Raw genomic sequence first — 115,343 nt, forward strand, 5'->3', positions numbered from 1 at the left:
TTCGCTGAAGCTTAATGATGCGTTGGGGAAATCCCTGAAATGTGCCCTGAGTTTTTCCATAACCTCAGTGCTGGTATCCGCCCCGGCCTCATTTATATTCAAGGTTACCGTCAGATCCCCCTTGTGGGTGCTTGATCCGATGGACATGGAGCTTCCGGTGCTTCCGGCGTTTACGGTGATGTTCTTTATACCGTTGATCTCATCCATGGCGAATTCCTGAAGCTGGAGCATTACCGCCAGGGTTTCCTCGTACCTGGTTCCCAGGGGAAGTTCCACATTCAGGGTTACTGAATCCTCATTCATGGGCGGAATCATGACAATGGGCATCTTGGTCATAGCCAGTACGCTGCCGATGAACGCGGCCACAACAATAACCATGGTTGCGAAACGGTGGTTGATAGCCCCCGACAGAAGCCTGCGGTATCCGCGGCCCATAGCGCTGATAGCTCCCGCCACAGCGTCATCTATGGTGCGGAGAACCTTATTCTTGAGGGGTTTCTGTACCCGGGTATCTATCGGAAGATATTTGCTTGCCAGTACCGGTACCAGGAAGATGGCCACCACAAGGCTTGATATAAGCGCGATGGCGACGGTAAATATCATTCCCTCAAAGAGTTCCCCAATCATACTGAGGCGGCTTTTGAACAGCAAAATCGGAATAAAGACACAAATGGTTGTCAAAGTGGACGATATAATAGAAGACATTACTTCCTGGCTTCCCAGGACTGCGGCGATGGATGGTTTTGCCCCGCGTTCGCGGAACTTGAAAATATTATCAAGAATAACAATGGACGAGTCCACTATCATACCGATCCCGAGGATGAGTCCCGTAAGGGTCATCATGTTCAGGGTTATCCCCATGAGGTTCATTATCAGAAGCGTTACAAGAATCGAGAAGGGGATAGAGATACCGATGATGACCGTACTCTTGATGTTCCGCAGGAAGATGAAAAGGATGATCACCGCCAGAACGAAACCGGTCAGGGCTGAACTGATAAGCTCATCGATCATATCCCTGATCTGTTCGGTGCCGTCGTAAATAATTTCTAATGTAATATCCGCCGGCATATCCGCGGCCAGTTCATCCAGACGGGTATATACCCGGTCGGCGATGGCCACCGAATTGGTGCCGCTCTGCTTGGTTACCGATACGTATACACCGCTTTCACCGTTGATAAAAACCGTTGATTCCTCATCCTCATAGCCCATGGCAACGGTGCCGATATCCTGGAGACGGATGTCGGCGCCGTTCTTCCGGGAAACCACGGTTTCCGCGATGTCCTGGATGGACGCGTACTCACCGGTGGTACGGATGGAATAGTTTTTGGACCCGTCCACGATGGTGCCCGCCCCGAGTTCAAGGTTCTGGGCCGCGAGGACCTGGGTAATACCCGTAATGGTAAGTCCGTACGCCTCAAGACGGTTCTGGGAGAGTTCCACCTTGACAATTTCGGACTGGCCGCCGCGGACACTGGTAGACGCAACTCCGTTAACCTGTTCCAGACGATCCTGGATCATGTCCTCGGCAATGGTCCGCAGTTCATTCTGGGTCCGGTTTCCCCGGATAGCGACATTCATGATGGGCATGGAGGACATGTCAAACTGTATGACCGTCGGGTTTTCCACGTCATCGGGAAGCGCCCGTTTTACACGGTCAAGCTTATCCCGGACGTCGCTTATTTTTAGGTCCAGGTCCGTACCGTAATCAAATTCCATGATCACCAGACTTATATGCTCCGACGAAATACTGGTCATATTTTTTAGTCCGCTCACATTGACCAGATTTGATTCTACGGTTCTGGTGATGGTTTTTTCCACCGTTTCAGGGCCTGCCCCTTCATAGGTGGTCATTACCATGAGTACAGGCATATTGATCTCGGGAAACATATCAATAGCGATACCCGAAACCATGTAGCCGGCGACCACCGCGATGAGAGCAAAAACAATGATAGATAAGACCGGACGGTCGACAACTTTTTTTGCTACACTCATGCCTGCTGATTCCTTGTGTTAATTACCCGTACTGACGCTCCGTCTGTCAGGAACTGCTGTCCCTGGATAACCACTGTTTCGCCGCCGGTAAGGCCTGATTTTATTTCCGAGAGGTCATCCACCGAGACGCCGGCAACCACTTCCCGCAGGGATACATGGTCGATGCCTTCCATCACATATACATAGGTGGATCCTCTCAGTTCAACAAGGGCTTCGGTGGGAACCGTGATAACATTGTCGTAGCTGCGGGTGTTCAGTTTTACCCTGGCGAACATGCCTGAGTTAATGCGGCTGTCTTTATCATCAAACTTGAGAACGATTTTCTTGGTGCGGGAATTGGGGTCAACCACCGGGGACACCCGGATAACCGTAGCGCTGAAGATTTCTCCGGGATACGCCTGGAGCGTAACTTCCGCCTTAAGACCCTCTTTGAGCTGGCCGACTTCCCGTTCGGGGACCAGTACTTCGATTTCCAGACTGTCCATCACGGAAATAGTGGTAATGGCCGAAGCCGTGGTGACGGTAGAACCGATAGCCATGGGCGTTGCGGTTACGGTCCCGGAAATAGGAGCGTATACGGGGCTCAGGGAGTAGGTGGTACCAGGGCGGGAAGGATCAACTTCGGCTATAAGCTGGCCTTTCCTGACCGTGCTGCCGAGATCGACCTTCATGGAAACGATTTTACCGCCTGCGTCGGGGACCACCGCGACCTGCTGTTCGGTTACAATATCACCGTTGATTTCTATATAAGCCTGAAGAGTCTGCTCTCCAGCCTGTTCTGTCCGGACGGAGAATACGGATTCTCCCATCGCGACATTCCGCCGCGACGCGTCACCTGTTTCACTTCCAACCAGCATGGAGGGGACAAAAATGAGTCCCGCCGCCGCGATCACTACTACGGCTATAATAATTACTTTCTTTGACATGTGATTCTCCTTTCCTTTGTTAATTAATAGTCCATAATGCCCCGAAGGGAACATTTAATTCTTTTTCAAGATCAAGTACCGTTGAAAGCAGGGTGTACAATTCCTGCTGGACCTGGTTCTGGGCCAGGCTGAGGCTGTCCCCGGCCGACCGGAGACTCTGCAGATCCGCGGTGCCGTTCTGGTATGATTCCAGGTACATATCATAGGTCTGCTCCGCGAGTTCCACGTTTAGATTGAGAACATCGAGGCTCTGGAGTGACTGCTCTATGGTCCTCGTGAGCTGCCGGATGGTATTGTCCGCGGTCATCTGCGCTTCGGTAAGCATGCTCTGGGTGGTTTTCAGGCTGTCGTTTACCGCATCGATGTTTTCCCTGGTGCTTGACCACGGCAGGTAATTATCCAGACTGAATGAAAGCGCCACGGAAAATGAACCGCTGCTGTCGTTCCAGCTGTCCAAATAATCGGAGTAAATGGGGGAGGTATTCCAGGAAAGGCTTAAAACCGGCATATACGCCTGGTGCCACATTGTTTTTTTCTGCAGTTCCAGGACCTCAAGGTTCTGCCGCAGGGAAAGCACCATATAGGATTCTCCGTTCCGCCGTATATTGGATGTATCAATAGTGGATACCGCGTCCTCAAGCACGCCGGCAAGGACTATTTCTTCTTCCGCCGGCAATGCCAGGATCTGTTTAAAGGAATCCAGGGCATTCGCGTACTGGGCCTGAGCGCTCAGCAGGGTAGGTTTTAAATTTTCCAGGTCAACCTTGGCGGACAGTTCATCCAGCCTCGAAACCTGTCCGACCCGGGCCAGGGACACCGTCTGATCGTACCGGGACTGGGCTGTTTCAACATTCTGCTCGATCAGTGATACACTGGCTTTCAGAAGCTGCATCTGGTAAAAGGCCTTGCGGACCTGGAGTTCCAGTTCCTGCTTTGCCGTCTCATAGCTGACCAGCCCCGCCTCATAGTTTGATTTTGTCATTTTAATCGCCGAAAACATGGCCGGCGTTATATTGAGACCCGCGGAAACGGAAAAACCCGGTTTCCATTCATCCATCACCGGAGTAAGATCATCCGTGATGGAAGTGGGGTGGCTGATCAGTGCCGACGCGGAAACTGTCGGTATAAGGGAATTCCAAGAGCGGTCTGCCGTCCGTTTCTTGCCGTCTGTTTCAATTTTGGTGCGGCTCAGGGATAGGTTGTTTTCCAGAGCCAGTGTTACCGCATCTTCCACATTCAGCACTGTTTCCGCCGAAAGGGCTGTGGCAGCACCGAATATAGCTATGCAAATCAATACAATTCCTTTCTTCTTCATGATAAAGAAGATACTTCTCCGCATAACAAAACGCTATAAACGCTTTATTAAGGTTTTATAACATTTTGTTATATGTCTTATGAAAAGCTTGCCGAATAAAACAGCCATGCTTATACTGCTTTGTAATAGGAAGCGAATATGAAAGGAAAAGTCTTAATTATAGAGGATGTTCAGGAACTGGCTGAACTCATCGTTTTGTACCTAACCAAAGAAGGAATGGAGGTAAAATCCGTTGAAAGCGGGGAAGATGCCTTCAAAGAACTGGAATCCTGGTCACCGGACCTCATTATTCTCGATATAAACCTCCCCGGGATGGATGGGTTTGAATTCCTCCATAAATACCGTAAAACCGAAAGTACCCCGGTGCTCATTGTGTCCGCCAGAAATGCCGACGAGGATATCATTTCCGGCCTGGGGCACGGCGCCGATGAATTCGTCACAAAACCGTTCTCACCCAGGGTCCTGGTCGCCCGGGTCAGGGCTATGCTCCGGCGAAGCCAGGAAACTCAGGAAAAACAGGACAAAATGGATGATAATATCCTCCGGTTCGGGCCTTTTACCCTAAACCAGGATGTATGCATCCTTAAGAAAGGGGAAGAAAAGGTCGCACTTTCGGCGAAAGAATACGGTGTACTGGCATATCTCGCGGGCAATGACGGCAAACCCGCGGGGCCGGAGCAGATTTACGCGGATGTCTGGAAAAACGCCTACGGGGACCTGACCACCGTGGCGGTGTACATCCAGCGGCTCAGGAAAAAGATCGAAGATGACCCGGGAAACCCGAAATATATAGAAACAGTCCACGGTATGGGCTACCGCCTCAATACCGACGCCGAAGAATAGGAACGCTGATGAAAATAAACACCCAATTCAGACTGCTCATTCTTGGAATAGTGCTGATTCCCATTCTGACCATAAGCGCCCAGGGTATTTTATGGCTTATGCAGCAGCACACTATTGAGTCCATCAGTGTTCCCTCCTATGAGGAAATTGCCCCGCTGTTTGACAATGAGATAGAACGGGATGAGTGGGAAGAAATTATCCGGCGTATTCCCCACAGTCAGCCGGAAATGAATATTATGATACTCCTCAAGGATCTGACGGTTATTTACTCCACCGCCTATGGTCTTGAGCCCGGTGATACCCTGACGCCCAATGAGCTGGTAACCCTTTTGGATGTGGGAAACGACCAATACGGGTATTTTATTGAAGCTCCGGGGTGGCTCCGGGATGTGGGGGCTTTTTTCCTTATACGGATCGACCGTTCCATTGCCCGGCCGCCCAGCCCCATTGTAATAGTCATCAAAACGCTGTTTGTGGTGTTGATTGTACTGTTCCTGTTCAGCGTCGCCATGTCATTTATCATTGCCCGGTCCATTACCAAGTCCGTAATGGTTCTGGAAAACGCCACCCGCCGTATTGCCGCGGGAGAGCTGGATCTTGCGGTGGACGTCAAGGGCAGCAATGAGATTACCTCCCTGACGACATCCCTCAACCAGATGCGGCTGGCCCTCAAGGAAGAAGAAACCCGCCGGGCACGGTTTATCATGGGGGTAACCCATGACCTAAAAACCCCTCTGGCCCTTATAAAGGGCTATGCCGAAGCTATAGGAGACGGCGTGGCGGATGATCCCGCGTCCCGGGCCCACTCGGTCGAAATAATCGCCACCAAGGTTGATCAGCTTGAGGGGATGATCGATGATCTTATCGATTTCGTACGGGTCGATACCGGGGAATGGCGGCGGAACCTCGATCATGTCCATATCGCCGCCTTTCTCACTTCCTATACAAAACGCATAGCCGATGACGCGGACCTGCTCAACCGCCGGGTGGAGACCGCTATTGATATACCCGGAAATGTAGTGATACCCATGGACGAGCGCCTGGCCCTCAGGGCAATTGAAAACCTGGTTAACAATGCCATCCGCTACACCAAACCCGGAGGGTTAATCACGATTAAGGGGTACCTGAAAAACAACGCCGTGGTAATTGATGTCTGCGATGACGGACCAGGGATCGATGCCGAAGATATCAGCCGTATATTCGATGCTTTTTACCGGGGCAGTTCATCCCGGCGGGAGCAGGGTATGGGATTCGGCCTGACGGTGGTTAAGGGTGTCGCGGAAAGCCACGGATGGGAAATCTCCGTGGAGTCGGAAAAAGGCAAGGGCAGCTGTTTCAGGCTTACGTTGCCTTATGAGCCGGATCCCAGCCGGCGGATGAATCCCAGAACATCCGGCCACGACGATACCCGGAAAGGGGCCGGCTATTGAATATGTAAGGGGACAGCGGATATGATTTAGTCTGTGTAAAGGAAAATTCATGACAAAAAATCTGACCGTAGGTAACCCGGCGCTGCTGATTGCCGGGTTCACGGTGCCCCTGCTGATCGGAAACCTGTTCCAGCAATTCTACAATATGGCCGACACTTTTATCGTAGGACGGACCATAAGCATGCATGCCCTGGCAGCGGTAGGCTGTACGGGGAGCCTTAACTTCCTGATTCTTGGATTTGTCGGCGGTTTTACCTCCGGGACGGCCATTATAACCGCCCAGCGGTTCGGCGCCGGGGATGAAGCCGGGGTGCGCCGGAGTTTTGTCGCGAGTATCATTCTCAGCGCTGCGGTTACAGTGGTTCTTACGGCGGTCAGTGTCGTTATTGCCCGGCCTTTGCTGGTCCTGCTCCGCACCCCGCCGGAAATACTGGATGACGCCTATATCTACATTATCATCATCTTCTGGGGTATCGGCGCTTCGGTGCTGTTTAACCTTTTTTCCAATGTTATGCGGGCGGTGGGGGACAGCCGCACCCCGCTTGTTTTTCTTGTTCTTGCCTGTATCGTAAACATTATCCTTGATTTTGTGTTTATTCTTGGTTTTCATACCGGTGTCGAAGGCGCTGCCTATGCAACGGTAATAGCCCAGCTTTTTTCAGGATTGTGCTGTATTCCGGTAATAAAACAGAAACTCCCGCTGCTCAGGCTTTCCCGGAGTGACTGGAAGATAAATTTTGAGGAACTCAAGGACCACCTGCGGATAGCCCTGCCCATGGGTTTCCAGCTCAGTATCATCGCCATCGGGGTGGTGGTGCTCCAGTTTGCCCTGAACGGCCTGGGAACCGTCGCGGTGGCTGCCTTTACCGCCGCCCAGAAAATAGACCAGGTGGCTACCATGCCGCTGTCCTCCTTCGGGGTGACCATGGCAACCTACACCGCCCAGAACTACGGTGCGCGGAAAATGGAGCGTATCCGCAGGGGCGTCATACAGTGTTCCGTCATGTCCGGCGGTTTCAGCATACTGATGGGGATACTCTTTATTTTCTTGGGGGATTCCTTTGTCTCAATCTTTATCACCGGAAACCCCGAGGCTGTTTCCCTGGGCCGTGTTTTCCTGATTATAAACGGAGCCTTTTATGTTGTTTTGGCCCTGCTTTTCATATTCCGGTACACTCTGCAGGGGCTGGGAAACAGTATAATCCCCACCGTGGCGGGAATCATGGAACTGGTTATGCGGATGTTCGCGGCCATTATCCTTGCCCACCGGTTCGGGTTCGCGGGGGTATGTTTCGCGAATCCCCTGGCCTGGATCGGATCCTGCGTTCCCCTGGTAATAGCGTTTTTTATAACGATAAAAAAGCTCATCCGCAAATCCGACGCGGAAAAAAAACAGCTCAGCCTGGCTTCCCGGTATGAAATTTAGCCCGGTCCCGGGCGGTGGCTTCTTCTGAAAAAGCTATCTCCGGGAGGATCCCTCCGGGGCCAGAAGGGTCGATCCCCGGATGTTGACCGAAACGGGAAGCACGATTTCCTTTTTTTCTCCCTCCGGGGCGGCGATGCGTTCCAGCAGGATTTTGGCCGCCGTCTCTCCCAGCCGCAGGGCATCGATGGAAAATGTCGTTATCCCCGGATCGAAAAGGGCGGGCCACTCTATCCGGCGCCCCCAGCTCCAGTCGTCCGGACCGCAGATTCCTGCATCCCTGGGAACCCGCAGGCCCAGTTTTTTTATCACCCCGAGCAGATGCATGGTGGTCACGGTATTCCCCGCTATAATCGCGGGGGGCCGTCCCCGGCTTCCCGCTGACGCAATCCGGCGCGCCAGTTCCGCGGAGGTATTGTCCGGGTCCGTTACGTCAACCAGCACAACCTGTCCTTCGGGATCGGCGGTACCGTAGAATTCCGCGCAGTACTGTATAAACGCCTGGCGCCGGAGATACCGGGTAGAGTTGTGTTCAAATTTTTCGATAAAAAGAACCGGTTCGGAGAACCCCTGTTTTTTTAAATGGGCTATCAGCCGGCGGAAGGGGGCTTTTTTTTCACTGGTGGCGATATCGAGATTGTAATCCCGGATGTACCGGTCGCAGAGAACCACCGGAATACTTCCGCTCGCTACCCGGATCAGGCTGGGGTTATTAAAATCCGCTGTATTCACCAGAAGACCGTCAACACCCCGGCGCAGCAGCTCCCCGACGATTTTTTCTTCGTTCCGGATATCGTTGCCGCTGTTGACGATGAGCTGCATATAGCCGCCGCTATCCAGAACCGTTCCGATACCCTGGAGCATGGCGGCGGAAAAGGGGGAGGCTATATCGGATATTACCGTCCCGATCTGCATGGTTCTGCGGGATTTAAGGCTCTGGGCGATGGTGCTTGGCTGGTAGCCGGACAGGGAAATAACCTTCCCGATCCGGTCCCGGGTCTTTTCTCCCATCATTTCGTATTTTCCGTTGAGATACCGGGATACGGTGGCCTTTGAGACCCCCGCGGCCCGGGCGATATCTTCTATGGTTGTCGTTTTTTTCGTCATTTTTAGAAACCGTTTTCCTATTATACAATTGTACCATGAGGTCTCTGTCCGGTCAATAAATACCCGAAATTCCGGCTTTTTTCTAAAATATAGCTAGCAAATTCAAAAAGACCGTAGTATAATTTCTTAAATTACGAAACCGGTTTCTAAACCGGATGGGATACGTTCCCGCTGCCGGCTGCCGGCCGCTGAAAGGAGGATTTATGCATGCTGTTCTCGAAGAACTCGGAAAAATCGGCATCGTTCCGGTAATAAAAATTGATGACGCTGAAAAGGCGGTGCCCCTGGCCAAGGCCCTCAGGGATGGAGGGATTCCCTGCGCGGAGATCACATTCCGCACGGCCCAGGGTGAAGAAGCCATCCGCCGTATACATAAGGAAGTTCCGGAGGTTCTCCTGGGTGCCGGGACGGTCCTTACCGTGGATCAGGTGAAAAAGGCCGCCGACGCCGGGGCCCGGTTTATCGTGAGCCCGGGATTCAATCCGAAGGTGGTGGGGTACTGCATTGAACAGGGAATTCCCATAACCCCGGGTTGTTCCAATCCCTCGGACATAGAAGCCGCCCTGGAATTCGGCCTGGAGGTGATTAAATTTTTCCCCGCCGAGCAGAGCGGCGGCCTTGAGTATATAAAGGCCGTGGCCGCTCCCTTCGGGGCCGTTAAATTTATGCCCACCGGCGGTATTAACGCGGGCAACATCGCGAAATACTGTTCCTACGACCGGATCCTCGCCTGCGGCGGGTCCTGGATGGTGGGCGCCGACCTCATCAATTCGGGCAATTTCAGCGCCGTAACGGCCCTCTGCAGGGAAGCCCTCAGAACGGCCCTGGGCTTTCATATCGCCCATGTGGGGATCAACGCGGAAAACGAAGCCGAAGCCCTGAGGGCTGCCGGGCTGTTTGAAGCCCTCTTCGGGTTCGCCGCGAAACCGGGGAACAGTTCCGTTTTCGCCGGTGAGGGCATTGAAATCATGAAAACACCCTATCTGGGGAAAAACGGCCATATCGCGGTGGGAACCAACAACATTACCATGGCCATGGGCTGCCTCGAACGGATGGGCTGCCGGTTCAATACGGAGAGCCTTAAAAAAGACGCCGGCGGCCGCTTAATCGCGGTATACCTTGCGGATGAGATCGCGGGCTTCGCCGTTCATCTTATGCAGAAAAAATAAAGGAGCGTGATAATATGGGAAAAATAGTTACCTTTGGTGAAATAATGCTGCGTCTCGAGCCGGAAGGCTATTTCCGTTTTCTTCAGGCCGCGACCTACGGCGCGACCTACGGCGGAGGAGAAGCAAATGTCGCGGTATCCCTGGCCAATTTCGGGCTTGACGCCGCCTTTGTGACGAAGCTTCCGAAGCATGAAATAGGCCAGGCGGGGATCAACAAGCTCCGGGAATTCGGGGTGGACGTTTCGAAAATAGTCCGGGGCGGAAACCGGGTGGGGATTTATTTTCTCGAAAAAGGCGCTTCCCAGCGGGCGTCCAAGGTGATCTACGACCGGGCCGGGTCGGCCATCGCCGCCGCGGAACCGGGGGATTTCGACTGGAACGCCATCTTTGAAGGAACCGAATGGTTCCATTTTACCGGTATAACCCCGGCTCTGGGGGATACGGTGGCCGCCATCTGCATGGATGCCTGCAAAGCCGCAAAGGCCAGGGGAATAACCGTTTCCTGCGACCTCAACTACCGGAAAAACCTGTGGACCCGGGAAAAGGCCGGGACCGTTATGGCCGGCCTCATGGAATACGTGGATGTCTGTATCGCCAATGAAGAGGACGCCGCGGACGTCTTCGGTATCCACGCCGGCGGATCGGATGTAACATCGGGAAAGATAAGCCATGAAGGGTACGCGGAAGTTGCCCGGCAGCTGGCGGAGCGTTTCGGCTTTAAACAGGTGGCCATTACCCTGCGGGAATCCCTGTCCGCCAACGACAACAACTGGGCGGGCATGCTCTATGACGGAAAGGATTGCTTCTTTTCAAAAAAATACGCCGTACACATCGTGGACCGGGTGGGCGGAGGCGACAGCTTCGGCGCGGGGCTGATTTACGGTTCCCTCAGGAAAATGGCGCCCCAGGACTGCATTGAATTTGCCGTGGCGGCGAGCTGCCTCAAGCACAGTATCGAGGGCGATTTCAATATGGTGTCCGCCGAAGAGGTGCTGAAGCTGGCCGGAGGCGACGCGTCGGGCCGGGTCCAGCGCTGAGACGGATCACGCAGAAAAAATGAACAGCCCGCCGGCCGGCGGGCTGTTTTTATAAGGCAGTGTCTCTGCCGCCTTACACAAATCATGCGTTTTGTTGTCCCGCGGCCGTTTTTGTTTTATGTTTTTATTAATATAAAAAAAGAGGTAAAAAAATGAAATCAACATTCCTCAGAAGGGCCGTCTGCCTTGTACTGCTGGCGGTATCAAGCGGCTGGTATCTTGCCGCCCAGAATGAATCCTCCGATGGTATTTTGTTCCGGAATGTGCTTGTCTTTGACGGCACGGGGGACAGTCTGTCAGCTCCCATGGATGTGCTTGTCCGGGGGAACAGGATCGAGTCCATTTCCCCTGCGGGCGCATCCTCTCCGGCGGGCGGAAACACCACCGTCATTGACGGAACGGGAAAAGTGCTCATGCCCGGGCTGATTGACGCCCATTGGCACAGTGTCATGACCGGTATGACATCCCTGTCAATGATTATTTCGGATATTGGTTATGTGTATTATAAAGCCGGGCGAAGCGCCGAAAATACCCTTATGCGGGGATTTACCACCGTCAGGGACATGGGCGGTCCAACGTTCGGTTTAAAACGGGCCATTGATGAAGGGATCATTCTTGGCCCGCGGATCTATCCCTCCGGGGCGATGATTTCCCAGACCGCGGGACACGGGGATTTCCGGCTGCCCAATGATATACCCAAAAGCCCCGGGGCTCCCTTAAGCTACCCTGAACAGGCGGGTATGGTTGCCATTGCGGACGGTCCCGATGAGGTTCTGCTCCGGGTCCGGGAACAGCTCCGGCAGGGCGCGTCCCAGATAAAACTTATGGCCGGCGGCGGGGTCGCTTCACCCTATGATCCCATCGATGTAACGCAGTTTACCCCGGCGGAACTGCGGGCCGCTGTTGAAGCGGCGGAAAACTGGGGCACCTATGTGGCGGTCCATGTGTATACCCCCCGGGCGATTGAAATAGCCCTGAACGCGGGGGTTAAATCCATTGAGCACGGCCAGCTAATGGATGAAAAAACGGCGATGCTCATCGCCCAGCACGGTGCATGGATAAGCCTTCAGCCTTTCCTGGATGATGAGGACGCTAACCTCCACGCCACCGCTTCGGCCCAGGCGAACAAACGCATGGTAAGCACCGGGACCGACCGGGCCTATGAGCTGGCAAAGAAATTCAATCTGAAAATTGCCTTCGGGACGGATACCCTATTCGACGCCGCAAATGACGGAACCAAGCAGGGTACTCATCTGGCAAAGCTCACCCGGTGGTTTACCCCCGCGGAAGTGCTCCGCCAGGCGACCTCCACCAATGCGGAACTGATGGCCCTTTCCGGTCCCCGGAATCCCTATCCCGGCAAGCTCGGGGTGGTTGAGGAAGGCGCTTACGCGGATCTGCTCCTGGTAAACGGCAATCCCCTGGAAAACATACAGCTGATTGCCGACCCGGTGACTAATTTTCTTGTAATCATGAAAAACGGGAAAATTTACAAGAATACCCTTGCGGAGTAAAGGCGTCCGTTAGTATCGCGGATTATCTTACTCAATCTGCCGGCGGTCCAGCTGCTCAATCCGCCAGGCATCCTTTACCAGACCCAGCGTAATGGTGTCAATATGGGCCGTGCCCACGGGATACACAAGCGGGCTCTCCTCCGCGGGATGCTGTATATCCATGGTTTCTTTTATGGCGGCGGATTCGTCGCCGGCCTCGGAATCCTTTCCCTGGGTAACCCATAGGGTGTACTCCGCCCTGAAAACCGGCCGCTCATCCGGTGAAGAAGAGGGCAGTTCCTCTATGGATAAGCCGGTGATGCCGAATACCAGGGTCTCCACCGGCGGAGATCCGCTGTCGAGCCATTGCTGGGCGGAAGTCACGGGATTCGTCATCTCATAGGCCTGCCTGACCCGGGAAATGACGAATATATTGCGGGCCATATCGATATCGCCCTTGCCGGCTTTGCCGGTCACACAGGCTTCCATCATGGTATGGTCCAGGCTGTCAAAGGAGACGTAATAGGCTTCAACCACCTCCAGGGGCGTCATACCCGCCGTTGAAGGCTGTTCATTTCTGCTTTTGATAATACTGCGAATGGTTAAACCAAGGACGACCATGGCGATAACCGCCACGCATAATATGGTAGTGTTCCGGTAGATGAAACGCCGGGTATTGACCGAAAGATCCTGGCGTTTTTTGTACTGTTTCCGTTCCGCCTCAATTTTCGTGAGTTCACTGTCATTGATGGAACTGAAAAACGAATCGGCGGATTTTGAGCCTGCGGGACCAAGGACGCTTTCCAGCTCCCGGAGTCCCGGCCGGGTTTTTCCTTTCTGGCCGGAATCCTGACTATCCGCGCCGGTTTCCTGTTTCCCGTCTCTTTTTTTGCCGGAAAAATAACTGTTCGGGGCGATAGACTCCACAATCAGCAGGGCAATACTGCCGTTTAATCCCGGCGCTATAAGCCGGGTGGGAAAATACACACCTTCCCGGATATCAGAACGGATTTTGTTGATATCCCCATTCTGAAAGGGGGGCACCCCGCAGAATATCCGGTACAGCATTGTCCCGGCGCTGAATACCGCGGCGTTTTCCCCGCTCAAATCCGGGTGAACCCAGCGTTCGGCTCCCTCAAACCATGATTCGGGGCCTTCCGCGTCCAGAGCCCGTTTGATCAGCCCGTCCGGCGGAAAAAGAATGGTCCCCGAATCCGCTACAATAGCCCCCGCCGGCCAGGGGTAGGGGGGATTTTCGACCTGTTCCTGCAGGACAATCCTGGCCCGTATCCATGACCGGAGCGCATCCAGCGCTTTGTTTCTGTCCGGTTCTTCGATAATATCGGAAAGGGAAACCCCGAAAAATACCGGCCCCCAGATAATCATGGCCCCGTCCCGGTCGGTCACGCCCACAGGTTTCCAGAGTTCCACAGTTCCTTCCGGGGAAACGATATACCCCGGCTGGGTTATCAGCTGGGCTAATTTTGCCTGGGCAAAAGCCTTGGCATTGAGCCCCGTGTCAAAGCCGAGGGCCGGCCGGCCTTCAACTTCAAAATGAATTATTCGCACCATGGAGCGGCTCCTTAGTTACCGGGTACACAGAAACACCTGCCTGCTTTATTAAAAGTACCTACTGAGGGGTTCTAAGTCAATAAAGGGGAAGCACCGGGTCTGACAAGCCGGAAAGTTCCCGGGTGATACCGGTTCTGCGGGTCCTGTCATAGAGAAATGGGTTTGGCTCCGTGTCGGCCTGCGGCCTCGAAAGTCGCTCAAACCCATTTCTCTACGACACCCGTCGCTACCAGTACGGCCGGGGACTTTCCGGCTTAACCGGCTCGGTGCTGCCCTGCCGCGGGGGCTGCTCCCCCTGGCTCCAGCCTTGTCGCATTACGGGTGGAGTTTTGCGGAGCGAAGCTCCTAAAAGACTTGTCGTCATTGGCGGCAAGTCTTACGCCACCCCCACTTCTGGTTCCTGTTTTAGTAATACCTACCGTTAGGTATATACGCTTTCCTGAACTCCGCAGGGGGCCGTACTGACAGCTGATGGCCGCCACACAAATCCGGCTCTATTCTCCCTCACCCGGCAACCCCTGCTAAGACAGGGCGCCTGCATTATGTGCAGTGAGGCGGCAGCGAAGCATGGTGGGAAAAAGTAACGCGGGGTGCCTGAGGGTAAGGGCTTTGAGCGACTTTCGAGGCCGCAGGCCGACGAGGAGCCAGAGCCCTTACCCTCAGGCGGTACCCCCAGTTGATTTGTACCTCCATGCTTCGCTGCCGGGTACCACCTGTAATGCAGGCGTCCTGCCGTCTTTACACGGAACGTTTTTTTTGTATATACTGATATATATGATTTTTCCATTAGAAGAACTCATTGAATACAAAGGTAATATGTATGAAATTACCTGCGCCGCTTCCCGGCGGGCCTATCAGCTTTCCATGCTCAAGGATCCTGAAATCGAAGCAAACGACGGCAAGGTGGTTTCCCTGGCAGCCCGCCAGTTATTTACCGACGCCATAGAATTCCGCCTCGAAGAATAGCGAGATGCCGGGTCAAAAGCCCATGCCCGTATGTATTCTCTTCGGGCCCACGGCGTCGGGAAAGACCGAGATCCTGGAAAGGCTTTTTGCCGGCCCCGGCGCGGTTGTCCCCGCGGAGGTCGTTTCGGCGGACTCCATGCAGGTCTACCGCGGAATGGATATCGGTACCGCGAAACCCGGACAGGAACTCCTTGACCGCCTTCCTCACCATCTCATTGATATTAAAAACCCCGATGAACAGTTTAACGCCGGTGAATTTGTCCGCCTGGCGGATGATGCCTGCTGCGCCATAACCGGCCGGGGACGGCTTCCGGTGATTTCCGGGGGAACCGGATTTTATCTGCGGAATTTTGTCCTGGGCCTCCCCGAAACGCCGCCGTCGGACCCGGAAATCCGGATGCTTTTACAGGAAGAACTCCGTTCCCGGGGTGCTGAAAAACTTATGGATGAGCTGGTCCGATACGATCCGGTCAGCGCCGCCCGGATCCATATCAACGATGAATACCGGATACTCCGGGCTCTGGAGGTATACCGCAGCTCCGGGCGGCCGCTCAGTTCCTTTTCCCAGACCGGTTCGGCTCCGGACAGCGACAGTCCCCGGCCGGCGTACCGGTTCCTCATTATCGGACTCCGGCGTCCCCGGGAGGAACTGTACCATAGAATAAACCGGCGGGCCGCGGAAATGTTCAGCCAGGGACTGCCGGAGGAAGTCCGGCGGCTTTGTGAACAGGGCTACGGTCCCGGCTACCCCGGGCTGCGGGCCATCGGCTATCAGGAATTTTTCGTTCCCGGGGAAGACGGCGGGATGGTACTCTCCCGGGATCTTCCGGGGGTTGAAGTCCTTATTGCCCGGAACAGCCGGCGCTACGCCAAACGGCAGATTGTGTTTTTTTCCTCCATCCCCGATGCCGTGTGGATCGACGCCGGCCCCGACGCGGCCGCCGCCATCCGCTCAAAACTTGAAGCATTCCTCGCTTCCGGGGCCTGACCTTGCTTTATCCAGAAACCAGAAGTGGGGGTAGCGTAATAGAGTTTTCCGCATAAGCGGAAAACTCTATGGAGCGAGGGGGAGCAGCCCCCCTGGAAGGGCAGCACTGAGCCGGTTAAGCCGGAAAGCCCCCGGCTGTAATGGTAACACCGGGTGTCATAGAGAAATGAGTTTGAGCGACTTTCGAGGCCGCAGGCCGACACGGAGCCAAACCCATTTCTCTATGACAGGACCCGCTGATTCGGTAAATACGGAGGCTTTCCGGCTTGTCAGACTCGGTGCTCCCCCCTATTGACCTTTTCGTTTCTGTAATTCATACTATGGTAAGTTTCCTGTTAAACAGGCCAACCCTGCACCTGTTCGTCTTATCGGGATTCATTTTATTGATTGAAAGGAGACTCAGAAGTGCCCTGTGGAAGAAAGCGCAAACTTAGAAAGATTGCCACACATAAACGGAAGAAGAAGCTGAGAAAGAACAGACACAAGAACAAACGATAGTCCCCTTTATAATACCGCGGGAAGGTTTTACCGCGGTTTTTTTTCTTTATTGATATCGCCAGGATATTCTACTAAAAGCAGGTTTTATTGTGTTGTTCATACGCCGGGGCCGTCATCCTGACGAAATCCCCGTTTTGATATATACTGTTTAGTAGTATGTATAAAAAAGAGCCGCTTCTTGCACATATCCATGACCCCAATGATCTATCCCGTCTTTCGTATTCAGAGTTAAGTCAATTGGCGGATGAAATCCGCGATGTAATTATTTCCACCGTAAGCCATACCGGCGGCCATCTGGCTTCCAATCTCGGGGTTGTGGAGCTGACCATAGCGCTGCACCGGGTATTTGACTCACCTAAAGATAAGATTGTCTGGGATGTAGGCCATCAGTGCTACACCCATAAACTGCTCACCGGACGGTACGGGGAATTCAGCGGGCTCAGGCAGAACGGCGGAATTTCCGGGTTTCCGAAGCGTTCCGAAAGTCCCCACGACGCGTTTAATACCGGCCACGCGTCGACTTCCATCTCAGCGGCTCTGGGACTCCTGGCCGGGGAATCCCTCAAAGGCGGCGATGGCAAGGCGGTGGCCGTAATCGGCGACGGCGCTCTTACCGGGGGACTGGCCTTTGAAGCCCTCTCCCACGCGGGACAGCTCGGCCTGCCCCTGGTGGTTATCCTCAACGACAATAAAATGTCCATAAGCCCCAATGTGGGCGGACTTTCAAAATACCTGAGCCGGCTCAGCATGAAGAGCCGGTACCAGCGGATCCGCCGCTGGATAGACCGTTCGGTCAAGGGTTTTCCCTTGATCGGGGCTTCGTTCTACGACATCATGGTCCGGATGAAGCGCGGGGTAAAGGCCCTTTTTTATACGGACAACTTTTTCGTGGATCTCGGGTTTGAGTACGTCGGCCCCATAGAGGGCCACCATATCCAGCGGCTGGAACAGGTCCTGGAGGACGTAAAAAAACTGGGGAAGCCCGTGGTGGTCCACGTTATTACCCAGAAAGGGAAGGGTTATCAGTTCGCCGAATCGGACCCCAGTTCTTACCATGGGGTTTCCCCGTTTTCCGTGGACGACGGTTTATTCGAACGCCGGGAAGCGCCCGTGTTTACCGAAGCCTTTGGTTCAGCCATGGTGCGGAAGGCGCGCGCCGATGAACGGGTGGTGGCCATTACGGCGGCCATGGAGAAGGGGACGGGGCTGGCACCCTTCAGAACGGAATTCCCAGCCCGGTTCTACGATGTGGGTATTGCCGAAGAGCACGCGGTGAGTTTCGCCGCCGGTCTGGCCGCCCAGGGGCTCCGGCCGGTGGTGGCGGTGTATTCCACCTTTATCCAGCGTTCCGTGGACCAGGTGATCCACGATGTGGCCCTCCAGAACCTCCCCGTAACCTTTGCCCTGGACAGGTCGGGTTTTGTCGGCGACGACGGAGAAACCCACCAGGGCCTGTTCGATATCGCGCTGTTCCGTTCGGTGCCGAATATGACTATCCTTGCCCCGGCGGGAGCCGCGGAACTGGATCTGATGCTCGACTGGGGGACCGGCGGGCAGGGACCTGCCGCTATCCGGTATCCCAAGGCTCCGTTCCCGGAAAATACCGAAGCTTTTTTTTGTCCCCTGGAACAGGGCCGGGGGGTATTTATTAAACGGAAGAATAGTCCGGTATGCCTCGCCTTTACCGGGAGCCTCTATTCCCAGGTCATCGAAGCGGAGTCGATACTGAATGCCGAAGGGCTGTCCGCGGATCTGTACAACCTGCGGTTTCTCAAACCCCTGGATGAAGAGTATCTCCTTTCAGTATTAAACCGGTATAAGACGGTTTTCTTTATTGAAGAGGGAATGAAACAGGGCGGCATCGGAGAGTACGCCGCCGAACTGGCCCTCCGGATGGGGGCGTCCGCATCCATCCGTATCCTGGGAGTTTCGGACAATTTCGCCGGACTGGGATCCCGGAAACAGCTTCTGGAATTGTGCGGCCTGGACGCGGCCGGGATTGCCGGCTCGGTACTGGCGGCCTGCCGGAAGGAAGTTTTTTCCTATAAAAAGGCGGTGCTGGGATGACCGGAACGGTACACCTGGCCAGCGGCGGTACCCTCGATTTTTCGGGGCCGCCCCTGGTAATGGCCATTGTCAACTGCAACGGCGATTCTTTTTACGGTCCCAGCCGGAGCACCGGCGGGGACGCGGTTGAAAAAGCCCTTAAAGCCGCGGAAGACGGAGCCGGGATCATCGATTTCGGCGCGGAGTCCACCCGGCCGGGGGCTTCCTACGTTACGGCGGAGGAAGAAATCGAACGCCTTGTACCTGTTATAGAGGCGTTCCGGAAACAGTCTTCGGTGGCGGTGTCCGTGGATACCCGGAAAGCCCAGGTCGCCCGGGCGGTCCTCGATGCGGGAGCTGATATTATCAATGATATTTCTTCCCTGGAGGATGATCCCGATATGGCGCCCCTCTGCGCCGAACGGGGCGCCATGGTGGTGCTGATGCACAAAAAGGGTATTCCCGAAACCATGCAGGACGAACCCTATTACGAGGATGTGGTCTCCGATGTCAGGACTTACCTGATCGAGGCGATCGACCGGGCCAAAAACAACGGCATTCCGGAACAGCGGATAATCCTCGATCCCGGTTTCGGGTTCGGCAAACGCCTGGAGGACAATCTCGATATACTGGCTCATCTTGCAGAAATCTGCGGTACGGTTTATCCTGTATTGGTAGGGCTTTCCCGGAAAAGTTTTATCGGGGAAATCACCGGCCGGCCCGCGGAGGACCGTCTCGCCGGAACCCTGGCGGCAAATACGGCTGCCCTTTTCCAGGGCGCGGGAATTCTCCGGGTACACGATGTGCCGGATACCGTTGATCTCGTCAAAATCTATTATGCCCAGTCCCAACGGCAAGGACGGTAACACTCGTGGAATGGTTTCAGCGGCTTTCATCCCTCTATAACCTGGTTCGCCCGGTTCTTGATATAGCCATTCTTGCCTTTCTGCTGTACAAAGCCTACGATCTTCTGGTTAAAACCCAGGCGGTGCAGCTCGTTAAGGGGGCGGGTTTCCTTGCCCTGGTTTACGGCCTGGCTTTTTTCCTTAAATTAAATACCCTCCAATGGATACTGAATCTTCTCGCCCCGGGACTTTTTATCGCCATTGCCATTGTATTCCAGCCGGAGCTCCGGAAGATAATTATGCGTATCGGCCAGGGGAACCTGTTCCGGCTGGACGCGAAACCCCGCCTGGGACAGCTTGAGGCGGTGGTTACCGCGGCGGAGATCCTGTCCGAACAGCGGCGGGGGATGCTGGTGGTTTTTCCCCGGCGCATCAGCATAAAAAATATCATCGATACCGGAACCAAACTCAACGCGGACCTTTCATCGAGCCTTATTATTACTATTTTCGCCTTTGACGGCCCGCTGCACGACGGGGCGGTGGTAATCCAGAACGGCCGCGTCGCCGCCGCCGGATGCCTGCTCCCCCTTTCGGAGCAACAGGATATACGGAAAAGCTTCGGCACCCGGCACCGGGCCGCCCTGGGGATGTCCGAACAGTCCGACGCGGTTATCCTGGTAGTTTCCGAAGAAACCGGGGCAATATCCCTGGCCTACGATACGAAGCTGTTTTACGACTTATCACCCATAGAGGTTCAGAGAAAACTGAAGGAAATTATCGACCGCGGCGGCCGGAGCGGGGAAGCTGAGCAGGCGGCGGTTCCGGCTATGGACGACGGAAAGGATGTCTTCAGTGAACGGTAGGAAATTTTTTGAAAAGGCCGTGGAAAACTGGCCTGCCAAGGTTCTTTCCGTCGCATTGGCCCTGGTCCTTTTTGTATTCCATGAGATGAGTATGCTGGAGGACCGGTTTTTTTCCGTTCCCCTTAAGATCGAAACCAATGGAAATCTCGTTCCTTCCAGTTCCTACCCCCGGATGATCAGGGTATCCCTCCGCGGAGAGGCCAACAGTATTTATCCAATTCTCGAAGATGATATTGAAGTGTATGTCGACCTGACAAAATACAACGATCCCGGTTTCTACAAAGCGCCGATCCAGATCCGGAAAAAGGGTACCGCCGTCGGGGTTGATCCCCTGGAGATAAACGTTGATCCCCTGGAAATAGCCGTCGGCCTGGACCAGAAACTGAGTAAATACGTGCCCCTGACTCCCAGTTTCCGGGGATACCTCGAAACCGGGTACGAACTGGTTTCCTACACCATGGATCCATCCCAGGTTGAAATCGAAGGACCCCAGGGGATCATCAACGGAATAACCGAGCTTCCCACCGATTATATAGAACTCAACGGGAGGCATGAGAATTTTACCACCACGGTCCGGGTCCTCAACCGGGATCCGCTCATGATGATCCGGGGCAGCGGCACCGTGGAGTTCCGGGGTTTTATCCAGGAACTTATCATGCTGAAAAATTTCGATAACCTCCTCATTGGTATCACCGGGTTAAATGACAAGTTCCTGGCTTCCCCTGAGGTGAGTGTCGGAAGTGTCCGGCTGGAAGGCGGGCAGAACCGGCTGGAGGATTACATTCCCTGGGGGGCGATCATGACCCTGGATTGTGCCAATATTGATGAGCCCGGAACGTATTCGATCCCGGTGCAGGTTACCGTTCCGCCGCTGTTTACTGTGGTCCGGTACGATCCCCAGGAAGTAATCGTGGAGATCATTCCCAGTGAACATGAGGATGATCATGAAGAAGACCAAGGTTAGGCAGTATGATAGCAGGAATCGGTATTGATGTTGTCCATGTCCGCCGGCTCGACCGGTGGATGCAAATTCCCGGTCTGCTGGAACGGTACTTCCATCCCGACGAACTCCGGACGGCCCGTTCCAAAGGGCGCGGGACGAGCCTCTCCCTGGCCGCCCGGTTCGCCGCAAAGGAGGCTTTCGGCAAGGCTTTGGGAACAGGCTTAAGCGGGATCGTCCTCAAGGATATCATGGTGGTGAACCGGCACAACGGACAGCCGGAGATCAGTCTCTTCGGTACGGCCCTGGCCGCCCTGGAGCGGAGCGGTGCCGACAAAGTGCATATTTCCCTTACCCATGAACGGGATAACGCCATCGCCATGATTGTACTTGAGGCGGGGTAAACCAAGAGGCAATTTTAAAACTGAGAAAGTTTTGAGAGAAGCTCTAAGGCGGAAAGACCAATGATGGATATTGCCAGTTTTGAAGACCGGGAAGTAAAAGCCACCTTTCTCTCCAAGGATGAAGTGTTCTGTCCTGTCTGCAGCGCGGCCTTCCGCCGGGAGGAACTGCTTACCGGCGGCGGCCGGCTTATTGCCGGCGCCATCACCGATGAACTCCACCGGCTGTACGAACCTTCGGTAAAATACGGAGACGTGTATCCCCTGGCGTATCCGGTGACGGTCTGTCCCGAATGCTGGTTCGCCGCCATGGACAAGGACTTCACCAGCCTCCCCGATGATGACCGGGAACGGATCCTCGGCGATCAGGAACAGCGTATGGCGGAAGTGGCAAATATATTTCCCGCGGTGGACTTCAGCACCCCCCGGGATCTCATAGACGGAGCGGCATCCCACTACCTTGCCCTGCGCTGCTACGGGTACTTCCCCAAGGATTTTTCACCCACCATCAAACAGGGTATCTGCGCGATCCGGGCGGGATGGCTCTTTGATGAAATGCAGAAAAAATACCCGGACCAGAATTTCGACTGGCTCGCCCTTCTTTTTAAGAAGAAAGCCCAGTTCCTGTATTCCGAGGCGGTATACAAAGAGCAGTCGGGGAAGGAACCTCTTTCGGGGATCAAAAATTTCGGGCCGGATACGGACAAGAATTACGGGTATGAAGGGGCTCTGTACCTTTCCGCGCTGCTCCAGCTGAAATACGGCCCCCGGGAAGACTCAAACCGGCGGATTGAACTGCTGGGGGAATCCAAGCGAACCATCGCGAAGATATTCGGCCTCGGCAAATCGAGCAAAACCAAACCGGGTCCCCTTCTGGAACACGCCAGGAACCTGTACGATACTATCAATAAAGAGCTCAACGAGACCGATGACTGAACAGTGCGGGGTTCCGCGGAATATCCGGCTCCTGGTTTCCTATGATGGTACTGATTTTTCCGGCTGGCAGCGCCAGTCGTCGGACCGGTCCGTCCAGGGGGAAATCGAGGCGGCCCTGGAGCGGATCCACAAGAAACCCGTCAGTCTGTCGGGATCCGGCCGGACCGACGCCGGGGTCCACGCCGCGGGGCAGGTGGCGAACTTTTATACCGATATACGGAATATGGCGCCGGAACGGTTTATTCCGGCCCTTAACGCGCTGCTTCCCCGGGATGTCCGCGTCCTAGAATCCCTGGAAGCCTCCCCGGATTTTCACGCCCGTTTCGACGCGAAGCTGCGGACCTACCGGTATTATATTATTCCGGGCCGCCGGGGGCTGCCCCATGAGCTGCGCTATGCCATGCAGATCTGGCGTACCCCGGATCTGGAGCTGCTCAATACTTACGCGCGGTGCCTCCTGGGCGAGACGGACTGTTCGGTTTTTGCCAGCCCGAAGGATCCGAGCAAATCCCGGAGCCGGTATATTGAACAGGCGTATTTTTTCTCCGAGGGAGGGTTCCTGGTTTTTGAAATCAGCGCCAATGCCTTTTTATGGAAAATGGTGCGTTCCATCCTGGGTACCCTTCTGTATTGCGAGGAAAAGAAAATTTCCCCCGGTGAATTCCGGGAAATACTGCGTTCCCGCGACCGGACTCTGGCGGGTCCTACCGCCGTTCCCCAGGGACTCTTTCTCTGGAAGATAGATTACTACAGGAGCTGATCATGAACCGCCGCTGCCTGCGGGCGCTGCTGCCCATATCGATACTGCTTTTTGTTTCTCCGGCTCTTCCGGGGCAGGCATACCCCCATACCTTTACGGATGTACTGGGGCGGACCGTGACCATGGAAGCGCCCGCCCGGCGCGTCGTCAGCCTCAGTCCGGCGGTGACGGAAATCCTTTTCAGCATCGGGGCGGGGGACAGTACCATAGGGGTTACGGAATTCTGCGACTACCCGCCGGAGGCCCTGCAAAAAACAAAGGTGGGCGGCTTTTCCGGGGCCACGGTAAGTATCGAACAGATAGCCGCCCTCAAACCCGATCTGGTAATCCTTTCGGGCTTTATGCATACCCGTGTCATCACCCTTCTTGAGGGTATCGGGATCCGCTGTTTCGCGGTGGAACCGGAAGATTTCGATGGTATTTTCGATACCATCAAAACTATCGGGCTTCTCACCGGAACCCATGCGGGAGCGGACCGGACCATCGCAGGGATGCGGGAAAAGCTGGCCCAGGCCGAAGAAATCCGCCGGGGAAAACCCACGGTTCCGGTTTACTGGGAACTCTGGGATGATCCGGTCATCAGCACCGGCGGCGGAACTTTTGTTAGCCAGGCTATTTCCCGGGCTGGTGGCCGGAATATATTTGATGACCTGACGGAAATGTGGCCCCAGGTGAGCGGCGAGCAGGTTCTCATCCGGCGGCCGGCGTGGATTCTCCTTTCCGACGCCCACGGCGCGGCGGCGGATCCGTTGAAAATCCGGCAGCGGCCCGGCTGGGCTTCCGTTCCCGCTGTGGCTGGCGGCAATATCAGTGTCGTATCCGATGATATTCTTCTCCGGAGCGGCCCCCGGCTCGCCGATGCGGTTCTGGAAATTGCCCGGATTATCCATGGAAAATAGGGACGCTCCCGGGGCAGGCCGCCGGTACGTGCTCCTGATAATTCTGCTTTCCCTTGCCCTGGCTGCCGCAGTTGTGGCGGCGCTGTTTCTGGGGACGGTACGTCTGAGTCTGGAGGATATACAGCAAGCTTTATTGTATTTTGCGGAAAAAGAAGGGGACGGAACCAGCTGGACCATTCTGTTCCATATCCGGCTCCCCAGGATAATCCTGGCTCTGGCGGTGGGCGCGGCCCTGTCCGTGTCCGGGGCCGCCTTCCAGGGTTTTTTCCGCAATCCCCTGGCTGACCCCTATGTTATCGGGGCCTCCTCCGGGGCTGCCCTGGGAGCCGCTCTGGCGGTGGTCGGCGGTTTCGCCGGGCTGGGACCGGTTTCTCCTATGTCTCTTATGGCTTTTGCGGGAGCCCTGGGCGCGGTGTTCCTGGCTTTTGCTATTTCCCGGTCCGCGGGAAACCCGCCCCCCGCCGCGGCGCTGCTCCTGGCGGGGACCGCCCTGAGCGCGTTCTTTTCGGCGCTGCTTTCGTTTATCCTGGTGATACACGACCGGGATCTCCACCGGGTCTATTACTGGCTTCTGGGAAGCCTCAGCGGCGCCTCCTGGGGGCAATTGGGCGTTTCCCTTCCGGTGATGGCCGCCGGGTGCTTTATGCTTTTTCTGTGTATGCGGCCGCTGGATCTGCTGCTCCAGGGGGATGAGGTCGCGGAAAGCCTTGGGGTGAACCTCAGGGTGACCCGGCTTATTATTGCCTTCGGAGCGTCCCTGGCCACCGCGGCGGCGGTTTCGGCGGCTGGGGTTATTGGATTCATCGGCCTGGTGGCTCCCCACAGCGTCCGGATGATGACCGGCCCGTCCCACCGGCGGCTCCTTCCCGCCTCGGCCCTGGGCGGTGCGCTTCTCGTACTGCTGGCCGATATTATTGCCCGGATTGCCCTGGCTCCCATGGAACTGCCCATCGGAATTATAACTTCCCTTCTGGGGGCGCCGTTTTTCATCTACCTTCTGATCCGCCGCGGCCGGAATATCGGGAGTTTTTCATGAACAGTTCCGCCCCGGCTTTGGAAATCCGGAACCTTTCGGTGGGGTATAAAAATAAAACAGTACTCCGGGACATCAGTTTTTCCCTTTTTCCGGGAGAACTGGTTGCCCTGGTGGGGCCCAACGGCGCGGGCAAGACGAGCCTTCTCAAAACCATTGCCGGCTTTGTGGCGCCTCTTTCGGGGGATATATTTGTTTCAGGAACAAGTCTTGAAGGTATGGGCAAACGGGCGCGGGCGCGCAAAATGGCGTTCCTGTTCCAGGGGGCGAGTCTGTCGTGGCCATTTACGGCGGAGGAACTCATTGCCCAGGGCCGGTTTCCCCACCGGGGCTGGTTCGGCGGCGAAGGTCCCCGGGACCGCAGAGCCCTGGAAACGGCGATGAAGGAATCGGAAATCGGGGATCTGGCCGGAAGAAACACCCTGGAATTGTCCGGCGGGGAACTGCAGCGGGTTCTCATAGCCCGGGCCATTGCCCAGGAGGCGGATGTTTTCCTCCTGGATGAACCCGTAAGCCATCTCGATCCCCGGTATGAAACCGCGGTGATGAAGCTTCTGCGCAGGCTGACCGGCCGGGACCGTACGGCCCTGGTCAGCCTCCACGATCTCAATCTCGCCGCCCAGTACGCCGACCGGGTCGCTCTTATCGCTTCGGGGGAGCTTTTGGCTATCGGTCCCCCAGCGGCGGTGCTCAGGGAAGATCTCCTGGAAAGGGCTTTTGAATTTCCCGTGCGGGTCGGGGCACATCCCGATAACGCTTCGGTTCCTCTGGTCTACCAGCCCCTGGCTCCGGCCCGGGACGGCGCTGCCCGGTAATACCGCCGCTACAGTTTTCTGAACCGGGCTACATACATGGGGCCCATCCCGCCTGCTCTGTCCGGAAGAATAAGGCGGCCGAATTCCGTTTCTTCACCCTCGGAAAAATCAGGCCTGTCCAGTTCGAGCCCGGGGGAATATTTTTTCATGAGCCGCGCCGCCACCCGGTCGTTTTCCTCGGAGGAGACGGCGCAGGTCGCGTAAACCAGGGAATACCCCGGCTTGAGGAGCAGGAAGGCCGACGAGAGGAGCGCCCACTGCCGCCGGGCGAGAAAGACCGGGCGGGCCGGGGTCCACTGCGCGAGGGCTTTCTTATCCGCCAGGACGTGGCGTTCGCTCGAGCAGGGAGCATCCAGCAGGATGCCGGAGAACCGTTCCCGTTCGCTCTTTTTCCCCGCCAGCGCCGCGGCGTCGAAACCCGAAACCGTTACCCGGCTCCTCTGTTCGCCGCTGAGGTGTTTGCCGAGCACGTTGACGAGCCGCCGCCGGCGTTCCCCGGACAGTTCATTGGCCAGAAGACGCACCTCCGCGCCCATGGCGGAGGCTATCACCAGGCTCTTACCTCCCGGCGCGGCGCAGGCGTCCAGGACAGTCCCTTCTCCGGGAAGCCTGAGGGATTCCGCCGCGAGAACCGAGGCGCGGTCCAGCGTATAGGGAGCGCACAGTCCCCGGCTATAGGGAACGGGACTCGTTTCCTCCAGAAGGGCCGCCCGGAGTTTTTCCCACCGGCCTTTGTATACCGACCGGTAATATTCTTCGAAATCCGTTTCGCCCATACCTTATCCTACCAGAAAGAAACCCCAGGCCCTGAGGACAATCCATGCCGCCCCGAGATGAAGAATCTCTCCCAGTTCAACCCCGGCGCCCAGGGCGTCACCGGTATATCCGCCGAGTTTTTTCCGGTAGAGCCCGGCTATAAGAACCGCGGATACGCATCCCAGCACCGGCAGGGCCGAAAGGATCACCCCCGGAAAACAATTTCCCGCCCCGGGAAAGGGGGAGAATAAATTCGAACCGCTTACGGTTCCGTACAGATACAGCAGCCCGAAGACCATGGCCGCCCAGATCCCGGCGGCCAGAACCGTTCCCGCCGCGGCGGGAACGATTTTCGAATCCTTTACCATAAAACCGAGCCCGTCTTCCCGGAAGGGGCGGCTTATGGCCGGCACCAGGGCCGCGGCAAACCTGCCGGTTATGGGATACGCCAGGATAAAGGCGGGGAATTGGGAAACAACCACCGAGAGCCGGTAGAGCAGGATGAATTTAAACGCGAGGCAGGCAATGCCGGCGAAAAAACCGTATACCCCGATCCGGGAATCCTTGAGAATAGCCGCCCGTTTCTCCCGGCCGCCGGCGGCCAGAAACGCGTCCGCCGTATCCATGAGCCCGTCAAGGTGAAAAAGGTTGAAGCCAAGGTACTGAAACTGCAGGATCAGGAATACCGTAACGGAGCGGTCCCTGATATATAAAAATCCCAGAAAAAAAACGAGGGCGCCGAGAAAAGCCGGAAAAATACCTGTCAGTGGCAGATAGAAATCCGTCCGGGAATGATCCGGTGAAAAACGCAGCTTTACCGGAATCCGGGATACCAGGCTCAGGGTCGAAAGGAACCTGTCCAAAGGATTAGTAGGCTTCTTCATCGCCGCTGCTTCCGGAAACGCCGGCCCCGGCAAACGAGGCCATCTCATTCGCCGCAATAACTCCCAGTTCAATAACATGGCCGCCGATGAGCGCCCCGGTACCTTCTCCGAGGTGCATATCCAGGGAAACCACCGGGTCGAGCCCCATGGCGTCAAGCACCGGTTTGTGGCCCCGTACTTTTGAGCTGTGCCCGGCAAAGAGATAGTCCGAAACGCCGGGGGCAATCATCCGCGCCATATACGCCGCCGCGGTTACGGGAAAGCCGTCGAGAACACAGGCGATGCCCCGGCCGGACAGACCCAGAATAAAACCCGCCATCATGGCCATATCGTAGCTTCCGAGTTTTTCGAGAAGGGCCTCCCCTGATTTAGGAGTGTTATGGAATTCCACTGCCTGTTTAATAGTGGCTCTTTTGCGTTCCAGGGTCGCTTCATCGATGCCGGTACCCCGGTCAACCATGGCTTCCGCGGTAAACCCCGCCCCCGTGAGCAGGGCCGCGGCGGTGGCGGTGTTTCCGATGCCCATATCGCCTGCCGCTACAAGGTCGTAACCCTGGGTTTCCGCGTCCCCGGCTATGCTCTTTCCCGCTTCCAGGGCCCGTTCCAGTTCGCCGCGGGACATGGCGGGCTGCCGGGAAAAATCGCCGCTCCCGGGGCCGATTTTCATGCGGAGGAAACGGTGTTTGGGTTTGAGTTCCTCATCGGGCGGAAAATCCCCCGCGACCCCGGCGTCAACCACGGCCAGCTCCCATCCGCATCCGCCTGCCAGGGCGTTTGCGGCGGCCCCGCCGCTGAGCATGTTGATGACCATCTGGTAGGTAACTTCCGGCGGATACAGGGAGACGCCCTGGGCCGTAATGCCGTGGTCCCCGGCAAAAACGTAGAGCCCTTTTTTCCGTATCACCGGCGGAACTCTGTTTTGGATTTTTGCCATTCTGACACAGTAGGTTTCCAGTTTGCCGAGGCTGCCCTTTGGTTTAGTCAGGCTGTCGAGATGGACCTGCATCTGCTGTTCACTATCGCCGCTGTTCTGCCGCATACGTACCCCGCGGATTGTGGTTTTCAGGAACCGCTACGGGAATTCCCGGGTACCAGTGTACCAGGATTATAGTTTTTTTCCTATGTTGCCTGTTTGTAAACCGAGGTTTCCGTGATTATTCTTCAAAAATTGCCTTCGAGAAGGGCGATGCTTTCCTCCGCTTCCTTCCAGGAAAAAACCTCTATGTTGGTGATCCCGGAAAAATCCCGGATCTTCGGCAGGAAGCCTTCCAGCCAGGGGGTATCCCGCCGTAACGCCCGGTGATCCGGCAGCTTTCCGTCGAGCCGGGCCGCGGCATGGTCTGTTCCATGAAGGTGAATTTCACCGATTCTGTGCCGGTGCGCGTCAAAAAAAGCCGAAGGATCGGCGGATTCCAGGAGCAGGTGGCCGGTATCCATGCAGATTCCCGCGGTTTCCGGCAGTTCAGCCATGAGGGATTCAAAACGGGGAAGGGTGGTGTTTTCAATAAGGAACAACCCCGGTCCCGGATCTTCCGCAGCCCGGTACCGTTCTTCCCATTTTACGAGGAGCTCCGCGGTTTTACGGTTCCGCCGGGGATCCTTGGGAGGATGGACAATAAAATGCCGTACTAGGGGCCGCAGCCGGATTATAAGATCCTCATGTTCCGGCAGTATTTCATCGGGGAGGTGGGCGGTAAAGGAAAAACGGCGCTTAAATCCGCTGATAATGCTGAATTCCTCTTCAAGCAGATCCCTTACACCGGCGTCGCAGATGAAAAAAAGAAGTTCCACATTTCCAACGGCGGCCTTATCCGCAAGAAACCGCAGGTTTTCGCCGTAGGTTCCCGGAATAACCCAGGAGGGTACGCTTAATACCACCGTTACTTCACAGTCAGGGGAATTCCGCAAACCATGAATTCCACCCTATGGACCATTCTTGCCAGCTCACGGTTTGCCTCGGCCAGCAGCAGATTGTACTGCCGGGTGGTCTCATCAAAGGGAATATTTCCGAGTCCCGTCTCGTTGGTTACGAAAATGATATTCTCCGGCATGGCCGCGGTGATTTTTTCCAGAAAACCCGGAAACAGATCGGTTTTTTTATAGTACATGAGATTGTTTATCCACATGGGGATGCAGTCAACCAGGATCATGTTTCCCGCCCGCGCTATGGCGCCGGGCAGATCCACCGGTTCCTCCAGGGTGACAAAGAGATCATTCCCGTCCGGCCCCCTGCGTTCCCCTCGGTGCCGGGCGATCCGCTGTTCCATTTCCGCGTCGGTTTTTTCGGCAGTGGCGATAAAATACCGGGGCGGGGAAAAATTCTCCAGGGCCAATCCGAGGGCCCGGCTGCTTTTGCCTGACTTAACACCCCCGGTAATCAGTACACGCATGGGATCAGTTTTTTTTCCTGGACGAGGCCATGGCTTTCATTTTTTTGAGGGTTTCTTCGGATAAAATATGTTCCATTTTGCAGGCATCCTCTTCCGCCACCGCGGGACTGACCCCAAGAACATCCCGGAGGAACTGCGTCAGAAAGGTGTGGCGTTCCCGGATTTCCGCGGCCTGGGTAACGCCTTTTTCCGTCAGTGTGACCCCCCGGTAACGTTCATGTTCCAAAAACCCCCGTTCTTCGAGCACCTTAAGCGCCGTAAGAACCGAAGGTTTGGATACACTGAGGCGGGCAGCGATATCGGTCACCCGGACTTCTCCCTCATCGGCGAGAAAACTGACCATTTCCAAATAATCTTCCAACGACTGAGTCATAACATATAATATTGAAGAATTTAGCCTGAATTGTCAACTTATACTTGTCTAACATTTTAAATCAGTAGCTTTTTATATTTTGTATATTTTTTACTTTTTTGTTGACATGTGGATAATCCTGGTATAATATTCTCTAAATTACAGAGAATTATTCGGATAATTATTTTTATTTATCAGATAATTATATTTTTGGAGTGAGCAGTGAATATTAAGGATGTGGCAGTCAGGGCAGGCGTTTCCGTTTCGACCGCATACAAGGTATTCGATACCGCGTATACCACCAGTACGGATATCCGGGAGAAGGTCCTCGCAGCCGCCCGGGATATCGGCTATATCCATAAGGCCTCGTACCGGAACGGTTCCAGCGGCGAAACCAAGCTGATCGCCCATATCGTGACCGAATCGACCGCGTCCAACGGTTTCCACAGTTTCATCACCAAGGAACTGATGGACGAGCTTGAACGGTACGGCTACCGGCTGACGGTTCTGTATACCAACTGGAGCCAGGAGCGGGAAAAAGAGGATTTTGAAATCCTGGCGGACCATAAAATTGACGGAATTATTTTTACCCCCGCCCGGTTTGACAAGAATGAAAGCATTGAACGGATTATCCAGAACGGCATGCCCGTGCTGCAGCTGTTCGGGTCCGCCTATGACCATGTGGATACCCTGCTGTTTGACGATGAACTGGGCGCCTATACCGCCGTTAAACATCTGCTCCAATGCGGCCATACGAAAATCATGATGCTCTCCCGGCACACCAGCCGGACCATGGACAGCCGGATTAAAGGATATGAACGGGCCTTCGCCGAGGCCGGGGTTCCCCTGGATCCGGAAATGTTCTGCGTGCTGGGCTTTGATGAGAGTGTAAAGAATATGATCAGCGGGGTTATCAGGAAAAAGGAGCCCACCGCGATTGTGAGCGTCAGCGAAGGGATCAGCCTGTGCACCCTCAAGGCGGTGCATGAACTGAAGCTTTCTATCCCCAATGACATCAGCCTCATAGCGTACGACGATTTTCCCTGGCTCGCGGCGTTTGATATTTCAGCCGTTTCCCATCCGTTTAAATCCGTGGGAACCCTGGGCGCCCAGCTTATTCACAACCGCGTACAGGAACAATATACGGGGCTTACGGCGCCGCCTTCCACACTGGTGCTCGATCCCCAGCTGATACTGCGGGATTCGGTAAAAATACTGCGGTAGGGGAGTCCGGTTTGTTTTTGCGGAGATGTGTATGAAGGAATTCAGTCTGAACAGCGGGAAATACACAAAACTGGTGGTGTTTGCCGCGCGGGAATCCGGAAGCGGTGCCTCCGGCGCGCTGCGGCTGACCGACAAATCGGGAACTGTCCGCGGAGAAATTTTTCCGGAGGATTCCCGCCCGGTTCCGTTCAGTTTCTCCCTTGACCGGAATACTTCTTATACCTTGGCAATCCGGAACGTGATGATTCCCTACGTGTACCTCTGCGGCAACGACGATGTCCTGGAGTCGGGGATAGGTTTTATTGAAACCGTCGGCGGCACACTGCGGATCGTGGAAAAGGCGGATCTGTCAGGAGCCTACGGACAGCCCCTGCGGAACCAATTCCATTTCGCCGCGTACAAAAACTGGATAAACGATCCCAACGGCTTGTGCCGGTTCCGGGGGTATTACCATCTTTTTTACCAGTTCAATCCCTTTGGCCTGGAATGGGACAATATGCATTGGGGCCACGCGGTCAGCCGCGACTTGATCCGGTGGACCCATCTGCCTATCGCCTTGTTTCCTCAGAAGGAACTGTACGGTAATCCCGGACTCCGGGGCGGGGCCTACAGCGGCTGCGCCGTAACGGATGACGAACGGATGACCCTGTACTTTACCCGGAATACTTCGCCGCCGGTAAAAGGCCCGGAAACCAGGGAAACCCAGCAGGAAGCCTTCAGCACAAACGGCATTGATGTTTTCGGTGAACGTACCATTATCCCCGGACGCCCGGAGGGCAGCGCTGACTATAACTTCCGGGATCCCAAGGTGGTCAGTATCCGGGGGAAAACCGCGATGCTGATAGCGACCACCGTACACGGTGTCTGCTCCGTTATGATGTATGAACCCGCCGGCAAGGAGTGGGTTTATTCGGGGATTATTTTTCAGGATGACCTGGACTGTGAAACCTTTGAATGCGTCAATTACGTTGAAAATCCTGAAACAGGGGAGGGGGCGCTGATCTGTGCTCTGCAGAACGCCCGGGACCCCAAAGGCCGCAGACGGCTGAGTGTCTGTTATACCGGGTATTTCGACGGCGGCAGTTTTAACTCCCGGAACCGGCGGATATACGATTTCGGAACCTGCTGCTACGCGGTCCAGACCATGGATCTTCCCGGACGGACCGTGGCTTTCGGATGGATTGTGGATTCCTACGGGGAATTCAAAAAAGAAGGCAGTATTTCCAACGGGGCCATTACGCTTCCCCGGGAATTAACCGTAACCGATGGCTGGCTTTATACCAGGCCCGCCCGGGAAACGGCGTCGCTCAGCGGCCGGGAATTATTCCGGGGGCAGCCTTCCCGGGAAACTGTCATTGAACTTGGGGATCTCTGTTACCGGGTCGACCTGGTTCTGAACGGCCGGACCGATTTTACCTTGTGCCTGGCGGAATCCGGCGATGAACGGCTGGAACTGCGGCGTTCCGGTTCTATCGTCACCATAGACTACCAGCGGCCCGGCAGCGATGCGCCGCCGCTGACTGAAGAGATTGAGACGGTAACGGATGTGACGGTTTTCATGGACCGGAGCGCCGCGGAGATATTTATAAACGACGGCCGGTACTGCGCAACCCGGGTCTTCTACATTTCCGATAGGAAAAAACAGTTTTCAGCCCGGTTCAGCAGTGCCGGATCGGTGGCTTCTATGACGGTATGGGAACTCAACCCTATTTGGTAACCATGGCGTGTTTTTTCGCGCTTAATGAATATGGAGGTAACGATGATGAGTAAGCACAGGTATGCGGTACTTTTGACTGCCGTTATTGTAATTGGGGGCTTTTTGCTCGCCGGGTGTTCCGGCAATAAGGAAGCCTCCGGTGAAGAACTGGTTATTACCATCTGGCGTCCGGAAAATACCGACGGCATCGAGAAATGGTGGGCGGAGCGGATCGCCCTTTTTAACGAAACCTACGCCGGGACGTACAGAGCCGTCCAGGAACGGTTTCCCAAGGGCGGAGCCCAGGGGTACGAGGATAAAATAAATACCGCGGTGATTTCCAATTCGCTGCCGGAACTGATATTGGTGGACGGACCCAGTGTGGCCAGTTACGCTGAAAATGATATTATTGTTCCGATTGACGAATTCGTATCCGCCGCGGATAAGGCCGATCTCCTGGAATCGGTCATGGAACAGAATTCCTATGGCGGAAAACTGTACACCCTCTCCCTCTGGGACTCTTCGGTGGCGCTTTTCTACAATAAAAAGATGCTCGCAGACGCGGGCATTGAAGCGCCCAAAACCCAGGCGGAAGCCTGGACCTGGGATGAGTTCTACGGGGTTGTAAAACAGCTCAGAACCAATGACCGTTTCGGCTGTACCTTCCACACAAATTCCGGCCAGATCCTGTACTACTATTCGCCGATGCTCGTGCAGAATGGTACGGATCTGATGAGTCCCGACGGTTCCGCCGCCGAGGGCTATCTCAACAGCCCGAAAACCGTGGAATTCCTGAACTGGCTCAAACGGTTTTACGATGAAAAGCTTGTGAACATTGAACCGACTCCCACGGAATTCGCCGACGGAAAATCGGCTATGCTCCTGGGGGGCGCCAACAACATCGATACCCTGAACAGCAAATACCCGGATCTTGACTGGGATGTGACCTACTATCCGGTATCAAACAGCCGCGTCGCCGCGACCCCCACGGGCAGCTGGACCGTGGGCATGACAACCAATACCAAGAATAAGGCGGCGGCCTTCGTTCTGCTGGATTTTATGACCAATACCGACGCCAATATCACCGGATGTCCCGCTTCGGGCTATCTGCCTCCGCGGAAGTCATCACAGCAGGCGCTGCCGCAGTACAACAATCCTCCCTACAGGGTGTTTATGGACCAGCTGGCCAACAGCGGAGCGCCCCGTCCCCGCACGCCGGTATTCACGGTTCTCAATCCGACATTCGGCTCGGTGGTGTCCGACGTTATCACCGGTTCTAACCCAAAGGAAAAACTGGATGAAGCGGCCCGCCGGGTTGACGCCGATTACCAGATGAATTACGCACGATAGGAAGTTTCAAAACGCGGTCCGGATTTTTCCTTCCGGGGATTTTCCGGACTGCGCTGATTTTTTGAAGGAGAAAAACCCTATGAATACGGCAGCCTCGGCAGGCAGTGCGGTGCACCGCAAAAAACGCAGAGAAAAAATCATTCCCTATTTGTTTACGACCCCTGCCTTCAGTGTGCTGCTGCTGTTCCTGGTCGTTCCTGCCTGCATGGCGGTTTACTACAGTTTGACCTATTTCAACATGCTCAGGCCGAACAGCATCCGTTTTATCGGTATTGAAAACTATATACGGCTGTTTCAGGATAAACTGTTTTTTACCTCAATAAAAAATACTTTTTATTACGCCCTGGTTTACATGCCCCTGCAATGCGTTGTAGGGCTTTCCCTGGCAATGCTGGTCAACCAAGGGATCCGCGGTACCGCTGTTTTCCGGATGGCGTACTTCAGCCCCATGCTGACTTCCATGACGGTGGTGGCAATCCTCTGGACCTTTATTTACAATCCCACACCGGGCCAGGGGCTCATCAATACCTTTATCGCTAAACTGGGATTTGAACCCATTCCGTTTCTGCGCAGCGCCGATACGGCGATGAACTCCATTGTCGCGACTTCCGTCTGGCAGTCCGTGGGGCAGCAGATGATGATTTTTCTCGCGGGCCTCCAGAACATTCCCGCAGAGCGGTACGAAGCCGCGTCCATTGACGGCGCCAGCGGATTCCAGAAATTCCGGTACGTGACCCTTCCCAGCCTGCGGAATGTTTTTGTTTTTGTGATTCTCATGACCACGATCGCCGCGCTGAAGATGTTTACCCAGTCCTTCGTAATGACCGCGGGCGGGCCCGACGATTCCACCAGGACCATTGTGTACTACATTTACCAGCAGGGAATCACCTTCCGGAATGTCGGATACGCCAGCGCCGCATCGGTGGTGTTTTTCTTTCTGGTGGTGACGGTTTCATTTATTATTAAGCGGTTCACGGATAAAGGCTGATAGGAAGCACGGATATGATGAAAATAAAAACGAGAAAAGGACTGAAGAAAGTCTTCATTTATATTCTGAATGTTGTTTTTTCCCTGCTGTTTATCCTGCCCCTGGTATGGATGATCGCCTCCGCCTTTAAACCGGAGCACCGTATTTTTCAGGATATCGGCAGCTATAAGGCCTTTCTTCCGGTGGGATTCACCCTGGAAAATTTTGAGCAGGCGCTGCGCAGGGTTCCGATGCTCAGATACATTGCCAACAGTGTAACGTATATTTCCATTATCATGGTGATAAGCCTGGTGTTTAATTCTCTCTGCGGATACGCTCTGGCGAAATTCAAATTCGCCGGCAGAAAGCAGATGCTGGCCGTGGTTATTTCGCTGATGGCGTTTCCCTTTGAAAGCATTGTGATCCCGCTTTTTATGGTGGTAAACAAGCTCCACCTGCTGAACACCATGGCGGGTCTGATCGTTCCCTTTACCGCCCGGTGCTTCAGCATATACCTGTTCCGCCAGTTTTTTCTGGATATTCCCGATGAGCTTCTGGAAGCTTCGGAAATAGACGGTTCCTCAAAACTGCGGACATTTTTTGTGGTGGTTATTCCCATCTCGGGGCCTGTTTTCGCCACTGTTTTTATTCTTGATTTCGTGCTCCGGTGGTCCGATTTTCTCTGGCCGCTCATTACAATTATTGACAGCAATCTGCGGACAGTCCAGCTGGGTATTCAGACGTTATTTACCGATCCGCCGATTTACTACGGACCGATTATGGCGGCCCTGGTCATGGCCGTTCTGCCGATGCTGGTTCTGTTTCTCTTTTTCCAAAAGTACTACGTGCAGGGTATTTCAACTACCGGATTAAAAGGGTAATCCGGCAGCGGGCCGGTGATCCCCGATACAACACAGAGGAGAGGTGATAAGGAATTATGAACGAGACAAAAAAAACCAATGTACTGGTACTGTACACCGCGGGCTTTGCCTTCACGGAAGAGCAGGCCGCGGCGCTCGCAAAGGATTATCCCCAGTGCGATTTTATTTTTACTGATGATACAAAGGCCAGTGATGAAATGATAGAAGCCGCCGAAGTTATGGTCGGTTTTATGAAACCGGATGTCGTGCGAAAAGCCAGGAACCTCAAGTGGCTCCACCTGAGCAGCATCGGGGTTGACCAGCATATTGACAAGTCAATCTACGCAAACCCGGACATTCTGCTGACCAACAGCGCCGGAACCTACGGCAAACCTATTTCGGATCACATCCTGGGCATGATGCTCGCGCTTTCACGGAACATGCATATTTTCAGGGATCAGCAGCGTCAGTCGCTGTGGAAAAAGATGGATTCCACCAAGGATCTTTTCGAATCCACCCTCTGTATTATCGGGCTGGGGGACGTCGGTATGGAACTCGCCCGGAAGGCAAATGCCCTGGGCATGCACGTTATTGGTGTAAAGCGGACCCCCGCTCGGGGCCTGCCCTGTGTTGATGAAGTTTATACCACGGAAAAGCTCGATGAGGTACTGCCCCGGGCCGATTTTGTGGTTCTGTCCCTGGCCACAACACCGGAAACGGCCGGTCTTATGAGCAGGGACCGGCTCGATAAAATGAAGCCCGATTCGTACCTCATTAATATCGGGAGAGGTTCCCTGGTTGACCAGGACGCCCTCAGAGACAGTCTGGCCGAAGGCAGGATCGCCGGCGCGGCAATCGATGTGACCACACCGGAACCGCTCCCTCCTGACAGCCCCCTCTGGGCGCTGCCGAATCTCATCATTACTCCCCACGTTTCGGGGAAATCGCCGAGCACCTACCGGCGGCATTATGAGGTATTCCGGCAGGAACTTGGCCGGTATCTTTCCGGAGAAAAACTTAAAAACAGTATCGATTTTGATCTGCGGTACTGAGAATCCGGGATTACAGAAGGCTCACGGGATCCACATCAACCTCGAGGTAGACCCGTGAATCCTTATTTTTTTCGTACCGTTCCAGGGCGGTCCGTGCCGCCCGGTGGAGGGCTCCCATGTTTTTACCACGCAGTATAAGCTGCCGGCGGTGATTTCCGGCGATAACGCCGATGGGGCACTCCGCGGGACCAAGCATGTCCCCGTTTTTCGGGACCAGAGGCCCGAGAACCGCTGCGAGCCGCCTGACCGCCCGGTCCGCCCGGTCCGCTTCCTTGGACCGCAGGGTAAAACGGATCAGCCGCGTATGAGGCGGGAATCCGAGAACTTCACGCTGGGAAATTTCAGCTTCAAAAAAACCATCCACATCCAATGCGCAGGCCCTGACTATGGCGGGGTCATGGGGCCGCATGGTCTGGACAATAACCTTTCCGTCCGGGAAATACCGTCCCGCCCGGCCGGCGACCTGAACAATCAGGGAGAAGGTCCGCTCCGCCGCCCGGAAGTCAGGAAGGTGCAGTCCCGTATCGGCCATCACCACCCCCACGAGGCGGACCCCGGGGAAATTGAGGCCCTTGGCAACCATCTGGGTTCCCAGGAGTATATCGATACCCCCGGCCCGGAATATATCCAGGGTTTCCTTGAGACTGTCCTTGGCCCCGGTGGTGTCCGCGTCGGCCCGGCGGATCCGGAGATCCGGGAACGTCCGGCGGACTTCTTCTTCGATCATTTCCGTCCCGAATCCCGTAAAACCCGCTTCCAGGGAGCCGCATTCCGGGCAGGCTCCGGGGGGCGTTACAGAATAGCCGCAGTAATGGCATACCGCCCGGCCCTTGCTTTTATGGTACGTCAAAGAAACCGAACAGTTGCGGCAGGTAAGTTCGAAGCCGCAGCTTTTGCAGTGGTAAAAATACGCAAACCCCCGGCGGTTGAGAAAGAGAATCGTCTGCCTTCCCATCCGGGCGGTATTGAGTATTTCATCTTTCAGGAATGAACTGAGACAGCCGTCGGTATTTTCCAGGCTCACCGGAATAATTTCCGGGGGGCTGCCCCCGGAGAGCCGGCGGGTCAGGTTGAGCCGGCGTATGGCCCCCTCATTCATCAGCTTCCAGGCTTCCACCGACGGTGTAGCCGATCCCATGACAAGTTTTGCCCCGGCGGCGGAACAGCGCCGCATGGCGACCTGCCGCGCGTGGTAGCGCGGGGTGTTGCCGGATTTGTAGGAACCGTCGTGTTCCTCATCAATGATGACGAGTCCCAGATTCCTGACCGGCGCGAAAACCGCGCTCCTGGGGCCGACAACGATGCGTATTTCACCCCTGCGGATCCTGACCCATTCGGCCAGCCGCGCGCTGGGGGTCATTCCCGAGTGGATGGTACAGGCCACCGCCCCGAACCGCCGGCCGATGGCTTCCGCGGTCTGGTGGGTCAGGGATATCTCCGGTACCAGATACAGTACGGATTTATCGTCCCTGAGCATGGCCTCCGCCGCCCTGAGGAAGACTTCGGTTTTCCCCGAACCGGTGATGCCGTAGAGATAAAACATTTCCGGGGGCGGAAGGGAAGGGGGATTACGTATATCATCTCCGGCTGATTCCTGCCGCCGGGGCGGCGCCGGGGACGAGCCGAGGATCGCCTCCAGGGCGCTCCGCTGCTCCTCCGATAGGTGGAGGCCCGGCTCGGTGATCTCAGGTTCATCATCGGAAAACGAAGCGTAGCCCGTGGAACGCCGTCCCGACGGCACCATGGCGGCCAGGGCTTCGCCGGCTCCGCAGAGGTAGTATCCGGCCATCCAGAATGCCAGGGCCGCTTCCCCATCCTCAAAAACCGGCTCCTTGTCCACCACCCGGCGGATTTGTTTGATATTCGGCTCCGGAACTCCCGGGGGAGGTTCCTTCCGTTCGGCGATTACGTAGCCGAGGGCCTCCCGCCGGCCGAAGGGGGCCATAACCCGTTTGCCGGGACAGGCTTCGTTTTTCGCGTCCTTCCGGTAACTGAAGACCTGGTTGAGGGGAACATCAAAAACCACATCAACATAGGGATTTTCCTGAACATCGGCGGATTCTGCGTCCATTGATTACGGCGCTCCGCCGCTTTCCCGGGCGTAGGTTTCGTCCAGTTCGCACAGTTTTGTCCGGAGCGTTTTGAGGTCCTCCCATGCGGGCCGTTTGAGGGATTCATCCCGGAGCAGCGCGCTTGGGTGGTAGCTGGGAAGCAGGGGAATCCCCCGGTATTCGGTAAAGCGCCCCCGCAGCCTGCCGATGCCTTCGGAGGTTGCCAGAAGGGTCTGGGTCGGAACCCTTCCGATGCTGAAAATTACCCGGGGGTTAAGGAGCGCGATCTGCCGGGCCAGAAACCCCGCGCAGGCGGCACTTTCGTCCGGCAGAGGATCCCGGTTATTCGGAGGGCGGCATTTTACCACATTGGCGATAAAGCAGTTCTTGTCTCTGAAGAGTCCAATGGAAGCGAGCATCCGGTCCAGAAGCTGGCCCGCTTTTCCCACAAAAGGCCGGCCCGTGGCGTCTTCGTCGGCCCCCGGACCTTCGCCGATGACCATCACCAGGGGTTTTTCCGGTCCTTCGCCGGGGACCGCGTTGGTCCGTTCCTGTGAAAGGCCGCAGCCCTGACAGGCGGTGATCTCCGCGGCGACACGTTCCAGGGAATCCCCGGCGGCAACCGGTGCCGCGGGTTCCCGCAGTCCGCCGGCATCTCCATCGGTGAATTCATAGGGGCCATGGTCCCTCCGGTAGCCGTCCCGGAGGTAATCTCCGGCCAGGTCGAGAAACGCTGCGAGGGACTGTTTTTCTTCTGCGGTCATAGATACATTGAAACGCAAGCGGCTCAAGAGTTCAAGGGGGGAGCACAGGGTTGTATATGCAGCAAGCATATAGGAAAACCGTATCTGCGGGTCCTGTCGGATAAAAATGGGAATGGCTCCTCGTCGGCCTGCGGCCTAGAAAGTCGCTCATTCCCATTTTTATCCACCACCCGGCGTTACCCTTACACCTAAGTACTTGCTGCCTCTACTTGCCGGGTACCATCTTTTCTGGCGGGCTGCTCCCCCTGGCTCCAGCCTTGCCGAACCATCTGTGGAGTTTTGCTCCGCAAAACTCTAAAAGACTTGTTGTCAGGATCGGCAAGTCTTACGCCACCCCCACTTCTGGTTCCCGGGTAAGTGGCGGATCGTATCCTATGTTGTAACACTTAAATATATCTACCGTTAGGTATAGAAGCTTTCGAAATGGTTATTGCCGCTGATTCAGATCTCCGCGGAGGCGGGGCCGAGTTTTATGTTTCCCGCAGCCGCCATACGGTCGCCCATGACCGCCAGCGCGCCCAGGGGGCGCAGTTCCCCGGATGCTTCCATCAGACCGTTCACTGCCGGGGCCAGATCCTCCCGGTATTTCAGCCGGTTTCCCAAAGCCGTGGCCCAGGCATCCGCCGCCGCCGCGTCCCGGGCAATGACCACCGCGGCGTCGGCTTTCCCGTAGCTTAATGACGGACCCACGGTGCCGGAAGAACAGGCAATCCCGCAGGGGCCCATGGAGGGGTCAATGGTAATACTGAATTTTCCCGAAAGGGATGACAGTCCGGCGTATACCGAAAGGGAAAGGGGCTCCGCCAGGGAAACCCAGAGATCCCCGCCGTTTTCAACGATTGTTTCCCGGAATCCGAAGCGGTCCGCCAGGCCGCGGCCGATGGCTTCCGCGATGGCTCCCGCCACGGCGGCCATGGGCCCCACCGCGGCGGCGGCCCCGGCGTTCAGCATGGACAATACCGCCGGCGGCGCCGAAGGATCCGCCGGCAGCGGTTCCAGGGCTCCGGTGAAATCCCGGTGCTCCGCGGCATAAGCCTGTATGTCCCGCCGTACCGCCCGGAGCAGTGCCTCCGCGGCGGAAGCGACTTCCCGGATGTCCGGGCCGCCGCCGGCGGTATTCCAGCCTATCCAAAGGTCCGATTCCTCCTCCCGCAGGGTAAAGGAATAAAAGCGGCCGCCGCCGAGCCGTTCCCGGTAAAACCGGTCCCGGTACACCGGTTACTCCCCGAAGTCGAGGCAGTAACAGCCGAAGGGGCAGGCCTTTACACAGTTTCCGCAGGCGACACACTTATCCCGGTCAACCATAATTTTCCAGTCTCCCCGGTCCATGGTGATGGCGTCGGAAAAACAGACCCCGGAACACGCTCCGCAGTCCACACAAAGTTCTTCCGCCCAGGTAAGGCGTTTCGCCGCGTTGACGCAGCTTACGCCCAGGGATTTGAGCCACTTCAGGGCCCGGGCAAGGTCATGGGGATTCTCCGCGTCGAATTCAACCAGGAGATTCCCTTCCATCCCCGGGGATATGGACGCCTTGAGAATATTCACCTTTATATTGAAGTCCTTGACCAGTTTCCAGAGTATGGGCTCGGAAACCGTGTCCGAGGCGTAACCCAGTACGAATTTTTCACTCATCCCTTTTTCCTCCGGTGTTTTACAATGGTCAGCCCCTGTACGGACGAATGTTCGGGGAAACTCCGGGCCGGCGGAGCGATGGGGAATTCGCCCGCGAGAACCTGTGTTTTCAGGGTCTCCGCCAGGATCCTGGCTTTCCGGAAGCTCGACAGCGGAGCGGTCCGTACTTTTTTGCCTTTCATTTCAATGGAACCGGACATGAGGTCCCGGTAATTTGCGGTGAACAACCCCGGATGGCCGTCTGCGCCGTAATCGCAGACCGTGGTTTCAATTTCCTCGTTCCGCACCGAAACGTGCCGGGCCATATCCTCATCCAGCACGGGAATGGCGAAGCCGATTCCCAGGTACAGGGTGGTGCCGTATTTGTGGTAATACGCCGCCCGGAGCCATTCGGGGGTCATTTCCCGGGCGTTGCCGACAAGCATCAGGGTCCCTGCGTTGGAGAGGGGAATCCCCGCTTTGTTCCGGGGTTTTTCCGTATTGAACTGGGTCCCGTTCCACGCCACGGACCCGATGGTCCCGCCGATAAATACCGGGGAGCCGATGCCGATGGTTCTGAACCAGGGATCATTCAAAAGCGGGGAGAGGCAGCCCGAGGTTGAATAGTTGATATTCAGGAACGACGGAAGCAGGGTCCCCATGTAGGTGTACAGGGTCCGGTGGGTCGAATTGCCGGCCGCCGGATAGTTCTGGTAGGCGTTCCGGGGATTGGTCAGAATCATTTCGTTGACCCGGTCCTTGTGAACCCAGGTTTCAATATCCCGGCGGGGGTAGCAGTCCGTTCCCTTGCCGTGGGCCTTGAGGAAAACCTCCTCACCGGAAACAAGCCGTTCGATTATGTGGGCTCCGCCAAAATCAGGATAATCGGGATGCACCTCGGTGGCTCCGATATAGGCGTCCACCGCGGCGATTCCGCCGAAAACCGGGACATCATCCAGGGTCAGTTTTTCCATGCGTATGGGCGGTTCGGGGTGGCCGAAGTTGATAAACATCCCCGACGAACACATGGCGCCGAAGGTGCCGGTGGTTACCACATCCACTGTTTTCGCTATTTCCCCGGGGCTTTTTTCCCGGGACATTTCCGCGGCTTCCTCCGCGGTGATCACCACGGCGCTGCCCTGGGCTATCTTTTTGTTGATTTCTTCCCAGCTTTTCTTATGTTCCTTCATGGATCCTCCCCATGGCATTATGTATGGCTGTTACCGCCCGTTCCCGGTCTTCCCGGCGGACAATCACGTAGACCGCCACCGGACTTGCCCCGGCCTGGACCAGGATTATATTAACCGCCGCGTCGGCCAGGGCGCCGAGGATACGGCTGCCGACCCCGACGGAATCCCGGATACCCGATCCTACCGCCGCCACCATGGCGCAGTCGTCCAGTGCCTCCACGGAAACGACGCCGCTGATGGATTCCGATTTTACCACCGCCAGGGCTTTTTCGGTATCCCCGCGCCGGAAAATCAGGTTGATGCAGGTCTGGGCTGTGATGACACTCGAAATATTGACCCCCGCGGCATCGAGTTTGCCCGTGGCCCGGGCAAGGATGCCCGGCCGGGAACCCACGCCGGGGCCTTCTATCCGGATTATGCCCACATCATCCGATGATGCGACGCTTTTGATAATCCGCTGCCTGTGACCGGACCCGCTCTCAGCGGCTTCATCCGCGCCTGCTGCGATTGTACCTTTTTCCGGGCCCACTATGGAATAGGGGTGTATTTCCCCGGCGAACTTTTCGACATTCATGACCCGTACGGGAATGGCCGTATCCTCCAGGGGTTCTACGGTTCTGGGATGCAGAATTTTAGCGCCGAAATAGGCGAGTTCCGCCGCCTCCGCGTAGCTGAGGTAGGGTATGGTCCGGGATGTGCCGGTAATCCGGGGGTCCGATGAAAGGAATCCGTCCACATCCTTCCACAGATCGAGGCTGGGTGCCCCGATCGCGCGGGCCGTCACCGCGGCGGTATAATCCGAACCGCCTCTCCCGAAGACCGCGGTTCCGCCGTCACCGGTGGTCCCGTAAAAGCCAGGGACCACAAAGGTAAAATCACCGGACAAGGCTTCCCGTATCCGGGGAGCCGAATAGTCCATGTCCGCGCTGGCATTGCCGAACCTGCCGTCGGTCATGAGGCCGATCCGTTCCGGGAGGGCTTCCCGGGCAGCAAGCCCGGAGGCTTCCAGCACCGCGGTCAGTATGGGCGCCGACAGCCGTTCGCCGTAGCTGAGAATCGTATCCCGGGTAAAATCGGGAACCGCCCCGATGTAATGGATGCCCGTAAGCAGGCGTTCCAGGGAAGCCATACGGCCCTCAATGACGGCGGCGGTATTTTCCGCGGTATCCCGGCCGGCGATGGTTTGCTCAATAACACCGCAGTGCCTCTTACGGATCAGGGCCATGGCCTCCTTGATCCCGTCTAGGGAAACCAGGGCTTCCCCGATGGCGCCGGTGAGAAGGTCGGTTACTCCGTAAAAAGCCGAAACCACCACCACCAGATTCTGTCTGTACGCCCCCGCCACCGCCGCGGAGCGTTTAATATCCCCGGGGGTTTTGAGGTTTGATCCGCCGAATTTAACGACAATTTTTCCCATACCGCAAGTTTACCCGGTAACGGTTTCCTGTGCAATTACGGAGAATGGAACTGCATTCGGAGGTTTCTAAAAATAAAACAAAAAAACTTGACAAACACCAAAATAGGTTTACAATAAGTTTACTAGTAAATCAAATAAACAAAGAAGAAGGTTTACGCCATGGGGTACGTTACCACGAAAGCGCTGGCGGAATACGTCGGCGTTTCAAAAATGACCATATCCCTGTATCTCCGGGATCCTTCAACAAAACGCATCAGCCGGGCGGTAAAGGATAAAATCGACACCGCCATGAAGGATCTGGATTACACCCCCTCACTGAAAACCCAGTTCAGCCAGGGAGGCAGAACCAATATCATCGCGGTCCTGATGCCATTCGATAATCCTATATTCAAATATGAACAGGTCAACGAGATCCTGAGCGGGTTCCAAAGCACGCTTTTCCAGAAATCCTACAGCCTCATATTCCTCAAAGTCGGCACCGAAAACGGGATACCCGTTATCGACAAACAGATGATACTCCAGTGTATGAGCTTCGACGGAGTCGTGTTTTTCGGAACCCGGTATACCCGGTACGAAAAAATGGACGACCTCTTCAACAAACTTAAGAATTATAAGATTCCCTTTGTTGTGGTGAACATGCCCGAGATTCCTCTCAATGTAAATCAGGTCGTCTTCCGGAACGACGATTCCTGCGCCCCGATTGAATACCTGTTTTCCCTGGGGCACCGGAAAATTGTTTTTATGGGCGGGCCCGCGGATTCGTATCAGACCACACAGGCTCTGGATGAATACAAGGATGTCCATAAAAGGTGGAAATGCAAAATAGACCGGAACTATATCCTCAACGGCGGATTCGAAAATTCCGGGGCGTACGAAGCCCTGGAGCGGTTTATAAAAAAGGGTCTTGAATTTTCGGCAATCTACAGCCTTTCAATGCAGATGACCGCGGGGTGCTATAAAAAACTGAAGGAGCACAGTCTGCGGATTCCCCAGGATGTTTCGGTCCTCGGCTACGGGGATCCTTACTTTTCCGAACTCCTGGAACCGGCGCTTTCGGTGGTGCACCTTCCCCTGGAGGATGTCGGCAAGCGGGCCGCGCTGCTGCTCATAGACTGTATCGGAAATTCCCAGAACGGGGTCAGGGAAAAAATTTATCTCCAGAACAGCATGGTCATCCGGCGTTCGACAGCGGTGGTAAAGAAAAGAAAAACACCGTAATCCTTCTGTGTTTCTTAATCGGCGGATCGTTCCGCTGAACAATAATAAGGAGTTGTTATGAAGAAAACAGTTTCGTTGTTGCTTGTATTTGTTTTCTTGACGGCTGCGGTATGGAATGTTGCCGCAGGTGGCGGATCGGAAAAAGGGAGCGGCCAGAAAGTCGTGCTTGAGTTCCCTACCTGGCAGGCGGAGGAGGGGGGCTTCGCGGTCTTCTGGAAGGAAATGATCGAGCAGTTTGAAAGCAGCCATCCGAATGTAACGGTTGAAATTTCCCAGATTCCCTTCAACCAGTTTACGGATACCCTGATTACCCGTTTCAGCGCGGGGGACGCTCCCGAGATTGTCCATATCGCGTCACGGTTTTTCGATCAGTTCGCCTCACAGGGCTGGTTCGCGTCCCTGGACGCGGATTTCGCGAAAACCGACATCCTCCAGAACTGGACCGCCCTCCAGAAAACCATGATGTACAACGGCGAGAACCAGGGACTGCTCGTTATGGGTTACGGATTTGTTATGTACTATAACGAAAAAATCCTCAGCGAAGCCGGCGTAAAGGTTCCCACAAACCGGAATGAGCTGATCGCGGCGATCAGGGCCGTGGAAGCGCTCCAGGGCGATTACAACGCCTACGGCATCACGACCCAGCAGCATTCGAACGTTTACCAGGATTTCTCCAACTTTGTCGTTGGGAACGGCGGAACCCTTATTAAGGATGGAAAATACAATTTCAGCGATCCCAAGGTTCTGCAGGCCGCCGAAGATTACCGGTTTGTTTCAAATTACGCTCCCAAGGGGAATTCCACCGAGATGGTCCGCCAGCTTTTTATTGACGGAAAGATCGCCATGCTCATCGACGGCCCCTTTGTCGCTCCCCTGCTTGACAGCGCCGACCCCGCTCTTAAGCCCTTCCTGAAAATGGCCCGGCCTCCCTTCCAGGTAGTGCCCGGAACAATCAGCAACAGTCTCCATATTTCCAGCGATCTGAAGGGAGAAAAAAGAGACCTGGTATTTGAATTCATCAAACAGGTGGCGGAACCGGCGAACCAGATCCGGTATTCGGAACTGACCCTTTCTCCGGCCGGCCGCAGCGCCATCGCGAAGGATATCACCGATCCCGCGCTTAAGATCTCCAACGGTCTCGCGGCGGAAGCGGTAAGTATTCTTCCCGATTCTGCGAACCTGATGATCAACTACACCAAGTATACCAACACGGTTATCAACTCGATGCTTAAGCTGCAGACATCCCCCGCGTCGGTTACGACACAGTCCATTCTTTCGGAACTCGAAAGCAACCTTATTAAAGAAAAACTGGAGCCCTAGTATGATACATCCCCGGGTCAGAAAGTCATTGCTTTCCTACGGTTTATTGATGCCCGCGTTTATTGTCAGTACGGCGCTGATCGTGTTTCCTCTTATTGTCACCTTCAGCAACAGTCTCAAACCCGGCGCTTCGATGAACTTCTCGAAAAACTGGGCGATTCCGTACAGCTTCAGCCGGTATAAGGAAGTAATAACCGATGCCCGGACATGGATGGTCATGCTCAGGTCTTTTGTGTATCTGTTCGGAAGTTTGTTCCCTTCGTATCTCCTGGGCCTTGCCACGGCGCTGCTGCTGAACAGGAAGTTTCCGGGACGAAGGGTCTTCCGGACTCTGGCAATTCTGCCCTGGGCCATACCCGGGGTAGTGGCCAGTATCATGTTCGTCTGGATGTTTGATTCAACCTACGGCGTGATGAATTTTATCCTGACCAAGCTCCGGATCATTGATGAGTATAAACTGTGGTTCTACGATCCGAGTCTGGTCATGTTTTCGGTCATACTCCCGACAATATGGAAGGGGTATCCCTTCTTTACCATATCAATCCTGGCGTCCCTCCAGTCCATTTCTCTCGATTACTATGAGGCCGCGGAAGTGGACGGCTGCGGGGCCATCCGAAAATTCCTGCACATCACCTGGCCCGGTATCAAGGAAACCTCAGTACTGTCGCTTATACTGAACGGTCTGTGGTCGTTCCGGGTATTCGATATCATTTACTCCACCACCAAGGGCGGCCCCAACGAGGCGACCACCACCATCGCTATCCAGATTTACAATGAGGCTTTCCAGTATTTCGATATCAACAAGGCATCGATTCTCGGGGTGCTGGCGTTTTTCGTAAGTGCAATTATTGTCTTCATTTTTTATCCTATCATGAACAAGGAGACCCAGCTGTGAAATCGAAGCGCCTCAACAATATAATTCTTACGGCACTGCTGGTGATTTTAGTAGTGATTCTCCTTTTCCCGATTTACTGGACCTTCAATTCTTCGGTTTCAACACCTCAAAAAATTCTGTCAAAGAACCCGCCCCTGATTCCCAGGGACATGACCTTCAAGGCGTACGAAGAGGTTATTGAACGGAAGCCGATCATGCTTTGGTTTTTCAATACGATTTTTATTTCCATGGGCGCCACCATATTCAGCCTGGCCTGTTCGCTCCTGGCCGGCTACAGTCTTTCACGGTACAAAACCCACGGACAGCAGCTCATGGGATACGTGCTGCTTCTCAGCCGCATGCTTCCGGGAACCCTGCTGGTGATTCCGATATACATGGTCTTCTCCCGGATGAAACTGATAAACACCTACCAGTCATTGATAATAATGAATCTCGTCAATATCATTCCCTTTGCAACCTGGATGATGAAGGGGTTCTTCGACAGTATTCCCAAACAGATTGAAGAAGCCGCCCATATTGACGGCTGCAGCTGGTTTACGTCGTTCGTCCGCATTACCATGCCCCTGACTTTGCCGGGCATCGCGGCGGTGACGATTTATTCCCTGATTCTCTGCTGGAACGAATTCCTGTACGCCCGGACCCTGGCGTACAATCAGTCAAAATGGGTTTTTACCGTGGGACTGGCTTCGTTTATCGGAGAACATTCAATAAACTGGAGCCAGATAATGGCCGGGGGCATACTGTTTATCCTTCCGCTGATTATCTTTTTCATCCTCCTGGAACCATTCCTGGTAAGCGGAATGGCGTCGGGATCCGTAAAGGGGTAGTTTTTATAATGCCCGCCGGGGCATATAGTATAGAATAAGCCGCGGAATAATCCCGCGGGTGCTAGGAGAAAAACATGAAGATCACCGTAGACTTTGCGGTAGTCGGCGGAGGGCAGGCAGGGATGTGCGCCGCCATCGCCGCCGCCCAGGAAGGGGCGAAGGTCGCCCTGATCCAGGACCGTTCCATGCTTGGCGGGAACGCCAGCTCCCAGGGTTTCGTTCCCGGACACGGGGCGGAGGCAATGGCCCACAACAGGAATTGCCGTGACAGCGGACTCATTGAAGCCATGCGGCTTGACTATTACCTGACCTATTCTCCCTATTCCGACAGCCGGAGTTACTGGGATCTTATTCTCGATAAATACTGTGAAAAAGAAAAGAACCTTACGGTTCTGTATAATACCCGGGTAATTGACTGCCATACCGAAAATAACAGGATTACCGGTGTCCGGGGTATCAATCTCTGGACCGAAGAAACCTACGATATTGAAGCGGATTATTTCATGGATGATACCGGCGACGGCTGGCTCGCGGCCAAGGCCGGAGCATCCTTCCGGTTCGGCCGCGAGGCAAAAAGCGAATTCAACGAGCAGGTTTTCGGGAAAGACAAAGCCGATTCCCAGACCCTGGGCTGCTCGATTTACGGATTCGCCATGAAGCGGGATTACCCCGTTCCCTTTAAGCGGCCTGACTGGGCGGTGGAGTACAAGGACTGCCAGTCCCTGGCGCACCGGCCCCACGATTATTCCCACTTGTTTCCCACCATCACCAGCAGCAAAGACCAGCGGACCATCCAGTTTTTCTGGTGGCTGGAATGGGGCGGTCAGCTGAATGTCATAAAGGACGCGGAGAAGATATACAAACACCTGCTGGCGGAACTGTTCGGTCTGTGGGATCACCTGAAAAACACCTGCACCGATGAAACCCGGAAAGCCCTGGAATGTTTTGAGCTGACATCCTGGTCGGCTTTCCCCCTCAAACGGGAAAGCCGCCGTATCATGGGTGATTATATTCTGAATGAAAATGATCTTTTTTACCCGAAACTATTCGAGGACCGGATCGGATTCGGCGGCTGGCCCCTGGACGACCATCCGCCCAACGGCATTGAGTCCCATGAACCGGGCTGCGACCAGGTGTTCCTCTATGAACCTTACAGCATTCCCTACCGCTGCTGCTACAGCAAGGATATAGACAACCTCTTTATCGGCGGCCGATGCATAAGTGTCACCCACGCGGCCCTGGCCTCCGTGCGGGTGATGAATACCCTTGCCATCCTCGGTGAAGCCGTCGGAACCGCCGCTGCTCTCTGCAGTACCCGCGGCTGCAGTCCCCGGGAACTCGGGCAAAACCACATCGGTGAGCTGCAGACCAGGATCCTCGACAGGGATCTGTATCTTATTGGTATGAAAAATACCAACCCCCTGAACAAAGCCCAAAGATCAACGGTGGCTGTTTCCTCGGAACGCACTTTGAAGGGCGTCGGGGATTTCCAGGATGAAGCGGAACTTCGCTGGGATACGGCCCTGCAGATTCCCGTCAGTACCGGCAGTGTTGACGTTTTATCGGTGTTCCTCAATTCCAGGAAAGACGGGGCGGAGATAGAATGGGAAATTTACCGTTCCGCGGCATTGGGCAATGTTGAAGGATCCCCTGCGGCCTCCGGTAAATTTGTAGCCCGGGAAGGAAAGGTGTGGTATACTATTTCTCCGGGGGATCTTGAATTTTCCTATGGCGATATACTGACCCTGGTGCTGAAAGCCCAGCCGGATGTTTCCTGGCTTTACGGGCCCGAAGCGTACCAGACCCGGTGGGGGGTTAAGTTTACCGGCGGCGGCGATGCGGCGGTGTACCATGGCAGGGCGCGGATGGCGCCCAGCGGCAGGGAATGGACCTTTATAAACCATAACGGCAGGCTGCCGGTGACCCTTGCCGGCTGGCTTGAGGGAAAGGCCGGTAAGAATATCCATGGAAAGCTCTTTGTCACCCCCTGTTTCAAAATTGAGCCGGAACAGAAACCTTACGGAGGCGAAAATCTTATCAACGGTGTGACCCGCTCCGAAAGCTGGCCCAACATATGGATAAGCGGTTCCGGTAAAAACCAAAGCGCTGAACTGCGGTGGAATCAGGATGAGGAAATTAGCCGGGTCGAAATTATTTTCGATACCCAGCTTGACTATTCGGACCAGAAATACGGATTTCCCCGGGGTGCGGAGGACAATACCATGCCGGCGGTAATCGGGGAAACGGTGAAGGACTTCTCGGTTGAATACTTTGACGGCCAAGGCTGGAATGTATTCGCCCAGTGCTCCGGCAACATTTACCGGCGCTGGAAACATGAGCTTGATACACCGGTAAAAACAAAGGCGATTCGTTTTACCGCCCGCGATACCTGGGGAAGTCCCTATGTTGGTGTCTACGAGATAAAAGTTTATTAAGGAGTTTTGCTATGGAAGGAACCATGAAGGGTGCGTATCTTCCCGGAAACAGTACGGCGGTGCTTAAGGACTGCCCTATTCCGACTCCGGGCTGGGGCCAGGTACTGGTCAAGACAAAATCGTCAACCATCTGCGGCAGCGACATCCGCTGCATCTACCGGGAACACGTCGGGAAAGGCCCCGAGGGATACCAGAATGTAATTGCCGGCCATGAGCCCTGCGGGCAGGTGGTTGAGGAAGGGCCCGGCGTCCGCCGCTTCAAAAAAGGATCCCGGGTTATTGTGTACCATATCAGCGGCTGCGGTGTCTGCCATGACTGCCGGATGGGGTATATGATTTCCTGTTCGTCCCCCCTGCGGGCTGCGTACGGATGGCAGCGGGACGGCGGGATGGCGGAATATATTCTCTGTGACGAAAAAGATCTTGTGGAGCTGCCCGATGAACTGACCTATACCGACGGCGCCCAGGTTGCCTGCGGGTTCGGTACGGTGTATGAAGCCATCGAGAAAGTCGGCGTCAGCGGAAACGATGCGGTCCTCGTGGTCGGTCTCGGACCTGTGGGGCTGGCAACGCTGATGCTGTGCCGCGTTCTGGGCGCGCAGAAACTGATCGGTATTGAAGGAATCCCCGAGCGTATTGAGCTGGCGAAAAAGCTTAATCTCGTTGACCATGTTCTGAGTCCCTCCGAATCGAATCCCGATGAGGTAAAAGCGCTCACCGGCGGCAAGGGAGTGGAACGCTCCTTTGACTGTTCCGCCAGTGACCCCGGCAGGGCCACGGCCATCCGCGCCGCCCGCCAGTGGGGCAAGATAGCCTTTGTCGGCGAAGGCGGTACGGTTCATTTTAATCCGAGCCCGGACATTATCCACGACCAGAAGATCATCTACGGCAGCTGGGTAACAAGCATCTGGCGCATGGAGGATTTGGTGGAACGCCTCGTCCGGTGGAATATCCATCCCGAAGATCTTGTAACCCACCGTTTCTCTCTGGATAACGTCGCGGACGCGTATACGCTGATGGAAAAAGGGACCTGCGGAAAGGTCGCGGTCTGTTTTGATGAGGAACTGAAATAGACCCATTTACATGGAACAGCAATAAAAAGACCGGCGTATGCCGGTCTTTTTTTGTTTCGCCGGAACTATTGCGGCAATTCCGATCTGCACTGTTCCACAAACTCCAGGGGGAACATGGTCTTTTCGGCGGTTTGTTCCGCGCTCATGCCGGAACGCAGGTACCGTTTGACCACAACCGTCATTTCTTCGCTGACTTCAATAACATGACGGTCGGGATCGAAAAAGCGGATTACCCGCTGGCCCCAGGGAAATTCCCGCACTTCATGGAGTTTTTCAATGGTCCCCCAGGCATTGAGTTTTTCGGTAAATGCGTCGAGATCCGCGACTTCAAAATACAGCTGACTCGAGAGGCCGCCGAACCGTATTTCTCCGGGGGCTTTTCCGATAAACCCGGCCCAGGTTTCCAGGGTCTGCAGGGCGATGCCGCTTTTCATGGAAACATTGGCTCCGAGATCCATAACAATTTCCTGATCCAGAAGACCGGTATAAAATTTCTTGGATCTTTCCGTATCCTGTACTACAAGCAACGTTGACATATAACGCATGGAAACTCCTTTTTATTTTTTATGCCGCCGGCGGTTATAATGTTTTTACCTGTTCCAGCTTCAGCACTAAGTTGATTGAGCCTTCTCCGGTCACAGCGTTTTCCGCGCCGTGGCTGTAGAGCATAAAACCTTTGTCACCAAAGGACGCACCGGCGTTGGGGTGGTCCGCGTCTTTTACCGCGTGCAGCACCCGTCCAATGATCAGGGCGCTGATCCCCTGGCCGGAAAGGTCCGTCACCGAGTGCAGTCTGCATTCGTATGTGAGAAACGCCTCGGCAATTCTCGGCGCGCTGACGGTTTCGGCATTCTCCGGATGGAGCCCAACGGCGGTGACTTCATCAACATCCTCGCCGAGATTTATTGTGGCCATGCATGCGTCAATATAAGCAGGATCGAGAAAGTTGATGCAGAATTCCCGGTCCCGGAGGATATTGGCGTAAGTGTGGCTTCCCTGCAGGAGTCCGCTGAGGACCGCGAAAAAGCCGCCGCCGTCTCCGGAGAAGGTACTCCAGGCGTGGAAACAGGCGTTGGGTTCCCCGTTTTCCTTAACCGTTGTTATAAGAAAAAGAACTCCCGGCACTCCCGCGGCGTATTCCAGGTGGGAAAAATATTTGTACTGGCCGGGCCAGTCTTCCTGTAAATGCTCCGGCCTTTCGGCCCCGAAACCGGTCTTCATGACGGTAACCCCTTCGCTGGTTGGTGTACCGCCATGGTATCCTATAGCTTGAATTTTTCCTTGTAGAAATCGGACATGGATGCCAGGTATTGTGTGGGGCTCACCCCGCAGATGGCTTTGAAATCATGGTTGAAATGGGCCTGATCGTAGTATCCGGCGGCGGCGGCAATTTCAGTAAAGGATGCGCCGGGATTGATCCTGCGGAGGGTTTTGTTTATCCGCAGTACCCGGGTACAGGTTTTGATCCCGACACCCAGGGATGATCTGAAAAGCCGGCTGAGGTGGCGTTCGCTGTAGCCGCTCTGTTCGGCGATTTGCCGCACCGAAGGAATTTCCCCCCGGAGCAGGAGCGAAAGCATGGCTGCCGGTTCGGGCTTTTCTGCCTGCCCCAGATTTTTAAGCAGAAGACTGTCCATCCTGCAAAGCAGGGAAGGGAGGTCTTCTTCTCCCTCAAGGATAGCTTTTATACTGCGGTACAGCCGGGGGAGCACCGTGTCCGCGGAAAAAACCGAATCCGTAAATTCATCCATGGGAAGTCCCGTTAAACAAAAAGCTCCGCCGGGCTGGAATTCAATAAAAAAACGGACCGGCGCCGTATCGAAATCGCGGCCCACCAAAGCGGTTTCCGTGGTGGCGCCCCAGAAACGGCAGGGAAGGGAATTTTCCATGGAAAAAACGAGGCATCCGCTCAGATCCGGCATGAGGCGCAGCTTCCGGCTGTCCCGTTCCGGCAGGCCGGCGGCGGGAAAGGTAATGGTATAATGGGCAACGAAAGCCCGCAGCAGCGGGTGCGGGGCAATATACAGATGGTTCCGGGTTCTTTCCAAAACCCGTCCGGGATCGATCCGGCTGAACTGCGGAATCCATTTATCCATGACTGTACAGCTTAGCCGCTGATACCGGCTCTGTTATTTTCCCGCAACCTGGGCCGCGGCCTGGGTTCCCGCAACACGGCCAAAGATAACCGCCGCCGCGTAGGCCCCGTCGATGGTATTGGTAACCTCTCCGGCGGCGTACAGGTTCGGCACAACGGTGCCGTTTTCATAAAGTACCTGGGCTTTTTCATTGGCCATAACACCGCCCTTGGTCATGTGGACCACCGGACGCACCGGAAGCGCGTAGTAGGGCGGGGTAAGCTGCCGCATGGACGCGGGGTTCCTTCCGGCGGGATCGCTTCCCTGTCCCCGGGCCGCCCGGTTATAGGACTCCAGCGCGGCGGTCAGATTGGTCTGGTCAACCTTCATGGCGGCGGCCAGTTCGGCGGGATTATTCCCGGTTACGCCGAATCCCTTTTCAATCTGGGTCCTGATCCGCGCCCCGGCTTTTTTGGCCTGTTCATCAAAAACATACCAGGCCATTTTTTCCGGCTGCGCCCATATTGCCCGGTCGATGCCGGAACTTCTTTCATTGACGAACCGTTTGCCCTCGGTGTTGATGAGAATCATTTCGGTGCCCGGTTCGGTTGAGCTCGAAAGATCCCGGCTTGGTATAAGGGTATAGCTGAAGATGCTGAGCCGGTCCATATTGGCCATGGCAATTCCGTATTTTTCAAAAACAGGAATAAAATCCCCGGTATTGCTGATCTGGTTGCTGGTGGGGTAATCCGCCACATCCGGCCGGTACCGCTTAAGCAGTTCCTGGTTCGCCGCGAATCCGCCGGTGGCAATGATGATGGTATCCGCGTAAATACTGTAGCTTTCGTTTTTATGCTGCACCGTGACGCCCTTGGCGGCCCGGTCTTCCATGATCAGATCCGTGCCTTTGGTTCCGGTGCGGACGTCGATACCGAGTGCGGCGATTTCCCGCTCCAGGGCATCCTGAATGTATTCGCCGGCGTATTCGGTCTCACCCTTCATGTGGCCGCGTTTGCCGTCGAGCAGGAATTCCAGCTTTACCCCCATCTGGCGGAGCCAGGCGTCGGTGGTGGCTGACCAGTCCGCGAAAACCCTGAGGCGTTCCGGTGTATCCAGCCCTGAAGTCCTCGCCATAAGTTCACCGTAAAATTTGTCCGCGGAATCCTCAAAGCCGTATTTTTTCTGGGTCTCCGTGTCGGCGAGGTCGAAAAAGTTGCGGTCGTATTTTCCGTTGCCGCTGAGAATATCCAGCTTTTCCACCACGATGACCTTGGCGCCGGCCCGGCCTGCTTCTATGGCCGCGGAAAGTCCCGCGGGGCCGCCGCCGACTATGAGTACTTCGGTGGAAACATTTTTAAGGGTCACCGGTTTTTCCTCCGGGCCCCTGGTCATAAAGGTAACGCTGCCGAAATCCTTTCCCGTTTTTTTTGCCGCGTCGGCCACCGCCGCTTTTATCCCGAAGGATGTAAAGGACGCGCCGGACACGCTGTCCACCACGGGACTGTTCGCTTCCAGTATCCGTTCCTTAAGGACGGGGAGGGCCCGCCGGAGGATAAAACCCGTGTCTTTGGATGACAGGACTTCAAAATCCTTGATACGGTTCCCCTGCATGGTAAGGGAAACCTCAATGGGGCCGTTAAAACCCGTTCCTGTCCCGGTGTAGGTTTCTGTTCCGCCGCTTTTTTCCGCGGTGGAGGTGCACGCTGCTATCGCCAGTCCCGCCGCCAGGACCGCAAGGATCCGGATCTTTTTCATTGCCTCGCTCCTTTCCGTTCTGATTCTACGGTACTATGATATACATAAAATAAAACCGCGGGAAGGGGCGCCGGAAATCTATTCTATTGTTCCGTGTTCTCTCACGAATTTCAGGAAGTCTTCGCTTTTAAGGGATTTGCTGAAATAAAATCCCTGGTAGTAGCGGCATCCCAGTTCCTCAAGAATGTCGATCTGCTCAATTTCTTCTACCCCTTCGGCGATTACCTTGACATTAAGCTCGCTGCAGAGGGTAATAATTGACTGAACAATCTGTCTGCGGTCCTTGTCGCGGGCAATGTCGCTGACCAGCGCCCGGTCGATTTTAACGATACTGGCGTAGGAGTCTACAAGGTAGAGCAGGGAACTGTGGCCCATACCGAAATCATCAATAGAGATATCGATACCCATAGCCCGTATCTGCTCAAGTTTTGTTCTTGAGAGAACATTGGGATCAACCGCTGCGTTTTCCGTCAATTCAAGTTCCATGTACTTGGGGTCAATGTTATTGGACGTGATGCAGTTCTGGATGGTTTGAATCAGGTGCTCGTCTTCCTGGAGCTGCTTCGGGTTGAGGTTCGCCGAGACACTGATGGTGGTAAAGCCTTCCTTATTCCATTCCGCCAGATCCTTAAACGCCTGATTGATACACCATGAACCGAGTTTGTTCATGAGCCCGACGTCCTCGGCCAGGGAAAGAATTACCAGCGGCGAGATGTTTCCATAGAATGGATGATTGCACCGGAGCAGCGCCTCGGCGCCGAGAACCCGTTTGTTGTAATCCACTTTGGGCTGGTATTCAATATGGAGCAGCTTCGCGCTCCCCAAGAGGTCCTGTTTTATTTCCTCCGCCAGTTCCCGGCCCAGAGCGCCTACCTCATCGTACCGGGTTAGGATCACATTCTTTTTTATTTCCGTGACGTTCTGAATCTCCGTGTTCAGCTGCTTCATAACCACGAGGCGCCGTTTATCCTGGTCCTTCTGCTGCATCCGTATAAACGGAATATAGCCTGTGATGGAAATCGTGAGGTTGATCCCCTGGAGCACGGCTCCGGCGATGGACCCGGTGCTCAGGTACCCCGAGAGGAAGACCGGTGTTGTCCAGCCGACGTCATTGACCATGGGCGGTACGATTCCGGTCCAGAAAGCGAAATACGAAATCGCGCTGATTACAACGGGGATTGTGATAAAGGGAATCAGGTAATAGGGGCTGAATATCACCGGAAGCCCGAATATGATGGATTCATTTATATTGAATAAACCCGGAAACAGGGATGATTTTGCCAGGAGATTTTCGTTGTGTTTCCTTCCCACCAGAAGCAGCGCGATAAGCAGACCGAAGGTAGCTCCGGCTCCGCCGAGGTGCACAAAGGTATCCAGCATACGCTTCATGAAAATTTCTCCGGTGCCGCCCGCCCGGCTTCCGATTTCGATTACAATATCCGGAATGGCATCCATGACAAAGTTGCCGCCGTGTATACCGATAAGCCAGAAAAGGTGGGTTATGACCACCAGGATCAGCACCGAAAGGTAATTGCTTTGGGAAAGCAGAAATCCGTAGAAGTGGGAGGGAAACCGTCCGATAAAATCCCAAATGCCGGTAGCGTTGAGGACCGCTTCCGCCAGAGTAAACGTCAGGATAGTCAGGAACGCGGGAAGGATCACCCGGAAGGTGAGACGGACAAAGATATTGCCGTTGTAGTTAAGGGGATTTACCGGAACAAGCCGGTCCCTGAGGCGGTACAGAAAAAGGAACAGCCGGGTTCCCAGCACCGCCACCAGCAGGGTGACAAACAGGGCCGTGCTTCCGGCATTCGGCAGCGATACAATGGCTTCTGATTCGTGTATAAAGGCGATATATGAGGAAAAGACCGTTACAATTACGCTGATGGGGCTTACTTCCCCGGACTTAATCAGTTCGTGTTCGCTGGCTACGGCAAAGCTGACCGTTATAAGGGCGGTGATAGCCATTACCTGCAGGGTTCCCTGGTGGATGGCCAGGGCAATTTCCCTCCACCGGATACTCAGGGAACGGTCGAGAAAGTCCTGTACCGCGGGAATCGGAAAATTGAGGATCGCCAGTACCATTGAACCAATAATAAGAAAGGGCGTTATATATAACAGTCCCGTCCGTATGGACTTGATGACCGGCTGGTTGGCCAGAGCAAACATTGTACCGGAAAGTCTTTTTACCATGGTTGGGGCGCAGTCTCCTCTACCGGCCGGAACTTTTTTCCGAAGGTTCCGGCCGTTCATGCAGCAGAAAAAATTTAACGATAAAAGCCGCTGGGTTTTTTCAAAACCACGGACTTTCCTGTTCAATGACAGTAACTTAATTAAGTATAGTACTGGATTTGGAAAGATTCCACAAACTGCGGGGTATGAAGTTGATTTTTTTAGGCAGGATCATGACAGGATCAGTTTTTTTCCATGAGAAAGGGCTTTTTCCGCCAAATCCCGGAGCGCTTCCTCAGACGGCGGCGGATGTTGATTCCAGAGCGGATCAATGCAGTTTCCCGGTATGAATTTTCGCAGATACCAGGGTGATTCATCCGTAAGGGGCGCCAAACCGGCAATATCATCTTCCTGGAAAAAACCGGCGGGCAGGGCAAGGCTCCGGAATTCATGGTCAATTCCGGAATCCCGGAGCAGGGCCGCGGTTTTTTTCAGCATTTCCCCGGGGCCTGGTTCCGGGAAAGCGGCTCCCGGAGGCAGGAGCTGTCCGTAGCGGCCGGGAGACAGTTTGAGATCCAGGGCGATAAAATCCGGCCGGGTTTCCCTCCGGGACAGCAATTTCTCCAGAACGTTGGGACAGAGTCCGTTGGTATCGAGTTTAACCAGGAGATTCATTTTTTTGATGCGTTCGATCAGGGCGGGCAGGCTGGCGCAGAGGGTCGGCTCCCCGCCGCTCAGCACAACGCCGCCCAATACGGAAGACCGTTTCTCGATATGTTCGAGAACCGTATCGAGGCCGGTCATCCCGCCGGTATCGGCCTCATCGGGAACGACCAGCCCCCGGTTGTGGCACCAGGGGCACCGCAGGTTGCATCCCGGAAAGAAAATAACCGCCGCCAGTTTTCCCGGATAATCAATGAGGCTGGTTTTCCTGAAAGCGACCCGCGGCGCCATGTTATATGGCTAAGGCTGTTTCCGCTTCCCTGCCCGCGGGTACGGCCGCGGTATCCAGGGAGGATGCGAAGGACGCTATGTCCAATGCGTTCCGCGCCCTGGCGAGCTCTCTGCCGTCCTCACCGAGGAGAATCGCGGTGGGGGTGGAAAGAACATTCCGCCTGACCGCCTCCGCCAGTCCCGATTCGGTATCGGCGTTAACCATGTCCACGGGGATACCGAGCTTCCCCGCGGCATCCTTGGCCGCCGGGCATGCCGGACACGCCGGACGCACAAAGAGCATGAGCCGGTTTTCCCCGCCTGCCCCAACGGGTACCCCGGAAAGGGTGTCATCCTCAAAGGATGAAGCCCTTTCCGGAGCTTCGTTCCGTTCCCTCCCGGGCAGCGGGAATGCTCCGCCGGGGACCGTAAAGAGTTTCCGCTCACCGTACTCTTCACGCTTCCCCTTGTTCCAGTTGCGCACCGACCGGTAATACCCGACGATGCGGCTGTACACTTCCGTCGGCGTCCCTTCCGCTGATGAAAGGGCCTCCCTCGCCGCGGCCAGTTCCTGCTTAATCACCTCAAGGTTTCTCATCGTATTCTCCCAAATCTTCCGCCCAGGGCAGGGCCGTATTTTTTAGTTAATTCCTGTTTTTTATCCCGCGGCCATGGCCGCGCCGAGTTCTTCTTCAAGTTCCTTGATCTTCTGCCTCAGGGACTGTTCCTTTTCCTCCCGGCACCTGGGGCAGGTAAAGTGCTCACCCCTGATATACCCGTGGACCGGACAGACCGAAAAGGTCGGCGAAATCGTGTAGTAGGGGACCCGGTAGTTGTGGGCAATGGCCTTTACCAGATCCCGGCAGGTCCGCCAGTCCTCAATTGATTCCCCGAGGAATGCGTGGAAAACGGTTCCCCCGGTATACGCCGCCTGGAGCCGCTCCTGCAGATCAAGGGCATCGAAAATATCCTCGGTCTGCATCACCGGCAGCTGGGTCGAATTGGTGTAATAGGGTTCATCCGTTCCGGAGGTGATGATTTGGGGGTAGTGTTTTTTGTCGTGCTTCGCCAGGCGGTAGGACGTCGACTCCGCGGGGGTCGCCTCCAGGTTAAATAGTTCCCCGGTTTCCTCCTGGAAATCCGCCAGCTTCCGGCGCATAAAATCGAGCACCTCCAGGGCGAAATCCCGGCCTTCTTCGGCGGCGATGGTTGTATCCTTTCCCAGGAAGTTGAGCAGGCATTCGTTCATACCCACAAGTCCGATGGTATTGAAGTGGCTGTCTAGGTTTGCCAGGTACCGTCTCGTGTAAGGGAAAAGTCCCGCCTCGAGGAGCCGCACCACAACCTTCCGCTTTACCAAAAGGCTTTCCTTGGCAAGCTCCATGAGCCGGCCCAGGCGGCGGTAAAAATCCTTTTTGTCCCTTGCGAGGTAGCCGATCCGGGGAAGGTTGATGGTTACCACCCCCACGGATCCCGTCAGCTCGTCGGACCCGAAGAGCCCGCCCCCCCGCTTGCGGAGTTCCCGCTTGTCCAGCTGGAGCCGGCAGCACATGGACCGCACATCCCCGGGGTCAAGGTCGGAGTTGACGAAGTTCTGAAAGTAGGGCGTCCCGTACCGGGCGGTCATCTCAAAGAGGAGCCGGGCGTTTTCACTGTCCCAGTCGAAATCCTCGGTGATGTTGTACGTCGGTATGGGATACTGGAAGCCCCGGCCTTCGGCGTCGCCCTCAAGCATGAGTTCGATGAATATTCTGTTAACCCGGTCCATTTCTTCACGGCAGTCACCGTAGGTAAATTCCTGTTCCTCTCCGCCGACCACCGCCGGCTTGTCTTTGAGGTCCGCGGGAACGGTCCAGTCCAGGGTAATATTGGTAAATGGCGCCTGGCAGCCCCAGCGGCTTGGGGTATTAACCCCGAAGACGAAACTCTGGAGGCACTGCTTAATCTCCCGGTCGCTGAGACTATCCGCTTTTATAAAGGGAGCGATATAGGTATCGAAGGAACTGAACGCCTGGGCCCCGGCCCATTCGTTCTGGAGGCATCCCAGGAAGTTGACCGCCTGCTGCATCAGTGTGGAAAGGTGTTTCGCCGGTTTTGAGGTAATCTTGTCCGGAACCCCGCCGAGGCCTTCCTTGATAAGCTGCCGCAGGGACCAGCCCGCGCAGTACCCGGAAAACATGGAAAGGTCATGGATATGGAAATCCGCGTTCCGGTGGGCATCGGCGATTTCCGCTGAATAAATATTCTTGAGCCAGTAATTGGCGGTGATGCTTCCGGAATTATGGAGGATGAGCCCTCCCAGGGAATAATTGACATTGGCGTTTTCATTTACCCGCCAGTCGGATTGTTTGAGGTACCCGTCCATGGTGGAATCGATATCCAGCATGAGCTTTTTGGCGTCCCGGATGGCTTCGTGTTTTGCCCTGTAGAGTATATACGCCTTGGCCACCGCGGTTTCCCGGGAGTCGATGAGGGCGTTTTCTACTATGTCCTGGATTTCTTCTATCGCGGGAATTGAATTGGGATGCCGCGACGCCATCATAACCATGAGGAGTTCCTCAGCCCGGTCCGTTATGGCCAGAACCCGTCCGCGGCCGTCCGGAGAAGCGTCGCTCACCCCCGCCGCCTCAAATGCCTTGGCCACCGCCGCGGCGATCTTCGTCCGGTCGTAGGCTTCGATCTCCCCGGAACGTTTAACCACATAGCGCAGGGATATCCCCTGGGCCGGCATATCCCGGATTGTGTCCTTGTTATTCCGGTCTGTCCGCTGCTCATATCCCAGAACGGATTTCCATTCCGGGAAAACCTCCTCATTCATCAATTCCCTCCCAATTTTTTAATTTCCTGGACAAATTCTTCCAGATCTTTGAAATGACGGTACACCGAAGCAAAACGAATGTACGCGACCTTATCAAGGGCTCCTAGTTTTTCCAGCACCAGGTCTCCGATGGTGCCGGCTTCGATTTCGTGGTTTACCTTGCCGACAATCGCGGCGGAATCTTCAATTTCGTTAACCAGACTTTCAATGGTCATCTGTGATACCGGGCGTTTTTCCAAAGCCCGCTGGACGCCGCGTTCAATTTTTGTCCGGTCAAAGGGCTCCCGGCGTCCGTCCTGTTTTATGACCATAAATTGTTTGTCTTCGATCCGTTCGTAACTGGTGAAGCGGGCACCGCAGCCGTTGCATTCCCGCCGCCTCCTGATGGCTTCCCCGTTTGCCAAGGTGCGGGACTCAATTACTTTGTCATCAAAATTGCCGCAGTGGGGGCAGCGCACTGATTTTCTCCTGTTTTTTGGGGAAATTTACGTTTTAGACTGAAAAAAAGCTGCGTATTCCTGAGTTATCCACATATTCACAGAATCCACAAGCAAAACCTACTATATATGGTGTTTTATTTTTTATAATTTAACTATAACACGCTATACATTGTGTCGCAAGAGCTATTAGAAAGAATTTACATAAAAAATCGTAAAAAAAAGCTTTTCCTTGAAATAGCTCTTGTGCTACAGTTAGAGGATACCCCGGAAAAGGGGTCGGAGGGAGCCCATGAAGATTGGGATTGACACTTTTGACTGTGACGGCGGAAAATCTGGGGTCGGCGTATATCTCATGCAGCTGCTCAAACGGATTCCTCCCTCCGGAGACCGGTATGAATTGTTCGGATGGGACTACGACCGGTATTCCTTCAGTGACGCCGCAGGAGACCTTGAGTTTATTCCCCAGTGTTTTGTCAACGGCAGAACCGCCAATTCCCTGTGGCACCTGTTCAGATATCCCAAATTCGCGTCCTCCCGGGGATACAACGCCTGCTTTTTCCCCAGCGCCCACCGGCGGCTTCCGGGGAGTTCTCCCTGCCCGACCATCGGAACGGTCCATGATATGGCGGCCTACTGGGGTACCCGGCAGACCAGGGAGCATCTCGGCGCGGTGCTCCGGATGGTGCTTCCCAATTCCCTCAGGAAACTCGACCGGATCATTGCGGTAAGCAGCTGGGTTAAACAGGAACTGGTGGATGTTGCCCGGGTAAAGGAAGCAAAGGTTGAGGTGATTCCCAACGGCATTGATCTGGACGCGTTTTATCCCCGTCCGCGGAATGAGGAAAGTGTGGTGCTTATCCAGCCTTTCAGTTTCCGCCGGCCCTATATCCTTTACGTTTCCCGGATTGATTATCCCGTAAAAAACCATATCCGGCTCATCGAAGCCTTCGGTATTTTCAAGGAGCGGACCCGCCATCCCCACCGGCTGGTTCTGGCCGGTTCCGACCGGAACGGCGCCGACAAGGTTAAGGCCGCGGCGGCAAAATCGAAATACCGGAATGATATTTTTTTTACCGGCCATTTTCCGTCCAAAAACCTCCCGGAGCTGTACTCCGGCGCGGATTTCGCGGTATTTCCGTCCATGTATGAAGGATTCGGCATGGGGGTGCTTGAAGCCATGGCCTCGGGGGTTCCCGTGGCCTGCGCCCGGGCGGCTTCGCTGCCGGAAGTGGCTGACCACGCCGCCCTATATTTCGATCCCGCGGATGCCGAAGACATGGCGGACCGGATGGTTACCCTCACCACAAAGCGGGATATTTACCGGGAGTGCCGCGCCCTGGGACTCCAGCAGGCTCAGAATTTTTCCTGGGACCGCTGCGCCGAACGGACCCTAAAGCTTATCCACGAAACCGCCGGCCGCTAACCCGGCAGGGCACCCGCAGTATTGCGGAGAACGGGCACAGACGCATGGTACGGCAAAGCAGCGGCGGGTGTCGAAGGAACGGGGAAAGGAGCGACTTTCGAGGCTGCAGGCCGCTGAGGAGCCCTTTCCCCGTTCCTTCGACGGGCCCCGCGGAATCGGCATTCCCATGCTTCTGTGGAAAGCACTCTAATACTGCGGGTGCCCTTACTAACCCAGGCGGTCAAAGCAGGTAAAGGCAATTTCGTTGAAGACCGCCCGTTTTTCCAGGAGCCGCTGTTCCTCCCTGGTGGGGTGAACCCTGTTGGTGAGCAGCAGCAGGCCTGCCTGCCGTACGGGATCTATAAGGACTGATGTGCCGGTGAATCCGGTATGGCCGTACGCGTATGTTTTCTCTGCCGCGGGATCATTCACCCCGGGACGGCCGTACAGCTTGAAGCCGATTCCCCGTTCTTCTTCCATACCCGGGGTAAGGTTCGTATGGAACGACGTGACCGTTTCTTCTGACAGAAAACGGTCCCCGCCGGGGCCGATCCCGCGGTTGATCAGCATGAGCAGCCATTTTTCGAGATCGCCGGAATTTGAAAAAATCCCGGCGTTTCCCGATACGCCGTGGAGAAACCGGGCGTTTTCGTCGTGTACAATGCCGGAGATCATGGCGCCGCTCCGCTTGTCGAATTCCGTGGACGCGAAGCCGCCCGGCGGGTCCGGCAGAAAATCACCGGGGCGGTAACAGGTTTCGTTCATTCCCAAAGGACCGGTGACCAGTTCCGCAACCGCCTTATCCAGGGAGATTCCGCAGACACGGCGGATTATTTCACCCAAAATGATAAACCCGAAGCAGCTGTATACGACCTTCGTTCCGGGCTCGTATTCCCGGGGACCTTTCAGAATAAAAGAAATCACATCATCCGGGGTGCTGGTAAAATCCCAGAGACGCTGTTCCGCGATAAAACCGCCGGTATGGGTCAGTATCTGGGCCACCGTGGTTTCGCCGAAAACACCGGGATCGGCAAAGAAATCCCCCAGAGTGCCGGCGAAGGAAAGTTTCCCCTGTTCCTCAAGCCGTGCCGCGGCCATGGTAACGGCGACCACCTTGGTCAGGGACGCCAGATCAAAAAATGTGTCCATTTTCATGGGAAGCAGCCGGGGCACCGTTTCCCGGTTTCCGCCGGCCCAGGAGAATACCGGGCCGTTCCGGCCGCATACCAGGGCAACCGCCCCGGGGGCCGTTCCGTCGGCTACCAGGCCGGCCAGAAAATCTTCCAGGTTTCCCCATATTTCCGGTGAATTCATTAACCCGCCTCCCATATTTTTTCTCCCTCCCACCGTTCCAGGGCCGGGTCGATAATTCCGATCCCCGGGGAATTGCCCACCGTGATCCGTTCGTTGTAAAAGGCGACCGAAAATACGCCTTCAAGGCCCCGGTAGAGCAGGGGGCTGTCGAGGTCGATCCAGTGAATGGGATCCCGGGCCGCCGCGATCTGGCAGGCCGCCAGAATCCCGAAGGGCCCTTCCATCATACAGCCGATCATACACCGGGCGTTGTGGTCTTCCGCCAGAGCGCATATAGCCAGGGCTTCGGTAATGCCGCCGCATTTTGCCAGTTTAATATTGAAAATATGGGCCGCCTTTTCCCGCATCAATCTTTCAGCGTCGGCGGCGCTGAAAACACTCTCATCCGCCGCGATAGGAAAGATATTGGCCTCGGTGAGCCGTGCCATGCCGCCAATATCCTCCGCCGGCACCGGCTGCTCTATAAAATCAATGGGAAAATCCGCCTTTTTGTATTCCTTCAGGATGGCGATTCCTTCCTCGGCGTCCCACGCCTGGTTCGCGTCGACCCTGAGCCGGACAGAATCCGGGACCGACCGTGAGATCGCTTCCAGCCGGGCGTAATCCGTTTCCGGATCGGATCCGACCTTAAGCTTCAGATTTCTGAATCCCTGGGCCGCGGCATCGGCGGCGTCCCGGGCCATCTCCTGGGGTGTTCCCATGCTGATGGTGATATCATTGGTCAGCACCCGCCGTCTGGCGCCCCCAAGCATATCCGCCAGGGAAAGCCCCTGCATGGAGCCGGCCAGGTCAAACAGCGCGGTTTCCGCCATATACCGGGCGGATTTTGAAACATCCCCAGCATCCCGCAGCGCTCCGCCGGGATCCCGGGGATCGAAATCGGCGGCAAACAGCGGGAAAAGTTCGTGTTTTACCGAATCGGCAATGGTCTCAGCGCTGTCCCCGGTGATCCGCACCGTGGGCGCGGCGCTTCCGTACCCGGTATACCCCCCAAGGGACAGCTTAAGCACCAAATCATCCACGGTATCCACACAACGCAGGGCCGTGACAAAGGGCTTTTTTAAGGGTATCTTCCGGTGCCACAGGGCTGCAGTAATAGAGGCCCGTACCATCAGATCACCGCAGCGCCCCCGCAGATACCAGCTGGGACCGGAGGCTCTGCGCGTCGGTATACAGGAACGCCGCCAGTCCGAGTTCTGCAGCGGCATCGACATTTTCCTGTATATCATCGGTAAAGAAGGACTCTCCCGGCTGCACGCCCTCGGCCGAAACAATATAGCTGTAGAATTCCGGATCGGGTTTGGATATGCCGATGTGATTCGAGGCGTATACCTTGTCGAAGATGGCATACTGTCCCAGTTCCATGTGGATCTCGTAGTGGGCATCGATGACATTGGTGCCCGCCACAACCCGCATGCCGCTGTCCTTCAGTTCCTGCACCACCCGGACCGTGGGATCATCCATCACCGGGGTGAAGAATTTTCCCAGGAGACGGCCGCTGTTTTCCGGGGGATTCCTGCCGGTTATCTTCGTATACTCTTCCCAGAATTCCTTTTCGTTTATACATCCCCTGCCGTGGCGACCCAGGGCTTCCTGGAGTTTCGGGTCTATATCCTTCATTCCGGTCCCGGTGTAACCAAGGTAGGGTATAAGCCGGGGCCCTATCTGGAAATCCCGGATCATTACGCCGCCCATATCGAAAATGCACAGTTTAATCATGATGTCTCATTCCTTGCCTGCCGAATACATAGCGCTTCCTCCCAGGAAGTACTTCGAGAGCGTTAAAAAGAGAATTATAATCGGTATGCTGGCGAGCACCGCCACCGCCATCATCGCTCCCTCGTTGGCGAATTTTTCCTCGGTGAATTTTACGATATAAGTCGGGATGGTCTTCATATGTTCCTTCTGGGCAATCAGAAGGGGCCACAGAAGGTTGTCCCACTGACCCCGGAAACAGAGGATCGCCGCGGTGGCGATAGCCGGGGTGCTGTTCTTGAATACCAGCTTCCAGAATATGCCCATTTCCCCCAGACCGTCGATCCTGCCGGCGTCCAGCATGTCGTCGGGAAAGGTCATGAGGTACTGCCGCATCTGGAAGAGGCCGAAGGTATTGAGTATGAAGGGCAGTATCATTCCCGCGTAGGTATTCTGGAGTCCCAGCCTGACCGCGGTAATGTACATCGGGATCATGATCGCCTCGAAGGGAATCATCATGCGTCCCATGATCATCATAAACACCACTTTCTGGCCCCGGAACCGGAACTTGCTCAGACCGTAGCCGGCGAGCCCCGACACAAATACCGACAGCACCGTGGTGACCGACGCGACAATAAGCGAGTTGAATACATTGCGGATAAACATGAAGGACCGGTCGTTCCCCGCAATGGCGTTGTAGTAATTTTCCCAGTGGATCTTCTTGGGAATCCACCGGTAGGGCATGGCGAAGATTTCAGAGGACGGCATCAGGGACGCGGTGAACATAAAGACTATAGGCATGATCACCACAATAAGTACCGCCGCCATGACGATATTGAGGAACAGGTTGAAAATCCGGCTCCGGGGAGTATTGTCTCTCAGCACGGTCCCCTCCTAGTACGAAACAACGTTGCGTTCGGACGAATTCATCCTGATGAGGGTAAGGATCATCATGACGATAAACAGGAGCACGCTCATTACGCAGGCCCGGCTGATGTTAAGGTCCCGCATGGCGGTGTTGTAAATGTTAAGGGTTATCACATCGATGGGCTCCAGCGGGGCGCCCCGCTGGGTAAAAAGGTACTGGGTTGAGAATGACTTGAGACAGTTCAGCATGGCCACAATCGAAACCATTACCGTGGTGGGTTTAAGCAGAGGAAGGATCACCTTCCGGATGGTCTGCATTGCGGTGGCTCCGTCAATGGTGGCGGCCTCCAGAACGGACTGGGGAATCTTGGCGATGCCGGTTACGAAAATTATGGTAAAGTACCCGACGTATTTCCAGACGTAAATGGTAATGGTGGAAACCCTGATCATCACCGTATCGGTGAGCCAGTGGTGATCCACTCCGGGGGTGCGCATGAGGAAATTTACCGCGCTGTTGGCCAGCCCCCGGGGATCGAAAATCAGCATCCAGATCAGGGCGGCAACCACCGATGACAGAATAGCCGGAGCGTAAATCATCAGCTGCATGGCTTTCTGCCCGGCCTTGCGGGTAGTAATAATCATCCCGAAGACCATTGAAAAAACCGTAAGGGGAATAAACGCGCCCAGGGTAAAGATAACCGTAGCCTTTACGGAATTCCAGAATCCCGGGGAGTTCAGGACGTATATATAGTTTCTGAAACCGACGAATTCGGGTTTCCTGAGGGATAACAGTTTAATGTTGAAAAACGTATTGTAAAAAGCGTTCAGCATGGGGTAGAGCGAAAACAGAAGAAACAGAACAATCGCGGGCATTACAAATACCCAACCCCAGCGGGCTTTTTTCTTTTCAATGCCCAGATACTTCATCATAATACCTCATAGATACAGCGGAAAAATGGTTCTGAAAAAAGGGATTGCCCGGAAAACCCCGGACAATCCCCCTATGAATTACTCACAGGTCCGTTGCGGCGTATGCCGCGGAGACTCATTCCTGATCAAGAATATCCTGGACTTCCTTGCGGAATTTCTCCAGAACTCTGGCGGGGTCCTCACCCTGAAGCATGGCGGATTCAACGGCGGCTTTCATTTTGTCGTTGATCGCCGAGCTGCTCGGACCGTAGTACACGAGATTTCCCCGTTCCATGTCATGGAGGAACACATCGGAATAGGGGATGGCTTTGAAGGTTTCGGAATTAAAGAGCTTGTAGGTGGGCTGTACCAGGTTGACTTCCGTAAGATAGTCTTCGGAATGGGACAGCATAAAGTCCACGAGCCGCCATGACCAGATCTGTTTTGCCTTGGATATCTGGCTGTTTACGAGATAGTAATGGCAGGCAATATCACCGGCTTTTTCCCGTACCGCGTTTTTGAACTGGGGATAAGGTACGATCATCCAGTCGCCGCTGTTGAAGAACTCGGGATTGGAGGCCTTCATACGGGCTTCCTGGTACAGTCCGCTCTCGCTCATGGCGATTTCGTTCTTGTTCATATCAAAGGCCGTGCGGGCAGCGACGTAGGTCGGGCCGCCGAGGTTCTTTCCTTTGGGGCCCCACTGGCGCATGTATTCAAAGAACTGGATCCACGCCTGGTCGCCGATAACCGCCTTCCGGCCGTCGTCGCTGACGAGTTTTCCCCCAAGCTGTTCAACCATAGGAAGAAACTGCTGGGTATAGGAGGGATACCGGAAGTCAAATCCCCGGCGGGTGATGATTTCACCGTTGCGGATAACGAGTTTTTCGCTCAGGGCCATGACGTCTTCCCAGGTTTTGGGGTAATCCTTTTCGGCATCCAGCCCCGCGCTCCTGAAAATGGCCTTGTTTACGAACATACAGAGGTTGGTGTATTCCAGGGGCAGTCCGTAAATCTGACCGTCCAGTTCCACCGCCTCCAGCGCGCCGGGAATATACCGGTCAACGACATTTTTGATGTTCTTTTCGTCAATCCATGCCGGATCCAGGGCCGCCGTCCGGCCTTCGAGCACGAACTGGCGGATAACCGACTGGTTCTGGTTGAAAATATCAGGCCCCTGGTTCGCGGAAAATGCAACCGTCAGGAGTTCCCGCATTTTACTGGAAGGGTAGGTCTGGTAATCCACCGTGACGTTGGGATGCAGCTTGGTAAATTCATCAATAAGCCGCTTTTCCAGCACGGTGCGGTTGGGGTCTTCATGGGTCCAGATCATCAGTGTAACCGGAGCTTCAAGGTCCGCGGAACTGACATCACTGCCGCCTTTTGCGCTGAGGGGTATCAGCGCCACAACCATCAAAAGAAGGGCTGTTAACAGGACGTTTCTCTTCATACGTCTTCTCCTTAAATTGTTCTATTCATAGAAGGCTATTACCTTCACAATTTGAGTTTTACTTATTTTATACATTTTGTAAAATTTCATGAAATTATTTTTCATAAAAATGAGTATAAATGGGTTATTTTAGATATGTCAAGAAATTTTTTTTCATTTTATGGTAATATGGTACTTTTTAGTTGGAAAACTGTGCCAGGCTGGTCTCTGCGTGGATTTTCTCTTGCCGTGGGCCGTTTTCTGCGGAAATGAGGGAGTTCGGTTACTTTTTGCTTGTTTTTTTCCGGGAAAGATGTCTGTTTATCTGAGGGTCAAAGAGAACGGAAAAGGCCTCATCGGCGGTCTCCACAAAATGAACGGTGATGGATTCCTTTATTTCCTTATCCAGCTCGTTCCAGTCTTCCCGGTTGTCCGCGGGAAGCAGAACATCGGTCATGCCGTTCCTGATGGCGGCCAGGAGCTTTTCCTTGAGTCCGCCTATGGGGAGGATTCTCCCCGTGAGGGTAAGTTCCCCGGTCATGGCTATTCCCGGTTTCGGCGGACACTGGCACAACGTTGACAGGAGGGACGCCGCCAGGGTAATACCCGCCGATGGACCGTCCTTGGGAATCGCCCCTTCGGGTACATGGATATGGAAATCGGTTTTTCCGATGTCATGGATGGTGTAGGCGTATTTGTCCGCCGCGCTCCGGAGGTAGGACAGGGCAATCCGGGCGCTCTCCTTCATCACATCCCCGAGGTTGCCGGTCATGATGCATTCACCGTTTCCTTCAAACCCTATGGTTTCCACCGGGAGCATGGTTCCGCCGGTTTCGGTCCAGGCCAGTCCGTAGGAGACTCCCATGCGGGCTTCCTGGTACACCACATCCTTTTTGTATTTCCGCCGGCCCAGGAGTTTTTCCAGGCTTTCTTTTTTTACCTGCTTTTTATAGGAAGAAACCGGTTTGTCTTCCTTGAGGCCGTATTCCCTTTTTACCGCGTCCCGGGCGATACGCCGGACACACCGGGCGATCTCCCGTTCCAGGCTCCTGACCCCGGATTCCATGGTCCAGTGGCGGATAATGTCCAGAATGGCTTCGTCGGTAAAGGTTATTTTCGCGGTTCCCAGGCCGTTTTCCGCCAGTTCCTTGGGAATCAGGAACCGTTTCGCGATGGCCAGTTTTTCCATCTCCCCGTATCCCGGAATCTCGATGATTTCCATCCGGTCCAGCAGGGGGTAGGGTATGGTATGGAGTGAATTGGCGGTGGCGATAAACAGCACCTTGGAAAGGTCGTAGGGCATTTCCAGATAGTGGTCGGTAAAGGTTGAATTTTGTTCCGGGTCGAGCACTTCCAGCAGCGCCGACGCCGGATCGCCCCGGAAGTCGCTGGAAAGTTTGTCTATTTCGTCGAGGAGGAACACCGGATTGACGGTTTCCGCCTTGCGCATGGACTGGATGATTTTTCCCGGGAGGGCCCCGACGTAGGTTTTGCGGTGGCCCCTGATTTCGGCCTCATCCCGGACTCCCCCCAGGGATATGCGGATAAACCGCCGGCCCAGGGCCCGGGCAACGGATTTCCCGAGACTCGTTTTCCCGGTTCCCGGAGGACCGACGAAACACAGTATGGGCCCCTTGTTTCCGCCGTTCTCCTGCTCCCGGGAGATAAGTTCCCGCACCGCAATAAACTCAAGGATACGTTCCTTGGCCTTGCGCATATCGAAATGGTCTTCATCGAGTTTTTTTTCCGCGTCCCCGAGATCTCCGGAATCGGCGGTGGTTTCGCTCCAGGGAAGGTCGGCGATCCATTCCAGGTAGGTCCGGATAACCCCGGCTTCGGGAGAAAAGGGCTGGAGTTTCCTGAGGCGGCCGATTTCTTTTTTGGCCTTTGCCAGTACTTCCTCGGGGGGCTTTTTTTCCTCAATAGCCTTTTCGAGATCCCCGAATTCATCCTCGGTGCCTTCCTTGCCCAGTTCCTTGTTTATTTCCTTGAGCTGCTCGTTGAGGATATATTCCCGCTGGGTCTTTTCCATCCGGCTCTTAACTTTTCCGCTGATCTTTTTCTGAATCCCGAAGATTTCGTTTTCCAGCTCCAGGGTTTCCAGAAGCAGGGTGAGCCGGTCCCGGGTGGTTTCCGCGGAGAGCAGCGCGATTTTTCGTTCCGGTTTTACCGACAGGGCGTTGCCGATAAGATTGGCCAGCCGTTCGGGGCTTTCCGCCTTGTCCGCCGCGGTGAGGGTGTCGGTGCTGACTTTTTTGGACAGCTCCGCGTACTGGATAAAGGATTTCTGAACCGTCCGGGCCATGGCGGCGATTTCGGTGTCGTTCTTTTCGTCCTGGCTCTGGGTCCCCACGGGGACGACTTTTACCAGAACATAGGCGGCTTTTTCGGTCCTCTGGGTGATCCTGCCGCGGTATTCCCCCTGGAGAACCACCCTGAAGGTGCCGTCGGGAAGTTTGAGATGCTGGATGATCCGGGCGGCGCTTCCTTCAGCGTAGGTTTCATCTTCCTCACTGGGACCTTTGCGGCAGGCCGCGAACAGGTAATGATCCCGTTTGAGGGCTTCATCAATTGCCTGTATTCCGGATTTATAGGTAATAAAAATAGGGATCATGGTATTGGGAAACAATACCAGATCCCGTAAAGGGAGCAGGGGAAGCTCGCTGGTCTGGTTTTTACCTTTCAGCGCGGAAAGGATACTCATGCACTTTTCTGGAGCGGATGAATTTCAGGGGGTTCTGATTTTTCGACAACCTCTTTCGTTATGACAACCCGCTTCTGGCCCTCCATGGAGGGGATTTCGAACATGATATCCGTCATGAGCCGTTCCACGATGGCCCGCAGTCCCCGGGCGCCGGTTTTCTGCTTGATCGCCGTATCAGCAATGGCGTTGATCGCTCCGTCGGTAAACTCCAGTTTGACGTCGTCGATGGCCATGGATGCCTGGAACTGTTTTACGATGGCGTTCCGCGGTTCGGTGATAATACGTTTGAGGTCTTCCTGCTTCAGTTCTTCCAGGCTCACTGTGATGGGAAGCCGGCCGATGAATTCGGGAATCATGCCGAACCGGATCAGGTCATCCGGATGGAGATTGTCGTACAGGTCCTTGAGATTGCGGTCCTTCTTATCCTGCACATCAGAGCCGAAGCCCATGGGGTGCTGGACGACACGCTGCTCGATGTATTTATCGAGTCCCACAAAGGCGCCGCCGCAGATGAACAGAATATCCGTGGTATCGATGCGGATCATTTCCTGGTTCGGGTGTTTGCGGCCCCCCTGGGGCGGTACCGACGCCACGGTTCCTTCGATTATCTTAAGCAGGGCCTGCTGGACCCCTTCGCCGGATACATCCCGGGTGATGGACACGTTTTCGCCTTTCCGGGCGATTTTGTCGATTTCGTCGATATATACAATGCCCCGTTCCGCGGAAGCGATATTGCCGCCGGCGTTCTGGATAAGCTTAAGAAGGATGTTCTCCACATCCTCCCCGACGTATCCCGCTTCGGTAAGGGTGGTGGCGTCCACTATGGCAAAGGGAACCTTGAGTTTTTTCGCCAGGGTTTTCGCCAGAAGAGTTTTGCCGGTCCCGGTGGGGCCTATCAGGAGAACGTTTGATTTTTCGATCTCCACATCATCCGGCTCCTTCGCGGGGTTGGCAATGCGTTTGTAATGGTTGTATACCGCCACGGAGAGGGCTTTTTTGGCGTCTTCCTGGCCGATTACGAATGAGTCAAGGTAATCCTTGATTTCCTTGGGAGTCGGTATATCCCCGGTAAACTGGGTTGAAAGATCGTGGTCTTCCTCCACCAGAATCTTCCGGCAGACCTCGACGCACTCATCACAGATAAATACATCGTTTGGTCCCGCTATAAGCCGCCGGGCCATGTCGGCGCTCTTCCCGCAGAAAGAGCATGCCCGTTCAAATCCGCCGCCGTTACGAAGTCTTGCCATCTTTATTCCTCACAAAAACCCGGTCGGCCACTCCGTATGCCACGGCATCGGCGGCCGACATGTAGAAATCCCTTTCCATATCAACGGCAATCTGTTCCGTATCTTTACCGGTATGTTTGGCAAAGTAATCGATGGTGAGCTTTTTCAGGCGGAGAATCTCCTTCGCCTGGATGCCGATATCCCGGGCCTGACCCTGGGCGCCTCCCCAGGGCTGATGGATAAGAACCCGGGAGGAGGGGAGCACCGAACGTTTGCCCGGAGCTCCGGCGGTAAGCAGGAGGGCCGCCATGCTGGCGGCCTGGCCGATACAGATGGTCTGGACATCGCTTTTTACGTACTGCATGGTATCGTAAATAGCCAGCCCCGCGGTTACCGAACCGCCGGGGGAGTTGATGTAGAGGTTAATATCCTTTTCCGTATCCTGGCCGTCCAGAAAAAGCAGCTGGGCCACCACCAGGTCTGCGGATATATCGTTTATCTCGCCGTCCAGGAACACAATACGGTCCTTAAGAAGGCGGGAATAGATATCGTAGGAGCGTTCGCCGATCCCGGTTTGTTCCACCACAATCGGCACGAGGTTGTTCATAAATGGATTCATCATACTGTAAATTTAACCATTATTGCCCATTAAATCCAGATATTTCTGTTTCTTTCCCTTTTTAATTTTCGTTTCCCCCAGCATGATCTCAAAGAGTTTCTTCTCCTTGATATCCTCTTTGAGGTACTCCTTCATGGAACCCTGTTCGTAGTATTTCCTGATTTCTTCCGCGGAAGTGTCCATTCCCGCGGCCATGGTCTCGAATTCCTTTTCCACGTCCTCGTCGCTGGCTTCGAGGCCCATATCCCGCATAAGGGTTTCCACGATCAGCCGGCTCTGAAGGGCCTTTTTGGCGTCCGGCCGCCATTCATCCTGGATTTCGTCGATTCCCTTGCCGGATGCGCCGAGCATTTTCATGAGCTGCTCGGTGGATGTGTTGAACTGCCGGGCAAGATTCCGCCACCGGGACTCCAGTTCGATGCGCATCATGGATTCGGGGACAATTACTTCGGTTTTTTCCAGGATTTTCTCCAGGAGGTTGTTGATTTTAAGCTCCCGGGTGCGGTTGTCCAGGTTTTTTTCCAGGCGTTCCCGGATGTTTTTCTTGAGGTCATCCAGGGTGTTGAATTTCTCATTTACGTCCTGGGCGAGATCGTCGTCCAGGTCGGGGAGTTTCTTTTCCTTAACGGCTTTGAGGGTTACCTTGATTTTCTTTGTTTTGCCCGCCAGAACGGGATCATCAAAATCATCGGCGTAGGTTTTGTCGAATTCCTTGGTTTCGCCCTTCTTCATGCCCGTTACTTCATCATCGAATTTAAAGACATTCATCCCCGTTCCCAGGGTAAATACGTAATCCTGGCGCTCGCCGCCGGAAACGGGCTGGCCGTCCTCGCCGAGTTCCGTGTAGTCCACGGTTACCACATCATCCTTGGCGGCCGGCGCTGAATCGTCCTTGTCAATGACCAGGGCGTTCCGTTCCCGGACAGCCTCCAGTTCGCGGCTGATATCCTCATCCTCAACTTTTACATCGGGGACTTCGATTTCAATGCCCTTCCAGTCTTTTACGTCAACCTTGGGGAGTACGTCGTACTGGACCGAAAAAACAAGGTCCTGTCCGAGGTCGAGTTTCGGCTCGTCCTGCACCTGGGGTGTGGAATAGGGCAGGGGGCGGGCGTCCTCGGGAAAATCCTCGGCTTCGAAGATTTCCTGGACGCCTTTTTCCATGATCCGGCCCATGGCCTCGTCCTTCAGCGCGTCCCCGAATTTCCGTTCCAGGACTTCCCTGGGGACTTTGCCCTTCCGGAATCCCGGTATCTGTATGTTTTTAGAATAATCCGCAAGCAGTCCGCCGTACTGGGCCAGGACTTCATCCTTGGGGATGGTGATGGTTAGTTTTACCGCTGAATTTTCAAGATGGGCGATTTCTTTGGATAAGACCACTGTTTTCCTCTTTGCTTCTGGAGTATTCCGGGGCGAACGCAGTATCCTCGGATTAAAAAAGGCGGCCCCGCGGGGTCGCCTTCCGCATGAGAGCGGGAAACGGGAGTCGGACCCGCGACATCCACCTTGGCAAGGTGGCGCTCTACCACTGAGCTATTCCCGCATGCTGCTTCATTCCTTCTGTATCCAGCGGGGCTGGGCGCATTCGGAATGCGAGAGAAGGGACTTGAACCCTTATGCCAAAGGCACCAGATCCTAAGTCTGGCGTGTCTACCAATTTCACCACTCTCGCGTTGTTTTGAAAGCCACACCGCAAAACGGCGCCGGGTATCATATTCCTTTGAAAGGGGCGTCCCGTTGTTATACGGAGTTTAGCCGATTTTTAAGGGGCCTGTCAAGGTTGTGGGGGAGCGCCGGGACTGACAAGCCGGAAAGCACCCGGTGGGTACCGGTGCTGCGGGTCCTGTCGTACAAACATAGGGAATGGCTCCTGTCTCGGCTGCGCCTCCAAAGTCGCTCATTCCCTATGTTTGTACGCCACCCGGCGTTACCAGTACGGCTGGGTGCTTTCCGGCTTAACCGGCCCGGTGCTGCCCTTCGCGGGAGGGCTGCTCCCTCTGGCTCCAAACCTGCGGTTTTCCGCCACCCCCACTCCGGGTTCCCGGGTGATTTCTGGCTTAATCGGCCCGGTGCTGCCTTTTGCGGGAAGGGGAATCGGGTATGGAGGCTGTTTTCGGTGTTGGGTGCGGCGGGTGCGGGGTGTTGCTGACCAGCGAAAATTGTATAAAAAAAGCCATGGAAACTTGGTTTCCATGGCTTCTGAGAGCGGGAAACGGGAGTCGGACCCGCGACATCCACCTTGGCAAGGTGGCGCTCTACCACTGAGCTATTCCCGCATCATTAACAACACAATTTGAAATAAAAAACTTCCCAATTCAGGGGAGTTTTCTGAGCCGCGAAGGGATCGAACCTTCGACCCGCAGATTAAGAGTCTGCTGCTCTACCAGCTGAGCTAGCGGCCCGGGTGTAGGGCAGTGCCCTGGTCGCAATGTAACCTGCGTCCGGCAGGACTCGAACCTGCGACCTACGGATTCGAAGTCCGTCGCTCTATCCAGCTGAGCTACGAACGCATTCAGTTTGTGCCAAAATGCTTTTTTATACTATACACAGGGCGTTTTCGTGTCAAGCCTTTGGGTTTAAGGACTTGGATAAAAGGAACGGGTGGATGACGGGGATTGAACCCGCGACAGCCAGATCCACAATCTGGAGCTCTACCACTGAGCTACATCCACCATGGTTTGGAATGGTTTTTACTATGCCAAAAATAGCCTTCCCAGTCAAGGGGGAGCGTATATTGGGGAACACAGCCAGGACCCATTTTGAAGTTTTCCCTGATGGGTCCGCCGGTTTTCCCGGGTTACGTATTCTCCGTTGATTCCCGTTTTACCAGGCTCACGGGGAGGATCATTTTTACCGGAACCGTCTCGCCGTTCAGTTTCTGGACAATGCTTTGTATCGAATAGCGGCACATTTCCTCGATGGGCTGGTGGATTGTGGTCAGCCGCGGCGTGGTGAGGGTCGCCAGCTCCACATCGTCAAAGCCGACCAGGCTGATATCCCCGGGAATGCGGATGCCCTTCGCGGTGCAGACCTGGATTACCTGGGCGGCGATAACGTCGCTGGTGGCGAAAATACCGTCAACCCCGGGGTTATCGGTTAAGGCGTTCTCAATCCAGACTGAATAATCCCGGTTTTCAAACTGACGCTCCGATGAGGGACAGACAATACCTTCGACCCCGGATTTTTTGCAGGTATCGACGAATCCCTGTATCCGGTCGTCCGCCGGGAGGTGGTATTCAACGCTGCCGCTGAGGATAAGCAGCCGTTTCCGCCCGCTGTTGGCCAGGCACTGGACCGCCAGAACCCCTCCCTGGTAGTTGTCGCAGATTACCCCGGGGATGGTGTCGGAAACCATCCGTTCAAAGGAAATCACCGGGAATGATGTATCGAAATACAGATCCATATCCGAGGAACGGGTACAGAGCACAATCCCCGCAACACGGTTCGACTTGAGCATGTCGATGTATTCCAGTTCCTTTTCCCGGCACCGGTTGGAATTGCAGACCATGATTTTAAATCCGTACTGGGAGGCGTATTTTTCAAAAAAATTCAGGGCGGTATTAAAGAAAGGGTGGAGCAGGGAGGGTACGATGATGCCGATGATATTCGTGTATTTCCGGGTCATGGCCCGGGCCACCTCATTGGGCTGGTAATTCAGCTCCTTCATGGCGGCGTAGACCTTGGCTTTTGTTTTTTCGCTGATATAGCCCCGGTTGTTCAGCACCCGCGAAACAGTGGTGACCGTGACCCCCGATTTTTCCGCCACATCCTTCAATGTTGCCATTTGGCGCCCTCCGACCCGGCCGTGTTTTTTCTCAAGAATCCATAGGAATCAGGTTTCGACAATCATACCATCATAGGCGACTTCGAATCCATATTGTTCCGCCAATTCCTGGAGTTCGTCGTGGACCAGCCCGCACATATGAGAGAAATGGTTCAGAATGTACCGGGTGCCGGAATCGACGCAGCCCAGCTTTTCCAGCCGCTCCTTAAGCTCCCGGTTTTCCGTGATTCCCATGTGGCCGTCCCCGGGCAGGGTTCCCCGGGCGCAGTCCATACTCACCGCCCGGAACTTCCGGTCCCGCAGCAGTCCGTCACATTCGGGGCTCAAGGTTCCCGTATCGTTGGCGTAGAGAATATCCCCGGTTTCATCATGGAGAATGTACACGCAGCAGTCCTCCGCCGGATCGTGGTTCGCGGGCACCGGCGTGCAGGTGACCCCCTCAAGGGTAACAGGGACACCCGGTTCCGCGTAATGGTATTTCAGAATACCGGGAATCACGAAGGTATAGTTTTCGGGCAGTTCCGTTTCGAGAACCCTGCCCACGGCCCGGTTTCCGTAAATATGAAAAGAATTTTCCCCCGATTCCGGCCGTCGGATGGTCCCGTATTTTGCCGCCCTGACGCTTAGGGCGAACAGGTCCAGGTGGTCCCGGTGGGAATGGGTGGTGATCATGCCGCTGATGACCGAACCGTCTATCCCGAACCGGATCATCTGGGCGTTGATGTCCGGGGAAATATCGACGAGCAGCCGGTCGTTGACCAGGGCGCAGGAACGCATCTTCACGTTTTTCCCGCCAAGTTTCCGGGTTTTTTCACAGGCTTCGCACTGGCAGAACACGCTGGGCATGCCCTCCGCCGCGCCGGTTCCCAAATACTGGAGTTTCATGATTGTTCCCCTTTATCCTTTTATGCCGGACATGGCCAGGGACTGAATAAACTGTTTCTGGAACAGCAGGAATACGATCAATACGGGGATGACCATAAGAGTGCCGAAGGCGAAGATTTCCCCCCAGAATATATAGACATCCGTGGACAGCGCCCGCAGGGCCTGGGGCAGGGTGCGGAACCGTTCGTCCCGGGTGACCAGGGTCGGCCACAGGAGGTCCCCCCAGGTCCGTATAAAAGCCATGATGGCCACGGTGGCGCAGATGGGCTTCGACAGCGGGAGCATGATACGCCAGAAGATCGAAGCGTAATTGTCGCCGTCCACCACCGCCGCTTCCAGGAGCTCCCGGGGCATTCCCTTAAAATGGCTGTAGAACAGGAATATATACATAGGTGTGGCGATGGTGGGCACCGCCAGTCCTGCGTAGCTGTTGAGCATTTTGAGCTGGTTCGTGACCAGGAAGCGGCTGATGATCACCGCCTCGGTGGGAATAATCGCCAGGGCAATACACAGGGAAATCAGAAACCCCCTGCCTTTGAACCGGAGCAGCCCCAGGGCGTAGCCGATCATGGCGTTGATGACCGTCCCGAAGACGACATTTATCACCGTAACCACCGTGGAATTCCTGAAGAACCGGAAGAAATCCATTTTATTCATGATGGAAATGTAGTTATTGAAGGACAGCTCCCCATAGGGGATAAAGGCCTTAATCGACGACATATCCGCCACGATCTGGGTGTCGTTTTTCAGGGAAGCCACCCCGAGGTACACCAGGGGAAACACAAACAGGAATGCAACCAGTACGTATATTGTATAAAAAACCGCTTGGGTTATTATTTTCCTTCGCAAACTCATGGCAACGGCCATCGGTTACTCCTCCTTTCCGAGAAATCTGTTCTGCAGCAGCGAAATGGCCAGTACGATGAGGAAGAAAACCACCGAAATAGCCGACGAGTAGCCCACCTGGCTGTTGGTAAAGCCCGCGGTATACAGGGTATACACCACCGTATTGGTGGAACCCTTGGGGCCGCCGTTGGTGAGAACGAATACCTGGGTAAACAACCGCAGGGCGTAAATTGTATTGGAAACCAGGACGTAGACCAGGGTATTTTTCAGCATGGGAATGGTGATGTGCCAGAATTTCTGGAGTACGTTGCAGCCGTCCATATATCCGGCTTCGTACAGTTCCTCAGGGATATACTGGAGCCCGCCGAGGACAATAACCATCTGGAGCCCCAAAGCCTGCCAGATGTACATCACCGCGATACTGCCCAGGGCCAGGTTCGGGTCCTTGAGCCAGGTCTGGGGCGGGATGCCGAACAAGCCCAGAAGGGAGTTCATGAATCCGTCGCTGCTGGGAGAAAAGATGAATGACCAGATTACCGCGACAACCGTCATGGTGACTACCTGGGGGCTGAAGTAAATGGTCCGGAAGACGGAAACGCCCCGTATTTTTCTGTTTACCAGAAGGGCCAGTAAAGTCGCCAGCACGATCAGTGCCGGTACCACCAAAAGGGCGTACATAAAGGTATTGCCGAAGGCCTGGCGCACGGCGGCGCTTTCGAACATTTTTACGTAATTCGCAAGACCAACGAAGCTCACGGGCCTTCCCGCCCGGGCAACCAGCATTTTGTCGGTAAAGGAATACGCCGTGGACATGATAAACGGGATAATGATAAACACGGAAATAACCAGCAGCGCCGGCGCCGCGTACAGCCAGGCTACCGCGGTCTGGCCGTCCCGGATACGGTTTTTCTTTCTCAGTGCCCGTGCCGCCGCTTTTTCCTGTCTCGTCATGGAAACTCCTTACGCCGGAAGGGCAGGGCCCTTCCGGTTTTTTACCGGCTCGCGCCGGGCAGCAGGTATTATTTATTCCAGCCGTTTTCCTTGATAATAGCATCCGTGGATCTGGCCGCGTCGTCCAGAGCTTTCTGGGCATCCTCACCCACGAGGATATCGGTAGTAGCATCCCGGACCGCGCTCCAGATGGTCATGTGCGCCGGGGTAAGGGGCCGGAGGTAGCTGATCCCCGCTTCAAGCTGTTCCCGGTACAGGTACAGCCGCGCGCCGGGCTTGAATTCATCCTTTGAGTTGAGGATCGAAAGCCGCGACGGAATGGCACCGTTGAAGTCGGTTACCATATTGATGTATTTCGGCTGGAGAGCCGCTTCCATGACCTTCCAGGACGCGTCGGCTTTGCCGTTTTCCGTCGCCGAGGTACTCATCACCCAGACCACAGACCCGGAACCGGTGAATACCCCGTGGCCGAAATCCGGAATGGGAACGAGAATCGCGTCGTCCCCGAGGCCGTTCACGTGGTCGGTGTATTTCCAGTGGCCCACCAGGGAGAGGGCGCTTTCCTTCCGTCCGTAGAAGCCGTCCTCATAGTCGCAGAGGGGGTTCATATACCCCTGATCGCCGAGCCACGCCATGTACCGGTACGCTGCCACGGTGTTTTGTCCGTTAAGGGTGCCTTCCGCGAGCATGGTATTCCGGTTGAGGAAATCACCGCCGAAGCTCCGCACCACCGGAAGGTAGGTGAAGTACAGGCTGGAAGGGTTGTTCTGGCGGATGTAGAGCGGGAATTTTACGCCGCTGGCCTTGAGTTTCGCCAGGGCATCCTCGAATTCAGCCTTGTTCCAGGCTTCCTTGTAGGAAACGGGAATCCGGACTCCGGCTTTCTGAAGCATGGATTTGTTGGCCCACATGGCCATTCCGGAATCGAACTGGGCTACGGCGTGGAGTTTCCCGTCGTAGGTGGATTCGTCGATCACCGACTGCATCAGGTCCCGGCGCAGATCCGGTGAAACCCGGGAATCGATGTTCTCGATCATACCCACATCGTAGTAATACGCCACATCCAGACCGTCCAGAACGATAACATCCGGGGCGTCCCCGACAACCGGAGCCAGCTGGAGTTTATTGTTCAGTTCATCCTTGGGGTAGTATTCATCTTTGATGGAAATACCGGTGTCGGCGCTTATCTGCCGGAACATATCCCGGTAAATATTGTCCTCCGCCCCGGCGCTGATCCAGATTTTTACCGTGCTGTCGCCGGATTTCGTCTCGCCGGATCCGCCGGCCGCCGCGGCCGCAGTGACCAGGATTGCGCAGACAAACAAAGCCGCTGCTTTCTGCCAAATTTTCTTCATCGCGTTCCTCCGAAAAATGTACTGTATACCCCGGCCGCTTTCCGAAAAACAGTAATCAAAAACTGCGGCTGCGCCGCTCCGGAAAGTGCTGGGATGGTCTATTATCACCCTGCTTTTTTAATATGTCAATCAATAAACATATTTTTTTGGAATTATTTGTGGTATTTTTATATATTTTGATTTTATAAGCAGAAATACACGGTAATATTCGAGTTTTTTATATATAAATGGGTAAAATTGACCCAGTATTTATCGATTATCATATATAAAACGTTTGTCATATTGCTGTATTGAAATATCTATAGCTCAAGAATCCGGTTATTTTCCCCCTGAGAAACCGTTATTTCAAAGGTCCGGGAGGCAAAATCCGCCAGAAGACTCGCCCGGTCCGGTCCCGCGGTCCAGGTAAGGCGGAGCTGGTGTCCGGCGGGCGCTTCCAGGGCAAAATCACCGGAAAAAGCCCGGTGGCTGCTGCGGAATTCCAAAAGAGCCAGCAGTTTCCGCACCACCGGACGCCGCATTTCCCCGTGAATTTCTGCTTCGGAGTAGTAATGGCGGTTTATATTGCGGCCTTCCTTGGTCGCTTCCAGCAGGGTGAGGTCGTTTTTCCCCGCCAGGGCGCCCACGTAGTAGACCTGGGGTATACCGGGGCAGAAAAACTGCACCGCCCGGGCAAGCAGGTAGGCGTCGTCATCATCCCCCAGGGCCGAATAATAGGTGCAGTTTATCTGGTAGATGTCCAGGTTGTTGTACGCCGCGGTATTGTAGATTTTTTTGACATTCGCCCCGTACCGGAACAGATGTTCCTTGGTTTTTTCGATTTCCCCATCCGGCAGAAGGTCCTTTACATCCACCACGCCGATTCCGTCGTGGGTATCCAGGGTGGTGAACTGTTCCCGGGGGCATATTTCCAGCCAATGGCGCAGATATTGGGTCTGCCCGAAGTACAAAGCATGCAGGAGCAGCATGGGAAGGGCGAAATCGTATACGTAAAATCCCTGGTCCGCTATTTTTTTCTGAATTGTGTAGTGTTCATGGATCTCCGGGAGAATTTCCGCACCCTTATCCCGGAGAATCCCGGCGCAGTAATTGAGGAGTTCCCATATTTCCGGTTCCACAAAGAAGCAGTTGGTATTTTCTTTTTTAACCGCGTAGGCAAAAGCGTCCAGCCGCACCATGGCCGCCCCGTGGGACGCGAGACCCCGGAGCGTATCCGCCAGGAATTCCCGGCCCTCCGGGCTGGCCGTATTGAGGTCGATCTGCTCTTCGCTGAAGGTACTCCATATTTTTTCAGCGGTGCCGTCGGCGAATTCCGCGGTTACGCAGGGCTCGCAGGGCTTCCGCTTGTAGATCAGATCAACCTGTTCCGCGGTGGGTTCTCCGGCACGCCAGAAGTCCTTATACCGGATAAACAGGTTTTTATAGGGCGAATCGTCTTTCCTTTCAAGAAAATCCCGGTAAAACCGGCTGTTTCTGGAAATATGATTAATCATGTAATCAAAAATAAGATCGTATTTTTCCCCCAGGGCATGAATTGAATCCCAGTCCCCAAAGGCTGGATCCACCCGGCTGTAGTCCTCGGGAGAAAATCCCCGGTCACCGGAGGATGGGAAAAAAGGGAGAATATGAATACCGCCGAAGGCTTTGGAAAAATACGTATCCATGATTCTGTTCAGATCGGACAGGTCGTTTCCCAAAGAGTCGGGATAGGTAATCAATACGGGTTTATTCTTCATCCTTATTTCCCTGTACGCGTGAATACGCGGAACTCCGGTTCCGCTCCGGTGGATATCATACGCCGGAAATGGTAATTATGTCAATCGTTTATCATATTGAAATAAGAGCACCGATAAAACAGCATGGCAATACCGGGTCCGGGGGCCTGCCGTATGAAAAAACTATGGTTTTTTTCTAAATAGTATAAACCGCGGATACTGGCTTGCCGATAGTTGAAAAGTAGAACCGGGGAATTCTTCGGGATTTCCTTTTGTGGGGGTAGGATATGAATACCAGTCAGGGAAAAACACGGCACGGCCATTCCGGTGAGGATTTTGATAATTGCATGCTCATCCTCAGCCAGGAGGTTACGGTCCTGGAAAACCTGTCCGCCTGCCAGGATCTGGTACGGAAGGCGGTGATGAACCGTGAATGGGTTGATTTTGATGGTAAAATATCGAGCCTCAACGACCTCAGCGACCAGTTTGAAGCTCTGGAATTTGAGCGGACCCGGCTGTTCGCCCGGTATTCCCAGGCCGGTGACGGTATCGCCGAGGAAGAAGGGTTTTACGCCATGGCTCTGCGGCTTCCCCTGGGGCAGCGCCACGCCATGACCAGCCTCTACAGGCAGCTGAAAATGTACATTCTGCGGATCCGTTTAGCCAACGATTCGCTGATGCATTATATAAACGAAGCTAAATTAACCGTATCGGAATTTCTCGAAGCCGCGTTTCCGGACCGGAAGGGACGGCTGTATTCCCGCCGGGGCACCCAGATTCCTTCGGATATGCGAAGTATGGTGCTTAACCGCAGTTTATAGGAATTCCAGGAGTTACCATGACATCTACCTTTCAGGGCATAGAAATCGGAAAACGGGCTGTTTCGGCCCACCAGCAGGGATTAACCACCGTCGGACACAACCTTTCAAACGCCTCCACCGAGGGATATTCCCGGCAGCGGGTGGAATTTTCACCCTTTGAACCAATTTACCTTCCCGGACTCAACCGTGAGGAGACTCCCGGCCAGATCGGCCAGGGGGTGGTGGTGGAACGGATCGAACGGATCCGGGACCAGCTCCTGGACCAGCGCATTGTGGCCCAGGCCGGCGGGGAAGGGTACTGGGGTACCCGGGATAAGTACGTGCTCATGATGGAGCGAATGTACAACGAACCCGCGGATGTCTCCGTCCGGGGCCGGATGGATGCCTTCTGGGATTCCTGGGAGGAACTTGCCCGCCATCCCGCGGACAACGCCCCCCGCAGGGCGGTGATCGAACGGGGAAAAACCCTGATCGACAGCATCCACGAACGGTACAAGGGCCTTAAGGGGCTCCAGGATATGGCGGAGCAGGATATCCAGATTACCGTCGCCCGGGTAAACGAGCTTTCCCGGCAGATCGCCGGCCTCAATGATGACATACAGAAAATCCGCGCCCAGGGGGACAACCCCAACGATCTTCTGGATCGGCGGGATCTTCTGGTGGACAAGCTTTCCTCGATTATTGATGTGACCACCGACAGCCGGGACCCGGATGAGTTTATGGTGCATACCGCCGGTTTTGTGCTGGTCCAGGGCCGTATCGGCCGCCAGTTCAGCCTGGAGCGGGGTATTGAGACCGAGGGGTATTCGAAGATTGTCTGGGAAGAAACCGGCAACGACGCGGTTTTCCGGAGCGGCTCCCTGGCGGCCCTGGTGGAACTGAGGGACTCGACCATCCAGTCGGAAATCCAGAGCCTGGATTCCATGACCATGAACTTTATCGATCTGGTAAACGAATCCCACCGTCCCGGGTATGGTTCCAACGGAACCACGGGGCTCGATTTCTTTACGGAACGGCCCTTTGTCACCAACGTGACGGGAAACTACGACCGCAACGGGGACGGCGAATTCGATTCAACCTATATTTTCAGGATCGCGGGGACCAATACCCTGGAACCCAGGGCCCAGATCGGCCTCGAAGGGGTAATCACCCTCTCGGCGGCGGACGGGACCGTGGATATTCCTTATTATCCCACGGATACGGTGGCTGAAGTCATCCAGCGGATCAACAATTCCGGGGCGGAAGTCGTCGCCCGGCTCGACCGGGAAGGCCGGCTGTCCCTCAAGGGAACCCCCGCCGAGGACTGGAGCAACCCTGATTTCGTGATCCGCCATATCGAGGATTCCGGACGGCTCCTCCAGGGCTACGCCGGCCTGCTTAACGCTTCGGGGCCGGAAGGCGCCTACGACTGGGGCGGCGCCGACGCGGTTGCCTCCCTCACCGGCGGCGCCATCAACTATACCGTGGCGCCCGTAGCCCATCCTTCGGGATGGATCGAGGTGAATCCGTCGATCCTCAAGGATCCCGGTTCGGTCGCCGCGGGATACGGCCTCAACGACCGGCCCGCCAATGTGGGGAACGGCGAAGCCGCCACCGCTATTGCGTCCATCCGGTACAATGAAGTCATGGTAGGCCGGCTCGGCACCTTCGACGATTATTTCGCCGACGCCGTCGCCCGGGTCGGACTCATGGGAGAACAGAGCGAACGGGCTCTGGAAACCCAGAATCTTATCATGAAGCAGCTCAAGGATATGCGCCAGTCGATTTCCGGGGTTAATATCGATGAGGAATTGTCCCAGATGATCAAATACCAGCACGGGTACGCCGCGGCGGCCCGGTTTATTACAACGGTAAACGATATGCTGGATACCATAATCAACCGGATGGGAGTGTAAGCCATGAGACGGGTTTCAACGGATATGCCCAATGCGGATATGCAGTTTCATCTCCGGCGCCAGGAACAGCGCCTGAACGATATTCAGAATAAAATCGCCGGCCAGACCAGGATCAAGGAACTCCGGGACGATCCTTTAGCGGCGTCCCACGCGGTCCGGTATGAGTCCTATCTGACCCGCCTGGAACGGTTCGAGAAAAATGCCCTCTACGCAAATGACCATTACCGGGTAACCGAAGGCTATCTGCAGCAGGCCGAAGGCATTCTGCAGCGTATCCGGGAACTCTCGGTGACGGGCGCCAACGGTATATACGCTCCTGAGGACATGAAGAACATGGCGGTGGAGATCAACGAGCTGCTCAAGGAACTGGTGGAGATCTCCAATGCCACCGGGCCCGACGGGAATCGGCTTTTTTCCGGGGACAAGGCCTTTACCGAACCCTTCAGACTGGTGGAAGGTACCGTCGCCGGAGGCGGCGAGTCCATGGTCGTCCGGGTGGAGTACCGGGGCGCCGGCGCTGACCGGAAGGCGGAAATCTCTGAAAACGCGTATTCGGTGCTGGATATAGGCGGCGGCGAGGCCTTCTGGGCTGAGAAAATGCAGATTTTTTCATCCTTTGACGCCACGGACTACCGGGTCACTTCCCCGGGAGGATTTTTCGTGGACGGACAGGAAATAACCGTAAACCCCGGGGACACCATCCAGGCCATCGTGGCCAAAATAAACGATTCCCCGGCTCCGGTCAAAGCCTATGTGGATCCCGAGACAAAGGGGCTCGCCCTGGAGGGAACCACCGCCCATCTTATCCGTATGGAGGATAAGGTCGGTTCCACGGTCCTGCAGGATCTCGGGGTTGTGGCTTTTAACAGTGATTCCAACGCGCCGAACTGGCACAGCGCCGCCCGGGTTTCCGGGGGTTCCGCCTTTGACATGGTAATCCGTCTCCGGGACGCCCTGTTCCGGGGCGACAGCGAATACGTGGGAAGCCAGGGCATCGGCGGTATGGATCTGGCCCTGGGAAATATGCAGAGCCGTCTTGCGGAAATCGGGAGCCGGTCCGAGCGGGTAGAAACTACCTGGCGCAGGATCAACGCGGAAATTCCCAATGTCACCGCCGCTCTGTCCCGGGAAGCGGGTCTCGACTTTGCCGAGGCCGCCACGGACCTGGGAATGATGGAATTTGCCCACCGCGCGGCGCTGCAGACCGCCGCCAAGGTTATCCAGCCGACCCTGCTGGATTTCCTGCGTTAGTAAAACTGGATACCCGCCGGGCCCGGTTAGCCGACAGGCGTTCCGGGGTCCCTTGGCTTAGTTAGGAGATACAATTGAAGGTTGCAACAAAGGCCTACGGCCTCATTGATGTGGATGAACGGCAGAAAATCACCTTTCCCAAGGGATTGTTCGGATTTGAAGCATTTACGGACTACGTTATCCTGGATGCGGAACGGCAGCCCTTTTACTGGCTCCAGTCTTTGGAGGTGGAGCAGGTCGCCTTTATTCTGATTAACCCCTTCCTGTTCCGGCCGGATTACGAACTGGATATTGATGACGGCGAATTATCCGAAATCGGCCTTTCCGATCCGGAGAAGGCCCTGATCTTCTCCATCGTTACCATACCTTCCGACGGGAGTCCAATGACAGCCAACCTTCAGGGACCGCTGATCATCAACCGGGAGACCCGTTCCGGCCGTCAGGCCGTACTTGCAGACCAGCGCTGGAAAACGAAACACGATATTATGGCCGAACTTGCGGCTGCAAGGAAAGAGTAATGCTCATACTATCCAGGAAAGTCAACGAAAAGATAATGATCGGAGAGGATATCTCCATCTCGATAATAGAAGTCCGGGGAGATCAGGTCCGTCTCGGGGTGGACGCGCCAAAGCACGTTAAGGTTTTCCGGCAGGAAGTTTTCGACGCCATCAAGGCCGAGAATAAAGCCGCCATGGAATCGACTCCGGTCATCCCCGAACTCGGCATCACGGAAGAACGGAAACCGCTTTAAAAATTACCCTTTCCGGGCTGTCCGCGGCGGAAACCGCCGCGGACCCGGCCTTTCTCAGGAGTTGGGGTTTTTCGTCCCAATATCCTTGTGCTCTTCGTAAATTGCGTCGAAATCATCGGCTATCGCAGAGAACACCTCCACCAGGGACGGATCGAAATGGGTACCGCTTTCCTCCTTAATTTTTTTTACCGTTGACCGGTGATCCAGAGCGTCCTTGTAGCTCCGTTTCATCCGCAGGGCATCGTAGACGTCCGCTATGGCCACGATACGGGCGGGAAGGGGAATCATGTCGCCGACCAGCTGGAAAGGATAGCCTGACCCGTCCCAGCGTTCATGGTGGCTCAGGGCGATTTCCTTTGCCATGGGATTGGGGTACGTCGACAGAATATACGCGCCGTTCTTGGTATGTTCCTGCATAACCGACCATTCCCAGTCCGAAAGGGGCCCTTCCTTGTTGAGAATATCGTCGGGGGTTCCGATTTTCCCCACATCGTGCATGGATGCCAGGAATCCGATATCGTCGATAAAATCCGCGTCGATATGCTCATATCCGGGCTTATGGTACAGCTCCTCGGACAGTTTTCGGGAGTAGTAATTGACCCGGGTAATGTGCTGGCCCGTATCGTTGTCCTTGAGCTTTGAAGCTTCCAGGAGGCTCATAAAGACGCTGCGGAGCAGGTGTTTGTTTTCCTCGGTAACGTCGTCGAACAAGACCACGAATTCATTCGGGTCGCGGGTATTGACTTCGGAAGGGAACAGGAAAACCCTGGTTTCCACGGTTTCGATTTCCCGGGTTTTCAGGCGTGAGATACCCTTCCAGGAAAAGCCGTTCTTGCCATGCAGCACGGTATCCCTGATATCCCTGATTGACTCAAGGCCGAAGGACTTTCCGAAAACATCAAACAGCTGGTTGCCTTCAAGTTTAAAAAATCCGGTAAACAGTCTGTGGCAAGCGGGATTTTCATAAATTATCCTGAAATTCCGGTTGATTATCAGTACTGGAAAAATGCTGCTTTTAAAAATGAACGAATCCGGCGGGGCCTCTAAGACAACGTCCTCATCTTCAAAAGCAGGATCTTGAAGGTCTGTTTCCTCCAAATCCTCTAAAACTTCATCCAATTCCTCAATAACGTCCTCCGGATGGAACTGGTTTTGCACAGTGCCTCCCCAATGAAAAAACTTTTAAAAAACTATTGTTTGTCGCGGAGCGATAATTCGGCGTCACTTTTCCGGATATACACGGGACCGCTTTCCAGATTATCACCGCTATTATTTAATATATATAGTTTTCGCGCTTTTTCCAATAATTCCTTTGCATTTCCCCGGCGCCGCCCCGGGTCGAGGATCAACGTCCCCTCCGGTACAAAGGATGAAGCGGCGCGGATAAACAGATCTGCGTCGGGCCCGGTAACCAGGACCGGGGTATCCCGGGGAAGGAGTTCCAGTATTGTTTGGACCTCCGCGTCAAGGTTCTCGGTAACGCGGTTTTCCCCCCGGTAGAGGGCCGTAAAAAAGCTTTTTTTCTTCGCGTCCATCACCGGCAGCACCGCCCCGGGCCATACCGCGCAATGGGCCGCCATGCAGTCCAGGGTAGGGACCGATATGAAGGGAATTCCCAGAGAAAGGGCCATGCCCTTTGCCGCGGAGAAGCCGATCCTGAGGCCCGTAAACGAGCCGGGACCCTGCATGCATGCTATCAGGGAAAGGTCCTTTGGTGTCAGGTCCGCCTGTTTTATAAGATCATCTGCAATTTCCATGAGAAGCTCCGAATGGCGGAGCCCTGCGTCAATTTCGGTATACCGCATACCGTCTCCGGAGGAAAGGGCGGCGGAAAGTATGGATGTGGCGGTATCCAGGGCAAGTATATTCATTGTATTTCAGGTAATCCCCGGGCGGATATGGTTATCTTCCGTTCCCGGGGACCGGTAATTTCGATTTCGACAACCACGGCATCCTCCGGGATCGAGCCGGGAATGCGTTCGCTCCATTCAATAATACTTATTCCGCCGCCGTAGATCAGCTCCTCGCCTCCCATGGCGGAGAAATCATCCTCCCCCCGAAGCCGGTACGCGTCGATATGGTACAGGGGGATCTCCCCTTCGTATTCGGACACAATTGTGTAGGTTGGGCTGGTAACTTCATCCCGGATACCCAGCCCGCGGGCTATGCCTTTGGCAAGCTGTGTCTTCCCGGCTCCGAGCCCTCCCCGGAGGGCCACAACGCTTCCGGGACGCAGATTCGCCGCCAGTTTTTTTCCGATGCGAAGGGTTTCTTCCGGAGAGGCGCTTATATAATCAGACAGGCAATCCGCCGCTTCTGTCAAAATCATCGATATATGTTTTCAGCTTTTTCAGCAGAGGAACCATAGGATAATCCACCGGCTGGTCAAAGGTCACGTTGATTTCCTTTTTGCCGGTGGGCATAATCTCTACTGAAAAATCTATATGCCTTTCCACGGTTTTACTGAGAATTTCCATGACAATAGTCCCGGTATAGAATCTCCGGTAATAAATAGGATGATCCTTCCGCACTATATCCTTCAGCTCAATAATCTGCATCTGATTAAAATATCCTTAATTATGATGTAGGGTCAATCCTGGTCATAGCCAAAGACCATGGCGTTTACCGCGTTGAGGCTTTTTCTCGTTATCTTGATAAATTTAATGTGCATGATAATTCCCAGTCCACCGCTCCGGTTCGTCCTCAGGACCTGGCCAAGGGCCGCCAGGGACCGTCCTTCGCTGTTTTCAAAGGTAATCTTAATCCGGGAACCCACGGGGACAACGGAGGTCGTTTTTACCGCGCATCCTCCGGCGGAAATATCCAGAATGGTTCCCATAGAACGGCGGGGATCCACTGACATTTTCCGCTCGGTTTTTCTTCCCCGTTTGATTTCTTCAATATGAACGATGGAAAAATAGCATGAAATGGTGACTTCCTTGCGTTTAAACCGGCGTTTCGTCAAAGCCATGGCTTTGCTGGAATGTGCCAGCTCCAGCGCCAGTCCCTGGGGTGTTTCGAGAACATCCTGGACGCGGCTTTCAATGGAAAATCCCTTGCTCAGGTTTGTGAAAAAGGAAAGGGTTATCTTGCTGCCCCGGGCGAATTTAACCGGTGTTCCCAGGGAATTCCGGGGGCAGTCCACCAGAAGCTGGTTGCCCTTGGATGAAATGACCCGGACAGGGTAGGTCGCGCCTTTGGCGGTGGATAGTACCGCCGCCATGTTTTCGGATATCCTGCGGGCGGGGCCCGCGGCGGCGGATTTGTCCGGCTGGGCCGCTTCCACGGTATTCCGGATAGAAAAAAGCAATGTCAGGAAATCCTGGACTTCCTGTTCGCTTTCGCCGCTTTTTTCAATGGATTTATAGGCCCGTTTGAAGTGCCGGTCCAGGGACGGGACATTCTGCATAACCGTTTCGGGATTTGAGACCCCGTCGTTTTTAAAAACGTACTCCAGGAGCTTTGTCTGGTCTTTATCGAGACCATAAAACGAAGCTACCTTGCGCATCTGGAATATGCTGAAATTTCTCGTTGAGGATCCGCTGCTTTTGCCGCCGCCGCCGCTGCCGCTGCCTTTGGGACCGGCGCCGATTCCGTTCCTGACGATATTTATCACAATAACGGCGATAATAATAACCGCCAGGGTTACGAGAAAAATCGTTGAGACCACGGGGTCTTCTTCTTTAAACCAGACAATGTCGTCCTGGAGGAGAAACATGCTGTTCCCAAAGATACCCATATCCATATACCCTTACACCGTTTTTTCCGCTGATTTTTTCAATATGCCGAAAAGCAGCCGAAGCCGCGGGGCCAGCTCGTATTCAGCCAAATCGCCCACCAGAACGGCGTCCTTCGCCTCGTAAGCGGCGAGCATTTCCTTTATGGTCGCGTCGAATCCTTCAAAAAAGTTGTCAAAGGTCGCTCCGCTGTCTCCCTGGTATTCAAATTCAAAACCCCGGGAGTTTAAATACGCCATAAGCCGGAAGAGTTTTTCCGTAATGTTTGAGAAAAGCTGGACCGTTTCCGTGGCCCGGCTGTCCTTGCCGGTTTGGAGATCCAGGGGAAGGTCCTCCAGCCGCTGGGATACTCCGTCGATAATCGTTTCAAGCTGCAGCAGCGCCTGCTGGGGGGCGCTGATTTCGGCGATCCGCTCATCCGTCAGGGCCAGGACCTGATCCGGAGAGAGCCCTTCCCCGGACAATGCCGCGTCAATGATCCCGAAGAGTTCCGGATTCCGGTGGGAAAGGAAACTGGCCGCGGCGCTGCCTTCCCAGTCCTGCTGTATTTCCTGCCGGCTGTCAAAGGCCGCTTCCCGGTATGCCTCGAGAATATCCCGGGCGACAATCAGGGCTTCCAGAAGCAGTTCAAAGAGATTGCTTGTCTGAATATCCAGAACGTCAATCTCGGACAGCTTCCGGTCAAATACCTCGCCGATGCTTCCGGCGGAAATTTTTTCGTTGTTTATGGTTATACCGCTTAAGGAGTAGCCCGAGCCCGCAAGCCAATCCTCCAGGCCCGAGAGGAGTTCTCCCAGGGTCTCTTCGGATTCCAGGGTAATTTCTGCTCCTTCGCCGTTGATGGTCAGATTCATGGTAACTCCCAATCGTGTGATTCGCCGTACAGCCTGTCAGGGTCCGGGCCGGTTCGGTATATCCTCACCGCCGCAGGCGAATCCGCGGCGGAGTATTCCCGTTCCCTTAAAAAGGGCCTTAATTATTATTATTAGCCCTGCGGCTGAACTGGTCCAGGGATGTCGCCGTTTGTTCCATACGGTTATAGGCGCCTTCCATCTGGCCGTACTGGCGTTTGAGGGTGTCTTCCTTGTTGGCAAGCTGCCGGTCCAGGGTTTCTATGCGGCGCTGTTCCTGGCTAATGCGGGAATCAATGGTTCCTGTTTTGAGGGAAATAATCCCCCCGGTTTCCACAAAGGGCCGGGCCAGGGTATCCACCGCGTGGGCAATCCCGGAATCAATAATCAGGTCGCCGTCGGTATCGTACCCGAACAGCTGCTGTATTGCGGGCAGCTTGGTCTGGAGGGCGGCATCGAGGGCCTTTTCGTCTATTTCCAGATATCCCCGGAGCCGGGACGCGTCGTATCCGCTGCTGGCGCCGGAGCGCCGGACATCGGTACCGATACCGATCTGGGCAAGCATGGATAATTCCCGGTCCGCCGAAGTGGGGTAGGGGGCGGAGGCAATACGCTGGAGGTTGTTCCGGAACTGGTTCAAAGTTGAATCCCCGGAAAACGACCCCAGGCGTTCCCGCATTTCATCCTGCTCTTCCCGGGTAAGGTAGGTCAGTTCCTGGATTACCCGGTCGTCGTTTCTGGTCAGTACATTGATATCCGCCATGAGCCGGTTGTAATTACCCACCAGGTCAATGATGGCTTCCTTGATGGAGTCCCGGTCCGGTTCAACCCCGAGCCGGACCTGCCGGTCGGAGGCTGTCTTCGCCGTGAGGGTAACTCCGGGAATGAGATCGTCAATGGTATTGGTCGGCCGCTTTACTTCAATACCTTCCATGGAAATTATCGCGTCCTGGGCGACGGAAACGGCGTTCCGCGGGCGGAATCCGTCGTTCGCGTCGGGATCGAAAATCCGGACGTTCCGGATGGAAATATCCCGGTGGGTATTGTTGTTTACCAGATCCATGGAAACAATGGTCCTGGACCCGGCGATATCACCGAGCCGGTACTGATAGGTATTGAAATTTTCCGAGTCCCGCACAGGGGGCAGGGCGGCGCTGGTGCCGTCGGAGAACGTCAGGAGCAGCACCCCCAGGTCGTCGACCCGTTTTGGCGGCTCCGGAGGCGTCCACTGCGGCATGGGGACACTGGAAGGGTCATTTTCAACGGTAATACCGCCGTAGCTTGCCGATCCCGCGGAGGGAACGGCAGGTCCCGGCGGCGGTCCGGCGGTGGTCAGATCCGCGTCGGTTTTGGTTTTGGTTGCGGTTTCAAAGCTTATGGTTAATGCCCCAGCGGCCTGTATGGGCTGGCCCAGGGTAATCCGGGCTTCGCCGCCGGCGGCGACCTGGAGGGTTCCGTCCAGAACCGAAACCAGGGAACTGTTGACATCCCCGGATCTTCCCCGGACGGACGCGGGGGACAGGGCGATATCCCGCCGTGAATCGTCAACCTTGTCCACCATGCCCGTTGCCAGGGCCAGGGTTTCGGCGGCTTCGGAGAAGCCGAGACGGTTTCCCGCTCCGGTAACCAGGGATTCCACCAGCAGGGACCGGGTCCCCGGTTCCACCGTAATGATGCTGGCTTTTAGTTTATCCCTTCCCCGCCGGTTGAGAGCCTCGGTAAAATCCTTGAGGGATCCCCCGCGGAAGTTAAATGCAATTTCATCTTCCCCGACGGTAAAACTGTAGCGGCCTTCCTCGATCCGGTAATTCTCATCCAAAGGAGTGGAAAGAAAACGGTCAGCCGCCGCGACCTGTTTGACAATAAAGCTGCGTTCCTGCTCCACCGCGTCCCGGGCGGCGGTTCCGCTAAGTATTGAATCATCGGAAGAAAAAACGACCCGGTCGTTGAAGGGATTCTGAAAGGAATACAGGAGCCGGGAGCTTTCCCTGAGAGAAGTCATCCGGCGCCCGACATCCTGCCAGTAGGTTTTTTCGGTTTGGAGGTTCTCTACGGTCTGTTCCGCCCTGTCCCGGGGGATACGTTCGACCTTCATGAGATCCTCAACGAGTTTTTCTGTATTAAACCGGCTTTTTACTCCGGGAACGTAAATATCGGACATGAACCGCTTTCTTCACCTTATACCTGTTCGTCGAACAGAAAACCTATGGTTTCCTTAAGCTTAAAATGAAGCCGCTGTAATTCCTCCGGCGGCAGCACTTTAATTACCTTATCGGTTTCAGGATCGATCACCTTGACCGTAACCTGGTGTGATTCATGATCTACGACGAATTTCAGCTTTCTGTTGAAAGCAAGACTGATTCTCTCAAGATCCGCGGTGGTAGTCTTGATATCTACCGCTTCCCGCTCTCCCGGTAATGTTGCTACAAATGTTTCTCTGGCGGCAGCGCGAGCCTCCGCCGACTGAACCTGCGTTTTCACAGATCCCCGGTCTTGCGGGAGTTCCTGGTACGGAAATCCGTTTCCGACACCGGTAATTGGCATACCCATGGGTACCTCCCTGTAATTCACGGACGATCCGGCTGTCTGCCCATGAAGCTCCTGTTATTCCCGCCTGCATCCGTGCCGGCGGACTTTTTTCAATTCTGGATAATCCCGCCCGGAAGGTTCTGCCGGCCTCCCGGAATCCAATATACAACAAATAAGCCGTAAAAATACCATTTTTATGACCTATGTATTATGTCTTTTCCGCGAATTCCTGATGAACCGCGGAAAACGGCGGAATTTCAGCGGGATCAGGCCGAAATTCTTCCGGTTTTTCAAAAAAAAGGACGGGGAAGGGCGCGACTTCCTCGTCCTGCGTTCCAAAAGACGACGTCCAGAAGTCTCTCAGTACGCGTACAAAAGCTTAGCCAAGCAGACTCAGTACGGACTGGGTGCGGGTATTAGCCTGGGCCAACATAGCCGTTCCAGCCTGGGACAGAATCTGATCCCTGGTGTAGTTAACCATTTCCGACGCCATATCCGCATCCCTGATCCGGGATTCGGCTGCCTGCATGTTTTCAGCAGCAATGGCAACACCCTGGGCGGCCATTTCAAACCGGTTCTGATACGCGCCGAGGTCGGCCCGCTGTTTGGAGACCTGCCGTAAGGCAGAGTCAATAGAACCGATCGCCTGATTAGCCGATTCGGGGGTAGCAATAGTTAAACTACCATCTTCGCCCTGAGCGCTCTGAAGGCCAAGAGCCATAGCGGTCATGGTGCCGATAAAGACCTGTTCGTTCTGGTCCATATTGGCGCCGATCTGGAACTGCATGACTCTATTGACCGCGGAATCCTGGGCAAACGCACCAGTCAGCATATTCATCCCATTAAATTGGGCGTGGCTCGCGATCCGGTTTACTTCGTCAATCAGCTGAGAGACTTCAACCTGAATCTGCATACGGTCTTCATCGGTATAGATACCGTTGGCGGACTGTACTGCCAATTCCCGTAAACGGTGCAGAATATCCTGGGTTTCCTGAAGATACCCTTCCGTTGCCTGAATAAAAGACACACCATTCTGAATATTACGCTCGGCCTGATTAAGCCCCCGGATCTGGCTCCGCATTTTTTCGGAGACCGCGAGCCCGGAAGCATCATCGCCCGCACGGTTTATCCGCTGGCCGGAGCTTAAGCGTTCAATGCTTTTCGCTACATCGGCCGACGTTACACCAAGCTGACGATTGGCATACATGGCGCTCATGTTGTGATTAATGATCATATAACCCTCCTTGCACAGGTAAGCGGCCGCTGTCCGTAGCAGCCGCCCGAACCGCACGACCGGTTCACCCGGCAGGACGTTCGCGCCGATCCTGCCGGATTTCCCGAAACGGAACGGACTGTCGATCGGGAAGGGGAGACCCCGCCCAATGAACAATCCGCACCGCCGTGCTTACCCGTAGAGGGTTTTTGTCAAAGAACCTGGGAAGTTACCGTATTTTTCAATACGATAACTCCCTCCGAAGAAATTGTACAAAGTACAATTTCTTCACGCTTGCTGATATTACAAATATAATATCGATACCGCGGAAAAACCATGGTATCAGGCTATTATAGTGTAACCGCCTACTGGAGAAGTTGCAAGACCGACGTTGATCTTTGGTTTGCCTGGGCAAGCATGGCAGTCCCGGACTGGACAAGAATCTGATCCCGCATGTACTCAACCATCTGGTTGGCCATATTGGTATCCCTGATCCTCGATTCGGATGCCTGCATGTTCTCCGCGCCCACATCGAGACCGACAATGGCGTGTTCCAGACGGTTCTGGTACGCGCCGAGGTCCGCCCGCTGCTTGTTGATGATCTTCAGGGCCGTATCAAGCACACCGATTGCCCGGTTTGCTTCTTCCGGCGTTTCCAGTGAAACGAAGGTCTGGTCACCGACATTGCGGATACCGAGGCCCGCGGAAGTCATGGTATGGATAAATACCTGTTCCCGCTGGTCCATGTTGGCGCCGATATGGAACCACATAGAACCGGTAACCATGTTTTCGCCGGTGGGCCGGGCAAAGCGGCCGGTGAGCATGTTCATGCCATTGAACTGGGCATGGCTCGCGATCCGGTCGACTTCGTCGACAAGCTGGGAAACTTCAACCTGGATCTGCATCCGGTCTTCATCGGAGTAGATACCGTTGGAAGCCTGTACCGCCAGTTCCCGGATTCTCTGGATGATATCCTGGGTTTCCTGGAGATAGCCTTCTGAGGTCTGGATGAAGGAGATACCGTTTGCGGCGTTGGCCGATGCCTGGTTTAACCCCCGGATCTGGCTCCGCATTTTTTCGGAGACCGCGAGTCCTGAAGCGTCATCGCCGGCACGGTTGATACGGAGTCCGGAGGAAAGCTTTTCCATGGACTTGGTAAGGTGGCTCTGGGTCACCTTGAGGGACCTGTCTGCGAACATAGCGCTCAGGTTGTGGTTGATGATCATGTCATCCTCCTTGATAACTGTTTCCGGACACATCCGTGCGTCCGGCGGAAGCATCCGTGCTTCCGCAGTAGGCATTGCTGCCTGGGTTGTGCGGTGTATCTTCCCGGAGAAAACTACCCCCGGTTCCGGAAAAGAGGGGTCCGCGGCCGCCTTTTTTCCCGGTGAAGATACCTACACAGTTAGTTTTTCGGCATATAGCCGTTAATTCTTTAGCTTTTTTTCATTCTTTTTGATTATTTTTCCATTTCCGTAATATCCAGTTTTTCCAGGGCCTTTTCCAGCGCTTTTATCCTGAATCCTTCGTAATTCAGCGGTCCCCGGAGGTGTTCCAGTATACGATGGTTTTTTCCGTACTGTTCCGCCAGAATCCAGTCTCCCAGGATGGAACTTTCCATATTTATGGTATAAACCGGTTCCGTTTTTCCCTTGGGGAAGAAGAGCAGCCGGTATCGGCAGGTTGAAAAGGGTGAATTCCGGTGTTCAGCGCTTTTCTGCGCCCTAAAGAGGGTGTTTTCCGCGTGAGGGAGACCTTTTTCCGGTCCAACCGCTGCCACAGCCCAGGAGTTAAGCTCGAACCGTTCCAGGGTTCCCAGGACGAGCTGCGCCCGCCATGCCAGATCCTGAACTGGTTCCATAGGTCTATACTATACCACGAAAGGCTTTGACAAGCCAGGTAAAATAATATATACATAATTTTCCGCTATTTTCAATTATGCTCAAATAGCTGCGAAATCTTCAAAAAAACCGAAAAATACCGGCGAATCGTATAATCTCCCGGATAACGATTCCGGATACACAAGAAATTGAATGTTTAAGAGGAATTTTACCATGGACACAACGGAAGTACGGCCGACAGAAAATAAAATGGGGACCATGCCGGTTAACCGGCTGCTTATATCCATGTCTCTCCCCATGGTTGTGGCCATGGTAATCCAGGCTCTGTATAATATTGTGGACAGCCTTTTTGTTGCCCGCCTGGGCGAGGACGCCCTTACGGCGGTTTCCCTGGCATTTCCCATCCAGAATGCCATGATTGCCATCGCCACCGGCACCGGGGTGGGGATCAACGCGCTGCTGTCCAAAAGCCTGGGGGAAAAAAACTTCAAGGAGGCCAACCGGACCGCCAACAACGGGATTTTTCTCGGTTTCCTGAGCTATCTCCTGTTCTTAGTGTTCGGACTCATAGGTTCCCGGTGGTTTTTTGCCATTCAGACCGATATCGGCCCGATCGTTGATTACGGGTTTGACTATCTGTTTATCATTACCGTGGCGGGATTCGGGGTTTTCGGGCAGATAACCTTTGACCGGCTTCTCCAGGCCACCGGAAGGTCCTTTTATACCATGCTTACCCAGGGAACCGGGGCAATTATCAATATAATCCTGGATCCGATTTTTATTTTCGGCCTCTTCGGGTTTCCCGCCCTGGGCGTTAAGGGCGCTGCCCTGGCCACGGTAATAGGGCAGTGGATCGCCATGGCCCTGTCAATTATTTTCAACCTGCGTTTTAACCACGATATACGGATCAGCCTGAAAGGGTTCAGGCCCAATCTTTTCACGATCAAAGGGATATATTCCGTCGGTGTTCCCTCTATAATTATGGCCAGTATCGGGTCGGTGATGAATTTCGGGGTAAATAAAATACTTCTGGCCCTCTCATCCACCGCCGCCGCGGTATTCGGGGTGTACTATAAGCTCCAGAGTTTTATCTTTATGCCGGTTTTCGGCATAAACAACGGGCTGGTGCCGATTATCGCCTACAATTTCGGGGCGCGGAAAAAAGACCGGATAAAAAAGAGTATTATCTGCGGGTTTGCCTATGCCACGGCTATCATGGTCTTGGGATTCCTGATTTTCCAGATATTTCCCGCCCGGCTGCTGGCGCTGTTTAACGCTTCTGACACGATGATTGAAATAGGGGTACGGGCGCTTCGGGTTATCAGCATCAGCTTTATCGGCGCTGGATTCTGCATTATAACCAGCACAGTGCTGCAGGCGCTGTTCAACAGCAAGCTCAGTATGTTCGTATCTATTGCCCGTCAGCTGGTGGTGCTCCTGCCCGCGGCGTTTATCCTGTCCGAAATCGGAGGGCTCCGTCTCGTGTGGTGGTCTTTTCCGATTGCGGAGATAGCGTCGGTCTGTCTTTCCGCCGTGTTTCTGAGGAAGGTTTACAATAAGGAAGTCAGGCACCTTTCTCCGGACTGGGCCGAGACCCCTATTTATCCGGAAAGCCGCCCGTAGCGGGTTTTTGAAGGGTAACCGGGAAAACAGCCGCTTTCCCGGTTTTCCGGACAGTTATTTAGGAATATTTATCAGGGGCCTTCTCGGGCCGGTGTTGACAATACTCATCGGTTTCTGGGCGTTTTTAGCCGCCGGCTTGCGGGCGGCGGGTTTGGCCGTCATAGGTTTTTTAGCCGCCGCCGGCTTCGCTTTAGCGGCGGGAGACGGTTTTTTCGCGGCGGGCTTTTTGGCCGCCGGTTTCTTAGCTGCCGCCGGCTTCGCTTTAGCCGCTGGGACCGCTTTTTTCGCGGCGGGTTTTTTGGGCGCCGGTTTTTTAGCCGCCGCCGGCTTCGGTTTCGCCGCGGGAGACGGTTTTTTCGCGGCGGGCTTTTTAGCCGCCGGTTTTTTGGCCGTGCCGGCCTTCTTCATGGCGCTGTCTTTAGCGGTTACCGGTTTTTTGCCGCCCTTTGCCGCGGGGGCCTTTGCGGCTCCGGGTTTCAGTTCGGCAAAATACTTGATGGTTTTGACCATCTGGGTGGTGTAGGACGACTCATTGTCGTACCACGCGACGGTCTGGACCTGGAACAGGTCGTTCCCCAGGGGAAGAACCAGGGTTTGGGTGGCGTCAAAGAGCGATCCGAAGGTCATCCCGACAATGTCGGAGGATACGATTTCCTCATCATTGTATCCGTAATTTTTCGATGCCTTCTTCTTCATCCACTCATTGATGCTCTTGGTGGTGATATTCTTGCCTTTCACCGCCGCTACAAGGATGGTGGTCGATCCGGTGGGAACCGGGACACGCTGGGCGGCTCCGGTGAGCTTTCCGTTTATCTCTGGGATAACCAGGCCGATTGCCTTGGCGGCTCCGGTGGCTACCGGCGCGATATTGGCCGCCCCTGCCCGGGACCGGCGGAATACGCCCTTGCGGTTGGGCGCGTCGAGGATTGACTGTTCCCCGGTATAGGCGTGGACCGTTACCATGATGCCGCTCTGAATGGGCGCGTATTTGTTCAGCGCGTCGGCCATGAGGGCCAGACAGTTGGTAGTGCAGGACGCGGTGGAGATAATCGTGTCCGTGGATTTCAGAATCCTTTCATTTACCCCGAATACCACCGTGGGAAGGTTATCCCCGGCGGGAGCGGAAATCACGACTTTTTTTGCCCCGGCTTTTATATGGGCCTGGGCTTTGTCTTTTGACGTGTAGAATCCGGTGCATTCCAGGACCACGTCCACGCTGTGTTTTTTCCACGGAAGTTTTGCTGCGTCCGTTTCGGCGTAAATTTTAATTTTCTTGCCACGGACGGTAATGGAATCGGGGCCGGCCTTTACCGTATTTGCATACTGGTACTTGCCCTGGGTCGTATCGTATTTTAAAAGATACGCCAGCATTTCGGGCTTGGTTATATCGTTGATTGCCACAATCTCATAACCCTTGGCACCGAACATCTGTCTGAAAGCCAGCCGTCCGATACGGCCGAATCCATTGATTGCTACTCGTACTGCCATGTAATTACCTCTTTTACTTTAGGTTTTTAATAATATTGGGATCGTGAAAAACAAACACGTCCCATAATTCAAGTATAGAACAGTTTTTATCTGTTTGCAGTTTTTTGAGAAAAAAATACTATATTTATGAGTAATTCAATGGGTTTTTTATTAATTCTGTAATTAAAATATTAAATTTGCAGGAAAATCAGCCCATGGACCCCGAAATTAGCGCGCTTTTCCACTGCCAGAGAATGGGACCCTGTTTCGCCCGTTCTTCCAGGGCTTTTTTTATTTTTTCAAAAGCGGCGCTGCCTATTTTTTTATGTATAAAGGAACCCCAGCTTGATTTCTCCGTGTCGAACCACAGCGAAAGATCCCGTTCTCCCAGGAGGCGTTCTTCTTTCTGGTCAATGAGTTCCACTGCGGTTTCAAAGCCGGCAGTCCGGAACGCCGACGCCAGGTCTTCCGGTTCCCAGGTCCAGCGGCGGGCGCCTCCGGTTTCATCGGCTTCCTCCGCCGGTCCGGCGGCGCCGAAAAAGGCATCCTCCGCTTCCCTGAGCAATGCGGCGGTATCCTCGTCAAGGCTGCCTTCGCTCCGGAGAATCCGGGAAATCCGTTCCCCGAGCCGGGGCGGCGATTTGAGGATGACCACCGCTCCTTCCCCGGAAAGCAGTTTCTTCGCCCGGAGGGCAAATTCAGAAAAAACTTCCCCGGGAGTATCCGTGCCGAATCCTTTCCGCCAGGGTTCCCGGGCGAGAATCCGGTCAAAGGTTCCGGAAGAAAACCACTCCGCCGCTTCATCCGGCAGGGGCAGGCCGGTTCCCGGGTAAACCGCGATTTCGGGCTGTTCCGTCTGGTCGAGAACCGCGGCGTACCGGAGGAGGGCATCCCTGGCGGTTTCGCTGTCCACCATGGCCGCGGTCAGGCCCTCGGGGGTGCGCCGGAGGGCTTCCCAGAGCAGCAGGCCGTCATTGGCCGCAGGAATAAGGATTCTGTGGTGCCGCACAATGGGGCACTTGTTTATAACCGCGTCGCGGTCGGAGAGGAGCAGGCCGCTTCGTCCCGATTCAAGCCGTTTGAACCAGCCTTCCTTTCCCTTTGACGACGCGGACCAGGAAAGGAACTCACCGTCCGCCCGGGTATCGCCCAGAACCGTGGCTGCCTGGAGTTCCCGTTTTCTGAGAACCTCATCCCGGATTTTCCCCTCGTATCCCACCACCGAGGGAATATAAAATGCCTTGCCCCGCAGGGCGGAGGGGAGGTACTGCTGGGCGGCCCAATGATCGCGGTAGGCGTGGGGGTATACATAACCGTCTCCGTGGCCGAACCCTTCCTTGTCGCGGCTGGCGTCCCTGAGATGGTTCGGGACTTCCGCGTCCTCCCGGTCCACTTCCTTCAACGCGTCAAAGAACGCCATGGCGGTGTTGGACTTCGGCGCCGTGGCCAGGTACAGCACGGCGTGGGCCAGGGGAAAATTACCCTCGGGGAATCCGATCCGCTCAAAGGCTTCGGCGCAGGAAATAACCACCGTAATGGCATTGGGGTCCGCCATGCCCACGTCTTCGCCGGCGAGGATTATCATACGCCGGAAGATAAATGAAGGATCTTCCCCGGCGCGGACCATTTTCGCGAGCCAGTACAGGGCGGCGTCGGGGTCGCTTCCCCGGATGCTTTTGATAAACGCGCTTATGGTATCGAAATGGTAATCCCCGTCCCGGTCATACAGCACCGCCCGGCGCTGGATGCTTTCCTCGGCGGCCTCAAAGGACACGGCGATTTCCGAACCCTCCGGGGGCGGCCACGACTGCGGACTGGTTTCTACCGCCAGTTCCAGGGCGTTGAGCAGGCTTCTGGCGTCGCCTCCGGCGACTTCCACCAGATGCTCCAGAGCTCCCGGGGCAAAGATAACCTTCCATTTTCCATATCCCCGTTCCGCGTCGGCTAACGTCCTGAGGGCGGTCTCCAGCAGATCCGCGGAAGCTAGGGGTTTCAGCTGAAAAATCCGGCTCCGGCTTACCAGGGCCCGGTTTACTTCAAAAAAAGGGTTTTCCGTGGTCGCTCCGACGAGGATTACGGTACCGTTTTCCACCCAGGGAAGCAGTGCGTCCTGCTGGGCTTTGTTCCAGCGGTGGACCTCATCCACAAACAGGATAGTCCGCTTGCCGTAGAGCCGCTGCCGTTCGTCGGAACGGTCTATGGCTTCCCGAATATCCTTGATTCCCGCGAGGACCGCGTTGAGGCTTTCGAAATATCCCCTGGTGGTGTTGGCGATTACCCGGGCCAGGCTTGTTTTGCCCGTTCCCGGGGGGCCGTAGAAAATTACCGATGAGAGCCGATCCGCCTGGATTGCCCGCCGGAGGAGTCTCCCGGGGCCGACAATGTGGTCCTGGCCTATTACGTCATCCAGGGTTCTTGGCCGCATCCGGTCCGCCAGGGGCCCCTGGGGCGGCCCCGAACCCTGGGCGCTGAAGAGTTCACTCATCCTGTCCGCCGGCCCGGAGAGCCGCCCGCCGAAGGGTTATTCCTCAGCATTCCATTCTTCATCCCGGTACGACCAGAGCCCGTCTTTCTGGGTTGAGGCAAAGAGCGTCTGTTCGGGATCGATGGCGAAGGGGGTCTGCATAAGGCTCCGTACCACGTGCCGGCCCAGGGTCGACCGGTACCGGGATCTGTTGGTAACCGTGGATGCATCCTCGCCGGGTTCCCGTAAAGTATAATCCGACAATTCCCCGGTACTGGTAAGAAGCATCTCGCGGTAACCGTAGGTGTAAGAACCGCTTTGGTAATCAATTCCCAGAAGCAGCAGATGCGTTCCGTTCTTTTCCCAGAGGGCAAGGGCTCCGGTAAACTTCATGTCGCCTTTGCTGATTTTTTGCGAGAACCCCGCGGTGGTTCCCGCGTATATTTTTTCATCGTTGGTAACCGCAAGAATCGTACCTTGTACGTTTATAATCCCGGTAATCAGTTGACTTATATCTGAACCGTCAATAGCCTGGGCCGCTGCCAGACCGGCTGCGCTGGTGGCTGAAAAGATACCCGCATCAAGGATCGAGATGTACAAATTTGGTCCTTCTATGGCGGCTCCGGTAAGGCGGCCGTTGGAGCCTAATCCTGTTTTAATCGGAACCAGGGATGTTCCGTTGTCGTACAGAATGGCATGGTCGTTGTTTCCGGTGTTCCGGGCTCCGATAAACAGCACCCCCCCTGCCGCGTAGGCTCCCTGCAGCACCGAATACTCGGTGGTATTGGCCAGGGCAACCCACGTCTGGGCATCGGCGGACTTCCACAGTTTTGTGGACCGGTAATCGGAACCATCCATAGTCAACGCGTATAAATGTGAACCTGTGGTCGCAATATCATGGACTTCCCCTTCGGGTTTAACATCCATCTTAGTCCATTCCGGTTTCCCGTTTCCTATGTCTTCATATACATAGAGGTTTTTTCTTCCGACGTAGAGTTTTGATTGGAATTCCACAATCTGGGAAGGGGCGCCCTTAATGAGCGGTTCCTTGGGTTCAACCTCATTTGAAATTTCATAAAAAATAGGATTCTGCCCGCACGCCGCAAAACAAAGAACGGCTATGCAGGCCAGGATCAGGAACCGCGCTCCCGGCAGGCGGGGGGATGCCGTTTTCTTATGTGTATGAATTATTCGTCGGATCATAAGTTTTTTCCTTAAAAATGGTATCTGGCGCCCACGGTGATGGTCAGGAAATTGCCGTGTACATTTTCTTCTTTGTTGCTTGTCCACTGCGGTACATACCACCAAGTGGTATTGAGCCCGAATGACCAGTCGCTGTTAAAGCGCCAGAACACCCCCGCCGAGGGCTTTATGTACATTCCGAAATATCCCCGGTCGAGGTATTTCTGGGGTGCAACCCCCGCCGCGAGGGTGAGGGGAAATTCAAAGGAATACAGCGTAAACTGGTACGTCGCCCGGATACCGATGGGGACAATATAGAGCATGTTTTCACCCAGGGTACTGGAGAACATACCGGATATTTCCCCTCCCACGGCAAAGCGGGAGGAAAAAAAGTAATCGTACGACAAGGTACCGGTTCCGCCGAGGCTCACGTTGTTATCTAAAGTTCCGGAATCGCCTACAAAGAAAAGCGGCAGGATTATCCCAAGGGAAATACCGAAAATCTGGTCGCCCCGGTTGTACATGGGCGTTTGAACCACCGACCAATCCGATTCCAGAGGGCCGCTGTCGTCATCCGATCCCGGAGAATCGGATTCCTGCGCAAAGACAGGAAGTGTTGTCGCTAAAAACAGCAGCGTCAAAAAAAGAGAAGCCGCCCTTCGCATGGTCATGCAAATACTCCTATTCTGTTTTCTTTACTATATCTGATGCTCCGCACCTTTTCAATTACATCGGGAAGGTTTCGATTTTAGAGTCCTTAACTGTAAGTTTCTGATGTACGGAAGTAACTAATCCCTTACATCAGAAACACTTACAATCGAAAATAACTAAATAATTTCAATTATTTAACTATAGAACATAGATCCATAGGCTTTGGTTACTATCTTATGGTATAAATAATTACTGCGGCTGCCGGAAATACCGGGAGCCATACCACGGTACCGGAGGAATTATGGCAGCGATAATAATAGATGGAAAAACGATTGCCCAAAAACAGCGAACCGCTGCCGCTGACAGAACCCGTCTGCTGCGGGACCGGGGCGTACATCCCTGTCTGGCGGTTGTCCTGGTAGGGGAGGACCCCGCCAGTATTTCTTATGTTACCGCCAAGGAAAAAGCCCTGGCGGAAGCGGGAATGGCCAGCCGGGATATCCGTCTTTCCGGGGATACCGGAGAGGCGGAACTTCTGGATCTGATTACCGGTCTCAACCGGGATAATTCGGTCCACGGCATCCTTGTCCAGCTGCCCCTTCCCAGGCATATAAACGAGAATAACATCATCCGCGCCATTGATCCAGGCAAGGATGTTGACGGATTTCACCCGGTTTCCGTGGGCAACATGGTCCTGGGGCAGCCCGGATTTCTTCCCTGTACTCCCAGGGGTGTCCTGGTTATGCTCAAGGAACTGGCGATTCCCACTAAGGGCGCCCATGCGGTTATCCTGGGACGGTCCAATATTGTGGGAAAACCCCTGGCAAATCTCATGATCAGGAAGGACTGCAACGCTACGGTCACCCTGTGCCATACGGGAACCCGGGACTTGGCGTACCACTGCCGGCAGGCGGATATCCTCATTGCCGCCGCGGGCTCTCCGGGGCTCGTTACCGCCGATATGGTGCGGGAAGGGGCGGCGGTTATCGACGTCGGGGTAAACCGGGTGGCGGATCCCGCCGCGAAGCGGGGATACCGGCTCTGCGGGGATGTGGACTTTGCGGCGGTTTCCGAAAAAGCCGGGTACATAACGCCGGTTCCCGGCGGGGTGGGACCCATGACCATTGCCATGCTGCTGCAGAATGTGCTCGATTCGGCGGAAGGGACCGCGGGGAAATGATCGATATACAGAATCAGGCCGACGAGCGGGACGTTCCCCTGGCAAAAGTCGGGGTCAAGGGCCTGCAGTATCCTATCAGGGTTCTGGACAAGGTTAATTCGGTGCAGTACACCACCGCCAAGGTCGATTTGTTCGCGGATCTCCCCCACCATTTCAAGGGAACCCATATGAGCCGCTTCATCGAGATCTTTCACCGTCATAAGGACGATATTTCCATGCCCCGGTTCCTGGAAATGCTCCGGGATATCCGCCGGGAACTCGACGCGGAATCGGCCTTCGGAACGGTGGCGTTTCCCTATTTTCTCGAGAAAAAAGCCCCTGTCTCGGGGCTGCCGGGGATGCTTTCCTACGAATGCCGGTACCACGGTTCTGTCAGATCCGACGGAAAGCACTTTACCGTAAGCGTTGCCGTGCCCGTAACCACGGTCTGCCCCTGTTCAAAGGCGATCAGCGACCGGGGCGCCCACAACCAGCGGGGAATCGTCACTGTTGAGGTTGAGCTGGGGCCTTTTTTCTGGATAGAGGACCTCATCACCATTGTCGAAAACGCCGCGTCCAGCCCGGTTTATTCCCTGCTTAAGCGGGAGGACGAAAAATTCATCACCGAGGCGGCTTATGACAATCCGAAGTTTGTTGAAGATTTGGTACGGGATGTGTATATTAAAATAAAGGAGCTCGAACAGTTTCCGCGCTTTTCAGTGGAGGCGGAAAATTTCGAAAGCATCCATAATCACAGCGCGTTTGCGTACGCCATGTACGATCCGCAGGCGGGAAAGGACGGAGAGTCTTTCCCAGAAGGAGAAAACCATGAATGATCTTATCCCCCAGAAAGATTACGTTCCCCGGGAAGTACTCGCCCGGCAGGGAGTTACCGCCGTTACCGGCCTTATCGGCGGCGGCGCCCTTTTGATCGTTAAGGCGCTGCCCTCGGTGGTCGGCATTGTTGCCGGAGCCGTTGTGGGTGTCGTCGGTATAGGGGCGCTGCTTTCCAAGGATCCCGGTGACCGGAAAGCTGGTCTCGTCATAACCGCTGCGGGCGCCCTGGGGATCCTTTCAAAAATACCGATATTCAGCGGAATCGCCGGCGGCCTCCTTACCGTCGGTGTTGTAGGTCTCCTCGGCATAGGTATCTGGAACGGTATCAAATTCATCAGAGGCCTCAAGGCCCGGACGTGACTTTTTTTTTCGAAACCTATGGGTGCCAGATGAATACCGCCGAATCCGCGGCGCTTCAGCTGGTGCTTAAGGAACGGGGATGGACCGAAGCCCCCTCGGGAGAAACCGCCGACCTGGTGCTGCTCAATACCTGTTCCGTCAGGGCAACCGCGGAAACACGGGTCATGGGCCGGCTCGATCTGTACAGAGCCCTGAAAAAGCAGAAACCCTTCACCCTGATTGTGGCGGGCTGCATGGCCCAGCGGATGGGAGAGTCCCTCAGGGAAAGGAACCCCGCGGTGGACTACGTCATGGGCACTGCCTCCCGTTCGGTTTTTCCGCAGATCCTGGCGGCGGCGGAGCAGGGCAGGGCCTTTGTTCCTTCCGATGAAGCGCCGGTTTTTTCATTTTCATCATCCCATCTTGAGGACGGCCAGTTCCGTTCATTCGTTCCAATAATGCACGGATGCAACAACTTCTGTTCCTACTGCATCGTTCCGTACGTCCGGGGCCGGGAGATTTCGCGGTCACCGGAGTCCATTGTCCGTGAGATCCGCCTCCTGGCGGAACGGGGTGTCCGGGAAATTACCCTCCTGGGGCAGAATGTCAATTCCTATAAATGGGACGGGGAGGGGCCTTCCCTGGAGTTTCCTGACCTACTGGAACTGGTGGCGGAGGAGTGCGGAAAGCTCCCTATCCGGTGGATACGGTTCCTTTCAAGCCACCCGAAGGATCTTTCCTCCCGGGCCATCCGGGTAATGGCGGACAATCCCCTGTTCTGCCGGCATCTCCATCTGTGCGTACAGCACGGGTCAAACGCCATCCTCGGCGCCATGAACCGGCGGTATACCCGGGAAAAATACCTCGACCTTGTTGCGGAAGTCCGGGAGGCCATGCCGGGGATATCCCTGTCCACGGATATTCTCGTGGGATTTCCCGGAGAAACCGAGGAAGACCTGGAACTGACCCTGGATCTCATGGAGCGGGTTAAATTCCTGTATTCCTATATGTACCATTATAATCCCCGGGAAGGGACCGCTGCCTGCGATCTTCCCGGACGTATCCCCGAAGAAATTAAACGGCAGCGCCTGGGCCGGGTTATTGAATTGCAGAAAGGGCACACATTAGAATTATTAAAGGAACGTATCGGATCCCGGGAGACCGTTCTTATTGAAGGAATTTCCCGGAAAAATGCCGATGAATTAATAGCCCGTACCGAACGGGACGAAATGGTGGCGGTTCCCGGCAGTCTTTCCCAGGTGGGATCCTTTGCCGAACTGACCCTGTCGTCCCTGCGGGGAAATACCTTCCGCGCAAAGGAGTTAGCATTATGCCCTGGCGACTGATCGGAATTATACTGTTATGCGGGATTTTTCTCGTATTCATAGGATTTAATCTGGAGAACAGCTGCAATATATCCTTCGGGTTTACGGTTGTCCAGAACGTGCCGGTGTATCTTACCGCCTTTACCGCCTTTGTCCTGGGCATGCTCTGCGCGATTCCCTTTGCCGTAGCCCAGCGCAGGAAAAAACAGCCCAGGGAATCCGCCAAAGCAAAAACCATTGACTCTCCGAAGACCGATACCCTTGAATCACTGAACATTTCTAAGGAAGATAAGAAAAAACAGGGCCGGAAGAAGAAAGATGATTCCATAAAAGTTACCGAACTCGATGACGGTTCCTATGGGATTGATTAGGTTTTTTAAAATCCGTTTTGCCGCCGTCCTCATCCTTGGGATTATCCCTTTTTCTGTCCTTTCCGGCCAGGAAGCGAAACTGTTCGCGTCCGAGATCCAGGAGCTTGAAAAAATTCTGGAGGGAAGCGCTTCGTCCGGGGCGGACCGCCGGGACGCGTATAAACGCATCGCCCGGCTTCTCCAGGCTGCCGGCAACATAGAAGGCGCCGCGGAGGCGTGGTCCGGCGCGGCCTACGCCGAGCAGGGCAAACGGGATGACGGGGCTCTTCTGTCGGCGGTCCGGTGCCTTATGGCCCTGGGTGAATGGGGAAAGGCCGAGGCGGGAGTTAAAGCGGTTCTCCTTACCGGCCGTGACCGGGGGAATCTGCTCACCGCCCGGTATCTCGGCGCCCAGGTAGAGGCCTTCCAGACAAAAAGCGGTGACCACTCAGCCCTGGCTTCATTTCTCGATGATCCCGATTACGAAGACCAGAAATCCATGACCTATTATCTGCTCTGGGTGGTGTCGGGTAACGAATCCTATAAAACGAAACTCCTCCGGGAATACCCCCGGAGCCCCGAAGCCATCGCGGCGGCGGATTCCCAGAATGACCGGGTAAGCGCCGCCCCCGGGGCGCTGCTTATTTTATTTCCCGGGAGAGACAGCATAACCCTGGGAACGCCCGTTCCTTCCGCTCCATCCGCGGAAAAGCCCCCGGAGACAACGGCTTCCGCCGGGCCCGCCGCCGCCCAGCCACCGGCACCAGAACCATCCCCGGCCGCCGCCGGTCCCCAGGCTCTCCAGGTAGGGCTCTACAGCAGGGAAGAGAACGCCAAAGCCATGGCGGCCCGGCTCACCGAAGCGGGATTCACCGCGTCCGTATCGGAGCGGCTGGTAAACAATAACCGGTACTGGGCGGTTACGACCCCTCCGGGCAGGGACTACAACGAGACCCTGCTCCGGCTTAAGGACGCGGGATTCGAATCATTTCCTGTTTTCTGATTTTCTTGGGGTTTGTCGCTTCCGGCCGGCTCAGGAACCGCTTCCGGTATCTTCCCGGTTTTCCTGCCCGGTATTGACCCTGGCCAGTGAAATGGCGGCTTCATGGAGATCCTGAATCCCCCGGGTTCCCAGCCTTACCCTGGTCAGGGTAAGGTCACCCGCGGTTCCGCGGTCATCTTCCTGCCCGGTTCCGGGCCGCTCAACCCGGTATACATCCCGGGTCAGGCCCGCGATATTCTCCGGCCGCAGTTCCAGCAGTTCTATAGAGCCCATCATGAAAAAAGTGTATCTTCCGCGCTGTACCAGAGCGCCGGTATGCAGTTCATAGGTTCCGTCGCTGCTGAAAACCATTTTCCCGATGGAGCCATCGTATTCTGAGCTGATATAGGGCGGAACCGGCGTCTGCTCCGCGGGGCTCCTCAGCTCCGCGATACCGGCCTTCCGGTAGGTGCCGTTCCACGGGGCGCTGACCCCTATTTTCAGGCGCACATCCTCGGAAACTTTGACCCTGATGCTTTCCAGGGTGGCCAGTTCGATTTCCAGGAACCGGCGCAGGGTGGTGACGGAAATATTCTGGCTTGAGATATACAGTCCGTAGCGGGTAGGGCTGGAATTGTGCCAGCTGAAGACCTGCTGGGTTTCGTCGGCGAAAAAGATAATCTCCCGGTTGTCGGGGTCAAAATAAATGTACTGCCGCTGGTCCAGGGTCCCCTCGGGGCTTACGTAATACCAGAGGCCGTCAATAAAATGCTCGAATTTATCCGCGGAACCGCTCAGCAGTTCCCGGACCTGGCGCTGCTCTATCTGGGTCCCCGGGATCCGGGCCACCCGCTGCTGTTCATACAGGCCGTTTACCGGATTGTACCGGTAGGTGGTTTCAATCTGGTCCAGAATATTGGAAGACTCGTAATCCCTGCTGTATGACAGTATGGTAAAACTTTCCCCGCTGGATAAACCCAGCTGGTAAGCGGTGCTCCGTCCGGTTTCATTGATCGCCAGAGACCCGTCGGCGTGGAGTTCCGCGATTTTTATAAAAGCCGGCTCCTCCTCGCCGGCTTCGGCCGCCGCCGCCCGGCTTTTCTGCAGAACCGTGAGGGTATGCTCCCCGGCACTGTTCATGCCCATCACGATGAGGCAGATGCTCCGGTCCCCCACCATATCCTGGGTAAACATGCTGAATGTACCGGGTTTTGTCACGGCGGTGGGCGTTTCCCAGATCCGGCGGTATCCGCCCTGGACCTCGTCGTAATCAATATATGAAATGTATACCGGACTCTCGATTTCCGTGAGCCTCCGGTAGGCGATCACCTGTTCTTCCTGGGGGTCGGCGTCGAAATTCTGGGAAAGCACCGAAACGAGGCTTTCGCCTTCCCGGAGGGCAACCTTTGACGAAATATCGTCTTCGTAGGCCATCCGCTCAGCGGTGCTGCCGGAACTGTAGACCTCATCGGAAGCCATGGCCTGGGGAATAATTACCCTGCTCTGGCGGTTTTCCTGGTTTTGTTTGTCTGTCGAAATCCGCGGATAGACGATAAGCCCGATTATAGCGAACACCGCCCCTATAAAAACAGAAATAGTTAGAATTTTTGTGGCTTTTCCGGTCATGTTTTTCCTAATGCGGCGTTTATCTTCTGCATTACGTTGTTCAGGGTCTCTTCAATACCGACATCACTTCTAAAACCCGCCGCCCTGGCGTGGCCGCCGCCGTTGAAAAACTGGGCGATTTTGGAAACATTCACGCTTCCCTTGGACCTCAGTGAACACCGGACCGGGCCTTGGTGGTTTTCTTTGATCAGAATTGAAACTTTGATATCCCGGCTTTTCAGCGGGATGTTGATGAATGACTCCGCGTCGTCAACGGTCGCCCCGGTAATGGTCAGATCCTCTTTTCTCAGTATCTGAACGGCTACCTGGCCGTCGGTGAGGAGTTCCAGCGTTGAAAGCACCCGCTGCTGCAGCAGGAGCGCCCCGGTGGAGGAACTTTCGTAGAGTTTTTCGTAAATAATATTGGGCACCGCCCCGGCTTCCGCCAGCAGAATTGCCGCCTTAAAGGTCCGCGCGCTGGTCTTGGCGTAGGCAAAGGACCCGGTGTCGTACACAATCCCGGTAAAAGCCGCCACGGCGGAGGATTTTTCAATGGTAACTTTAAACTTTTCCGCGATTTCCGCCACCATCTCGCAGGTCGACGAAGCGGTGCTGTCCACGTACCCGTCCAGGGAAGACAGAGGATTGAGTTCGTGATGGTCGATTATCAGGACCTTCTCCACAAAGGGGAGGACCTCATCGGAGATTTTTCCGATGTTGAACTCGTCGGAAGTATCCAGAATGATCATGACCGCCTTTTCAGGCAGCTGTTTACGCTTTGACTCATCCCAGGCGAACATTGATTTTTTGGGTATCATAAATTTGAAGCGCTCCGGGGCCGGAGCCGGATTTACGATAACCGCCTGTTTTCCGATTTTTTCGAGGACATCTTTTAGGAGAATCTCTGCGCCAAGTCCGTCTGCGTCGGGGTTGTCATGGGTGGTTAAAATAAAAGATTTATATTTTTTAATGAAATCCAGTGCCTTCTGCATCATACCAATCTACCATAACTCCCTGAGGTAGTATATTTACTTTACGGCATTCATGTAAGCCACTGCCGCGTTGCGCACCTGTGCATCAAGGCCCAGTCCGATAACCATGGCCTTCCATCCGGGAAAGTCGTCAATTTTAGCATACCGCAGCAGGCCCGATAAATCCTGTTCCTGAGCCGGGGAGGCGGCGATAACCCCGCCGCCGCTTATGAGCAGGGTATACACCATACGTCCCTGGGACGTTTGCTCCCGCCGCCGGTCCGCTTCCCGCAGAGCCGCGGCATAGTTGGCGGTGCCCCCCGCGGGTTTGATGGCGCGCAGCGCGTCCCGGGCTCCGGCTTTTTCATCATCCCCCCGGATTGTCCCGGAAAAAATAAGTTCCGGCCGCTCGGAAACGGTCCAGATGTTTAAATTATCACCATTTTGAAGCAAATCGCCGATAATAACGGTAGCAGCCCAATTAATTGCGGCGTCTTTGCTGTTATTTATTGCGGCGGAACTGTCGAAAATCAAATAAACGTCCACGGATTCGGTCCGGTTGTCGGCGGAATAGGCGGATTGTGTATACATTACAAAAATGCAAAGGAAAAAAAGTATTTTTTTTGACGGAAAAAAAGTCTTCATACTCATCATATTACCATATTTTTCAAAGTTTAACACAATTTTCTGCAAAAAAAATAAAAAAGACTTTACATTCTTTTGTGGATATTGCTAAGATATGAGATATTAATTACTATAAGTATCTGCAATAATTTTTTTTGAAAGGAGCCAAGGATATGGGAGCCATTGACCTGCCCAAGAGCCCTAATGTGTTTCACCCGGAAAAGCCGAGTGCCGTAGGTTCGAGGAATTCACTCGCACAGGAATACCGTGATCAGCAAAAAGAAGTTAACCAGCTTCTCGAGGAAGAAACTAATAAGGTTCTTCACCATCTTACCGCCAGACTGCCGAAGGA

General features: G+C 54.9%; 104 protein-coding genes and 6 tRNA genes (2 of these 110 running past the window's edge). 44 read left to right on the forward strand and 66 right to left on the reverse strand.

Annotation, left to right across the window (positions count from 1 at the left end):
- The 3 genes in view from JFL75_RS00545 to JFL75_RS00555 are tightly spaced (at most 19 nt apart) and all read right to left on the reverse strand, a layout consistent with a single transcriptional unit that may run on beyond the window.
- Positions 1-1,992: the 5' portion of an efflux RND transporter permease subunit gene (locus JFL75_RS00545; protein WP_215624759.1), read on the reverse strand. The gene continues 1,170 nt to the left of window position 1, outside the view; the window shows 1,992 of its 3,162 coding nt (coding positions 1-1,992); it begins with the start codon at positions 1,990-1,992; its stop codon lies beyond the left edge, outside the window.
- Positions 1,989-2,918: an efflux RND transporter periplasmic adaptor subunit gene (locus JFL75_RS00550; RefSeq protein WP_215624760.1), complete on the reverse strand. Its 930-nt coding sequence runs from the start codon at positions 2,916-2,918 to the stop codon at positions 1,989-1,991. Before JFL75_RS00550 ends, JFL75_RS00545 begins: the two co-directional genes overlap by 4 nt.
- A 19-nt stretch (positions 2,919-2,937) precedes the next feature.
- A complete protein-coding gene (locus JFL75_RS00555; RefSeq protein ID WP_215624761.1) occupies positions 2,938-4,233 on the reverse strand; it encodes a TolC family protein in 1,296 nt (431 codons plus the stop codon).
- Positions 4,234-4,371: 138 nt separating this feature from the next.
- On the opposite strand from JFL75_RS00555, the gene JFL75_RS00560 reads away from it, so the two are divergent.
- From JFL75_RS00560 to JFL75_RS00570, 3 genes are read left to right on the forward strand one after another with little or no spacing between them, the layout of a single operon-like run.
- Entirely contained in the window at positions 4,372-5,076 is a 705-nt protein-coding gene (locus tag JFL75_RS00560) for a response regulator transcription factor (RefSeq protein ID WP_215624762.1), read from the forward strand.
- Positions 5,077-5,084: 8 nt separating this feature from the next.
- Positions 5,085-6,506: an ATP-binding protein gene (locus tag JFL75_RS00565; protein ID WP_215624763.1), complete on the forward strand. Its 1,422-nt coding sequence runs from the start codon at positions 5,085-5,087 to the stop codon at positions 6,504-6,506.
- Positions 6,507-6,555: 49 nt separating this feature from the next.
- Positions 6,556-7,932 carry an MATE family efflux transporter gene (locus tag JFL75_RS00570; RefSeq protein WP_215624764.1) on the forward strand — a complete coding sequence of 459 codons (1,377 nt, stop codon included), beginning with the start codon at positions 6,556-6,558 and terminating at the stop codon, positions 7,930-7,932.
- A 33-nt stretch (positions 7,933-7,965) separates the two neighbouring features.
- On the opposite strand, the gene JFL75_RS00575 is transcribed toward JFL75_RS00570, so the two are convergent.
- A complete protein-coding gene (locus JFL75_RS00575; protein WP_215624765.1) occupies positions 7,966-9,036 on the reverse strand; it encodes a LacI family DNA-binding transcriptional regulator in 1,071 nt (356 codons plus the stop codon).
- Between the two features lie 203 nt (positions 9,037-9,239).
- On the opposite strand from JFL75_RS00575, the gene JFL75_RS00580 reads away from it, so the two are divergent.
- From JFL75_RS00580 to JFL75_RS00590, 3 genes are all read left to right on the forward strand, one after another.
- On the forward strand, positions 9,240-10,205 hold the full coding sequence (locus tag JFL75_RS00580) for a bifunctional 4-hydroxy-2-oxoglutarate aldolase/2-dehydro-3-deoxy-phosphogluconate aldolase (protein WP_215624766.1): 966 nt from the start codon (positions 9,240-9,242) through the stop codon (positions 10,203-10,205).
- Positions 10,206-10,219: 14 nt separating this feature from the next.
- The gene (locus tag JFL75_RS00585; RefSeq protein WP_215624767.1) at positions 10,220-11,242 is read left to right on the forward strand and encodes a sugar kinase; all 1,023 of its coding nucleotides are present in this window, start codon (positions 10,220-10,222) and stop codon (positions 11,240-11,242) included.
- Positions 11,243-11,394: 152 nt separating this feature from the next.
- A complete protein-coding gene (locus JFL75_RS00590; RefSeq protein WP_215624768.1) occupies positions 11,395-12,756 on the forward strand; it encodes a metal-dependent hydrolase family protein in 1,362 nt (453 codons plus the stop codon).
- A gap of 27 nt (positions 12,757-12,783) precedes the next feature.
- On the opposite strand, the gene JFL75_RS00595 is transcribed toward JFL75_RS00590, so the two are convergent.
- Positions 12,784-14,307, reverse strand: a complete 1,524-nt coding sequence (locus tag JFL75_RS00595; RefSeq protein WP_215624769.1) for a protein kinase family protein — start codon at positions 14,305-14,307, stop codon at positions 12,784-12,786.
- Between the two features lie 774 nt (positions 14,308-15,081).
- Between JFL75_RS00595 and JFL75_RS00600 the strand changes: the two genes are divergently transcribed.
- The 12 genes from JFL75_RS00600 (at position 15,082) to JFL75_RS00655 (ending at position 26,297) form a co-directional block, all read left to right on the forward strand.
- Complete coding sequence (locus tag JFL75_RS00600; RefSeq protein ID WP_215624770.1) at positions 15,082-15,273, forward strand: DNA-directed RNA polymerase subunit omega; 192 nt, start codon at positions 15,082-15,084, stop codon at positions 15,271-15,273.
- Positions 15,274-15,277: 4 nt separating this feature from the next.
- Entirely contained in the window at positions 15,278-16,261 is a 984-nt protein-coding gene (gene miaA, locus JFL75_RS00605) for a tRNA (adenosine(37)-N6)-dimethylallyltransferase MiaA (RefSeq protein WP_215624771.1), read from the forward strand.
- A gap of 654 nt (positions 16,262-16,915) precedes the next feature.
- Positions 16,916-18,826, forward strand: coding sequence for a 1-deoxy-D-xylulose-5-phosphate synthase (gene dxs, locus JFL75_RS00610; RefSeq protein ID WP_215624772.1), 1,911 nt, complete (start codon positions 16,916-16,918; stop codon positions 18,824-18,826).
- Entirely contained in the window at positions 18,823-19,671 is an 849-nt protein-coding gene (gene folP / locus JFL75_RS00615) for a dihydropteroate synthase (RefSeq protein ID WP_215624773.1), read from the forward strand. The genes dxs and folP overlap by 4 nt, the downstream gene beginning before the upstream one ends.
- Positions 19,672-19,676: 5 nt before the next feature.
- Positions 19,677-20,513: a diadenylate cyclase CdaA gene (cdaA, locus tag JFL75_RS00620; RefSeq protein WP_215624774.1), complete on the forward strand. Its 837-nt coding sequence runs from the start codon at positions 19,677-19,679 to the stop codon at positions 20,511-20,513.
- Positions 20,503-21,477 carry a CdaR family protein gene (locus tag JFL75_RS00625; protein WP_223292735.1) on the forward strand — a complete coding sequence of 325 codons (975 nt, stop codon included), beginning with the start codon at positions 20,503-20,505 and terminating at the stop codon, positions 21,475-21,477. Before cdaA ends, JFL75_RS00625 begins: the two co-directional genes overlap by 11 nt.
- A gap of 5 nt (positions 21,478-21,482) precedes the next feature.
- On the forward strand, positions 21,483-21,857 hold the full coding sequence (locus tag JFL75_RS00630; RefSeq protein ID WP_215624776.1) for a holo-ACP synthase: 375 nt from the start codon (positions 21,483-21,485) through the stop codon (positions 21,855-21,857).
- 60 nt (positions 21,858-21,917) lie between these two features.
- Positions 21,918-22,790: a DUF2225 domain-containing protein gene (locus tag JFL75_RS00635; protein WP_215624777.1), complete on the forward strand. Its 873-nt coding sequence runs from the start codon at positions 21,918-21,920 to the stop codon at positions 22,788-22,790.
- Positions 22,783-23,550, forward strand: a complete 768-nt coding sequence (gene truA, locus JFL75_RS00640) for a tRNA pseudouridine(38-40) synthase TruA (RefSeq protein WP_215624778.1) — start codon at positions 22,783-22,785, stop codon at positions 23,548-23,550. Before JFL75_RS00635 ends, truA begins: the two co-directional genes overlap by 8 nt.
- Before the next feature lie 2 nt (positions 23,551-23,552).
- Positions 23,553-24,449, forward strand: a complete 897-nt coding sequence (locus tag JFL75_RS00645; protein WP_215624779.1) for an ABC transporter substrate-binding protein — start codon at positions 23,553-23,555, stop codon at positions 24,447-24,449.
- A complete protein-coding gene (locus JFL75_RS00650) occupies positions 24,439-25,485 on the forward strand; it encodes a FecCD family ABC transporter permease (RefSeq protein WP_215624780.1) in 1,047 nt (348 codons plus the stop codon). Before JFL75_RS00645 ends, JFL75_RS00650 begins: the two co-directional genes overlap by 11 nt.
- Entirely contained in the window at positions 25,482-26,297 is an 816-nt protein-coding gene (locus JFL75_RS00655) for an ABC transporter ATP-binding protein (protein ID WP_215624781.1), read from the forward strand. Before JFL75_RS00650 ends, JFL75_RS00655 begins: the two co-directional genes overlap by 4 nt.
- Positions 26,298-26,305: 8 nt before the next feature.
- On the opposite strand, the gene JFL75_RS00660 is transcribed toward JFL75_RS00655, so the two are convergent.
- From JFL75_RS00660 to JFL75_RS00685, 6 genes are all read right to left on the reverse strand, one after another.
- A complete protein-coding gene (locus tag JFL75_RS00660) occupies positions 26,306-27,073 on the reverse strand; it encodes an RsmB/NOP family class I SAM-dependent RNA methyltransferase (protein WP_215624782.1) in 768 nt (255 codons plus the stop codon).
- A gap of 3 nt (positions 27,074-27,076) precedes the next feature.
- A complete protein-coding gene (locus tag JFL75_RS00665) occupies positions 27,077-27,937 on the reverse strand; it encodes an adenosylcobinamide-GDP ribazoletransferase (RefSeq protein ID WP_215624783.1) in 861 nt (286 codons plus the stop codon).
- Positions 27,921-28,976 carry a nicotinate-nucleotide--dimethylbenzimidazole phosphoribosyltransferase gene (gene cobT, locus JFL75_RS00670; RefSeq protein WP_215624784.1) on the reverse strand — a complete coding sequence of 352 codons (1,056 nt, stop codon included), beginning with the start codon at positions 28,974-28,976 and terminating at the stop codon, positions 27,921-27,923. The genes JFL75_RS00665 and cobT overlap by 17 nt, the downstream gene beginning before the upstream one ends.
- A 122-nt stretch (positions 28,977-29,098) precedes the next feature.
- The gene (gene cbiR / locus JFL75_RS00675) at positions 29,099-29,845 is read right to left on the reverse strand and encodes a cobamide remodeling phosphodiesterase CbiR (RefSeq protein WP_223292736.1); all 747 of its coding nucleotides are present in this window, start codon (positions 29,843-29,845) and stop codon (positions 29,099-29,101) included.
- Positions 29,818-30,327 (reverse strand): bifunctional adenosylcobinamide kinase/adenosylcobinamide-phosphate guanylyltransferase, encoded by a 510-nt coding sequence (locus JFL75_RS00680; RefSeq protein WP_215624785.1) that lies wholly within the window; start codon positions 30,325-30,327, stop codon positions 29,818-29,820. The genes cbiR and JFL75_RS00680 overlap by 28 nt, the downstream gene beginning before the upstream one ends.
- Positions 30,328-30,331: 4 nt before the next feature.
- Positions 30,332-30,700 (reverse strand): metal-dependent transcriptional regulator, encoded by a 369-nt coding sequence (locus JFL75_RS00685; RefSeq protein ID WP_215624786.1) that lies wholly within the window; start codon positions 30,698-30,700, stop codon positions 30,332-30,334.
- Between the two features lie 201 nt (positions 30,701-30,901).
- Between JFL75_RS00685 and JFL75_RS00690 the strand changes: the two genes are divergently transcribed.
- The 6 genes from JFL75_RS00690 to JFL75_RS00715 all read left to right on the forward strand — a co-directional run bounded on the left by JFL75_RS00690 (position 30,902) and on the right by JFL75_RS00715 (position 37,828).
- Positions 30,902-31,903 (forward strand): LacI family DNA-binding transcriptional regulator, encoded by a 1,002-nt coding sequence (locus tag JFL75_RS00690; protein WP_215624787.1) that lies wholly within the window; start codon positions 30,902-30,904, stop codon positions 31,901-31,903.
- A 31-nt stretch (positions 31,904-31,934) separates the two neighbouring features.
- A complete protein-coding gene (locus JFL75_RS00695; protein ID WP_215624788.1) occupies positions 31,935-33,620 on the forward strand; it encodes a GH32 C-terminal domain-containing protein in 1,686 nt (561 codons plus the stop codon).
- Between the two features lie 42 nt (positions 33,621-33,662).
- A complete protein-coding gene (locus tag JFL75_RS00700) occupies positions 33,663-34,949 on the forward strand; it encodes an extracellular solute-binding protein (protein ID WP_215624789.1) in 1,287 nt (428 codons plus the stop codon).
- Positions 34,950-35,028: 79 nt separating this feature from the next.
- Positions 35,029-35,937, forward strand: coding sequence for a carbohydrate ABC transporter permease (locus JFL75_RS00705; protein WP_215624790.1), 909 nt, complete (start codon positions 35,029-35,031; stop codon positions 35,935-35,937).
- A gap of 14 nt (positions 35,938-35,951) precedes the next feature.
- Positions 35,952-36,797 carry a carbohydrate ABC transporter permease gene (locus JFL75_RS00710; RefSeq protein WP_223292737.1) on the forward strand — a complete coding sequence of 282 codons (846 nt, stop codon included), beginning with the start codon at positions 35,952-35,954 and terminating at the stop codon, positions 36,795-36,797.
- Between the two features lie 56 nt (positions 36,798-36,853).
- Positions 36,854-37,828: a D-2-hydroxyacid dehydrogenase gene (locus JFL75_RS00715; RefSeq protein ID WP_215624791.1), complete on the forward strand. Its 975-nt coding sequence runs from the start codon at positions 36,854-36,856 to the stop codon at positions 37,826-37,828.
- Between the two features lie 10 nt (positions 37,829-37,838).
- Here the strand turns inward: JFL75_RS00715 and priA are convergent, their stop codons facing one another.
- The 6 genes from priA to JFL75_RS00745 form a co-directional block, all read right to left on the reverse strand.
- Complete coding sequence (priA, locus tag JFL75_RS00720; protein ID WP_215624792.1) at positions 37,839-39,899, reverse strand: replication restart helicase PriA; 2,061 nt, start codon at positions 39,897-39,899, stop codon at positions 37,839-37,841.
- A gap of 3 nt (positions 39,900-39,902) precedes the next feature.
- Complete coding sequence (locus JFL75_RS00725; RefSeq protein WP_215624793.1) at positions 39,903-40,643, reverse strand: uracil-DNA glycosylase; 741 nt, start codon at positions 40,641-40,643, stop codon at positions 39,903-39,905.
- Positions 40,644-41,084: 441 nt separating this feature from the next.
- The gene (locus JFL75_RS00730) at positions 41,085-41,858 is read right to left on the reverse strand and encodes a UPF0280 family protein (RefSeq protein WP_215624794.1); all 774 of its coding nucleotides are present in this window, start codon (positions 41,856-41,858) and stop codon (positions 41,085-41,087) included.
- A gap of 3 nt (positions 41,859-41,861) precedes the next feature.
- Positions 41,862-42,275 (reverse strand): NIL domain-containing protein, encoded by a 414-nt coding sequence (locus tag JFL75_RS00735; RefSeq protein ID WP_215624795.1) that lies wholly within the window; start codon positions 42,273-42,275, stop codon positions 41,862-41,864.
- Positions 42,272-43,444 carry a homocysteine biosynthesis protein gene (locus JFL75_RS00740; protein ID WP_215624796.1) on the reverse strand — a complete coding sequence of 391 codons (1,173 nt, stop codon included), beginning with the start codon at positions 43,442-43,444 and terminating at the stop codon, positions 42,272-42,274. The genes JFL75_RS00735 and JFL75_RS00740 overlap by 4 nt, the downstream gene beginning before the upstream one ends.
- Positions 43,431-44,861 (reverse strand): aspartate kinase, encoded by a 1,431-nt coding sequence (locus tag JFL75_RS00745; RefSeq protein WP_215624797.1) that lies wholly within the window; start codon positions 44,859-44,861, stop codon positions 43,431-43,433. Before JFL75_RS00745 ends, JFL75_RS00740 begins: the two co-directional genes overlap by 14 nt.
- 159 nt (positions 44,862-45,020) lie before the next feature.
- Between JFL75_RS00745 and JFL75_RS00750 the strand changes: the two genes are divergently transcribed.
- From JFL75_RS00750 to JFL75_RS00775, 6 genes are all read left to right on the forward strand, one after another.
- Positions 45,021-46,079, forward strand: a complete 1,059-nt coding sequence (locus tag JFL75_RS00750) for a LacI family DNA-binding transcriptional regulator (RefSeq protein WP_215624798.1) — start codon at positions 45,021-45,023, stop codon at positions 46,077-46,079.
- A gap of 57 nt (positions 46,080-46,136) precedes the next feature.
- A complete protein-coding gene (locus JFL75_RS00755) occupies positions 46,137-47,399 on the forward strand; it encodes an ABC transporter substrate-binding protein (protein ID WP_215624799.1) in 1,263 nt (420 codons plus the stop codon).
- A gap of 1 nt (position 47,400) precedes the next feature.
- Positions 47,401-48,294, forward strand: coding sequence for a carbohydrate ABC transporter permease (locus JFL75_RS00760; RefSeq protein WP_215624800.1), 894 nt, complete (start codon positions 47,401-47,403; stop codon positions 48,292-48,294).
- Positions 48,291-49,121, forward strand: a complete 831-nt coding sequence (locus JFL75_RS00765) for a carbohydrate ABC transporter permease (RefSeq protein WP_215624801.1) — start codon at positions 48,291-48,293, stop codon at positions 49,119-49,121. The genes JFL75_RS00760 and JFL75_RS00765 overlap by 4 nt, the downstream gene beginning before the upstream one ends.
- Positions 49,122-49,195: 74 nt before the next feature.
- Positions 49,196-51,556 carry an FAD-dependent oxidoreductase gene (locus tag JFL75_RS00770; RefSeq protein ID WP_215624802.1) on the forward strand — a complete coding sequence of 787 codons (2,361 nt, stop codon included), beginning with the start codon at positions 49,196-49,198 and terminating at the stop codon, positions 51,554-51,556.
- An 11-nt stretch (positions 51,557-51,567) separates the two neighbouring features.
- Positions 51,568-52,629 carry a zinc-dependent alcohol dehydrogenase family protein gene (locus JFL75_RS00775; protein ID WP_215624803.1) on the forward strand — a complete coding sequence of 354 codons (1,062 nt, stop codon included), beginning with the start codon at positions 51,568-51,570 and terminating at the stop codon, positions 52,627-52,629.
- Positions 52,630-52,694: 65 nt separating this feature from the next.
- On the opposite strand, the gene JFL75_RS00780 is transcribed toward JFL75_RS00775, so the two are convergent.
- The 9 genes from JFL75_RS00780 to nrdR form a co-directional block, all read right to left on the reverse strand.
- Entirely contained in the window at positions 52,695-53,165 is a 471-nt protein-coding gene (locus tag JFL75_RS00780; protein ID WP_215624804.1) for a VOC family protein, read from the reverse strand.
- A gap of 43 nt (positions 53,166-53,208) precedes the next feature.
- Positions 53,209-53,850 carry a flavin reductase family protein gene (locus JFL75_RS00785; protein ID WP_215624805.1) on the reverse strand — a complete coding sequence of 214 codons (642 nt, stop codon included), beginning with the start codon at positions 53,848-53,850 and terminating at the stop codon, positions 53,209-53,211.
- A 41-nt stretch (positions 53,851-53,891) separates the two neighbouring features.
- Positions 53,892-54,725: a helix-turn-helix domain-containing protein gene (locus JFL75_RS00790; RefSeq protein WP_215624806.1), complete on the reverse strand. Its 834-nt coding sequence runs from the start codon at positions 54,723-54,725 to the stop codon at positions 53,892-53,894.
- A 33-nt stretch (positions 54,726-54,758) separates the two neighbouring features.
- Positions 54,759-56,459, reverse strand: coding sequence for an FAD-dependent oxidoreductase (locus JFL75_RS00795; RefSeq protein ID WP_215624807.1), 1,701 nt, complete (start codon positions 56,457-56,459; stop codon positions 54,759-54,761).
- Positions 56,460-56,537: 78 nt separating this feature from the next.
- A complete protein-coding gene (locus JFL75_RS00800) occupies positions 56,538-58,652 on the reverse strand; it encodes an EAL domain-containing protein (RefSeq protein WP_215624808.1) in 2,115 nt (704 codons plus the stop codon).
- 210 nt (positions 58,653-58,862) lie between these two features.
- Positions 58,863-59,585, reverse strand: a complete 723-nt coding sequence (locus JFL75_RS00805) for an anaerobic ribonucleoside-triphosphate reductase activating protein (protein WP_215624809.1) — start codon at positions 59,583-59,585, stop codon at positions 58,863-58,865.
- Between the two features lies 1 nt (position 59,586).
- Positions 59,587-60,162, reverse strand: coding sequence for a glutaredoxin family protein (locus tag JFL75_RS00810; protein ID WP_215624810.1), 576 nt, complete (start codon positions 60,160-60,162; stop codon positions 59,587-59,589).
- A gap of 60 nt (positions 60,163-60,222) precedes the next feature.
- Positions 60,223-62,382 (reverse strand): ribonucleoside triphosphate reductase, encoded by a 2,160-nt coding sequence (locus JFL75_RS00815; RefSeq protein WP_215624811.1) that lies wholly within the window; start codon positions 62,380-62,382, stop codon positions 60,223-60,225.
- Entirely contained in the window at positions 62,382-62,840 is a 459-nt protein-coding gene (gene nrdR, locus JFL75_RS00820) for a transcriptional regulator NrdR (protein WP_215624812.1), read from the reverse strand. Before nrdR ends, JFL75_RS00815 begins: the two co-directional genes overlap by 1 nt.
- A 271-nt stretch (positions 62,841-63,111) precedes the next feature.
- Here nrdR and JFL75_RS00825 point away from each other — a divergent pair, with 271 nt between their 5' ends.
- Positions 63,112-64,245, forward strand: a complete 1,134-nt coding sequence (locus tag JFL75_RS00825) for a glycosyltransferase family 4 protein (RefSeq protein ID WP_215624813.1) — start codon at positions 63,112-63,114, stop codon at positions 64,243-64,245.
- A gap of 207 nt (positions 64,246-64,452) precedes the next feature.
- On the opposite strand, the gene JFL75_RS00830 is transcribed toward JFL75_RS00825, so the two are convergent.
- The 22 genes from JFL75_RS00830 to gtfA all read right to left on the reverse strand — a co-directional run bounded on the left by JFL75_RS00830 (position 64,453) and on the right by gtfA (position 84,544).
- Positions 64,453-65,538 carry a serine hydrolase domain-containing protein gene (locus tag JFL75_RS00830; RefSeq protein WP_215624814.1) on the reverse strand — a complete coding sequence of 362 codons (1,086 nt, stop codon included), beginning with the start codon at positions 65,536-65,538 and terminating at the stop codon, positions 64,453-64,455.
- Entirely contained in the window at positions 65,538-66,650 is a 1,113-nt protein-coding gene (locus JFL75_RS00835; RefSeq protein ID WP_215624815.1) for a dipeptide epimerase, read from the reverse strand. The genes JFL75_RS00830 and JFL75_RS00835 overlap by 1 nt, the downstream gene beginning before the upstream one ends.
- 4 nt (positions 66,651-66,654) lie before the next feature.
- Complete coding sequence (locus JFL75_RS00840) at positions 66,655-67,257, reverse strand: HAD family hydrolase (RefSeq protein WP_215624816.1); 603 nt, start codon at positions 67,255-67,257, stop codon at positions 66,655-66,657.
- A gap of 6 nt (positions 67,258-67,263) precedes the next feature.
- Positions 67,264-68,118, reverse strand: coding sequence for a carbohydrate ABC transporter permease (locus tag JFL75_RS00845; RefSeq protein ID WP_490337718.1), 855 nt, complete (start codon positions 68,116-68,118; stop codon positions 67,264-67,266).
- Positions 68,119-68,127: 9 nt separating this feature from the next.
- On the reverse strand, positions 68,128-69,030 hold the full coding sequence (locus JFL75_RS00850) for a carbohydrate ABC transporter permease (RefSeq protein WP_490337719.1): 903 nt from the start codon (positions 69,028-69,030) through the stop codon (positions 68,128-68,130).
- Positions 69,031-69,145: 115 nt separating this feature from the next.
- Positions 69,146-70,459: an ABC transporter substrate-binding protein gene (locus JFL75_RS00855; RefSeq protein WP_215624817.1), complete on the reverse strand. Its 1,314-nt coding sequence runs from the start codon at positions 70,457-70,459 to the stop codon at positions 69,146-69,148.
- 262 nt (positions 70,460-70,721) lie between these two features.
- Entirely contained in the window at positions 70,722-73,142 is a 2,421-nt protein-coding gene (lon, locus tag JFL75_RS00860; protein ID WP_215624818.1) for an endopeptidase La, read from the reverse strand.
- Positions 73,139-74,389 (reverse strand): ATP-dependent Clp protease ATP-binding subunit ClpX, encoded by a 1,251-nt coding sequence (gene clpX / locus JFL75_RS00865; protein WP_215624819.1) that lies wholly within the window; start codon positions 74,387-74,389, stop codon positions 73,139-73,141. The genes lon and clpX overlap by 4 nt, the downstream gene beginning before the upstream one ends.
- Positions 74,373-74,987 (reverse strand): ATP-dependent Clp endopeptidase proteolytic subunit ClpP, encoded by a 615-nt coding sequence (gene clpP, locus JFL75_RS00870; protein ID WP_215628685.1) that lies wholly within the window; start codon positions 74,985-74,987, stop codon positions 74,373-74,375. Before clpP ends, clpX begins: the two co-directional genes overlap by 17 nt.
- Positions 74,988-74,999: 12 nt before the next feature.
- The gene (tig, locus tag JFL75_RS00875) at positions 75,000-76,367 is read right to left on the reverse strand and encodes a trigger factor (protein WP_215624820.1); all 1,368 of its coding nucleotides are present in this window, start codon (positions 76,365-76,367) and stop codon (positions 75,000-75,002) included.
- A gap of 91 nt (positions 76,368-76,458) precedes the next feature.
- A tRNA-Gly gene (locus JFL75_RS00880) sits at positions 76,459-76,530 on the reverse strand.
- Between the two features lie 48 nt (positions 76,531-76,578).
- A tRNA-Leu gene (locus JFL75_RS00885) sits at positions 76,579-76,659 on the reverse strand.
- 532 nt (positions 76,660-77,191) lie between these two features.
- A tRNA-Gly gene (locus JFL75_RS00890) sits at positions 77,192-77,263 on the reverse strand.
- A 53-nt stretch (positions 77,264-77,316) separates the two neighbouring features.
- Positions 77,317-77,389, reverse strand: a tRNA-Lys gene (locus JFL75_RS00895).
- A gap of 34 nt (positions 77,390-77,423) precedes the next feature.
- Positions 77,424-77,497 (reverse strand) — tRNA-Arg (locus JFL75_RS00900).
- A gap of 90 nt (positions 77,498-77,587) precedes the next feature.
- Positions 77,588-77,659, reverse strand: a tRNA-His gene (locus tag JFL75_RS00905).
- A 125-nt stretch (positions 77,660-77,784) separates the two neighbouring features.
- Positions 77,785-78,771 carry a LacI family DNA-binding transcriptional regulator gene (locus tag JFL75_RS00910; protein WP_215624821.1) on the reverse strand — a complete coding sequence of 329 codons (987 nt, stop codon included), beginning with the start codon at positions 78,769-78,771 and terminating at the stop codon, positions 77,785-77,787.
- 48 nt (positions 78,772-78,819) lie between these two features.
- On the reverse strand, positions 78,820-79,656 hold the full coding sequence (locus JFL75_RS00915) for an MBL fold metallo-hydrolase (protein WP_215624822.1): 837 nt from the start codon (positions 79,654-79,656) through the stop codon (positions 78,820-78,822).
- Positions 79,657-79,668: 12 nt separating this feature from the next.
- Positions 79,669-80,523 (reverse strand): carbohydrate ABC transporter permease, encoded by an 855-nt coding sequence (locus JFL75_RS00920; RefSeq protein ID WP_215624823.1) that lies wholly within the window; start codon positions 80,521-80,523, stop codon positions 79,669-79,671.
- 3 nt (positions 80,524-80,526) lie between these two features.
- Positions 80,527-81,453: a carbohydrate ABC transporter permease gene (locus JFL75_RS00925; RefSeq protein ID WP_215624824.1), complete on the reverse strand. Its 927-nt coding sequence runs from the start codon at positions 81,451-81,453 to the stop codon at positions 80,527-80,529.
- Between the two features lie 68 nt (positions 81,454-81,521).
- A complete protein-coding gene (locus tag JFL75_RS00930; protein ID WP_215624825.1) occupies positions 81,522-82,808 on the reverse strand; it encodes a sugar ABC transporter substrate-binding protein in 1,287 nt (428 codons plus the stop codon).
- A gap of 299 nt (positions 82,809-83,107) precedes the next feature.
- A complete protein-coding gene (gene gtfA / locus JFL75_RS00935) occupies positions 83,108-84,544 on the reverse strand; it encodes a sucrose phosphorylase (protein ID WP_215624826.1) in 1,437 nt (478 codons plus the stop codon).
- Positions 84,545-84,810: 266 nt separating this feature from the next.
- On the opposite strand from gtfA, the gene JFL75_RS00940 reads away from it, so the two are divergent.
- The 5 genes from JFL75_RS00940 to csrA all read left to right on the forward strand — a co-directional run bounded on the left by JFL75_RS00940 (position 84,811) and on the right by csrA (position 89,241).
- Positions 84,811-85,344, forward strand: a complete 534-nt coding sequence (locus tag JFL75_RS00940) for a hypothetical protein (protein WP_215624827.1) — start codon at positions 84,811-84,813, stop codon at positions 85,342-85,344.
- Positions 85,345-85,361: 17 nt separating this feature from the next.
- The gene (gene flgK / locus JFL75_RS00945; RefSeq protein ID WP_215624828.1) at positions 85,362-87,239 is read left to right on the forward strand and encodes a flagellar hook-associated protein FlgK; all 1,878 of its coding nucleotides are present in this window, start codon (positions 85,362-85,364) and stop codon (positions 87,237-87,239) included.
- A 3-nt stretch (positions 87,240-87,242) separates the two neighbouring features.
- Complete coding sequence (locus JFL75_RS00950; protein ID WP_215624829.1) at positions 87,243-88,490, forward strand: flagellar hook-associated protein 3; 1,248 nt, start codon at positions 87,243-87,245, stop codon at positions 88,488-88,490.
- 74 nt (positions 88,491-88,564) lie between these two features.
- Positions 88,565-89,008, forward strand: coding sequence for a flagellar assembly protein FliW (gene fliW / locus JFL75_RS00955; protein WP_215624830.1), 444 nt, complete (start codon positions 88,565-88,567; stop codon positions 89,006-89,008).
- Positions 89,008-89,241 carry a carbon storage regulator CsrA gene (csrA, locus tag JFL75_RS00960; RefSeq protein WP_215624831.1) on the forward strand — a complete coding sequence of 78 codons (234 nt, stop codon included), beginning with the start codon at positions 89,008-89,010 and terminating at the stop codon, positions 89,239-89,241. The genes fliW and csrA overlap by 1 nt, the downstream gene beginning before the upstream one ends.
- 54 nt (positions 89,242-89,295) lie before the next feature.
- On the opposite strand, the gene JFL75_RS00965 is transcribed toward csrA, so the two are convergent.
- The 11 genes from JFL75_RS00965 to JFL75_RS01015 all read right to left on the reverse strand — a co-directional run bounded on the left by JFL75_RS00965 (position 89,296) and on the right by JFL75_RS01015 (position 99,432).
- Positions 89,296-90,399 carry an HD domain-containing phosphohydrolase gene (locus tag JFL75_RS00965; RefSeq protein WP_215624832.1) on the reverse strand — a complete coding sequence of 368 codons (1,104 nt, stop codon included), beginning with the start codon at positions 90,397-90,399 and terminating at the stop codon, positions 89,296-89,298.
- A gap of 32 nt (positions 90,400-90,431) precedes the next feature.
- Entirely contained in the window at positions 90,432-91,112 is a 681-nt protein-coding gene (tsaB, locus tag JFL75_RS00970) for a tRNA (adenosine(37)-N6)-threonylcarbamoyltransferase complex dimerization subunit type 1 TsaB (protein WP_215624833.1), read from the reverse strand.
- A complete protein-coding gene (gene tsaE, locus JFL75_RS00975) occupies positions 91,109-91,570 on the reverse strand; it encodes a tRNA (adenosine(37)-N6)-threonylcarbamoyltransferase complex ATPase subunit type 1 TsaE (RefSeq protein ID WP_215624834.1) in 462 nt (153 codons plus the stop codon). The genes tsaB and tsaE overlap by 4 nt, the downstream gene beginning before the upstream one ends.
- On the reverse strand, positions 91,536-91,799 hold the full coding sequence (locus tag JFL75_RS00980; protein ID WP_215624835.1) for a hypothetical protein: 264 nt from the start codon (positions 91,797-91,799) through the stop codon (positions 91,536-91,538). Before JFL75_RS00980 ends, tsaE begins: the two co-directional genes overlap by 35 nt.
- A gap of 32 nt (positions 91,800-91,831) precedes the next feature.
- Positions 91,832-92,980, reverse strand: a complete 1,149-nt coding sequence (locus JFL75_RS00985) for a PilZ domain-containing protein (RefSeq protein ID WP_215624836.1) — start codon at positions 92,978-92,980, stop codon at positions 91,832-91,834.
- 12 nt (positions 92,981-92,992) lie between these two features.
- Positions 92,993-93,832: a DUF8042 domain-containing protein gene (locus JFL75_RS00990; protein ID WP_215624837.1), complete on the reverse strand. Its 840-nt coding sequence runs from the start codon at positions 93,830-93,832 to the stop codon at positions 92,993-92,995.
- A 118-nt stretch (positions 93,833-93,950) separates the two neighbouring features.
- Positions 93,951-95,990, reverse strand: coding sequence for a flagellar filament capping protein FliD (gene fliD, locus JFL75_RS00995; protein ID WP_215624838.1), 2,040 nt, complete (start codon positions 95,988-95,990; stop codon positions 93,951-93,953).
- 17 nt (positions 95,991-96,007) lie between these two features.
- Positions 96,008-96,379, reverse strand: a complete 372-nt coding sequence (locus tag JFL75_RS01000) for a flagellar protein FlaG (RefSeq protein WP_215624839.1) — start codon at positions 96,377-96,379, stop codon at positions 96,008-96,010.
- A 358-nt stretch (positions 96,380-96,737) separates the two neighbouring features.
- Positions 96,738-97,592 (reverse strand): flagellin N-terminal helical domain-containing protein, encoded by an 855-nt coding sequence (locus JFL75_RS01005; RefSeq protein ID WP_215624840.1) that lies wholly within the window; start codon positions 97,590-97,592, stop codon positions 96,738-96,740.
- A 344-nt stretch (positions 97,593-97,936) separates the two neighbouring features.
- Positions 97,937-98,797 (reverse strand): flagellin N-terminal helical domain-containing protein, encoded by an 861-nt coding sequence (locus tag JFL75_RS01010; protein WP_215624841.1) that lies wholly within the window; start codon positions 98,795-98,797, stop codon positions 97,937-97,939.
- Positions 98,798-99,030: 233 nt separating this feature from the next.
- The gene (locus JFL75_RS01015) at positions 99,031-99,432 is read right to left on the reverse strand and encodes a hypothetical protein (RefSeq protein ID WP_215624842.1); all 402 of its coding nucleotides are present in this window, start codon (positions 99,430-99,432) and stop codon (positions 99,031-99,033) included.
- A gap of 193 nt (positions 99,433-99,625) precedes the next feature.
- On the opposite strand from JFL75_RS01015, the gene JFL75_RS01020 reads away from it, so the two are divergent.
- Positions 99,626-101,035 (forward strand): MATE family efflux transporter, encoded by a 1,410-nt coding sequence (locus JFL75_RS01020; RefSeq protein ID WP_223292738.1) that lies wholly within the window; start codon positions 99,626-99,628, stop codon positions 101,033-101,035.
- A gap of 54 nt (positions 101,036-101,089) precedes the next feature.
- Here the strand turns inward: JFL75_RS01020 and gap are convergent, their stop codons facing one another.
- The 4 genes from gap to JFL75_RS01040 form a co-directional block, all read right to left on the reverse strand.
- Positions 101,090-102,523, reverse strand: a complete 1,434-nt coding sequence (gene gap, locus JFL75_RS01025) for a type I glyceraldehyde-3-phosphate dehydrogenase (RefSeq protein WP_215624843.1) — start codon at positions 102,521-102,523, stop codon at positions 101,090-101,092.
- Between the two features lie 187 nt (positions 102,524-102,710).
- Entirely contained in the window at positions 102,711-104,987 is a 2,277-nt protein-coding gene (locus JFL75_RS01030) for an AAA family ATPase (protein ID WP_215624844.1), read from the reverse strand.
- 36 nt (positions 104,988-105,023) lie between these two features.
- Positions 105,024-106,169 (reverse strand): hypothetical protein, encoded by a 1,146-nt coding sequence (locus JFL75_RS01035; RefSeq protein WP_215624845.1) that lies wholly within the window; start codon positions 106,167-106,169, stop codon positions 105,024-105,026.
- A gap of 11 nt (positions 106,170-106,180) precedes the next feature.
- Positions 106,181-106,819, reverse strand: coding sequence for a TP0733 family outer membrane beta-barrel protein (locus JFL75_RS01040; RefSeq protein WP_223292739.1), 639 nt, complete (start codon positions 106,817-106,819; stop codon positions 106,181-106,183).
- Between the two features lie 281 nt (positions 106,820-107,100).
- Between JFL75_RS01040 and JFL75_RS01045 the strand changes: the two genes are divergently transcribed.
- Genes JFL75_RS01045 through JFL75_RS01070 form a run of 6 tightly spaced genes read left to right on the forward strand, consistent with a single transcriptional unit; the run spans position 107,101 to position 111,812 of the window.
- The gene (locus tag JFL75_RS01045; RefSeq protein ID WP_215624846.1) at positions 107,101-107,979 is read left to right on the forward strand and encodes a bifunctional 5,10-methylenetetrahydrofolate dehydrogenase/5,10-methenyltetrahydrofolate cyclohydrolase; all 879 of its coding nucleotides are present in this window, start codon (positions 107,101-107,103) and stop codon (positions 107,977-107,979) included.
- Positions 107,976-108,794: a GTP cyclohydrolase FolE2 gene (folE2, locus tag JFL75_RS01050; protein ID WP_215624847.1), complete on the forward strand. Its 819-nt coding sequence runs from the start codon at positions 107,976-107,978 to the stop codon at positions 108,792-108,794. The genes JFL75_RS01045 and folE2 overlap by 4 nt, the downstream gene beginning before the upstream one ends.
- Entirely contained in the window at positions 108,787-109,155 is a 369-nt protein-coding gene (locus JFL75_RS01055) for a hypothetical protein (protein ID WP_215624848.1), read from the forward strand. The genes folE2 and JFL75_RS01055 overlap by 8 nt, the downstream gene beginning before the upstream one ends.
- Positions 109,152-110,480, forward strand: coding sequence for a tRNA (N6-isopentenyl adenosine(37)-C2)-methylthiotransferase MiaB (gene miaB, locus JFL75_RS01060; RefSeq protein WP_215624849.1), 1,329 nt, complete (start codon positions 109,152-109,154; stop codon positions 110,478-110,480). The genes JFL75_RS01055 and miaB overlap by 4 nt, the downstream gene beginning before the upstream one ends.
- Entirely contained in the window at positions 110,465-110,830 is a 366-nt protein-coding gene (locus JFL75_RS01065; protein ID WP_215624850.1) for a hypothetical protein, read from the forward strand. The genes miaB and JFL75_RS01065 overlap by 16 nt, the downstream gene beginning before the upstream one ends.
- Positions 110,817-111,812: an SPOR domain-containing protein gene (locus JFL75_RS01070; RefSeq protein WP_215624851.1), complete on the forward strand. Its 996-nt coding sequence runs from the start codon at positions 110,817-110,819 to the stop codon at positions 111,810-111,812. Before JFL75_RS01065 ends, JFL75_RS01070 begins: the two co-directional genes overlap by 14 nt.
- A gap of 30 nt (positions 111,813-111,842) precedes the next feature.
- Here JFL75_RS01070 and JFL75_RS01075 read toward each other — a convergent pair whose 3' ends face one another.
- From JFL75_RS01075 to JFL75_RS01085, 3 genes are read right to left on the reverse strand one after another with little or no spacing between them, the layout of a single operon-like run.
- A complete protein-coding gene (locus tag JFL75_RS01075; protein WP_215624852.1) occupies positions 111,843-113,417 on the reverse strand; it encodes a pallilysin-related adhesin in 1,575 nt (524 codons plus the stop codon).
- The gene (locus JFL75_RS01080; protein WP_215624853.1) at positions 113,414-114,391 is read right to left on the reverse strand and encodes a DHH family phosphoesterase; all 978 of its coding nucleotides are present in this window, start codon (positions 114,389-114,391) and stop codon (positions 113,414-113,416) included. The genes JFL75_RS01075 and JFL75_RS01080 overlap by 4 nt, the downstream gene beginning before the upstream one ends.
- A 33-nt stretch (positions 114,392-114,424) precedes the next feature.
- A complete protein-coding gene (locus JFL75_RS01085; RefSeq protein ID WP_215624854.1) occupies positions 114,425-114,958 on the reverse strand; it encodes a vWA domain-containing protein in 534 nt (177 codons plus the stop codon).
- Positions 114,959-115,164: 206 nt separating this feature from the next.
- Between JFL75_RS01085 and cfpA the strand changes: the two genes are divergently transcribed.
- Positions 115,165-115,343 carry the 5' portion of a cytoplasmic filament protein CfpA gene (gene cfpA, locus JFL75_RS01090; RefSeq protein WP_215624855.1) on the forward strand. 1,870 nt of this gene lie beyond the right edge of the window, so only the first 179 of its 2,049 coding nucleotides appear in the window; its start codon is at positions 115,165-115,167; its stop codon lies beyond the right edge, outside the window.

The sequence above is a fragment of the Breznakiella homolactica genome, from assembly GCF_016616095.2.
GTDB classification, from domain to species: Bacteria; Spirochaetota; Spirochaetia; order Treponematales; family Breznakiellaceae; genus Breznakiella; species Breznakiella homolactica.

Bases quoted from the DNA above. Each gene is read 5' to 3' on its own strand.
- JFL75_RS00550 (WP_215624760.1), bottom strand. From the start codon at position 2,918: ATGTCAAAGAAAGTAATTATTATAGCCGTAGTAGTGATCGCGGCGGCG.
- JFL75_RS00555 (WP_215624761.1), bottom strand. From the start codon at position 4,233: ATGAAGAAGAAAGGAATTGTATTGATTTGCATAGCTATATTCGGTGCT.
- JFL75_RS00560 (WP_215624762.1), top strand. From the start codon at position 4,372: ATGAAAGGAAAAGTCTTAATTATAGAGGATGTTCAGGAACTGGCTGAA.
- JFL75_RS00565 (WP_215624763.1), top strand. From the start codon at position 5,085: ATGAAAATAAACACCCAATTCAGACTGCTCATTCTTGGAATAGTGCTG.
- JFL75_RS00570 (WP_215624764.1), top strand. From the start codon at position 6,556: ATGACAAAAAATCTGACCGTAGGTAACCCGGCGCTGCTGATTGCCGGG.
- JFL75_RS00575 (WP_215624765.1), bottom strand. From the start codon at position 9,036: ATGACGAAAAAAACGACAACCATAGAAGATATCGCCCGGGCCGCGGGG.
- JFL75_RS00580 (WP_215624766.1), top strand. From the start codon at position 9,240: ATGCATGCTGTTCTCGAAGAACTCGGAAAAATCGGCATCGTTCCGGTA.
- JFL75_RS00585 (WP_215624767.1), top strand. From the start codon at position 10,220: ATGGGAAAAATAGTTACCTTTGGTGAAATAATGCTGCGTCTCGAGCCG.
- JFL75_RS00590 (WP_215624768.1), top strand. From the start codon at position 11,395: ATGAAATCAACATTCCTCAGAAGGGCCGTCTGCCTTGTACTGCTGGCG.
- JFL75_RS00595 (WP_215624769.1), bottom strand. From the start codon at position 14,307: ATGGTGCGAATAATTCATTTTGAAGTTGAAGGCCGGCCGGCCCTCGGC.
- JFL75_RS00600 (WP_215624770.1), top strand. From the start codon at position 15,082: ATGATTTTTCCATTAGAAGAACTCATTGAATACAAAGGTAATATGTAT.
- miaA (WP_215624771.1), top strand. From the start codon at position 15,278: ATGCCGGGTCAAAAGCCCATGCCCGTATGTATTCTCTTCGGGCCCACG.
- dxs (WP_215624772.1), top strand. From the start codon at position 16,916: ATGTATAAAAAAGAGCCGCTTCTTGCACATATCCATGACCCCAATGAT.
- folP (WP_215624773.1), top strand. From the start codon at position 18,823: ATGACCGGAACGGTACACCTGGCCAGCGGCGGTACCCTCGATTTTTCG.
- JFL75_RS00630 (WP_215624776.1), top strand. From the start codon at position 21,483: ATGATAGCAGGAATCGGTATTGATGTTGTCCATGTCCGCCGGCTCGAC.
- JFL75_RS00635 (WP_215624777.1), top strand. From the start codon at position 21,918: ATGATGGATATTGCCAGTTTTGAAGACCGGGAAGTAAAAGCCACCTTT.
- truA (WP_215624778.1), top strand. From the start codon at position 22,783: ATGACTGAACAGTGCGGGGTTCCGCGGAATATCCGGCTCCTGGTTTCC.
- JFL75_RS00645 (WP_215624779.1), top strand. From the start codon at position 23,553: ATGAACCGCCGCTGCCTGCGGGCGCTGCTGCCCATATCGATACTGCTT.
- JFL75_RS00650 (WP_215624780.1), top strand. From the start codon at position 24,439: ATGGAAAATAGGGACGCTCCCGGGGCAGGCCGCCGGTACGTGCTCCTG.
- JFL75_RS00655 (WP_215624781.1), top strand. From the start codon at position 25,482: ATGAACAGTTCCGCCCCGGCTTTGGAAATCCGGAACCTTTCGGTGGGG.
- JFL75_RS00660 (WP_215624782.1), bottom strand. From the start codon at position 27,073: ATGGGCGAAACGGATTTCGAAGAATATTACCGGTCGGTATACAAAGGC.
- JFL75_RS00665 (WP_215624783.1), bottom strand. From the start codon at position 27,937: ATGAAGAAGCCTACTAATCCTTTGGACAGGTTCCTTTCGACCCTGAGC.
- cobT (WP_215624784.1), bottom strand. From the start codon at position 28,976: ATGCGGCAGAACAGCGGCGATAGTGAACAGCAGATGCAGGTCCATCTC.
- JFL75_RS00680 (WP_215624785.1), bottom strand. From the start codon at position 30,327: ATGCGTGTACTGATTACCGGGGGTGTTAAGTCAGGCAAAAGCAGCCGG.
- JFL75_RS00685 (WP_215624786.1), bottom strand. From the start codon at position 30,700: ATGACTCAGTCGTTGGAAGATTATTTGGAAATGGTCAGTTTTCTCGCC.
- JFL75_RS00695 (WP_215624788.1), top strand. From the start codon at position 31,935: ATGAAGGAATTCAGTCTGAACAGCGGGAAATACACAAAACTGGTGGTG.
- JFL75_RS00700 (WP_215624789.1), top strand. From the start codon at position 33,663: ATGATGAGTAAGCACAGGTATGCGGTACTTTTGACTGCCGTTATTGTA.
- JFL75_RS00705 (WP_215624790.1), top strand. From the start codon at position 35,029: ATGAATACGGCAGCCTCGGCAGGCAGTGCGGTGCACCGCAAAAAACGC.
- JFL75_RS00710 (WP_223292737.1), top strand. From the start codon at position 35,952: ATGATGAAAATAAAAACGAGAAAAGGACTGAAGAAAGTCTTCATTTAT.
- JFL75_RS00715 (WP_215624791.1), top strand. From the start codon at position 36,854: ATGAACGAGACAAAAAAAACCAATGTACTGGTACTGTACACCGCGGGC.
- priA (WP_215624792.1), bottom strand. From the start codon at position 39,899: ATGGACGCAGAATCCGCCGATGTTCAGGAAAATCCCTATGTTGATGTG.
- JFL75_RS00725 (WP_215624793.1), bottom strand. From the start codon at position 40,643: ATGACCGCAGAAGAAAAACAGTCCCTCGCAGCGTTTCTCGACCTGGCC.
- JFL75_RS00735 (WP_215624795.1), bottom strand. From the start codon at position 42,275: ATGAGTGAAAAATTCGTACTGGGTTACGCCTCGGACACGGTTTCCGAG.
- JFL75_RS00740 (WP_215624796.1), bottom strand. From the start codon at position 43,444: ATGAAGGAACATAAGAAAAGCTGGGAAGAAATCAACAAAAAGATAGCC.
- JFL75_RS00745 (WP_215624797.1), bottom strand. From the start codon at position 44,861: ATGGGAAAAATTGTCGTTAAATTCGGCGGATCAAACCTCAAAACCCCC.
- JFL75_RS00750 (WP_215624798.1), top strand. From the start codon at position 45,021: ATGGGGTACGTTACCACGAAAGCGCTGGCGGAATACGTCGGCGTTTCA.
- JFL75_RS00755 (WP_215624799.1), top strand. From the start codon at position 46,137: ATGAAGAAAACAGTTTCGTTGTTGCTTGTATTTGTTTTCTTGACGGCT.
- JFL75_RS00760 (WP_215624800.1), top strand. From the start codon at position 47,401: ATGATACATCCCCGGGTCAGAAAGTCATTGCTTTCCTACGGTTTATTG.
- JFL75_RS00770 (WP_215624802.1), top strand. From the start codon at position 49,196: ATGAAGATCACCGTAGACTTTGCGGTAGTCGGCGGAGGGCAGGCAGGG.
- JFL75_RS00775 (WP_215624803.1), top strand. From the start codon at position 51,568: ATGGAAGGAACCATGAAGGGTGCGTATCTTCCCGGAAACAGTACGGCG.
- JFL75_RS00780 (WP_215624804.1), bottom strand. From the start codon at position 53,165: ATGTCAACGTTGCTTGTAGTACAGGATACGGAAAGATCCAAGAAATTT.
- JFL75_RS00785 (WP_215624805.1), bottom strand. From the start codon at position 53,850: ATGAAGACCGGTTTCGGGGCCGAAAGGCCGGAGCATTTACAGGAAGAC.
- JFL75_RS00790 (WP_215624806.1), bottom strand. From the start codon at position 54,725: ATGGATAAATGGATTCCGCAGTTCAGCCGGATCGATCCCGGACGGGTT.
- JFL75_RS00795 (WP_215624807.1), bottom strand. From the start codon at position 56,459: ATGAAAAAGATCCGGATCCTTGCGGTCCTGGCGGCGGGACTGGCGATA.
- JFL75_RS00800 (WP_215624808.1), bottom strand. From the start codon at position 58,652: ATGGTAAAAAGACTTTCCGGTACAATGTTTGCTCTGGCCAACCAGCCG.
- JFL75_RS00805 (WP_215624809.1), bottom strand. From the start codon at position 59,585: ATGGCGCCGCGGGTCGCTTTCAGGAAAACCAGCCTCATTGATTATCCG.
- JFL75_RS00810 (WP_215624810.1), bottom strand. From the start codon at position 60,162: ATGAGAAACCTTGAGGTGATTAAGCAGGAACTGGCCGCGGCGAGGGAG.
- JFL75_RS00815 (WP_215624811.1), bottom strand. From the start codon at position 62,382: ATGAATGAGGAGGTTTTCCCGGAATGGAAATCCGTTCTGGGATATGAG.
- JFL75_RS00825 (WP_215624813.1), top strand. From the start codon at position 63,112: ATGAAGATTGGGATTGACACTTTTGACTGTGACGGCGGAAAATCTGGG.
- JFL75_RS00830 (WP_215624814.1), bottom strand. From the start codon at position 65,538: ATGAATTCACCGGAAATATGGGGAAACCTGGAAGATTTTCTGGCCGGC.
- JFL75_RS00835 (WP_215624815.1), bottom strand. From the start codon at position 66,650: ATGGTACGGGCCTCTATTACTGCAGCCCTGTGGCACCGGAAGATACCC.
- JFL75_RS00840 (WP_215624816.1), bottom strand. From the start codon at position 67,257: ATGATTAAACTGTGCATTTTCGATATGGGCGGCGTAATGATCCGGGAT.
- JFL75_RS00850 (WP_490337719.1), bottom strand. From the start codon at position 69,030: ATGATGAAGTATCTGGGCATTGAAAAGAAAAAAGCCCGCTGGGGTTGG.
- JFL75_RS00855 (WP_215624817.1), bottom strand. From the start codon at position 70,459: ATGAAGAGAAACGTCCTGTTAACAGCCCTTCTTTTGATGGTTGTGGCG.
- lon (WP_215624818.1), bottom strand. From the start codon at position 73,142: ATGAGTATCCTTTCCGCGCTGAAAGGTAAAAACCAGACCAGCGAGCTT.
- clpX (WP_215624819.1), bottom strand. From the start codon at position 74,389: ATGGCAAGACTTCGTAACGGCGGCGGATTTGAACGGGCATGCTCTTTC.
- clpP (WP_215628685.1), bottom strand. From the start codon at position 74,987: ATGAATCCATTTATGAACAACCTCGTGCCGATTGTGGTGGAACAAACC.
- JFL75_RS00910 (WP_215624821.1), bottom strand. From the start codon at position 78,771: ATGGCAACATTGAAGGATGTGGCGGAAAAATCGGGGGTCACGGTCACC.
- JFL75_RS00915 (WP_215624822.1), bottom strand. From the start codon at position 79,656: ATGAAACTCCAGTATTTGGGAACCGGCGCGGCGGAGGGCATGCCCAGC.
- JFL75_RS00920 (WP_215624823.1), bottom strand. From the start codon at position 80,523: ATGGCCGTTGCCATGAGTTTGCGAAGGAAAATAATAACCCAAGCGGTT.
- JFL75_RS00925 (WP_215624824.1), bottom strand. From the start codon at position 81,453: ATGACGAGACAGGAAAAAGCGGCGGCACGGGCACTGAGAAAGAAAAAC.
- JFL75_RS00930 (WP_215624825.1), bottom strand. From the start codon at position 82,808: ATGAAGAAAATTTGGCAGAAAGCAGCGGCTTTGTTTGTCTGCGCAATC.
- gtfA (WP_215624826.1), bottom strand. From the start codon at position 84,544: ATGAAGAATAAACCCGTATTGATTACCTATCCCGACTCTTTGGGAAAC.
- JFL75_RS00940 (WP_215624827.1), top strand. From the start codon at position 84,811: ATGAATACCAGTCAGGGAAAAACACGGCACGGCCATTCCGGTGAGGAT.
- flgK (WP_215624828.1), top strand. From the start codon at position 85,362: ATGACATCTACCTTTCAGGGCATAGAAATCGGAAAACGGGCTGTTTCG.
- JFL75_RS00950 (WP_215624829.1), top strand. From the start codon at position 87,243: ATGAGACGGGTTTCAACGGATATGCCCAATGCGGATATGCAGTTTCAT.
- csrA (WP_215624831.1), top strand. From the start codon at position 89,008: ATGCTCATACTATCCAGGAAAGTCAACGAAAAGATAATGATCGGAGAG.
- tsaB (WP_215624833.1), bottom strand. From the start codon at position 91,112: ATGAATATACTTGCCCTGGATACCGCCACATCCATACTTTCCGCCGCC.
- tsaE (WP_215624834.1), bottom strand. From the start codon at position 91,570: ATGATTTTGACAGAAGCGGCGGATTGCCTGTCTGATTATATAAGCGCC.
- JFL75_RS00980 (WP_215624835.1), bottom strand. From the start codon at position 91,799: ATGCAGATTATTGAGCTGAAGGATATAGTGCGGAAGGATCATCCTATT.
- JFL75_RS00985 (WP_215624836.1), bottom strand. From the start codon at position 92,980: ATGGGTATCTTTGGGAACAGCATGTTTCTCCTCCAGGACGACATTGTC.
- JFL75_RS00990 (WP_215624837.1), bottom strand. From the start codon at position 93,832: ATGAATCTGACCATCAACGGCGAAGGAGCAGAAATTACCCTGGAATCC.
- fliD (WP_215624838.1), bottom strand. From the start codon at position 95,990: ATGTCCGATATTTACGTTCCCGGAGTAAAAAGCCGGTTTAATACAGAA.
- JFL75_RS01000 (WP_215624839.1), bottom strand. From the start codon at position 96,379: ATGGGTATGCCAATTACCGGTGTCGGAAACGGATTTCCGTACCAGGAA.
- JFL75_RS01005 (WP_215624840.1), bottom strand. From the start codon at position 97,592: ATGATCATTAATCACAACATGAGCGCCATGTATGCCAATCGTCAGCTT.
- JFL75_RS01010 (WP_215624841.1), bottom strand. From the start codon at position 98,797: ATGATCATCAACCACAACCTGAGCGCTATGTTCGCAGACAGGTCCCTC.
- JFL75_RS01015 (WP_215624842.1), bottom strand. From the start codon at position 99,432: ATGGAACCAGTTCAGGATCTGGCATGGCGGGCGCAGCTCGTCCTGGGA.
- JFL75_RS01020 (WP_223292738.1), top strand. From the start codon at position 99,626: ATGGACACAACGGAAGTACGGCCGACAGAAAATAAAATGGGGACCATG.
- gap (WP_215624843.1), bottom strand. From the start codon at position 102,523: ATGGCAGTACGAGTAGCAATCAATGGATTCGGCCGTATCGGACGGCTG.
- JFL75_RS01030 (WP_215624844.1), bottom strand. From the start codon at position 104,987: ATGAGTGAACTCTTCAGCGCCCAGGGTTCGGGGCCGCCCCAGGGGCCC.
- JFL75_RS01035 (WP_215624845.1), bottom strand. From the start codon at position 106,169: ATGATCCGACGAATAATTCATACACATAAGAAAACGGCATCCCCCCGC.
- JFL75_RS01040 (WP_223292739.1), bottom strand. From the start codon at position 106,819: ATGACCATGCGAAGGGCGGCTTCTCTTTTTTTGACGCTGCTGTTTTTA.
- JFL75_RS01045 (WP_215624846.1), top strand. From the start codon at position 107,101: ATGGCAGCGATAATAATAGATGGAAAAACGATTGCCCAAAAACAGCGA.
- folE2 (WP_215624847.1), top strand. From the start codon at position 107,976: ATGATCGATATACAGAATCAGGCCGACGAGCGGGACGTTCCCCTGGCA.
- JFL75_RS01055 (WP_215624848.1), top strand. From the start codon at position 108,787: ATGAATGATCTTATCCCCCAGAAAGATTACGTTCCCCGGGAAGTACTC.
- JFL75_RS01065 (WP_215624850.1), top strand. From the start codon at position 110,465: ATGCCCTGGCGACTGATCGGAATTATACTGTTATGCGGGATTTTTCTC.
- JFL75_RS01070 (WP_215624851.1), top strand. From the start codon at position 110,817: ATGGGATTGATTAGGTTTTTTAAAATCCGTTTTGCCGCCGTCCTCATC.
- JFL75_RS01075 (WP_215624852.1), bottom strand. From the start codon at position 113,417: ATGACCGGAAAAGCCACAAAAATTCTAACTATTTCTGTTTTTATAGGG.
- JFL75_RS01080 (WP_215624853.1), bottom strand. From the start codon at position 114,391: ATGATGCAGAAGGCACTGGATTTCATTAAAAAATATAAATCTTTTATT.
- JFL75_RS01085 (WP_215624854.1), bottom strand. From the start codon at position 114,958: ATGTATACACAATCCGCCTATTCCGCCGACAACCGGACCGAATCCGTG.